This window comes from Bradyrhizobium sp. RDI18, assembly GCF_043203335.1.
GTDB classification, from domain to species: Bacteria; Pseudomonadota; Alphaproteobacteria; order Rhizobiales; family Xanthobacteraceae; genus Bradyrhizobium; species Bradyrhizobium retamae.
Genome location: NZ_JBICRN010000006.1, coordinates 229,591 through 344,933, shown reverse-complemented (window position 1 = coordinate 344,933; position 115,343 = coordinate 229,591). Strand labels below are relative to the sequence as shown.

Sequence of the window (115,343 nt, the reverse complement as noted above, 5' to 3'; positions counted from 1 at the left end):
CGGACGTTCAACGGTCTGGCTTATCGCCCTCAACAGGCATCAAAACATCAAGTCCAAGTTCCCAAAGATGTTCCCCCTCGCGCGGCACCGCTTGGCGCAGCAGCAGCGCACCTAAAGGAACTTACGGAACAAAACGGCATTGAAGGATGCGGCGTTCATGGCTCGCAAACGCGAAGCAGGAGCATGATATGGCTCGGAGATCGATCTGGACGCGGTACGGGTTCGCCTGGGTCACCGGGGCTTTATTTCTGATCACGCTGACCGGTCACTGGATATTCGGTTGGTATGCCTACGCGAACGAGCAGCTTGCGCTCAAGCAGCCAGTTGAAGTCAGCGACTACACCATGCAGATGATGCGTGACATGCTGGAGAACTGGCAATCTGAGTTTTTGCAGTTGCTTTGGCAGGTTGCAGGTCTGGCCATTCTATTGCACGTCGGCTCGCCGCAATCCAAGGAGGGCGAGGACCGGATAGAGGCCAAGATCGACGCTATATTGCTTGCTGTGGAGCCGAAGAAGGGCGACACCCTCCTGAAGGAAATCGATGACGAGTATGAAGGGCGTCATACGGACTCCGGCTTTGTACGGAAGCTGGAGCGTCTACATAGCTGAGCCCACCGTCGGGCGGCCGCACGTCTGGTGCATGTCGAGCTCGCATAGCGGTATGATGTCCGTGAGCCTATCAGGTCAGCCGCGGGCTCGGCTCATGTGAGCGGCATCGCTCTCGGCGAGAGTGACGTGCCCTGATTCCTTGTTGTACGATCCCGATCAACGACAACCTGGGATTTATCTGCAATGGCGAAAATCAGGATCGGTCTGGCCGGCTGCGGCTTCGTGTCCGAGCTGCACATGCATGCCTATCGGCGCGTTTATGGTGTGGATGTCGAGGTCAGGGCTGTTGCAGCGAGGGGCAGTTATGTCCTCGAGTTTGCCAATCGTCACGATATCCCGGCGGTGTACCGCAGCTTTGGCGATCTGATCGCCGACAGCGAGATCGATGTGATCGACATCTGCACGCCGCCCAACTTGCACACTTCAATGATTGTCGATGCGATGCAGGCCGGCAAGCACGTTATCTGCGAAAAGCCGTTCGCCGGCTATTTCGGCCGGAATGGCGACAAGGCGCCGATCGGCAAGCACGTGCCGAGGGCACTAATGTATGAGCGCGTGCTGGACGAAATGGCGGAGACCCGCGCGGCGATCAACAGGACCGGCAAGCTTTTCATGTATGCGGAGGACTGGATTTACGCGCCGGCGGTGACCAAGACCGCCGAGATCCTCAAGGCCACGAAAGACAAAATCCTGTTCATGAAGGGGGAGGAGAGCCACTCCGGCTCGCACGCGGCGCACGCCGCGCAATGGGCGATGACCGGCGGTGGCTCGCTGATCCGGATGGGATGCCATCCGCTCTCGGCGGTGCTTTATCTCAAGCAGGTTGAGGCGAAGGCTCGCGGCGAGACGATCGGCGTTGCGAGCGTGACGTGTGACGTCGGTAACGTCACGGCTATCCTCAAACCGGAGGAGCGGACCTACATCAAGGCCAATCCGGTCGACGTCGAGGATTGGGGCATGCTCACGGTAACCTTCTCCGACGGCACCAAGGCGACGGTGTTTTCCGGCGACATGATCATGGGTGGCGTCCGCAACCTGATCGAGACCTATACCAGCGGCGGCTCGCTGTTCGCCAACATCACACCGAACACCCACATGATGAGCTACCAGACCAGCGAGGAGAAGCTCGCCGGCATCTACATCACTGAAAAGGTCGACCGCAAGACCGGCTGGCAATATGTCTGCCTCGAGGAGGAATGGACGCGCGGCTATACGCAGGAAATCCAGGACTTCATGGAGTGCGTCGCCAGCGGCCGGCAACCGCTCTCCGATCTGGCGCTGGCCTTCGAGACGATCAAAGTCAACTACGCCGGCTATTGGGCGGCTGAGGAAGGACGGCGCGTCACGCTGTGAGCCGTGACGAGATGAGGTCGAATACTATAGCCGCAAACGAACTGCGCTCCCTCTCCCGCCCTTCGCGGGGGAGGGTTGGGGTGGGGGTGCCGCCGCGAGTCGCAATGTTCGCAAGCGGGAGAGGTGAGACTTACGCCGCGTAGACCGATGACTTCGGCAGCGGGAACACTGGATCCCGCGTCCTGATACTGGTGGGCCAGACCACCGAGATATGCTCGCCGGCATTTTGCATCACGACCGGGGTCGAGCGCTCGTTCTGGCCGGAAAGCGGCGTGCCGGGCCGATAGAATTTCACGCCGTAGCCCTGGATAGTGCCGCCCGGCGGGATGTCCACGTCGAGCGCCGCCTTGCGAACCGCTTCGGGATCGAAGCCGCCATATTTCTCCTTTGCGACGGGCAGCACGTTGTTGAGCAGGATCCAGGTCTGGTTGAAACCCATCGAGCAATGCGGCGGAACGTCGGTCGCGCTGGTTTTTTCCTTGTAGCGCGCGACCATGACCTTGGTGAGATCGCCGATCCCGGGCGCGAGTTTCGCGGGATCGAGCAATTGGGCCGGCACCGGATCGATGTTGCAGAAATTGTCGATGTCCGCGCCGAAGGTCGCGCGCAACTTGTCGAGCTGGCTGTAGCCTGCACCGGCGCCGAACAGCATCTTGAACTTGAGGCCGTTCTCGCGCGCTTGGCGCAGGAACAGAGTGATGTCCGGATTGTATCCGGCATGGGAAATCACATCAGCCCTGGCGCGCTTGATCTTGGTCACCAGCACCGAGAGGTCGGGGGCGGATGCAGAATAGCCTTCCTTGAGCACGACTTGCAGGCCGGCCTCCTTCGCATAGGCTTCGTCGGCCACGGCAACGCCGACCCCGTAAGGGCCATCCTCATGAATCAGCGCGACCTTGACGTCTTTGGGCTCCATGCCGAGCTTGGCTTTAGCGTGCTCGCTGATGAAGCTCGCAAAGGCCTGGCCATACTGGTCGGAATGAATCTGTGCGCGGAAGACGTATTGCAGGTTCTTGTCCTTGAACACGGCGGTCGAAACCGCAGTCGTGATCCAGAGAATCTTTTTCTGCTGTTCGACCTTGGCTGAGAGCGGGACCGCGTGCGAACTCGCATAGACACCGTTGATGATGTCGATCTTCTCCTGGTCGATCAGGCGATTGGCCTCATTGATCGCCACATCCGGCTTGCTCTGGGAATCGGCAGCGACGGGGACAACCTTGTACTTGCCGCCGATGCCGCCTTTTTCGTTGACGAGATCGATGGCAATCTGCGCGCCGGTCGAGGAGGCGACCGACCCGCCCGCGGCAAAGGGACCGGTCAAGTCGTAGATCAAGCCGATGCGCACTGTCTCGGCTTGTGCCTGCGCGCGGGTCCAATCGAAGCTGAATGCAGCGGCGGCCGCCGCAGAAGTCTTCAGCAGTGTTCTGCGTGAAGTCGGCATCGTCTCCTCCCACTGAATTATTATTATCGCCGGGACTGGTTCTTCCGGTTTTCAGTCAAGTATTTGGAGAATACGGCGAGAAGTCAACCTGCGCGCATGCTCGTCATGGGCCGCTTGTGGCAGCGCAAACGTGTGGTCGGGCGGGCGCGAGGCAGGGCTCAGAAGTCCAGCGACTCCCATGAGACCACCAGGCTGACGCCCCGTATTGAAGGGACCGATACCGAACGCGAGGTTGCGTTCACGATTACAAACCGAGTGGTGTTGAAAACAAAGGCCGCACTAACAAAATTTGTCCGCTGCCTCTATTTGGCCGAGTTCAGCCTTTCAGTTTGTCAAATCATCGCGCATCCGCCATCACTCCATGGCATCAGTGCAGAAAGCGAGACGAAAATGTCATCGCCTTCAGATCAGACTCGGCGCACAATCATCCTGACCGCCCTCGCAACTGCGGTGCACGCATCGGCGCCTCGATCGGCCGCTGCCGAGGAGGACGCCCCTGGCAGCGACCTGCGACCTCAAAAAGCCGACGTCCTGGTGTTCGCCGAAGGGGACCACGCGGGCGAAGTGATCAAGCCGCAGGATCTAACACCCGGCGGACCAGCCGTGCGCGCTTGGCCGAAGGATCCCAAAACCTCAGTGGTCCGCAAAGGCTCGCGGTTGAATGAGGTGGTGGTCGTAAAGCTTGATCCAGCCGAACTTGATGACAGCACGCGCCCGCGGTCGGCTGACGGCATCGTTGGCTATTCGGCAATTTGTTCCCACGCCGGGTGCCCGATCACGGCTTGGGGAAAGGCAGCGCAGGGCGAAAAGGACGTCCTTAAATGCGTTTGCCATAATTCCGAGTTCGATCCCCGACAAAGCGCGCAAGTGGTGTTCGGTCCGGCGCCGCGGCGCCTCGCAGCACTTCCCTTGGCGGTCGCAGACGGCTCGCTCACGGTGGCTGGAACATTCGTTGGAAAGGCAGGAGCACAGCAAGGAGGGTGACGGCGGCCTGCATCAGATGCGCACAACTGAAAAGAGATAAAGAAAAACAAACAGGGAGGTAGCGTCTATGACCATGAAGCAATGGCTGTTGCCGAGCTTGTTCGCGTCAACATGCCTGTTCTCAATCGCCGCCGGTGCAGGCCCGATCGAGAAGTACAGTCCGGTGACCGCCGATCGCCTCAAAAACCCGGAACCTGGCAACTGGATGCTCTATCGGCGGACCTACGACGGGCAGGGATATAGCCCGCTCGACCAGATCAACACCTCGAATGTCAAAAACCTGGTGCCGGTGTGGACTTTCTCGACCGGCGTGGTGGAGGGGCACCAGTCGCCTCCGATCGTCAATAATGGTGTCATGTTCATCACGACCCCGATGGGTCAGGTGATCGCCCTCGACGCCAAGACGGGTGATGAGTACTGGCGATACAAACGGCAGCTCCCCGACGATCTCTTTCAACTGCATCCAACCAACCGCGGCGTAGGCTTGTGGCAGGACAAGCTGTATCTGGCCACAACGGATGATCATGTGATGGCCCTCGACGCGAAGACCGGCAAGGTGCTCTGGGATACCAAGGTTCAGGACTACAAGAAGGGTCAATACCTGACCCTGATGCCCCTGGTGGTCGACGGCAAGGTTATCGTCGGCGGCTCGGGCGGTGAGTTCGGCATTCGCGGCTATGTCGTCGCGTACGACGCCGATACCGGCAAGGAGCTGTGGCGGACCTTCACCATACCGGGGCCGGGCGAGCCGGGCCACGAAACATGGAGCGGTGACGACTGGAAATCGGGTGGTGCGCCTGCCTGGATGACTGGCAATTACGATGTCGAGACCCGGACAATCTATTGGGGCACGGGCAATGCCGCCCCTTGGCCTGGTGAAACACATCCCGGCGACAATCTCTACGCGACCTCGGTGCTCGCGCTCGACCCGGACAACGGAAAGATCAAATCATACTTCCAGTACCATCAAAACGATTCCTGGGACTGGGATGAGGTGGACGCGCCGATGCTGGTCGATCTGCAAAGGGACGGCCGCACCATCAAGAGCCTTATCCATCCGGGACGCAACGCGATCTTCTGGGTGCTCGAGCGCAAGCCGGAGGGCATCAAATACGTGGCAGGCTGGCCATTCGTTTATACCGACGTCTGGAAGGGCATCGAGCCGAGCGGCAAGCCGATCGTCGATCCCGCTCATAAGCCCGGCATTGGCAAGCGGGTCGAATTCTGTCCATCATTGTGGGGCGGCAAGGATTGGCCGTCGGCGGCCTATAGCCAGAATACCCGCTTGGTCTACGTTCCCGCCAACGAGAATTTCTGCGGCGGCTTCACCGGCGAAAAGCTGCCGTTGGTGCCGGGTCAGCTCTGGCTCGGGACCAAGGCTGAAGATATCGGTCTGAAGGTTCGCCCGGGTGCCACGCATTTTGGCGAGTTGCAGGCGTGGGACCCCGCGACGGGAAAGAAGGTCTGGTCGCATAATTTCCCCAAATCGCACCTGTTCGGCTCGGTGACGGTGACCGCCGGCGATCTGGTCCTGGTTGGTGGCACCAATGACCGGATGTTCCGCGCCTTTCACGCCAAGACCGGCGAATTGCTCTGGGAGCAAAAGACCAACTCCGGCATCGTGGGCATGCCGGTCGCGTACGAAGTGGATGGCACGCAGTATATCGCGGTGCAGTCCGGGTGGGGCGTTGACGCGCAACGCATCCAGGATGCTTTGGCGACCCAGAATAATGTCGGCGTCGAGAACAACGTGCCGCAGGGCGGCGTCGTCTGGGTGTTCGCCGTCAAGAAGTGATCGGCAGACATCAGGCTTGCTAGGTATCGACCAGAGATGAGAAAGGGCGGCGAACGAACGTTCGCCGCCCTTGTTCTGGCCGGTGCGGCCCAGCGTTCCCCTTATGCCTCCAATTGCTTGCCGATCGGCAGCGCGCGGATGCGCTTGCCGGTCGCAGCGAAGATCGCGTTGATGAGCGCCGGCGCAAACGGTGGCACGCCCGGCTCGCCGACGCCGCTCGGTGGCGTGTCGGGACCGGGAGGTACGATGTAGACGTTCGTCACGCCGGGGGATTCATCGAGCCGGAGCACCGGGAAGTCGTCGAAGTTACCCTGCTGCACCTTGCCGTCCTTGAAGGTAATCGCGCCATGTTTGGCGAGGCTCATGCCCATGATCGCGGCTCCTTCGATCTGCGACTGGATCCGCTCCGGATTGACGTAGGTTCCGCAATCGATCGCGGTATCGACCCGTGGCACCGTGAGCTTGCCCTTGTCGTCAATGGCGACCTCGACAATCGTCGCGATATAGCTGACGAAGCTACGGTGCGCGGCAATGCCGAGCCCGTGTCCCTTGGAGACGGTTCGCCCCCAGCCACCCTTGTCTGCGACCAGTTCGACGACCTTGCGAAGCCGCGCGGTGTCGATCGGATAGCTGTCATAGGGCTCGCCATAGTTCCAGAGATCCTTCACGGAATCGAGCTTGACGATTCGTGGCGAGCCGATCAGTTCGAGCAATGTGGTCTTTTGATCGCGGCCGGTGGCATGGGCGATTTCACCGACCATGGACTGCACCGCGAAGGCCCGCGGCAGGTTCGAAACGGCGCGGAACCAGCCGATGCGGGTGTGCGCCGCCGCTTCCGGATTCTCGCACTGGACGTTGGCGATTTCGAAGGGCATGTCGACCAGCCCCATGCCGAGTTCGAACGGCGCCTGATGCACGGCACCCGCGGCAAAGGTCGAGGCGATGCTCGGCGCGACGCTGCGATGCCGCCACGCCGTGACCTTGCCGCTCTTGTCGAGGCCGGCCTCGATACGTTCGACCGAGACGGTGTGCAGGAAGCCGTTGCGAACGTCGTCTTCCCGGGTCCATTGCACTTTTACGGGGGCGCCGAGCTCCTTTGAAAGCAGGGCTGCTTCGATGGCGAAATCGCACTTCGACTTGCGTCCGAAGCCGCCGCCGAGCAGGGTAACGTTGACGGTGACGTTCTCCTGGGGGATGCCAAGCGTTTTGGCGACGTCCTCGCGCGTTCCGCCCGCGCTTTGCACCGGCCCCCAGATCTCCGCTTTGTCGCCCTTGACATCAGCGACTGCAACCGGCGGCTCCATGGCGACATGGGCGAGATGCGGCAGATAATACTCGCCGACGATCACCTTGTCGGCGCCCTTCAAGGCGGCCTCAACGTCACCCTCCTTGCGTACCACCAGGCCGGGCTTGCGTGCGGCTTCCTCGAGCTGGGTCCGGTAGCTCGCCGAGTCGTATTTGCCGTTGGCTCCGTCGTCCCAGACGATCTTGAGCGCGTCGCGGCCCTTGATCGCCGCGCCGGTGTTGCGTGCGATCACGGCGACGCCGCCGAGCGGCTGGAATTTTGACGGCCACGGCCAGCCCTTGACTTCCATGACCTTCTCAACGCCGGAGACTTTCATCGCCTCCGCGCCGTCAAACGACACGACCTTGCCGCCAGTCACCGGCGGCCGGGCGATGACGGCGTATTTCATCCCCGGCAGGCGGACGTCCGCGCCGTAGCGCGCAGTGCCCACAGTGATGTCGCGCAGATCGACCATGCTGATCTGGCCTTTGCCCAGATAGCGGAAATCCTTCGGGTCCTTCAGCTTCAAGCCTTCGACACTCGGGACCGATTGCTTGGCGGCATCGGCTGCCAACTCGCCGAAGCCAATGCGGCGGCCGCTGGCGCTATGGACGACCTCGTGGTTGACCGCCTTCACTTCGGTTGCCGCCACGCCCCAGCGTTTAGCCGCTGCAGTCTCGAGCATCGTGCGGGCAGAAGCGCCGATCTGACGCATCGGCATCAAATAGTGCCGTGTGCTGCGCGATCCGTCGGTGTCCTGGTTGCCGAATTTGGCCTCGTCGCCAGGGGCCTGCTGGATGCGAACGCGCGACCAGTCCGCTTCCATCTCTTCGGCAACGATCATCGGCAGGCTGGTGCGGACGCCGGTCCCCATCTCGGCGCGGTGCGCGACGATGGTGACAATGCCGTCCGGCGCGATCGAGACGAACACGCGCGGATCGACCACGGTACCGTGTGGCATCTCGCCCGCACCGGTCTTGTATGCGGCGAAGCCGGGCCGCGACATCACGGGCGCGGCCAGCACAAAGCCGCCGGCAAGGCCAAGGCCCTTCAGGATGCTTCGGCGTGAGACGTTGTCGACTTTGACATAGCGCTCAAAGCCACGGAGTTTTTTGGGATTGGTCAGGACGTTCATGATCAGACCCCCGTCGATGCGAGGTGGACCGCGTTTTCGATGCGCTGGTAGCAGCCGCAGCGGCAGATGTTACCGGCCATCGCTTCGCGTATCTGGTCGTGGGTGGGTTTGGGATTTTCGATCAACAGCGCCGCGGCCTGCATGATCTGGCCGACCTGGCAAAAGCCGCATTGCGGAACGTTCAATTGACGCCAGGCCTTCTGGACCGCGTGATCGCCGGTGGGATGCAGGCCTTCGATCGTGGTGACCTCGCGGCCGACCACGTCGGAAACCGAGGTGATGCAGGCGCGGACGGCCTGCTTGTCGACGATAACCGTGCAGGCACCGCACAGCGCCTGGCCGCACCCGTATTTCGTGCCCGTCAAGCCGGCCTCATCGCGCAGAAACCAGAGTAATGGGAGGTCAGGGTCGCCGTCCCAGCTATGCTCCTGGCTATTGATCTTCACCTTGATCATGATCGTTCCTCGCTCTTCATAAGCTGCTGATGTTTCTTCGACGTGAGCGAGAACATTTTTCCTAACCGCTCAACGCCGTTGCTTGACGAGTTTAATCGCAATGGCGGTCCCAGAGCCGACCTTGCTCGGCAATCCCTGGCTGAATCGTACGATTTGCTTTGAATTTTCCGTGTGCGGCCATCCTCCTGCTTAAACATTCATCGTGTTTACAGGACGGCGCGGCGGGAGACGGGCGCCTAGCGGACGCTATCAGGAAGCGCGCCGGATCGAATTCACAACGTGTTGTCTTTGCACTCTATTTTGGACGAAAGCGGGGCCGCCCCTTGCAGACTGCCAATTTTTCCTGCCATCCTTATGCAGACGCCACTTTGCCAGGAATTTCAGGGCAGACCGGTGCGATGCGTCGCGGACTACCTGTCCCGTTACGTTGCGAGCTGCGCCAACCCTTTCCAGTCGAATGCGATTCCATGGCCGGGCCGCGTCGGAGCCAATGCCATGCCTTCCTGGAGGACAAGGGGGTGCTCGATGTAACTATCGAGCCCAAATCCGTGCGCTTCGAGATAGGAGCGGTTCGGACACGCCGCGAGCAAATGTACCGTGACGTCATGTGCGCCGTGGCTGGTCACTGGCAGATTGAACGCTTCCGCCAGCCGGGCGATCTTCATGAAAGCCGTAACCCCGCCGCAATTGGTGACGTCGGGCTCCGGATAGGACACCGCGCCGGCCGCGATATAGTTCTTGAACTCCCAGAGCGTGTGCAGGTTTTCGCCGGCCGCGATCGGAACGCCGCCGGCAGCCATGATGCGGGCGTGACCGGCAATATCGTCGGGAATGATCGGCTCTTCGAGCCAGGTGAGATCGTATGGTTGCAGCGCGCGTGCCGCGCGGATGGCTTCCTCGACCGTCCATTTCATGTTGGCATCCGCCATCAGCGGAAAGCCGTTGCCAAGATGTTGGCGCATCGCTTGCACGCGTGCGACGTCGGATGCGAGATCGGGGCGACCCACCTTCATCTTGATGGCGCGAAAGCCCTTGGCGAGATTGTCGTCGGTTTGCTTCAAAAGCTGCTCGATCAACAAATCGAGGTCGATGCCGCCGGCGTAGCAGGGCACGCGGGCGTCGAAGCCGCCTAACATGCGAAACAGCGGCAGGTTGGCGCGACGCGACTTCAGGTCCCACAGGGCGATGTCGAGCGCCGAGAGCGCAAGCACCGGCGGTCCGCCGCGCCCGCCGTAATGCAGGCTCCACCAGACGTGATGCCAGATGGCTTCGGTGTCATCGGCCTCGCGGCCCTCGATCAGTTCGGGGATCTCCCGCTTGAGGATGTCGGCAATCGCGCCGCCATTGCGACCGACGGTGTATGTATAGCCGACACCTTCGGCCCCGTCGGAATCGCGGACACGGCATGTCACCAGTTCGAAGGCTTTGAGTTCGCCGTGCGTGCTGTCGGAGAGAGTAACGGGCAGGGGGATCCGGTAGAGTCCGGCCTCGGTTGTCTTGATACGCGCCATTGTGTTTCCACCCGGTCTTTCATTGCACGCTAAATCGATCTGGTCGGGAGAGCAATTGCTTGCTGCGCCCTCAGGCGGGAACCACCTCCCAACGTGCTGCTAAGTCGCGTTCAAGGCCTGCGCGATATCAGCGATCAGATCGGATGGGTGCTCGATGCCGATCGACAGCCGGATCGTGCAATCGAGAACGCCTATTTTTTGGCGGATGTCAGCCGGAACGCCGGAGTGGGTCATACTTGCAGGCAGGCTGGCAAGCGACTCGGTGCCGCCCAGACTCACCGCCAGCTTGAAGATCTGCAGCGCGTTCAGGAATTTGAATGCGGCGGCCTGGCCGCCGACGATGTCGAAGGAGAATGTGGAGCCTGCACCAGTGCATTGCCTCGCAAACAGGCGGCCGCCGGGGGATGCTTCGTCGTGGTGACCGAGGTAATGGACCTTTGCCACCTTTGGGTGGTCGCGCAGGTAATCTGCGACGAGGCGCGCGTTCGCGTCAGCCTTCTCCATGCGGATGCCCAATGTTTCAAGTGACCGGCTGATCATCCAGCAGGAATGGGGGTCCAACTGGGTGCCAATCGCGCCGCGCAAGGCTTTGACGTCTTTCATCAGCGCCTTTGAGCCGAGCGCAGCGCCTGCGATCAAGTCGGAATGACCGCCGATATATTTGGTCAGCGAGTACAGCGAAAGATCTGCGCCGTGTTCGATCGGTCTTTGAAACACAGGTCCGAGCAACGTATTATCGCATGCGATGATCGGCGTACTCCCCTGGGTTTGGCCGATCATCTCGGCGATCCGGCGGACCATCGCTATGTCGACCAGGCCATTGGTTGGATTAGCCGGTGTCTCAATGAAAATCATCGCAAGCCGGCCTTTGCGCATGGCGTCACCCGCTGCCGCTCTGACCGCTGCTTCGTCAATGCCGTCGGAGAAGCCCACCGCGCCGATGGAGAGGTTCGCAAGCGTCTTCGCAAACAGGGTCTCCGTCCCGCCATACAGCGGCTGGGAGTGCAGAATGACGTCGCCAGGGCGAACGAAGGCCAGGATTGTGGTCGAAATCGCGGCCATGCCCGAAGAGAACAGCGCGCAATTCTCGGCGCGCTCGTACACTGACAACCTGTCCTCGACGATCTCGCTGTTAGGGTGATTGAACCGCGAGTAAACCAGACCAGCGCCCATCCCCTCGGGCGGCTCGCGGCGGCCCGCAACGTAATCGAAGAAGTCCTGTCCGTCTTCGGCGGTCCTGAAGACGAAGGTCGAGGTCAGGAAGACCGGTGGTTTGACGGCTCCTTCCGACAATTGCGGATCGTAGCCGTAGTTCAGCATCAGCGTTTCCGGATGCAGCACGTGATTGCCGATGTGGGTTTTCGACGGAAACGGTTTCACCATGGGCTGTCTCCCTGTCGGGATGCGGAGCGTCGCACTGCGTTGGCGGTGCGCAATCGCGAGGCGATCAGGAGTGATGGATGCGATCGCATCCAGCGGCTCCAGTTGACGTAGTTAACCAGGGATCAACGTAGCAAAATTCGGGACTGATTTCACCGCATCCGGAGCGGAATTCGCCGTGCTCGATCGTCAGGCATGAACCGCAACCTTCAATGCCTCGGCGCGGATCTCTTCGACAAGCCGTTCCTTCAGGCTGACGAATTCGGGCGTGGTCTTGATCTTGTAGGATCGCGGGTGGGGTAGATCGACCGCGATCTCGGCCTTGATACGGCCCGGACGGGCGCTTATGACGATCACGCGGCTGCCAAGGAAGATCGCCTCCTCGATATCATGGGTGACGAACAGCACGGTTTTCTGCTCGCGCTCCCAGATGCCAAGCAGCATTTCCTGCATCAGCACGCGGGTTTGATTATCGAGCGCGCCGAACGGCTCGTCGAGCAGCAGGATTTTTGGATCGTTGGCCAGCGCCCGCGCGATCGCCGTCCGTTGCTGCATGCCGCCGGAGAGTTGCTTCGGCCAATGATTCTCAAAGCCCGACAGGCCGACCCGTTGGATGAAGCCGTCGGCGATCTTGCCGCGATCCGCTTCGGAAATCCCGCGCTCGCGCAGGCCAAACGCGATGTTTTCGCGCACGGTCAGCCATGGAAACAGCGTGTAGGACTGAAACACCATGCCACGATCGGCGCCAGGGCCAGTCACCTCTTGCCCGTCAAGAATGACCCGGCCACTGGTCGGCCGGTCAAGCCCGGCGACGATGCGCAGCAACGTCGATTTTCCGCAGCCCGACGGGCCGAGGATGGTGACGAAGTCATTATTGCGGACGCTGAGTTCGATCGGCTCCAGCGCGCGTGTCGGCGCATGCCCCGGGCGCGCGGGGAAGGTGCGGGCGACCTGATCGATTTTCAGCTCGGTCATGCCAGTTTCCACGGAAACAGCCAGGCGTTGAAGGCCTTGAACAGGAAGTCCGACACCAGCCCGATCAGCCCGATGACGATGATACCGAAGATAATCTGGCCGGTGTTGAGCAGGGCCTGGCTGTCCGTGATCATATGGCCGATGCCCGACGATGAACCGATCAGCTCGGCTACGATGACGTAGGTCCACGCCCAGCCGAGTACGAGCCGAAGGATCTCCGCGACCTCGGGCGCGGAGGAGGGCAGCAGCACCCGGTTGATGATGCCGCGGTCGCTGGCGCCCAGCGTGTACGCGGCTTCAACGAGGTCGCGCCTGGTGTTTCCGACTGTCACTGTGACCATCAGAATGATCTGGAAGACCGAACCGATGAAAATGACCAGGAGCTTCTGCAACTCGCCAATGCCGGCCCACAGGATCAACAGCGGGATAAAGGCCGAGGCGGGCAGGTAGCGGGCAAACGAGACGAACGGCTCCAGGAAAGCTTCGATCGGCTTGTAGGCTCCCATCAGAACGCCGAGCGGCACGGCGACGATGGCCGCCAGCACAAAGCCGCCGACGACACGCCAGATCGTCATGCCGATGTCGAACAGGAAGCCGTGCTTTGTCAGCAGCTCCCAACCTTCCTGCAGCATCGTCAGCGGGTTGGCGAGAAACGTCTTGGAGACGTAGCCGCCAAAGGTCGCCCAAGCCCACACGGCAACGAAAAGCACGAAGAACGCCAGGCCATAGGCCGCGCGCTGCCTCGATGTCACAGGATCCAGGGGACGTATCACAGGCATATCCTAAAAGGCTGTGCGGTGATCGCCGGCGTCCCGCTCTCATGACCGAAAGCGGGACTGGCGCGGCACACGTACAAAGCTACTTGATGAAGCTCGCGTCGTAGAGGTCGTCGATCTTCGGAACCGATTTGATGATGCCGATCTCGAGCAACAGGTCTGCAGCTTCCTTGTTGAAGGTCAGAAATTCGCCGGCGAAGAATTTCTGGTTCGCGGCTTTGTCCTGCCAGCGCAGGAATTTGGCCGAGTTGCCGAATTGCTCGCCGGACTGTTTTACGTCGGCACCCATGATCTCGTACGACTTGGCCTGATCCTTTTCGATCAAGGCGATCGCCTCGAAATAGCTGTCGGCCAGCGCCTTGGCTGCTTTCGGGTTTTCAGTCAGGAATTTCGGCGTGCAGCCGAACGTGTCCATCACCATCGGATAGTCGAGCGTGGTGGCGATGATCTTGCCCTTGTCCGGCGCTGCGCGCACCGTCGAGAGGTAAGGCTCATAGGTCATGGCCGCATCGTTCTGGCCCGAGACGAATGCCTGCGCTGCCGCCGCCGGCTCCAGGTTCACGATTGTGACATCCTTGACTGAAAGCCCGTTCTTCTTGAGCATCCAGGCCAAAGCAAAATAGGGCGAAGTGCCGGGCGCGGACGCGGCAACCGTCTTGCCCTTGAGGTCCTTGATCGAGGCGATATTGTTTCGCGTTGCCATGCCGTCGGCGCCGTAGCTCTTGTCGAGCTGGAAGATCTGCTTGGTGGCGACGCCACTGGCATTCCAGGATATCCAGGTCTCGACAGTGGTCGCCGCGCATTGGATGTCGCCCGACGCGATGGCGAGATGGCGGTCTTTCTGCGGGATCTTCTTGATCGTCACATCGAGGCCGTTCTTCTTGAAGATGCCCGCTTGATTTGCGAGCGTAAGCGGCGCGAAACCGGTCCATCCGGAAATGCCGATGCCGACCTTGACGTCCTGGGCGGCGGCCGGTGCGGCCACCAGGAGAGCGGCTGTTGCCGCGAAAATTCCAAAATTACGCATGGCTGTATCCCTTTTGCTGGTTCATCGACTGGTCTTCAGACTGGTTGCGGCGAAGCTGTTCCCAAAACTGCTGCATAGCTTGTGCCAGATATTGCGTGCATTGCTATCCCTCCAAGCCGCCCTTGAAGCGAGCAATCAGTTTATGGGACTCGCCCGGATAGAGCAGGCGCACGGCCGTCAGCGGCCGGGCGCTGCGCCAGGTGTGCCGGTCGATCACCAGGCAGGGGGCTCCGATCGCGATATCCAGCGCCGCCGCAGCCTGTTCGTCAGCCACGATGGCACTGATCGAATGCTCGGCTTCCGTCCATGGCACATGGTGTAGCAGCCACGAGCCGGGCGGCTCGGCCGCAAAATCTGCCGCAGCCGCTTCGGGCACGGCGTCGAGATCGATCAGCCTGTCCTCGATGGCGAACGGCACGCCGTCGGCGCTGTGACGGCATGCAATCGCGATCACCTTTCCGGTTTTCCCCGCGCCAAGCCGGGCGCGGTCGGCGGCGTTTGCGGTACGCCGCGAGCGCTGGATCAACTCGTAGCCGTAACTGCGGCCGAGTGCGTTTATCTCTGCTCGGATATCGGCGATCTTGAGCACCGCCGACAGAAATGTGGGACGGCGGACAAAGCTGCCGGCCTTGCGCCGCCGCTCGATGAGATCGGCTTGCGCGAGTTCCGACAGCGCCTTGCTCACCGTCATGCGCGAGCAGCCATAGCGCGACATCAGCTCGTGCTCGAACGGGATGCGGTGACCGGGCGGCCATTCTCCGGTCAAGATGCGGCGCTCGATGTCGATCCGGATCTGCTTGTACAGCGTCGGCTTGTCGGCCGGCTGGAGTTTACCGCGATCGGTGGCGAGGCTCATGCCACGAGCCTCCGCACCGCTGCGTTGAACGTCTCACGTGCGCTCTCACGGAGTCGGTGACGTCCTTTCTCGACGACTTTGGCGCCGCCGGCCCAGACCGTGTCGACGGCACCTGCGCCTGCTGCAAAAATCCAGCCATCGAGGACGGCATCCCCTCGACGCCCGGCAAGCGAAGGATGGGTGGTGTCGAGGGTCACGATGTCAGCGCGTGCACCGGCCTGGAGGCCGGCAGTTGGCTGTGCGAGCGCCTGGGCGCCGCCGGTGAGTGCCGCGTCGAACAGTGCGCGGCCGGTCGACAGGCCGGGACCGCCGGACAGCACATTGCGCTCACGGTGTTTCAAGCGCTGGCCATATTCGAGCTGACGCAGTTCGTCGGTGGCGCCGACCAGCACGTTGGAGTCGGTCCCGATGCCGAACCGCCCGCCGGCATCGAGGAATTCACGGGCCGGAAAAATGCCGTCGCCAAGACTGGCTTCGGTGACCGGGCAAAGCCCGGCGACCGCACCGCTTCTTGCCAGCGCGGCAGTTTCCGCTTCGGTCATATGTGTCGCATGGATCAGGCACCAGCGCTGATCGACGGGCGCATGTTCGAGCAGCCACTCGACCGGCCGCCGGCCCGACCAGGCGATACATTCCTCGACTTCCCTGGTCTGTTCGGCGGCATGGATATGCACCGGTCCGGCTTCGGCCCATGGCGCGATGGCCGCTAATTCGTCAGGCGTCACGGCGCGCAGGCTGTGCGGGGCGATGCCGATATTGGCTCCGGGTAGCGTGCGGACGGCTGTCCGTGTGGCATCAGTCAGCTTTGCAAACTGATCGACCGAGCAGATGAACCGGCGCTGGCCGGCATGTGGTGCCGCTCCGCCGAACGAGCCGTGTGCATAGAAACTCGGCAGCAGCGTCAGCCCGATGCCGGAGATTTCGGCGGCCCGCGCAATTCGCGTCGCCATCTCCGCAGGGTTGGCGTAGGGCGCGCCGTCGTGGTCGTGATGGAGATAGTGGAATTCGCCGACGCGCGTATAGCCTTGCTCGAGCATCTCGACATAGAGCAGCGTGGCGACGGCTTCGGTGTCTTCCGGTGTCATTTCGAGCGCGAAGCGATACATCGTCTCGCGCCATGTCCAGAACGTATCCGCGGAATTGCCGCGCGTTTCGGCGAGCCCCGCCATGCCACGCTGGAACGCATGGCTATGCAGGCTCGCTATGCCCGGAATCGCCAGCTTGCAGCGCTCGTCATGCGGTGCCGGCGCCACGCCGGCCGTAACCTTGGTGATGGTCTGGTCCGTCACCTCCACCTGCACGTCATCGGCCCACCCCGAGGGGAGCAGCGCTGATGCGAAATGCAGTGTCGACATGTTTCGAAACCGGCTGGACAGAACACCCACGCGATTTTATGTATAGACATATAGAGACGTCAAGCTCCTGCCGCTGAAGGAGAGCTGCATGGCCGACCGCTTCGATCGAATCTGGCTCAACGCCCGGCTCGCCACGGTCCGGGAGGATATGCCCGGGCTCGGTGTGATCGAGGACGGCTTGGTCGCGGCGCGCGACGGCCGCATCGCGTTCGCCGGCGGTCGTTCCGACTTTCCATCGGACGCCGATGCGGCCGAATGGGTCGATTGCGCGGGGCGCTGGATCACGCCGGGACTGGTGGATTGTCACACCCATCTGGTTTTTGGCGGAAACCGCGCCCATGAATTCGAACTGCGGCTGCAGGGAGCGAGCTACGAAGAGATCGCGCGCGCAGGCGGCGGCATTGTCTCCACGGTTGCGGCGACGCGGGCGTCCAGTGAGGCCGAGCTTGTTGCCGACGCGCTGCCAAGGCTCGATGCCCTGATCGGCGAGGGCGTGACGACGCTGGAGATCAAATCCGGTTATGGGCTCAATACCGAAACCGAGATGCGTCAGCTCTCAGCGGCGCGTGTGTTGGGCGACACCCGGCCGGTCGCCATCAAGACGACGTTTCTTGGCGCGCATGCGACGCCTCCGGAAGCTGACGGTGACAAGGATCGGTACATCGATCTTGTCTGCCGCGAGATGTTGCCGGCGGTGGCGCAGGCCGGATTGGCCGACGCCGTCGATGCCTTCATGGAAGGCATTGCGTTTTCGGGAGAGCAAACGGCACGGGTGTTCCGCGCGGCAAAGGGGCTTGGATTGCCGGTCAAGCTGCATGCGGATCAGTTGTCGAATCTTGGCGGCGCCGCGCTTGCCGCGGAATTCGCGGCCTTGTCAGCCGATCATCTGGAGCACACCGATGATGCTGGCGCCGCGGCGATGGCGCGGGCAGGGACGGTCGCCGTGCTGCTGCCGGGCGCGTTCTATTTTATTCGCGAGACAACGAAGCCGCCGATCGAACTATTCCGCGCCCACGGCGTCAACATGGCACTTGCGACCGACTGCAATCCCGGCAGTTCGCCGCTGACGTCGCTGTTGCTTGTCATGAACATGGGCGCAACGCTGTTCCGGATGACCGTTGCCGAATGCCTCGCTGGCGTAACGCGGGAAGGCGCGCGCGCGCTCGGAATTCTCGGCGAGACAGGAACGCTCCAGGCAGGCAAATGGTGTGATCTTGCGGTCTGGGAGATCGAGCGGCCGGCCGAGCTCGTTTACCGGATCGGCTTTAATCCGTTGCATAGCCGGGTGTGGAGGGGACAGTGAGCCGCCCCGACGCCCCCATTGTGGTTTCGCCTGGAAGGGTCAGCCTCGACGATCTGGCGCAAATCCTTGCCGGCGCTCCGGTCGTGCTCGATCCATCGTTCTGGCCGCGCGTTGAGGCTGCATCGGCGATTGTTGCGGCGGCCGCGCGCGCGGAAGCCCCATCGTACGGCATCAATACCGGATTCGGAAAACTGGCGTCGAAGCGGATTGCTGCCGACCAGACGGCGCTGCTGCAGCACAACCTCATTGTGTCGCATTGCTGCGGGGTAGGGCCGCCGACGCCGGAGCCGATCGTTCGCCTGATGATGGCGCTCAAGATCGTCTCGCTGGGGCGAGGCGCATCGGGCGTGCGCCGCGAAATCATCGAGCAGCTCCAGGCCATGCTGGCGAAGGGCATTTGTCCGCTGGTGCCGCAGCAGGGATCGGTCGGAGCCTCGGGCGATCTGGCGCCGCTCGCGCATATGACGGCGGTCATGATCGGCGAGGGGCAGGCGCTGGTCGGCGGAAGCGTTGTGCCGGCCCGCGATGCGCTGGCGGCCGCCGGTCTTGCGCCGGTAGCGCTCGGTCCGAAGGAAGGCCTCGCGCTGATCAACGGAACGCAGTTTTCGACGGCCTACGCCATTTCCGGATTGCTGCGCGCCCATGGCCTGGCCAGTGCGGCGCTAGTGACGGGCGCGTTGTCGGTCGACGCTGCGATGGCGTCGACCGCGCCGTTTCGTCCTGAGATCCAGCAATTGCGCGGACATGCCGGGCAAATCGTCTCCGGCGCGACACTGACGGCGTTGCTCGATGGTAGCGATATCCGCATGTCGCATCTCGAAGGCGACGAGCGCGTGCAGGATCCCTACTGCCTGCGCTGCCAGCCCCAGGTCGCCGGCGCCGCGCTCGATTTGCTGACGCAGGCCGCCCGCACGCTGACGATCGAAGCGAACGCCGTTACCGATAACCCGCTGGTCCTGGTCGAGACGGCAGAGATCGTCTCGGGTGGCAATTTCCACGCGGAGCCGGTCGCTTTTGCCGCCGACCAGATTGCGCTGGCACTCTCCGAGATCGGGGCGATCAGCGAGCGACGCATCGCGACTCTGGTCGATCCCGCGTTGAACTTTGGCTTGCCGCCGTTCCTGACTCCCGATCCCGGCCTCAACTCCGGCTTCATGATCGCCGAAGTGACGGCAGCCGCGCTCTATGCGGAGAATAAACAGCGCGCCACGGCCTGCTCGATCGATTCGACACCGACCAGCGCCAACCAGGAAGATCACGTGTCGATGGCCGCACACGCGGCGCGCCGCTTGTCCGACATGGCGGACAATCTCGCCACCATCCTCGGCATCGAGCTATTGGTTGCGGCGCAGGGCATCGGGCTGCGTGCTCCGCATTCGACCAGTCCCGCGCTGGCTGCTGCGATCGCTGTATTGCGCGAGCAGGTGCCGGCGCTCGGCAGCGATCGCTACATGGCCGATGACCTCGCGAAGGCAACGGCGCTGGTTGAAGCCGGCGCATTGCCGACGGCCGCTATGTCGGTGCTTGAGAGTAACCCGTTTCCAATCCTTGCCGAGAGAGGCTCTTTGTCATGAACCGCCGACTGGACAACGACCGCATAATCCGGGCGCCCCACGGGCCCGAGATCAGCGCCAAGAGCTGGCTGACGGAAGCGCCGCTTCGAATGCTGATGAACAATCTCGATCCCGACGTTGCCGAACGTCCGAGCGAACTCGTCGTCTATGGCGGAATCGGCCGGGCCGCCCGCGACTGGGACAGTTTTGACCGGATCGTCGCCTCGCTGCGCAAGCTCGAAGGCGATCAGACGCTGGTGGTGCAGTCGGGCAAGCCGGTCGGAATTTTTCGCACCCATGCCGATGCACCGCGCGTGCTGATCGCGAACTCGAATCTGGTGCCTCACTGGGCGACGCTCGATCACTTCAATGAACTCGACAAGGCCGGGCTGATGATGTTCGGCCAGATGACGGCCGGATCGTGGATCTACATCGGCAGCCAGGGCATCGTGCAGGGGACGTACGAAACATTTGTCGAGGTCGGGCGACGTCATTACGGCGGCAACCTCGCGGGCAAGTGGATATTGACGGCGGGTCTCGGCGGCATGGGCGGCGCCCAGCCGCTTGCTGCGACCATGGCCGGGGCGTCGATGCTCGCGATCGAATGCCAGCCGAGCCGCATCGAGATGCGGTTGCGCACGGGTTATCTCGACCGACAGGCAAGCTCGCTTGACGAGGCGCTCGCGATCGTGGCGGAGGCGACGCAGAACAAGAAGCCGGTTTCCGTCGGCCTGCTTGGCAATGCCGCCGAGCTTTTTCCTGAGCTGGTGCGCCGCGGCGTCAGGCCGGACATCGTTACCGACCAGACCAGCGCGCACGATCCGATCAACGGCTATTTGCCGAAGGGATGGACGCTTGCCGAGTGGGAATCGAAACGCGAGGCCGATCCGAAAGCGGTTGAAGTCGCGGCCAAGACCTCCATGGTCGGCCATGTCCAGGCCATGCTGGATTTCCACGCGCAAGGCATTCCCACGCTCGACTATGGCAACAACATCCGCCAGATGGCGAAGGACATGGGATTGAAGAACGCGTTCGATTTCCCCGGCTTCGTACCGGCCTACATCCGTCCGCTGTTCTGCCGCGGCGTCGGCCCGTTCCGGTGGGCGGCGCTCTCGGGCGATCCCGAAGATATTTTCCGGACCGACGCCAAGGTCAAGGAGCTGATGCCTGATGACAAGCATCTGCACAACTGGCTCGACATGGCGAAAGCACGGATCAAGTTCCAGGGGCTGCCGGCACGAATCTGCTGGGTCGGTCTCGGTGATCGCCACCGGCTCGGCATGGCGTTCAATGACATGGTGGCGCGCGGCCAACTGAAGGCGCCGATCGTCATCGGCCGCGATCATCTCGACAGCGGCTCGGTTGCGAGCCCGAACCGCGAAACCGAAGCGATGCGCGACGGCTCGGATGCAGTGTCGGACTGGCCGCTGCTCAATGCGCTGCTCAATTGTGCCAGCGGGGCCACCTGGGTCTCGATACATCATGGCGGCGGCGTCGGGATCGGCTATTCGCAGCACGCCGGCATGGTCATTGTCGCCGACGGAACGCCGGAGGCGGCGCGTCGACTTGAACGCGTGTTGTGGAACGATCCGGCATCGGGCGTCATGCGTCATGCCGACGCCGGCTATGAAAGCGCGATTGCATGTGCCCGCGCCAACGGGCTCGATCTGCCCGGTCTGACGTTGTAGCGTTCTTGCGCCGGGTGCTTCTAGAGGAGAGGATTTCCTTCCTTGTTGTAAATGCGCACAGTTTACCTATATAGTACCGCAGGGGTCACTGACCCGCATAATTCATTTGGTTCTCCGGTCAGGCCCGTCATTCAGGCGGGCCGTTGCCGTTTTAGGACTACCGAACGATGAGCAATTCCAATCGTATCGACCATATTCGCCTGACATCGCACCCGGTGCCTGGTGCGACGCATGAATTCCCGATCCTGTGGGGAGCGCCGACCGCGCGTGAACGTGGTCCCATCATCGGGACGGTATCGCGTCCGCAGGATCGCAACGTGATTGGCACTCACGGGGGCTCCTATGCGGTCTACCGCGCACTTGCCGTTTCTTCGGGTGCGCTGGATCCGATCCGTCGGCCCGACCTGACCAACACACACCCGGCCGCGACCGTTGGGCCGTTCTCGCAATGGATAGATCCGGAACGCATTGTTGCGCTCGATCCGTGGGGACATCTCGTCGCGGAAAACTTTCGCGACGAAATCACCGAAGGCATCGATATCCGGCCGAGCATCGCGATCACGCGGGCCCGGCTCGACCTGCCGGAAATTCAGGCGGCTCTGGCCGCCAAGCGGCTGGTGCCCGATGGCGAGTTCGTTCACGCCAGCGGCTCCGTCTCCGTTGTCAAGATAGCGATCGATCCGGTCTGGCACTTGCCCGGGATCGCGCAGCGCTTCGGCACGAGCGTGACCAATCTGCGGCGTGCGCTGTTCGAACAGACCGCGGGCATGTTTCCCGAGCTTGTCACGCGCCCCGATCTGAAAGTCTTTCTTCCGCCGATCGGCGGAACGACCGTCTATCTGTTCGGCGATGTCACGAAGCTTCCGGACCATCGGACCAAAATCACCTGTCGCGTCCATGACGAGTGCAACGGTTCGGATGTTTTCGGCTCGGACATTTGCACCTGCCGTCCATATCTCATTCAGGGCATCGAGGAATGCGCGCGCGCCGGACAATCGGGTGGTCTGGGCGTTATCGTCTACAACCGCAAGGAAGGGCGGGCGCTCGGCGAGGTCACGAAATTTCTGGTCTACAATGCGCGCAAACGTCAGGAGGATGGCGACGATGCAGCCGCCTATTTCGAACGAACGGAATGCGTTGCCGGGGTGCAGGATGCACGTTTCCAGCAACTGATGCCGGATGTCATTCACTGGCTGGGATTGAAGCGCATCGATCGCTTCATCTCTATGAGCGACATGAAGTATGATGCGCTGACAGGGCAGGGTATCGATATTGTCGAGCGCGTCGCCATTCCCGATTACATGATTCCCGCCGACGCCCATGTGGAAATGGCCGCCAAGAAAGCCGCGGGATATTTTTCACCTGACACGAAGCCTGAGGACCTGATCGCCTCTGGTCGGCCGCTCGAAAAATACTAGGCGAGCCAGGGCCATTGATCGTGACAGCAGACGCGACGGCAGACGGCCTATCTCTCTTAAGTGCGGAAGCGGTGCGCGGTCGCGCGCACCGGATGCTGGAAATCGGCTTGAGCGACCAGCTTCAGCATTTCAAAGTCGATCTTGGCCGGCTCGACGAGGCGGTTGATCTCGTGCTTGCGACAACGCGCAAGGCCTATCCGACGTTCGATGTTCCCTTTCATTCGCGCTGGCGCCATTTTGTCGTCGGCGGCATCGATCGCTGGGCAGCGCTTGCCGACGCCAGGAACTGGCGCGACAGGAAAGAGCGCGCGCGCGCCGAGTTTGACCTTGCCATGATCAGCGTGCTGCTCGACGCCGGAGCAGGTCCGTCGTGGCGCTATCGCGATCCCTTGACGGGGGAAAGTATCGGCCGTTCGGAGGGGCTGGCGCTTGCCAGTCTGGACATGTTTGCGCGTGGCGTGTTCTCGGCGAAGGCTGACGAGCCGCTGCGGGCCGATGCCGCTAGGCTTGAGCGACTGACAGTTGCCGATCTGCAGACTGGCTTTCAGATTGCGGACGACAATCCATTGGTTGGCCTCGAGGGCCGCATCAGCCTTCTTCGCCGGCTCGGTCAAGTAGCATCGGCGTCACCGCAGATTTTTGCTCGCCACGACACGGCTCGGCCCGGCGGATTGTTCGATCATCTCGCAGGGGCGGCCGACGCCGAGGTGATCGCCGCCTCGACGATTTTGTCAGAACTTTTGCGCCAACTGGGGCCGATCTGGCCGTCGCGCATAGCGCTCGGCGGAATTTCCTTAGGGGATTGCTGGCGTCATCCGGCGCTCAAGACCGAGGATGCGACCAGCGAGCTGGTGCCGCTGCACAAATTGTCGCAATGGCTATCGTATTCGCTGATCGAGCCGATACAGCGGGCGGGGCTGGAGGTGACGGATATCGACGGCCTGACGGGCCTCGCGGAATACCGCAACGGCGGATTGTTCGTCGACGCCGGGGTACTGGTGCTGCGCGACTCCATGGACGCGCAACGCGAACATGATGTCGCCTCGACGCTCGTGGTCGAGTGGAGGGCGCTGACCGTCGCGCTGCTGGACCGGCTGGCGGATCTGCTGCGGCAACGCGTTGGTCTTGACGCGGTCTCTCTTCCACTGGCGAAGATTCTGGAAGGCGGCACTTGGGCGGCGGGCAGGGCGCTGGCGTTCGCGCGCCGGCCCGATGGTTCGCCGCCCGTCAAGGTCAGTAGCGACGGTACGGTTTTCTAGTGTCTGTTTGACGCGTTTTCTTCATGCGAACAGGGTATCCGGTTCGCTCAAAAATGGCATGGAACGCGATTCGATTACTCGCAGGGAGCAAAAGCATGGAAGGCGTTACGATCGTGGATCACCCGTTGGTCCAGCACAAGCTTACGCTGATCCGCGACAAGACGATTTCGACCAAGTCTTTTCGCGAGCTCCTCAAGGAGATCGGTATGCTGCTTTGTTACGAGGTGACGCGCGACCTGCCGCTAACCGATGTGGAGGTCGAGACTCCGCTTGCACGAATGCACTCCGCCAAGATCGCGGGTAAGAAACTGGTTTTCGTGCCGGTGTTGCGGGCAGGGGTGACCTTTGTCGACGGAATGCTGGACCTCGTTCCGACCGCCCGCGTCGCGCATATCGGGCTCTACCGCGAACCGCAGACATTTGTGGCGGTCGAATATTTTTTCAAATCGCCGTCCGATCTTTACGAGCGGCTTGCAATCGTGGTGTCGCCGGTTCTTGCGACGGCGAACACCGCGGTGGCGGCGGTGGACCGGCTGAAGGAACGCGGCGCGAAGGATATTCGGCTGGTGTGCCTGCTCGCCGCGCCGGAAGGTGTGGAGCGCTTCCGCGGCCTGCATCCCGACGTGCGGTTGTGGACGGCTGGTATCGACGAGGGGCTCGATGCGAACGCCTTTATCCTGCCTGGCCTTGGTGATGCCGGCGACCGCGCCTACGGCACGCGGTAAGATCCCGACAGGTCTCGGCGCGCTTACTGGAACGCCGTTTCCGAGAAGTTTCTGAGCTTGCGCGAATGCAGCCGTTCCAACGGCATGTCCGCCAACTTCTCCATCGTCCGGATACCGATGGTCAGATGCTGGGCCACCTGCCGCTTGTAGAACTCGGTGGCCATGCCGGGCAGCTTCAGTTCTCCGTGCAACGGCTTGTCGGACACGCACAGCAAGGTGCCGTAGGGTACGCGGAAGCGGAATCCGTTGGCGGCGATCGTCGCCGATTCCATGTCGAGCGCAATGGCGCGCGACTGCGAGAGCCGCTGGATCGGACCGCGCCGGTCGCGCAATTCCCAATTGCGATTGTCGATGGAAGCAACGGTGCCGGTGCGCATGACGCGCTTCAGGTCGTATCCTGATAGCCCGGTCACTTCCGCCACGGCCTCTTCGAGCGCGACCTGGATTTCGGCCAGCGCGGGAAGGGGCACCCATAGCGGGAGGTCGTCGTCGAGAACATGATCCTCCCGCATGTACGCATGCGCCAGCACATAGTCGCCCAGCGCCTGGGTGTCGCGCAATCCGGCACAGTGCCCGAGCATGAGCCACGCATGCGGCCTGAGTACGGCGATATGGTCGGTGATCGTCTTGGCGTTCGCGGGCCCGACACCGATATTGACCATGGTGATGCCTGCGTAGTCCGGCCTCTTCAGATGATATGCCGGCATCTGCGGCAGACGCGCCGTTATGACGCCGGCGGCCGGCCGCTGTTCCCCGCGTCTGATGATGACGTTGCCGGGCTCGACGAATTCGGCATAGCCGGTATCGCCGTTCGCCATCAGGTCCCTGGCGCGAGCACAGAATTCGTCGATGTAGAATTGGTAGTTGGTGAACAGCACGAAGTTCTGAAAGTGGTTGGGGCTGGTGGCCGTGTAGTGCTGCAGGCGATGCAGGGAATAGTCGACGCGCTGCGCGGTGAATTGCGCCAGCGGCCTCGGCCGGCCGACCGGTGCTTCGTATGTGCCATTGGCGATCTGATCGTCGGTTCCATCAAGATCTGGAACATCGAACAGGTCTCGGATCGGTCGCTTGATGTTCCTGGCAGCGGCACCGTCAACGTAGGTGCCTTCCTGAAAAGCAAAATGCAGCGGGATGGGGGTTTCCGATTCCGATACGACGACCGGAACGCCATGGTTGCGCATAATCAAATCGAGCTGCTCGATGAGATAGGTTTCGAACAGGTCGGGCTGGGTGATCGTGGTCGAGTAGTGTCCGGGCGTCGGCATGTGGCCATAGGACTGACGAGAATCGACCTGGGTGTATGAGCTCGTGGTGACGCTGATTTCCGGGTAGAACGCCCGGTATCGCCGGTTACTGTCGCTGCCAGCCGCGAGCGCGGCGAAGGAATCGCGCAGGAACCGGGTATTTCGGGCATAAAGTGATCGCAAAGCCGCGACCGCCTTGCGCGCGTCGTCGAAGCTTTGCCGCACGAAGGGCTCTGGTGTGGCTATTGGCCCGATGGCTTGGGGACGGCCGTGATTCTTCATGACCCTAACGTAGTATCTTGGACCCGCCTTGGGGAGGCTTGGTAAGGGAACCTTTCCGGCCCAGCAGCAGGCTCGCTTGCCGGACTTCGTCGGCCACCGCAAGGGTTTTGGCCGCAAAGGGCCGAACGATGAGATCGCGCCGGGTCGCTTCTAGTGCGAAACTGGTGCAGTGTGTTCGCAACCGAAGCTTGGATTTGCAGGGATCAGGCTCAACATCCGCCTTGTTCGCGACGCGTCGGTAGTAGCGAGCCAAACACATTCGTGAAACGCAAAGCCGGCGAATGATCATGAGTTTCTTCGAGCGCCTAAAGACAGTAGCATCCGCCGAGTGGCAGGCCTACACCGAGCATCCCTTCACGAACGGGTTGGCGGACGGTTCGCTCACTGAGGCGGCGTTTCGTCACTACCTCGTCCAGGACTACCTTTTCCTGATCGAGTTTGCCCGCGCCTACGCGCTCGCCGTCTACAAGTCGCCCAAGCTCGCCGACATGCGTGAAGCGGCCGCCGGCCTCTCGGCCATCCTCGACGTCGAGATGAACCTGCATGTGAAGCTCTGCGCCGGCTGGGGCCTGTCGCCCGGCGATCTCGAACAGGCCCCGCCTGCCGTCGAGATGCTGGCCTATACACGCTACGTACTTGACGCCGGAATGCGCGGCGATCTGTTGGCACTCAAGGTGGCGCTTGCTCCCTGCGTGATCGGCTACGCCGAGATTGCGACGCGGCTTGCGTCGGTACCCGATGCGCTCGCTGCAACGAATCCATATCGCGTTTGGATCGCCGAGTATGCCGGCGCGCCATACCAGGACGTCGCGGCGAAAGCGCGGGCTCATTTGGAGAACCTCGCCGATCTCTACGCCACGCCCGCCCGCGAGGCCGAGCTGATCGCGATCTTCAAGGAAGCTACGCGACTCGAAGCGGACTTCTGGGAGATGGGCTGGCGCGCGGGCCAGGGTGCATAATAGATAGTCAGTGACAGCGTACTGCTGTTTGGTTTTCAAGTTGAGCGAGTACGACGGTCGTCGAAAGCGGGCCGCCCTCCCGACCCTGCACTCCACTTGCCGGGAGCTGCAGGGAACCTGCCCACGTAGGAGGCGCATGTAGACCGGCCCCTTGTGGCGCACCATTGCCGGCACGACCTGCTCGATCTCGTGTGCATCGCAAGGATCGATCACCACCATATTCGGCATGGCGCGGAACAGGGCGAGGTCTTCGGTCGCGTGATGGGAGGGACCGTAGCCAGAGGTGAGTCCCGGCAGTGCGCAGGCGATCTTCACATTGCGGTCTTCCTCCGCGATCGTCTGGTGGATGGGCTCACTGGCGGTTACGCGACCGGAATGAACGCATATCCTTGCCCTTCTTTGACTACTCTACCGATGCCTGGTCGAGCCAGGTGAGCTCCGGCTAGCCACGTATGTGCATTTGCTGCGTCCTGGAGCAACTTGATCCGGCTAGCCCTCGCGATGGCTTCGTCATCGTCATAGGCCCAGGTAAGGTCGGGACGGGAAAACTGTGCAGCAGGAACGTGGATAAGGTCGCCGCAGAATAAGACATCGTCCTCGTCAGTGTTGAGGAGATAACCCATATGGCCCCGAGCGTGCCCAGGTATAGCCACCGCCAGTAAATGATCGGCCAGCCGGTCTCCTCCGTTAACTGGGGCAAGGAGTGGACGAAACTCCTCTAGCTCTGGCTCGGCAAGAAACTCCTCAACGGCGTCTTCCCCTATCACGATCTTCCTCAGGCCGTTAAATGCTCGTCGACCGTCAGGCATCAGGAGACCATTGATGTGGTCGCCATGAGCATGAGTGAGGGCGATCATGGTGATTGATGACGTATCGATGCCTGCCTCCGCCATCGCCTCCACGAGGTGACCCATGGACGGGTCCCAACTCCCGCCCGCTCCACAATCAATCAAAACGCGGTCCATGCCAGAGCGATCGAATAGGAAGCAGTTGACCGACAATCGAACTAGCGAAGCGTCCCGCTGAGGCGGTTCGGTCTGCCCGCATATTTTGTTGTTGGGATACTTTAGTGATTCGGCGGGCAGGTCGACATATCCATCACAGAGTGACCAAATCCTCCATGACCCCGCAGCACATCCCAAGGTGTTGGCGCTTTGTGACAGAGCTTCCACGGCAACCTGCCAAGCGTATGATTCACGTTCAAAAACGGCACCGAGGCCGTCAGGTTTTCGACGTCATGACTTTCTGAGCGATCTTCCACGTTCCGTTGACCTTTAAGCATGACAACATGTCGGTGAAGTAACGTGGCGGAATTTGCAACTTCAGCTTCAGAAGCGCGAGCTCTCCCTCAACGTCTATGGACAGAATCTGATCTTGGCGCTCCAGGCCCTGTTGTTTCGGAGCTTTCAAATTGCGGACGGCTGCCAGCCACGTCGCAATTGGCGTCACGCTCACGTTGCCGTCGTCGCCGACCTTGGTCACGGAACTCGAGGGATGAAATATAGACGCGAATTTGTCGGCATCCATTTCATAGGCACCGTCGAAATAGATCTGCGCTAGAGAGCGCAAGGCACGAGCATCGGTATCCATAGGGCTATTATCCATAAGGTTTGGGATGGGAAGAAACTGCGCATGGCTGAAAGTCCGGTCTCCAGGCATCAAACCGGGAACGCTGACGAGCGTAGCTCCAAGAGCCACACTGGCAGATCGACTCAAAAATGCCCGTCGATCTATTTTTGACATTCTGCTCTCCAAAAAGTCCCCGGGGGTTGAGTTGGGTTCTTCAGATGACATTGAAATCGCCGGGGATAGCCGTCGCAAAAAAGTTGGCACACCGACCGCTTTCATAGGCCTAGCTGCATGCGCCGAGCGTCAGGCCGGCCGAAACCTCCAGAAAGTTGCCTCACGTTTCCTTCGGCAGAACCTAGGGCAGACTGGCTCATGAAACTAGGCGTGTTGCACAACATAGGGTTATGAGTGATATTCATAAATCATGAGAAACGAACTGAACGAACTCGCAGCGTTTGCAATCGTCGCCAGAGAACGAAGCTTTACGCGGGCGGCGGCAAAGATTGGTGTGTCTCAGTCTGCCCTGAGCCACACGATCCGGGGGCTTGAGCAACGGCTCGAGTTGCAGCTTCTTGCTCGAACGACCAAGAGCGTCGCACCCACCGCTGCAGGGGCCGCTCTTTTGAAAGAATTGTCTCCAGCACTTGAGCAAATTGCTCGTGCTATCAACGAAGCCCGAAACGTTCGGCACCGACCTGCAGGGCGCCTTCGAATTGTAATGTCCCGGTCGGCTGCTGTGATGGTTTTGTTGCCGCGGCTCACGGCATTCACGGAAGCCTACCCTGAGATCGTTCTTGACGTTGTTACTGTCACTGGCCCCGTAGACCTCGTTGCGGGCGAGTTCGACGCCGGCATTCAACTCGGCGAGTACATTCAAAAGGACATGATCGCGGTGCGGGTTACCCCGGAGCTGCGATTGGCGGTGATCGGATCGCCTGGCTATTTTTCATCACGAAACATTCCTCGGACGCCCAAGGATCTAAATGACCATCGATGCATAAGCCTGCGTCTTCCGGGCGGTCCATACCGGTGGGAATTCGAGAAAGGACGAAAGGCGGTCACGGTCGGCGTGAATGGGCCGCTCATAATCGATGATACCCACCTGGTGATTCAAGCGGCACTCGCTGGCGCCGGCCTAGGACTCGCATTTGAAGAGCAGGTCTCAGAGCATCTTGCGAAGCGTCGCCTTATTCGAGTGCTGGAAGATTGGACGCCGCCAATTCCCGGATTCTTCATGTACTATCCCAGTCGTCAGCATCAGCCGGCTGCGCTGTCTGCGCTAACAAACGCGCTGCGAGCCTCCTAACAATAGTTGGCACGCGACGAACAGTATCGTGACAACATACCTTCCCGTTCGGATGAATTAGGGACTGGTCGAATTTGGAAAAGACGGTAGTCGCTGTAGGCCTGCGCCGATCGCCGCGCGCCAAAGATCTGAACGCCGTGTGGAAAGAGCTGCTGCGGAAGGAGCAACTCGGCATGATTCACAGGATCTCCGGCAACGAGATGGAATTCGCGGCACGGGGACCGCTCTTGAACGCCGTTGGCCTCACTGACGATCCATGCCGGCCTTTGTATCGCAACAGGCGATCCCAGTTGCAGCCGTTTCCTGCTCTCGCAGCACCGACTTCGACGACGCAAACGGCATGTGGGCGCTGAAGACGCTCGAAGCTTTCGGCAGATCGGGCATGCCGAATCTCGGGCTCGGTCAGGCCCGGCAATCATTCGTCGCCGGCAACATCGCGATATCAGCGGATTCCACATCCTACGTGGCCGCGGCCGAGCGGCAGATCGGCGGTCGGTTCCAGTTCAAAACCGTCGCCTTTCCGCTTGCCGTCGCCGACGGGCGCCTTCCCGCAGGCGGAAACGTCGCTATGGTTTTCGCAAAGGACGCCGAACGTCAGAAGGCCGCCTGGAAATATGTGAAGTTCACCACCGGGCCGGTCGGCCAGACCGCGATGGTCAATTCCACCGGCTATATGCCCGGCAACGAGATCGCCGTGAAGACGCCGGAACTGCTCGGCGCTTTCTATAGAAAGAGTCCCAATCACCTGACCAGCATCCAGCAACTACCGCTGCTGACGGAATGGGCGTCGTTTCCAGGTGACAATTCGTTGAAAATTATTGAAGTGATCAAGCACCATATAGAGAGCCTGGTGACGGGTAAGCGTACGGCGGAGCAGGTCATGCCGGAGCTGGTTAAAGATGTGTCCAAACTTCTGCCAAAGTGCGGCGGCTAGCCAGCGATCGAACGAACGGGCGGACTCAATCGTGATCTTCGAGGGAGCAGACCCCTTGTATGCCTCCCCTGTGGAGCGGTTTTCGCGTGTAGGATATCGAGCTCAGCGGGCACGCGCTACTGGAGCATCCAGGGAAGAAGGAGCACTTCATGAAGATGATCAAGGGACCAGGGATATTCCTCGCTCAGTTCACCGCCGACGCCGCGCCGTTCAACTCCTTCGACGCGATCTGCGAATGGGCCGCCTCGCTCGGCTACGAGGGGATTCAGATCCCGAGCTGGGATGGGCGGCTCTTCGACCTCAGCAAGCCCTCGGAGTCCCAGGACTATGCCGATGAGGTGACGGGGATCGCAGCCGGTCACGGCCTTTCCATCACCGAACTTTCGACCCATCTCCAGGGCCAGCTCGTCGCGGTTCATCCGGCCTATGACGCAGCATTCGACGGCTTCGCCGTGCCGGAGGTGCGGGACAATCCCAAGGCGCGCACCGAGTGGGCCGTCGACCAGGTCAAGCGCGCAATCCGCGCCTCAAGGCGCCTCGGGCTTACGGCACAGGCGACCTTCTCCGGCGCATTGGCCTGGCCCTATGTCTATCCCTGGCCGCAGCGTCCGGCAGGCCTCGTCGAGGCCGCCTTTGACGAGCTCGCCAGGCGCTGGCAGCCGATCCTTGATTATGCGGAGGAGCACGGCATTGATCTCGCTTATGAGATCCATCCAGGCGAGGACCTGCACGACGGTGTCTCCTATGAGATGTTTCTCGAGCGAGTGAATGGCCACACGCGCGCGAACCTGCTCTACGACCCGTCGCACTTCGTGCTACAGCAGCTCGACTATCTCGACTACATCGATATCTATCACCAACGCATCAAAGCCTTCCACGTCAAGGACGCGGAGTTCAACCCGACGGGGCGCCAGGGAGTCTACGGCGGGTTCCAGAGCTGGGTCGATCGTGCTGGCCGCTTCCGCTCACTGGGCGATGGTCAAGTAGATTTCGGCGCGATCTTCTCCAAGCTAACGCAGTACGATTACGGCAGTTGGGCGGTGATGGAATGGGAATGCGCGCTGAAGCATCCTGAGCAAGGTGCGCGCGAGGGCGCCGAATTTATCAAAAGACAGATCATTCGGGTCACGGAGAAGGCCTTCGACGATTTCGCAGGTTCCGGCACCGACGACCAGATGAACCGCAAGATGCTTGGCATCTCCTGAGCGAGGAAGAAGAATGGCTATTGAGGCAAGCAGCGAGCCTGGCGGTCATGGTCGTATCCGGTTAGGCATGGTTGGCGGCGGCCAGGCGTCTTTCATTGGCGCCGTCCACCGCATTGCCGCGCGTATCGACGACCAGTTCGAGTTGACAGCCGGCGCGTTGGCGTCGGATCCGGTCCGAGCCAAGGCCTCGGCGAAGGAGCTCGGTATCGCCAACGACCGCGCTTATAGCTCCTTCGAAGAGATGGCGAAGGCGGAGGCCGCGCGCCCCGACGGGATCGAGGTGGTTTCGATCGTGACCCCCAACCACGTGCACGGCGCGGTCGCCAGGGCCTTCCTTGAAGCCGGCATCCACGTCATCTGCGACAAACCGCTGACGACGACCATCGCCGAGGCAGAGGAATTGGTGGAACTGGTCAGGAAGACGGGCAAGGTTTTCGTCGTGACCCACAACTACACGGGCTATCCCATGGTCCGACAGGCCCGCGCCATGGTCGCGAACGGCGATCTCGGCGAGATCCGGCTGGTGCAGGCCGAATATCTGCAGGATTGGCTGACGGAGCGGTTAGAAGCAAGCGGGCACAAGCAGGCCGCGTGGCGCACGGACCCGACCCGATCCGGCCCTGGCGGATGCATCGGCGACATCGGCACCCACGCCTACAATCTCGCCTGCTTCGTCACTGGACTTCAGCTTGACGCACTGCTCGCCCAGCTCTCGACCTTCGTCGGCGGCCGGCGTCTCGATGACGACGTCCAGATCCTCCTGAAATGGAAGGGAGGTGCCAAAGGTATGCTTTGGGCGAGCCAGGTTGCGGTCGGCAATGAGAACGGCCTGACGCTGCGCGTCTATGGGACCAAGGGCGGCCTCGAATGGGTACAGGAAAATCCGAACCATCTCTGGTTCACCCGCTATGGGCAGCCCAAGCAACTCCTGACCCGCGGCGGTGCCGGCGCCTTGGTCGAGGCGGGACGTCTCACCCGCGTGCCGTCGGGGCACCCCGAAGGTTACCTTGAGGGGTTCGCAACAATCTATACTGAGGCAGCGCGCGCCATCCGCGCAGCACAGGCCGGCAAACCGCCCGATCCGGCGGTGATTTTCCCGACCGTCGAGGATGGCCTCGCCGGCGTGAAGTTCATCGAAGCTGCGGTGAGCTCATCCGCAAACAATGGCGCCTGGGTTCGGATCACGTGAAGGCCGACGCGTCCATCTTGTCCACGCCGCCCGGTCGATGCGGCGTGCTGGCGTAGTGCTTCCATGGAGGTGGGCCGGCAATACTGAGAAGCGACGTTTCACTGGACGACTGGATTGGATACGTGCGTCGGCGATCAAATTCGCATATGTACGCAGCCCGAGGCGTAGCTCTCGCATCAGAGCGGGCCTGTTCGAAACAACACTCGCCATCAGCCCCAGTTGGTGGCGAATCAACGACGGGTTCAAGGTGGGCCATTCCAGCAAAGCGCGTGTAGCCAGCCGGGCAACGAAGCGAACGAATTCTTCATCGCGGACTGCGATCTCTTCTTCATCGCCCCTGGGCATGGTGGCCCTCCATCTGCTCGCACAGTGGAGGAAGTCGGGTCGCAAAGGCGTCGTCTTCCTTGCTGAAAACGAGAATAGGGCCGAGCGGCTGGGTGCCGTCATTCATGCCCTCGCGCCTTCGTGCGATGTGCTGGTTTTTCCAAGACTGAATACGCTGCCGTTCGATCAGCTTGAGCCGTCGCACGAAATCGCGGGTAGACGAAGCTCGGTCTTGAGGCGCCTTGCCAAGCCCGAGAAGCCGATCCTGCTCGTATCCACGGCGGAGGCCGTGATGGAGCGCCTTCCCACTGCGGCGAGTTGGTCCCGGGTCGTCCTCCGTTTGAAAGTCGGTGCCGCGTTCTCTGAACAAGATCTCCGGGCGCGGCTTGAGGCCCTCGGATACGACCTCGATGAAGAGGCGGACTATCCCGGCGGCGCGCTGTTTCACGGGAAGACATTCGAGATTTTTCCCGCCGGCGCGCTCGGTCCGTTCAGAGTAGAGCATTCCGGCGGGGTGATACGTCGGATCGTGGCGTTCGACCCGATAGAACATGACATCGTTTTTGAGACGAAAGAGCTTCTCATCGACCCGATGTCGGAGCGGCTGGCGTTCGGGAACATACGCGGAAAGCGCTCGACCCTATTCGACTATTGTGGTCGATCCAAGTGGATCGCGGATGCCGGCGTTTCAGCGCACGCTGATAGCTGGCTCAGCACGATCGAGGAGGCGGCGGGTCGCACGGACAGAGACCGGGAATACCTCGGGAGACGCGAATGGAAGCAGGCGACCAGGCGTATGAACGTGCTGTCGCAAAAGGCACCCTTCGCTCCCTCACCGGACTTTTCGCAGGTTGCATCGCCCAGGAAGGCGCTTCGTGCGTTCGTCGACGATACGCGGCGCGCCGGTTCGCGACTGGTTTTCGTCGCAGCGCATGAGGACGACCTGCGCGTGCTGGAGCGGATGAGCGGGGTCAAGGCGGAGCACTTTGCGGATTGGAACGAGGCGACGGCCGGACGCAACCGTGAGGCGGCGCTTCTGGCCGACTTCGATAGGGGTTTTGTCGTGCCTGGTCGGAAACCTCTCGTCGTTGTGACGGCTTCCGATGTGCTCGGCAGCAGGGCTCATCATCCGCAGCCGATGGCTAGAAGCTGGAGTGCGGCTTTCGACCACGCAGATGTGCCGGAGCAAGGGACAGCGGTTGTTCATTTGCAGCGAGGGCTGGCCTTGCTCGACGGCTTGCAGACCGTGGCAACGGGGGGCGGGTCGTCGCGCGAAATGATCAGGCTCGTATTTGCGGGAGACGATGCAGTGCTCGTTCCGCCCTCTGACCTGGCCTTGATCTGGCCATATGCGTCGGAGCGCGGCGAACTCGCCCTCGACAAAGCGGATGGAAGTACATGGTGGAGCCGGCGTACCGAGGCGGAGCGCGAAATTCAAATCGCCGGCAAGCAGCTCGCCAAACACATCAGCCAGCGGCGCCGCCGGCGGGCTCCGAAGCTTGTACCTCCTGGTCCCATCTATGAGAGGTTCGTCGCGCGTTTTCCGTATTTCACGACGGTCGATCAAGCGAAGGCCATTCGGGACGTTTTGGATGATCTTGCGTCGGGCCACCCCATGGACAGGATCATTTGCGGCGACGTCGGATTCGGCAAAACCGAGGTGGCGCTGCGAGCCACGGCCGCCGTCGTATTGTCAGGGAAGCAGGTGGCGATAGCGGTGCCGACGACCGTCCTGGCAAGACAGCATGTCGCGACTTTCCGCAAACGCTTCGCTCCATTTGGCATCGAAGTGGGGAGTTTGTCGCGAACCGGTTCGGGCGCAGAGACAAGAGAGGTGAAGGAGGGGCTGAAGAGTGGCAAATTGAAGGTCGTGGTCGGAACGCAGGCCCTCGCCTCGAAGGACGTGAAGTTCGCCCGCCTCGGCCTTGTCGTCATCGATGAGGAACAGCATTTTGGGGCGGCGGAGAAGGCGAGACTTTCCGGGCTGGCCAAGAGTATTCATGCCCTTTGGATGAGCGCCACGCCGATTCCGCGGACTCTCGCGGGCGGTCTTGCTGGCTTCAGGGATATTAGCGTCATTGCCTCTCCGCCCATTCATCGGCTCCCGGTCGTCACAAAGGTCGCTCCTCTTTCGGATGCCGCTATTGCCTCCGCATTGCTGCGCGAGCAGAGGCGGCACGGGCAAAGCTTCCTGATCTGTCCGCGAATTCAGGATCTCGATCCGATGCTGGCGCGCGTTCAATCGGTGGCCCCGGATCTCCGCATCGTGTGTCTGCATGGCAAGTTGCCCGCCGACGACATAGACGACCGAATGATGAGCTTCGTCGAAGGCGCGGCGGACGTGCTGCTGGCGACCAACATCGTGGAGAGCGGTCTCGATATCCCGCGTGCAAACACGATCGTGGTCTGTTGGCCCGAAAAATTCGGTCTTGCCCAACTTCATCAGCTCAGAGGAAGGGTGGGCCGCAGCGGGATCCGGGCGTTTGCGCATTTGCTGACCGATTCGGGCTCGGAGCGATCCGAGAAGCGATTGGCCGTTCTGGAGGAGTTCAACAGACCCGGCGCGGGTTTCGCGATCAGTGCGCGGGATCTGGACCTCAGGGGAGCGGGGGACGTGCTTTCAGAGCGGCAGTCGGGCCATGTGCAGGTGTTCGGGCCGGTGCTCTATAGCCACCTTCTGAAATTGGCCTCGGAGAAAGCCGACGACAGAACAGCCGACCTGTGGGTGCCTGACCTGAATCTGCCGGTAGGGGACATGTTGCCCGCAGGCTACGTGCAATCGGAGGCGGTGCGGCTGGAAATCTACGGCCGCGTCGCCAGATGCCGAAGCGAAGATGAGCTGGACGATCTCGAGGAGGAGACCTCTCGTCGCTTCGGCAGATTACCTCCGGCGGCCCGCGATTTCTTTGCCGCAGCAAGGCTCAGGATCGACTGCAGGCGAAGAGGATCATAAGACTTGATGTCGGCCTGGACGCCGTAGCCGCGACGTTCCTGCCGGGACGTCTTCGGAAATCCAAGGCGCGATCCCTGCAACGCGATGGCGATCGGGTTGTCTACATCAGCAACGGACGCGATGGACCGCTTCGGGCGGTCGAAGAGTTTCTCGACCTTCTGGATGAGTAATCGCAGCGCTGCTCGCCTCGTCGGAATAATGAGGCTGCTCTGTTTCGCTCTGGCCGTCCTGACCTCGCCATTCAAGTCTAGCGCGCGTATCCCTGGATTCGCTCGACGTAGTTCATGATGCGCCGCATGACGTCCTGAAGTCCGGCGCCCGAATCGCACATGTTCAAATAGCAGGTGGAGATTTTCACTTTCTGATCGAGAGGAAGGGACGCCCCCTCCGGGATCGATATCTTGAAGACCTGTCCCCTCTGGCGCACATCGCCTGGGATCTGGAATTCAGGCGGCATGGCATCCGTCATCGGCAGCAGGGACTCGACCACTCCAACGATGGACTGGGTGTAGGAACGCACATAGACGCGCTGCCCGACATTGAGATCGAACAGGTAGCTGTCGGGGAGATAGGCGAGGATGAAGCTCGGGCCTGTGTGGATGGTGGCGATGTCATTGCCTGCCGGGCCGAGCACGGCTCCGGCGCTCATGACCTTGCTGCCCACATATCCGGCGACCGGCGCATGCAAGGCTCCGCCGGCATAGGCTTGCTGCAAGGAGTCGTACGCATCCGACACCTGCTTGAGGGCATTGTGATAGGCGGCCAGCTCGCCCGCGAGCGAGGCTCGCTCCGCTTTCAAGGACTGGTGCTTCTCGGCGGCGGCAAAGGCCGCGCTGGTCATGTCGGTCAGGAGCCTGTCCACCGCAAGGCCGTTCCTGCTCGCGCCGGCCACCTTGTCGAGATAGTCCTGCGCCTGCCTGGCGTTGGCCTCGGCCGCCGGCAGCAACATGCCGATCGCGGCTTGCCTCGCCTCGATCGCCCCGATCCGGGTGATCAGCCTGGCTTTTTCCACGGCGAGCTCAGCGAGCGTGCGGGAAATCGATGTCGATTCGACGATGGCGATCTTCTGCCCAGCCTCCACCCTGTCTCCTGGACGGACGAAAACCTCCTTGACCCGCGTCTCCTGATAGGGCGCGCCAATGGCTATATGTTCGCGCGTAACCAGCCCGGATGCCCTCAGCAACATAACCCCGCCGGAGATCAGGTAGATGGCGATGGTGACGGTGACGGCGAGACCGATGGCGATGAGGACGAGGTTCCGTAATCGCCTCCAGCGCACCTGGCTGACGTTGAGTGGCGCGCTCGGCGCATATTGTTCCAAGACTGCCATTCTTCTACTCGGCGGCTTGCTGCAACGGTCTGAGGTTGAAAATCCGATCCGCTATGCGGCGCGACGCTTCACCGTCTCCGAACGGGCTATTAGCGGGCAGAAGCTGCGGCGCATCGGAGCAGGTGAGACGCCGCACCGCGGCGGTGATCGCATCGCGGTTGGACCCCACCAGAGTTCCAAACCCGGCCTCGACGACCTCGGGCCGCTCAGTGCTCTCGCGCGTGATGAGGATCTGGAGACCGAATGTCGGCGCTTCTTCCTGGATACCGCCCGAATCGGTCACGACCGTCCATGACCGGCTGAGCAGGTAGACGAAGTCGGTATATTGGAGCGGCTTCAGCAGACGGATATTCGGCCGCGCGCCGAGTGCACGCATGACTTGCGCGCGGATTTCCGGGTTGGGGTGAACGGGAAGGACGATCAGCTTGTCGCCGTCATCTGCAAGCTCGCACAGGGCCTCGAGGATCTCATCCAGTGGCGCCCCGATGTTCTCGCGGCGGTGCAATGTCGCCAACACGAGCTTCCTGTCTTGCGGGAGGTTTGCGATTTCGCGGTCGATCGGGACATAACCTCCAGCAAGTTTGGAGCGAGCATAAAGCAGCGCGTCGACCGCCGTATTGCCGACCACGCTGATCGAATCGCGCTGCACATCCTCGCGTAGCAGGTGATCGCGCGACCGCTTGGTCGGCGCGAAATGCAATGTGGAGGCGATCGTGATGAGCCGCCGGTTGAACTCCTCCGGCCAGGGCAGAATCAAGCGTTCCGGTCCGCAGCCCGGCCTCGACATGCGCAACGGGGACATGGTTCAGAAAGGCTGCCAGGGCGCCGGCTGCAGCGGTCATTGTGTCGCCTTGCACCACCACCGAATCGTAATGCCCCGGTCCGAGCAAGGCTTGCATCTGCTGGGTGATCAGCGCGAACTTGCCGGCGAGGCTGGGCTCCTGCATGACCCCGGTGCCGCTATGGGCAAGCTCGATTTCGAACAGCTTCAATAGCCCGTCTGCCAGATCGATGTGCTGCCCCGACCAGAAGACATCGACATGCGCGCCGGACTTGCGCAGGGCGCGATAGACGGGACCGAGCTTGATGATCTCCGGCCGTGTGCCAAAGGCGATGAGGATGCGCATATCTATTCTTCGAATCGGGAGTTCAGCGGGTGGCGGCCAGGAAATCGTCGGGGACATCGTGGGTCGTTTTCGACCACACGATGGGGGAGGTAGCGAATTGCGACTCGCCCAGATAGATTTTCCAAGCACGGAACGTCGCAACCATGTTGATGTAGAGCGATACGGGCCACCGTATCGCGACGCCGAGCCAATCGAGCCTGCCGTAGACCCGATAGCTGGAGGTCAGGCGCGCGACATAGCGGAACACCACCGCGAGAAGATTGAACGACAGAGACCACTGGAAGAGATGGTACATCTCGCGGGGCAGGGTCTCGGGATCGATGAGGTCCGCAAGCGCCAAGATCATCAGGACGATGGATCCGGGGGCGAGGAAGTTGGTAATCATTCCCTTGCGATCGCGCAGGAAGAAATAGATGTCCCAGAGCCCGCCTTGCCAGCCGAGCTTGTGCATCGCTTCGAAGGCGATGCCATAGACCCAGCGGGTCTTCTGCTTGATCGAGGCTTCCAGACGCTGGGGGAAGAACTCGCGGGTCGCGACATAGTCGGCACCCTCTTCAGCCGGTGCGGACAGCGCGGCGAAAATCGATTTGAAGCCCGCGCGCTTGGCCTCGATGCCGAGAATGTAATCCTCGGTCACCGTCCCGGACATCAGGACCTGCCCGCGCGTCTTCAGAAAGTGCCTGACGAGCGCCTGCGTCAGGCAGGTGCCGACCCCGGCGGAAGGGATGGCGGCGCCGAGCGCGTTGCGCACGATCAGTTCGCGCGTATGGCGCTCGGCAAACTCCTCCATATAGGTCGACGCGACATAGGCCCCTCTGCGGCGGCTGAGCGAGAACACAGGAACCTGGATGAAATCGTATTCGCCCGCATATCTCGCATAGATCTCAAAGCTGCGTGGATCGATGACATCCTCGCTGTCGTGCAGAACGACCAAGTCCGGAGCCTGCTCCCCCGCGAAGCTCTGGGCGAACATCTCGTTGAGCATCTGCCCTTTTGACGTTGGGCCGGGCAAGCTGTTTACGATGACCCGCACGCGATCGGGATGGGCCGCGGCAAGGGCTTCAGCGACGCGCCGCGTACCGGTGTCGTTCGGATAGACGCCGAGGAAGAGCGAGACCTGCGGGTCATCGATGCGGGCGAGGTTGCCTTCCACCATCTTGCCGATGACGTCTTCCTCGCGCCAATTGGCGACGAAGATCGCAATCTTTGGCAAAGGAGCCGGTTTGGCGGCTGCGCGCCGAAAAGGAAAATGCGCAATCCCGAACGAGAGCAGATCGATGAAAAGATCGTCCAGCGATGACAGGTTTATCAACAGGCTGACGAGCAGGAAGAGCGAGACCAGTATTTCGTTCATTATTTTCAACGGGCCGCGCTTTCCATAGCGGAAGCGCGATACAGCCTTTCAGAGCGTAAGTTTGGCTGCTACTGCAGCGGCAACGAAAAATGGCGACCATCGCCGCCTGTTCTCACCCATCCTCATCGGCAGTTGATCTGTATCAACGGACGGCAAGGCTTGTAGCGACTTAACCCTTCGTTAAGCAGCGGAGCGGTTCCCTTAAAGCAAATCCAGGCAGGCATCCATTCCGGATGATTACGGCCGCAGGCCTAGGCGTCGCGCAACCGGCAGAGTCGCCTGTCCCCGCTGGCGAATCCAGCGCGTCGTGATGGGCGTTTCCGACTGCGCCAGCCAAATCGCATTCGGCCGCGACTCGCATCCTTAGGCAATGCTGAATGTGAAATGGAAAATGCCGGCGGCTTTCTTCCGCGGTTCCTCATTTTTTGTCCCTAGAACGCGATCAGGTGAGGGAATAGGGGCGATCCATGTCTATCCTGGCAAAGGCGCTGCGGCTCATGGGGACGGTTTGGCTCTGTGCGGCAGGCCTGCTCATCGTGTCCAGTCACCTCGTCGTTCTGCATCTCGACGGCTTCTGGGCTCTCGTTAACCTCCTCAACCCGTGGAACGTCGCAAACATGCTGACGCTGGATCTAACAGCGGCTCCCGGATTGCTGCTGCACATGGCGGCTGATCAGTTGACAACGACCGCTGGCTCGTCTCAGAACAGGCCAGCTCTCGTCTCACCCTATCCCGTCCACTAGGCCCCGACCGCGCGACGCGCGTCCTGCAGGTGAACGGGGCTGCGCGATAAGCCGCAGACGAATCCTGGGCGCACGCTCGCAGGTTTTGCCGGCCGGGCTGGATGGCTACGTCGTCGTCCGCTCGTAGGCGATGGCCCGATAGAGCGGACCTTGGCCGGCACCGATCTCGCGGAAGCCGCAGCGCCGGAACAATGCATGCGAGGCGCGGTTCGGTACGTCGACCAAGGCAACGATGCGTCCCTGCTTCAATACGTCGGAGGCGTAAGCGAGCACCGCCCCGAGGGATTCCTTGGCGTAGCCCGCGCCCCAAGCGTCTTCCTTCAGCGCAATGATCGTCTCGATCCTGCCTTCGAAGGCCGGAAAAATCTCGACGGCTCGCGGCGAGGCGTGATGCAAGCCGATACAGCCGATGACGCCTTCGCCTCGGCAAATAAGCCAGAGCCCGAAGCCGCCTTTACGTCGACGCAGATTATCCTCGACGATCTCGCGCAGCATTTCCGGCGGCACCGGTTCGTTGTCGAACAGATATCGGCGGACTCCCGCACCCTCAAAGACGCGGGCGATCTGTGGACCGTCTTCGGCAGCAAGTGGCCGTAGCACCAATCGCCCCGTGGTTAGGACCGGCTGCATCTGAGTACTGCCATGAAGGTTCTGCGCCACGGCTACTCTGGCGCGAGGGCAATCCTCTTTCAATCCCTTTCCCTTACACAAACCAGCCAGTCAGCAATTCCAAGGCATCGGCGTATCTGTTGGCGGCCTACGCATGGTTTCCGGTGCGAACCGTCTTTCTCTGCGTTGTCGATCCCGGCGTCGGCGGGACGCGGCGGGCATCCATTTTTCTCGAGGCTGGCGGCCTCCGGCAGCTCTCAAGGCTGCCACGAAGAGACATCACATGCGTGGCTTGACTGAGCGTATGTCGCGAGGGTGGAAGTGCCCCGCGACGCGGCTGCCGAGCGCGGACTGTGAAAGATGCAAGCTCTTGAAGATCGCCGGTGGCTGCGCGATAATCTGCTGCTGGACGGCAAGTCGCTCCGCAGTCCGCGCGAGGATGCCGGAGGCATCCTGATTGCTGTCACGATACGCTCGGCCAGGCCTCACGTCCCAACCTCATGCGGCTGCAGCGCCTCAGCACTGTCCGAGTGCAACGACTCATTGTGATGTTGAAGCTTGGTACGCCGGCCGCAGCGTCGGCGGCCTCCGCTTGGTGACCGTCGCGGCCACCGACCACCAGACGGTCTCCGACGCTTTACGGCGAGCGGTGGATTTGAGAAGTCAACCCATTGGTCGAGGGAGGATGTGCTATGAGAGCCTCGCCAGATTATTCGCGTCGTCGTTTCCTTCACGCCGGCGCGGCCGGTACAGCAGCAACCCTTGTCGCCGCTGCGACAATGCCCGTTCGTGCGGCCGCCGAGGCGGGCATGCACGCACCACCCCCGCCGGCGACGGCGCCGCGAATTCTGCGCAAGCCACCGCTGTCTGAATTGGAGCGCATCGCCAGATCCTACAACTTGGCTCTCAGCCGCGACGATCTGACTTCGTTCCGCAACCTCATGGACGGCGTGCTGGCGTCGTACCGTCGCCTGGACCAGTTCGCGGAGCCGACATTGGCGGTGAAGTACCCGCGGGACACGGGCTTCCGTCCACCCGCCTCGGACAATCGGCTCAACGCTTGGTACTGGAAGTGCTCGATCAAAGGCGCAACTTCGGGGTCTCTCGCGGGCAAGAAAATCGCCATCAAAGACAATGTGTGCGTTGCCGGAATCCCGATGATGAACGGTTCCAACGTGTTGGAGGGCTACGTCCCTGACGTAGACGCGACCATTGTGACTCGCATCCTCGATGCCGGTGGAGAGATCGTCGGCAAGGCCGTGTGCGAGCATCTTTGCTTCTCGGGCGGTAGCCATACCTCCGACACTGGGCCTGTACTCAACCCGCACGATCCGAAGCGATCTGCCGGAGGCTCCTCCAGCGGCAGCGCGGCGCTCGTCGTCGCCGGCGAGTGCGACATGGCCATCGGGGGCGACCAGGAGGGTCGATCCGAATTCCCAGTTCTTTCTGCGGAGCGGTTGGTCACAAGCCGACCCACGGGCTTGTGCCATACACAGGTGTCTTCCCGATTGAACTAACACTTGATCATACCGGGCCCATTGCCCGTACCGCCGGCGATGCCGCCCGGCTTCTCGAAGTGCTCGCTGGCACCGATGGCCTCGACCCGCGCCAACCGGCGGGACTGCGTACGGAAGCGTATACCAGGCAGCTCACCGGAGACGCCCGCGGACTGCGTATCGGGGTCGTTAAGGAGGGGTTCGGCTGGCCCAATTCCGAGCCCGACGTCGACGCCATGGTGCGCGAGGCTGCACAGCGCTTGACGCGAGCGGGAGGGACTGTAAGCGAGGGTATCGATCCCCCTCCACCGTGACGGCATCCATATCTGGAATGCCATCGCCGTCGAGGGCGCCACGGCGCTGATGGTCGCGGGCAATAGCATGGGAACCAACTGGAAAGGGCACTACACGACTTCGCTGCTGGACTTCTACGGCCGGAGCCGGCGGGTGCGCGCCAACGACCTTTCGGAGACCGTCAAGCTCGTTGTCCTGCTCGGCCAGTACATGCAGGACAATTATCAGGGTCGCTACTATGCAAAGGCCCAAAACCTCGCGCGCGTGCTACGCGCCGCCTATGATGAGGTGCTTAAAGACGTCGATCTCCTGCTCATGCCGACATTACCTTTGAAGGCCACGCTACTCCCGGCCCCGGACGCGAGCCGCGAGGACTATGTTGCGCGGGCACTCGAAATGATTTCCAACACCTGCCCGTTCGACGTCACTGGCCATCCTGCCGCCTCGGTCCCGGCAGGCATGTCGGCAGGCCTTCCTGTCGGCATGATGCTGATCGGACGCCACTGGGAGGATGGCACGGTATTGCGTGCGGCTGACGCGTTTCAGATCGTCGGGTAGACAGCAGCAGCGAATTGATCGGAGCGGACATGGAATCTGACGGCCCCGTCAGCGCGGCCTCAATCGCGGTCGAGCATGGGAGTGCGTGGACATATCAGGGCAGACCGCGACTGAATTACGGTCTGCATCCTCGAAGACCTGCTACTGCAAGTAGTGCGAAGCTACGCCACCGTCGGTCGTCGGCCGTCTCATCTATACCAACTGATACCCACCAATGGGTTCGGGTAGGTCAAGCCGGGACTTGTAGGACCTTCAATCCGCTGTAATGTAAGCGATGCATGCGGAATCCGTATGGCTGCTCGCCAAAGGGCGCAGCGCACAATAAGCAAGGCGCGAACCAACGTGCCGGTTTTGGATAGAGACCGACATGGCCGTTGGTGGATCGTTTGACACGTTCCCCAAGCTGCTGGCGCGAAATGCCGCGCAGTTTAGCAGCCGTCCTGCGTTTCGGCACAAGGATCTCGGCATTTGGCGCACGTGGACCTGGGCCCAGGTCGCAGAAATCGTCCGCGCTTATGCTGCGGGCTTGCACCGGCTTGGATTGCAGCCAGGAGACACGATCGCCATCGTTGGTTCCAACCGACCGAAGCTCTATTGGACGCTGATGGCAGCGCAAGTGCTTCGCGCAATTCCGGTCCCGGTCTATTCGGATGCAGTGGCCGACGAGCTTGCTTATGTCCTCGCTCACGCCGACGTGAAGTTTGTTGCAGCGCAAGATCAGGAGCAGGTCGACAAGGTCTTTGCTGTATCCGACCGGCTGCCGCATCTCCACAAGGTCGTCTATGACGAGCCGCGTGGCCTCGATGACTACGACCACGACCGATTGATCGCAATCCGCGATGTCATTGAAGACGGCCGCGCCGCGCTGAAGGCCAGCACGGCACTCGGCAGGCAGATTGACGAGTTCATCCGGCAGGGTGAAGGTTCTGACATCTCGATCATCCTCTACACCTCGGGAACAACCGGCGCGTCGAAAGGCGTCATGCTGTCGGCGCGAGGCTGCATCGAGGCTGCGACTGACACCGTCAGGTTTGACGGCCTGACCGACAAGGACGTGGCGCTCGCCTACCTGCCGCTCGCCTGGGTTGGTGATCATTACCTCAACTATGCACAGGGCATCGTCGCTGGATTCTGCATGGCGTGTCCCGAGAGCAGTGAGACGATCGAACAGGATCGACGCGAGATCGGACCAACCTTCTATTTCGCCCCGCCGCGTGGTTTCGAGGCCATGCTGACGCGGGTGATGATCCGCATGGAGGACGCCGCAGCCATCAAGCGGCGCATGTTCAACTACTTCCTTGGCATAGCGCGGCAGTATGGCGAGTCGATTTTGACCGGAAAGTCGGTGCCGCTGTCTGGCCGGCTGCTTTATGCGGTCGGGCGCTTGATGGTCTACGAGCCCCTCAAGAACGTTCTTGGCCTGTCTCGCGTGCGCGTCGCCTATACTGCAGGTGAGGCCATCGGTCCGGATCTGTTCGCGTTCTACCGCTCGATCGGATTAAACCTGAAGCAGCTCTACGGTCAGACCGAAGCGTTCCTTTACGTTACCTGCCAGCCTGACGGTGAGATCTACTCCGATACGGTCGGTCCGGCCGCACCGAACGTCGACATCCGCATTGCGGAAACAGGCGAGGTGCAGTTCCGCTCACCCGGCATGTTCGTGGGATACTTCAAGGATCAGGTGAAGACCGCGGAGGCCATGACGTCCGACGGCTATGTCAAGACCGGCGACGCTGGCTTCTTCGACGAGAACACCGGACACCTGAAGATCATCGATCGCGCAAAGGATGTCGGCCGGCTGGCTGACGGCACGATGTTTGCGCCGAAATATCTTGAGAACAAGTTGAAGTTTTTTCCCAACATCAAGGAAGCCGTCACTTTCGGCGATTCCAGGGATTTCGCTTGCGCCTTTCTCAATATCGACCCGGTCGCGGTGGCGAGTTGGGCGGAACGTAACAACATCGCGTACGGTTCCTATCAGGAGCTGGCAGGGCATCCGCTGGTCTATGACATGGTGGCGAAAGATGTTGCCGAGGTGAACCGCTCCCTCGCGGAGGGAAAGGTACTGGCGGGCGCGCAGATTCGCCGCTTTCTCATTCTGCATAAGGAGCTTGACGCAGACGATGGCGAATTGACCCGCACGCTGAAAGTTCGCCGCGGGTTCATCGCCGAGCGCTATGCGCCACTGGTCACTGCGCTCTACGACGGTTCGCATGAAGCCGACATTTCCACCGAGGTCACCTTTGAGGATGGTCGCAAGGGCGTGATCGCGGCGCGGGTCAAGATCCGCGACTTGCAAACAGTTGGTTCGACGGAAACCCTGGGGAAGGCCGCATGAGGGCGCCGGACACCAACGAAATCCTGCTTGGAGTCGAAGGAGTATCGCTGGCGTTTGGCGGCGTGAAGGCGCTGAGGGACGTTTCGTTTGACATCAGGAAAGGCGAAATTCGCGCCATCATCGGGCCGAACGGCGCCGGAAAAACCTCGATGCTCAACGTCATCAACGGCTTCTATCATCCGAACCATGGCGCCATCACCTTCAAGGGTCGGACCCGTGCCCAGATGCAGCCGTACGAGGCATCCCGTGGCGGCATCGCACGCACCTTTCAAAATGTCGCACTGTTCAAGGGAATGAGCGCACTCGACAATATTATGGCTGGCCGCACGCTGAAGATGCGCCGGGGTCTTCTGTGGCAGATGATGCGTTACGGCCCGGCGCTGGCAGAAGAAATCGAACATCGGCACCGGGTCGAGGAGATCGTCGATTTTCTCGAGATTGAGGCGATCCGCAAGGTGCCGGTTGCGCGTTTGCCATATGGCCTGCAGAAACGCGTCGAACTTGGCCGCGCCCTTGCGATGGAGCCCGATCTTCTTCTCCTCGACGAGCCGATGGCAGGCATGAATCTCGAAGAGAAAGAGGACATGTCGCGGTTCATCATCGACGTCAACAATCATTACGGCACGACCATTGCGCTGATCGAACATGACATGGCTGTGGTGATGGATCTCTCCCATCGCGTAGCGGTGCTCGATCATGGCGTGAAGATCGCCGACGGCACGCCGGGTGAGGTCAAGGAGAATCAGGCCGTCATCGACGCCTATCTCGGCGTCGCGCACTAAGGAGCGTTGCGTGATCGGGTTGGGTCAGTTTCTCGAAGTGCTGATCGGCGGATTGATGTCCGGCGTGCTGTACTCGCTGGTCGCGCTCGGCTTCGTGTTGATCTTCAAGGCATCCGGTGTCTTTAATTTTGCGCAAGGCGCGATGGTCTTGCTCGCCGGACTTGCGCTGGTTCGCTCGCTCGACCTGCTGGTGGCCTGGGGTTTCCCGCCTTGGGCTGCGATCATCCTCGGCATTGGCTTCGCTGCCGTGATCATGGCGATAACCGCCTGGCTGATCGAGCGGTTCGTGATCGGACCGCTTGTCAACCAGGACGCCCTCACGCTGTTCATGTCCACCATCGGCGTGACGTTCATCCTCGAGGGTGCGGCGCAGATGATCTTCGGTTCCGATTCTTACCCTTTACGGCTGTTTCCGACGGACGCCTGGTTCCTGTTTGAAAATCTCTTTCCTGGTGGAATTCTGCTCAACAAGCTGGATGTCTGGGGCGGCTTCATCGCCGGCATTCTGGTCGCAGGCCTTGCGATCTTCTTCGAACGTACCAAGACCGGTCGCGCACTCAGGGCGGTTGCCGACGACCACCTGGCCGCGCAGTCGGTCGGGATTCCAATTAGCTGGATCTGGTTCGTGGTCTGGCTTGCCGCCGGTCTCGTTGCGCTGGTTGCGGCGACCGTGTGGGGTACCAAACTGGGCGTACAGTTCTCCATCACGTTTCTCGCGCTGAAGGCCTTGCCGGTCCTGATCATTGGCGGCCTTACCTCAATTCCAGGGGCGATCGTCGGCGGGTTCATTGTGGGGGCGGGCGAGAAGATCGCGGAGGTGTTCCTGGGATCGTATATCGGTGGCGGTATCGAATACTGGTTCGCCTATGTGCTGGCGTTGGCGGTTCTGCTCGTGCGGCCGCAGGGGCTGTTCGGCGAGAGGATCATCGAACGTATATGAGGAGTTTGTTGTGCTTTATCGCGAGGCAGGCCAGTTCAAGACGACCTACGCGGAGGATATGGCGATCTTCCCGATCCGCCAGGACCGTATAGCGCTCGCCATCTTGCTCGGTATCGCCTTCATAGGCGTGCCGCTGCTGGCCGACTTCGACATTTGGCCGTTCGGCAGCGACTATCTGCTTCGCGCCATTCTGCTGCCCTTCCTGATCCTCGCGCTCGCCGCGATCGGCGTAAACATTCTCGTCGGCTATTGCGGCCAGATCACGCTCGGCAGCGGCGCATTCATGGCCATCGGCGCCTACTCTGCTTACAAGCTGGCGACCGGCGTTCATATTCCGATCGCCTGGTTTGACTTCGCGATCTCGATCCCGCCGCTGCCTGTGCTGCCATCCATTTTGCTCGGCGGACTTACGACGGCGGCTGTCGGCATCCTCTTCGGTATTCCCAGCCTGCGGATCAAGGGCCTCTATCTGGCGGTTGCAACGCTCGCAGCGCAGTTCTTCTTCGATTGGGTGTTCCTGCGGGTGGCGTGGTTCACAAATTACGCGCCGTCAGGATCGGTCAATGCACCGACACTGGATTTCTTCGGTCTGAATGTGGGCACGCCGATCGAGCGATATCTGCTGTGCCTGATCTTCGTAACGGTATTCGCGGTTCTGGCGAAGAACCTCGTTCGCGGCAATCTCGGCAGACAATGGATGGCGATCCGCGACATGGATATCGCCGCCGAGCTGATCGGTATCCGGCCGCTTTATGCAAAGCTGACGGCTTTCGCGGTCTCTTCATTTATCATCGGCGTGGCGGGCGCACTCTGGGCGTTTGTCTATCTGGGTTCATGGGAGCCGCTCGCGTTCTCGATCGACCGTTCGCTGCAGCTTCTGTTCATGGTGATTATCGGCGGGCTGGGATCGATTATGGGTTCGTTCGTCGGTGCGGCCTTTATCCTCATTCTGCCGATCCTGCTGAATCTGATTCCAACCCAGCTCGGCGTGCCGCTGTCGACAGAAACGATCACCCACCTGGAATTCATCATCTTTGGATCGTTGATTTGCTACCTTCTCATCAAGGAGCCACATGGATTTGCCCGGCTCATATCGCTTGGCAAGGAGAAGCTCAGACTTTGGCCGTTTCCCTACTGAAGGGGCGGTCGACGCGAACGATGCCGGAGATCGCAACGCGGAGCGGCGGTCGTTGGCAGAAGGAGCAAGCAAGCCCGCGATAACAAGACCCGGTACGGCAAAAACCGGGCTCAACGAGGAGGACAACCAATATGGTACGCAACAAACTGATATTGGCGGCAGCCATACTTTCAGGCGGGGCGTTTGCCTCTCCTGTTGCCGCGCAGAACGAACAGTTCATCCCGATACTGTCCTACCGGACCGGCGCGTACGCCGTGAACGGCGTGCCGTTCGCAAACGGCATGGCCGACTACTACAACCTGATCAATGAGCGCGACGGCGGCATCAACGGCGTCAAGATCTTGTTCGAGGAATGCGAGACCGGCTACGCCACCGACAAGGGCGTTGAGTGTTACGAGCGTCTCAAGGGCAAGGGCCCGACCGGCGCGGCCTTCGTCAATCCGCTGTCGACCGGCATTACATTCGCCCTCACCGAAAAGACCACGACTGACAAGATCCCGATTATCACGATGGGCTATGGCCGCGCCGATTCCAAGAACGGAGCCGTGTTCGCGTATAATTTCCCGCTGCTCGGCACGTACTGGTCCGCGGCCGATATTGCGATTCAGCACGTCGCCAAGGAGGTCGGCGGCACCGACAAGCTGAAAGGCAAGAAGATTTCGCTGCTGTATCACGACAGCCCCTACGGCAAGGAGCCGATCCCGATGCTGCAGGTGCTGGCAAAGAAGCACGGATTTGAGTTCACGCCGATCCCGGTGACGCACCCCGGTGTCGAACAGAAGTCGCAATGGCTGGCGATCCGCCAGAACCGGCCGGATTATGTCCTGGTCTGGGGCTGGGGCGTCATGAACGGCACGGCAGTCAAGGAAGCCGCGGCCGTTGCCTATCCGCGCGAGAAGATGATCGGTGTTTGGTGGTCGGGCGCGGAGCCGGATGTGACCCCCGCCGGCGATCAAGCCGCTGGCTATAAGGCGCTGATGCTTCAGCATGGCGCAGGAAAATTCGCCGTGCATGCCGACATCGAGAAGCACGTCTATGCAAAGGGCAAAGGGTTGTCGGAGCCTGGCAAGGTCGGCGAAGTTCTCTATAACCGCGGCATGGTGAATGCTATGCTCGGCGTGGAGGCGATCCGCAAAGCGCAGGAAAAGTTCGACAAGAAGCCGCTGACGGGCGAGCAGGTCCGGTGGGGTCTGGAGAATCTCAACCTCTCGGATGCACGTCTCAAGGAACTCGGCTTTGAGGGCATGTTGAAGCCCATCAAGATTTCCTGCTCCGACCACGAGGGCGCGCGGGACGGGCGCGTACAGCAGTGGGACGGCAAGGGCTGGAAAATCATCTCCGACTGGTACACGGCGAACCAGTCCGACACCGAGCCGCTCGTCGATGAAGTTTCCGCGAAGTATGCCACGGAGAAGAGCATCAAGCCGCGCGATTGCTCGAAGGAAAGCTGAACGCTTTCCAGCGATCCGGGAGGGGCCTTTGCCTCCTCCCGGATCTTTCGAAAGCTGCAACCGTTTGGAGAGGACCCGCGTGTCAATCCCCAAGGCCTCTACAGCGGCAGAAACGGCAGCGCCCTTTCTGTCGGTCAACAATATCGAGGTAGTCTACAGCCACGTCATCCTGGTGTTGAAAGGCGTATCACTGGTTGTGCCGCGGGGCGGAATCGTCGCGCTTCTCGGCGCCAACGGTGCGGGCAAGACAACGACGCTGAAGGCAGTCTCCAATCTGCTGCATGCGGAGCGCGGCGAGGTCACCAAGGGCTCGATCCTGTTCGACGGCGTCGAAGTGCATTCCCTGTCGCCAAACGAGGTGGTGCGGCGCGGCTGCATTCAGGTGATGGAGGGACGGCGTTGCTTCGCTCACCTCACGGTCGAGGAGAATCTCCTGACCGGCGCCTTTACGCGGACGGACGGCAAGGCCGCGATCGCGCAGGATCTGGAGCGAGTCTATGCATATTTCCCCCGTCTCGGGGAGCGGCGTAGTTCGACCGCCGGCTATACGTCCGGCGGCGAACAGCAGATGTGTGTGATCGGCCGTGCGCTGATGTCGCGCCCGAAGATGATCCTGCTCGACGAGCCTTCGATGGGCCTCGCGCCGCAGATCGTCGAAGAGATCTTCGAGATCGTGAAGGATCTGAACGTCAAGGAAGGTGTCTCGTTTCTTCTCGCCGAGCAGAACACCAATATGGCACTCAAATTCGCAAACTACGGATATATCCTCGAAAATGGCCGCGTGGTGATGGATGGCGAGGCGTGGGCGCTCGCCGCAAATGAGGACGTCAAGGAATTCTATCTTGGCGTCGCCGGAGAGAAACGAAAATCATTCCGCGATGTGAAGCACTACAAGCGGCGCAAACGCTGGCTCGCTTAGGTGCTGAGAACTCCGGACAGTGGTGTAGGCATGCGTGGTTTCGGCGGTATTCGGACTTCCCTTTACTGATGTGGCCGCCGAATCGTGGCGCCGTCCTTTCCTGCGATATAAGCCCCGGGGCTAACGGCCTCCTTCTCGGCGGACATGTCGATGGACTGCACCCTGCGGCTTGCAATGATCACGATGGCGCAGACCGCATAAGAGCACACCCCCAGCGCATAAGTCTTGGCGATGCCGAATTGGATCGACAACGCCACACCCAGCACCGACGCCAGCATCGACGTAATTCCGTTGGTGCTCCAGAAGAACGGCAGTAGTTCATGATGACGGCGCCACACACCGAGGCCGAGCGGGAACATCATCCCCATGCAGAATGCAGGAAGAGCCAGCAGCAGGACGGACACCAGAATACGCATGTCGGTTGACAGCGACCGCGCCCAGGTGGTGACCAGCGGCGTCAGCAGCGCTGCCACCACGAGCGTGGCGAGCAGGGCGGCAATCCTGAAGACGGTGACGCGTGATCGGGAGGAGGTATCCGCACCGACCGTGGCGCTGCCAATCCCGCTAAAGAGAAGAATTGTGAATAGCACGACGCTCAGCCCGTAAACGGGATGTCCGAGAAAGACCATGAGGCGCTGCATCTGCGATATCTCGATCAGCATGAAGCCCATCCCGATCGCGCTGAAATAGACCACGGGCGGCGTCAGCGTCGCCATTGGCATCCGCCTCGCAAGACGTTGGAAGGGCAGCACGATGTAATATACGCAAGCGCAGAGCGCTACGATGATGAGCAAGCCGGTGACGCCGATCGCTACATTGTTGCTCATGACGTCCCAACTTTGCGTGCTCACGAAATCGCTGAAGCGGGACGTATAGAAGAAGAACGGATTGTCGTCGGTCGAAGCAACGATGTTTTCGGGTAGCGAATCGAAGAAAGCCTGGTTCGCCTTGTCCGACAGCAACGTTGAGGTGACACCATCGAAGGTGACGTCCGGCCCCAACAATATCTTGAAGCCCTGCGCCTGAAGTCTCCCTCGCGCGCCTTGCCATTCTGCGTCGCTGAACGCGTCAGGCCGGGTGATCACCGTCACGATGCCGCCGACGTTGACCGCGACGACGTGATGCCGCAGCTCCCCGGCCGACACTCCCTTGCGCTGCAGCGCGCTCGCGCCAATCGCGATCAGCCGGTATAGCTCGCCACGGTGCTTCTCGGCATCGTACCAGCGTGATACCGACAACAGCCCGCCAGGCTTGAGCGCCCGGTAAAAATCGTCCCACGCCTCCACGGTATAGAGACGATTTTCGGTGAGCGTCAGGCCACCGGCCGCCGTCGCCGCCCAGGTGTCGATAAGTGAAATCTGCACCAGGTCGTACCGCTCGGGCGAGTGGTTGATGTAGCTTCGCGCCTCGGCATTGACCAAGGATACGCCTGGCTGGCGATCGAGATGGCCGGAGAAATCGGCGAATTTTTCGGTGAGCACTTCGAAGATCGCCGGGTTGATCTCAATTGCGCAGATCCGGCTGGCGCCGAAGAGCAGACCGGAAAGGATGTCACGACCGCCGCCGACGCCAACGACAGCGACGTCGGCCGCCGGCTGCACGAGGTAGGCTGCATTGATGACATCATCTTTCAGGTAGGCGAGCTTTCCGATGTCGCCATCATACCTGGTGATGACCGTGCCTGCATCGGCATCGATGTCGAGGTAGTGTTGGTCGATCCGGGTGTCAGGCGTGCCAACCAGACCCCAGCCAAACGGGACCTTGTCGGCCAACTCCCGCACCCTTACCCGCGAATAGGTATTCCAACGTTCGAACAGCGTGCCGGTCTGCTCAGCGCCCTTGGCCCAGAACACACCGAGATGGCTTCGACCGGTCAGGTCAAGGCCGGAGTGCACGGTGGCCGCGACGGCCAGCGTCAGCGCGACAGCCCCGCTCAAACGCACACTGCGGACGTCTTCGCTGCGTCTCACGACGATCCAGCCAACGCCGGCAGCAAGGGCTCCGATCCATAGTGTGGCGCTTACGGGATCAATTACCAGCAGTATGAAGATCACCCCGAGACATCCAACTGCGGCGCCCAGGAGGTCGGCTGCATAGAGCCACCCGCCGCCATATGGCAAACGCGTCAGTAACAGCGTGATGCAAACCCCGCCTTCCGTGAACGGGGCCACGAAGGCGATGATCGCCAGCGCCAGAGCGAGGGGCACATTTTCTGCGGACACAACGAGCGGCACGCACAGGAAGACGATCATTGCGCCAACGCTGCTGAGCGCGAACCATGATGCATGGCGGGCGAATTCGATTCCGACCCGATCGGCGGCATAACGGGCGGGTTTGCCGTAGACCTTCATCGCTCCGCGGGTAAGCCCGAGCATGGCAAGCGAAATGGCGGCAAATGCGAAATGATGATGGAGCATAACGCTGAAGAAGCGCGTTATCAGGATCTGGTAGGAAAGCGTCGCGAACGCCAGCACAAAGATTGCCAGATAGTAGCGACCGTGAATCCTGGATATGGATTGCAATGAGCTACCCTCTCAGTGGAGCCCTGATGGGCTCTATTGGGTGCGCTTTGACCAACTCGCGCTACGTCGCTGCTCAAGCCTGTCATCGCGAGTATTTGTAGCGATCAACCAATCCAAATTCTACGAGCAAACAAGGCGGTGTTCATGAACAAGGATGCGCCGAAGAGTCCTATCACTCCTGCCAAAAGCCACTTTGCTCGCAATCCTAGATCAGCCAACGTCACAAACAGGGGAAATGAAACGAGATTAAATCGACTCATGGAGACGAAGCCTGCTGGCCCACCACTGAGCGTTAGATATGGCAGAAGCAGGACAGCCATGGCGAACAGTGTCCAGCTTGAGCGCAGTCGAGACCAGCCCAAAACAATCAGGAGAATGAACAATAATGTAAACCAGCTAGCTTGTCCCCAAGGATTCCAGTCGTTGAGCATCATTCGCGTGAACGGCTCAAGCTTTAGTGCAGCAATTAATCTTGCCGCTAGCGTCGTTCCTTGATGGAAAGCCGCCTGCCCATCCACAAAAGCAAACGGAGTTCCGAAAGCGCTCCAGAGGTAGATCATGAATAGCCAGATGCCCGACGTCGCAAGAAGGACGCATGGCAGGAGGGCAAGAAGGAACTTCGTCTGATCGCGATTGGCCCACATCTCCCAGAGAAGGACAGGCAATAGGACGATGCCCGTCGATCGAGTAGAGACTGCCAGGCCTGCAAGCAGTGCTGCCGACAAGTAGTACTTTCGTTTCAAAGCATGAAAAAACGTGACGATCAGCAGCAGTGCCAAGGGCTCGGTATATCCGGCAGATAGCAAGACCGAAGCGGGAAAAAAGCTGAGCAGCGCCGTTGTGGCGAGAGCCAGTTGATCACCAAATTCCTCGCGAACCAGCTTGAAAAGGACGACGATCGCGAGCAATCCCGCGACGTTCGATACCAACAGCATTGCATCCGCAGGCGTGAGACCGCTAATCGTCGCCAAGCCCCGTGCGAGCATCGGATACAGCGGGTAAAATACGATGTTCTGTTGAACCGTCGGATCGCCGTTATACTGATAGCCTTCTGTGACGATCTTGAAATACCATTCCGATCCCATTGCAGCAGTTGGTGGTACCAGATCGGTCCCGCAGACCAGACATCTGGCCCGGAGGGCAAATATTTTTGGGAGAATACCAGTCCGAGTGCGACCACCACCCGCGAACAAAAAAATATCAGGATGGCCAAACCATAGGGAAGGCAGGAAGGATCTTTCCAACTGGGATAGCGCATCTCCATTCCATACTGTCGCTCGGTAAGAGCCCAAGATCAATTGCCCCAGGTGTACCGCCTTGACATTTGGCGGGCATGACGCGGCAGACCAGGTGCCGACCCAGGTCCCGCGCGTCGGCCATGACGCCGGCGTCTGTCACCGGAATGTCCGCTGCTGGTCGGCGGAAGGCGACAGCAATGCCGGCCGTGGTTCAAAGACGACGGTAATCTATACGCCGCCGAAACGCAGTTATGAGCAAGGCAATGGCTATTGCAGTGAGGCCGTAGCCAGGTTGCGACGCGCCCGCGCTGAGGCGGGCCTCGACCAGGCAAGTCGACGCGCGATGAGATAGCTGTCACATAAACGATATAAAGGACGCTGTCGCTTGTACCACTGCCGGCAACGATCTAGGCATGTCGATGAAAAGTCGCCTTCTATCGATCGGGCGGGCTGGATGAGCATTGGTACGGGTATTGGCCGCGACGTCTATGCGCCCGAATTGCATGTCATGACGGTTGGCAATCGCGCCTATGATACGAACAACCGGCCAGTCAATTTCTCGCAGATCTTCGGTCTGCCAGATGAGAGCGCGGCCATCACCGTGATGGCGGGTTTGAAAGGCAAACAGCCGTTCTATGACGCGTTTCTGGCGGCCTATCTCGATCCGTCGAACGTCGCGGCGATGCCGGATTATCTGAACACAACCCTGGCGGACGGCGCAATCGTGCCAATCTACTTCACCGACGCTTACGAACTCCGCAAGTCCGGACAGTCGCATAAAATCCGCTCTGGTCTTGTCTCCTTCGTCAAAGACGTGACGGGCGAGACCCTGACGCCGCAGGATGCCTGGGCCAGGTTCCAGAGCCCGCCAATGCTGACCCGTGAACGCTTCGTACGGCAGGTCTACATGCAGGAGTTGCGCGAGGCCGGTAAGGATCAGAACGAGGTGGGCACGGACGGTCTGCCGCGCAACGGCGGTAACAATCGCGGTTACATGGCGATCCAGACGTTGTTCACCGGCAATGATTGGAAGGGTGATGTTGCGATCGGCAACCCCTGTTCCGCACCATGGCGGGTGGCAATGTTGAAGTGTTCCCCCGGCGGCGGCTTGCAGGTGGCGGCGTTGGGCAAGGACGCCCCGTCGGGTTACGGCCTCGTGACGTTGGGCTATGGCGACATCAATATCTTCGCCCGTAACAATGTCGTTGTGAACCGCTCGCGCATTAACACCTTTAGCGGTGGCGACGAGATTATCTGGTCAACGGTGGGTGATATCGACGCCGGCCGCGGCGCCAAGACCGCCCGCGTGTCGTCGGCGCCGGAGGTCCAGACGGATATCGACGCGGTGACGCGCATTCTGGAGAAAGCCGACATGTCCGGCAGTGGCATCGGCACCATCATTGGCTTCGCCGGCGTGGAGGAGGGCGACGTCCATCTGATCGCGCCAGAGGGCACGGTGAATGCCGGCGACGCCGGTGTGCGGGTTAGCGGCAATCTCAATATTGCGGCCCTCTTTGTGCTGAATGCGAACAATTTCCAGGTCTCAGGTGAGGTCAAAGGTTTGCCGGCGAAAGAGAGTTCGGCGTCTCCCTTGAAGCTCGAGGGCGGCGACGCCAGCCAGAAGGCGGCTATCGACGCGGCGAAGGATGTAACGCAATCCGGTGCAGGCCAGCAGGCTTCCATCATCATCGTCGAGGTGCTCGGCTTCGGCGGCGGCGGTGGCGACGCTCCGGTCAATCAAGACGAGCAGCAGGAGCGGCGAGGCGGTGTGAATGAGCAACGGTCTCAAAATCCGGACAGCGCCTACCAGGTTCTTGGGCGCTGGCCAAATGACGGCGGACGAGGCCAGGCAGGTGATAGCCGAGCGCCGTCGCGTCTCCGGACGGCGATGAAGCGCGAAAGATGTTCACTACGTGCGGCACGCAAGGGACTGTCCGTTTCAAACGGCCACCATGAGCGAATGTCGGTATCGGTGGTTGCGTGTCCAGGATTTTGAATAAGTTAGCGGGCGGTTCGGAGCTTACTTTGCATGGGGTTGTTTTCGATATTTTAGTTGGGGCGGACATGCTCCGCTGACGGGCAGGGCTAAAGACATCAAGTTGCATTGAACCGGTATTGCGGTTAAGCAATTGAGATGGAATGGAAATTCTCTGTCGCCCCGATGACGGATTGGAACGTGAGTTTAGGAATTTCAATTAGTTTGAGGACCGCGTGTGCACAACGTGTGCACGGAGAGATCAATAAAAATCTTGCGACAGCCAATGTGAGCCCCTCTGAAGTGGGGCAGGGCGCGTGAATCTGGGCGTGGTGGACGACAAAGGTCGAAGGCGGGGAGCTACGCGTGCTGGGACCAGCGCCGCTGTTGTCGGAGGCGAAAAGCGTCGCCTCTTTTGCCCAGCTACGTTGGTTCAACTTGAAAGCGAAGAATTGCGGCAGCGGGGTTGGTAGCGCTCCCTGATTTGGAGGCCGATATTGGCTAGCCATGTTATGCGTGATCAAGATAGTCGGACACGCCGTTCGGCCGCGCATCGAGGAATACTGCGCAGTGCTGAGGATTGGCATAGTCTCAGATACCCACGGGCTCCTGCGGCCTGAGGCTGAGCAAGGGCTTGCCGGGGTGGCGCATATCATCCACGCCGGCGATATTGGTCGCGCGGACGTTCTCGTCAGGCTCCGTCGGATTGCGCCTGTCACCGCGGTCAGAGGAAACATCGATACCGGCGACTGGGCGAAACGTTATCCCGACACTCAGGTGGTACGGCTCGGTGAACGGTCTTTCTATGTCTTGCACGACCTTCAGGAACTGCAGATCGATCCAGCAGTTTGTGGAATTGACGTGGTGATTTCCGGCCACTCGCATCGTCCGCGGATCCAAACGATTGACGGTGTGCTCTATCTAAATCCTGGAAGCGCCGGGCCACGGCGTTTCAAGCTGCCTATCACGCTGGCCACTTTAGAGCTAACTGCAAGCTGCCTTCGGCCGGTCATTCATGACCTTAGTCGCGCCGAGTGATGTTGACGGGGCCGACTGAGCACTAAGCAGCGTCCTTTCTAGGATATTCGCAACCAGGCTCGGCGTGCTATCTTCGACATGCTTGATGGAGGCTGAATAGGCATTCGGATGGCTGCGTCGACCCGAATAGAGTATGCGAAGATTGCACGCTTTGCTGCAAGGTAATGTCGATAGACGAACTGAAGAAGCCAGTAGAGTGTTGGTGCAAGCAGCACTGCAACGTTGGAAGGGGGTGCAAGATATACGCCGAGCGACCCGCTGAATGTCGTACATTTAACTGTCATTGGTTGACCGATGAGAGGTTGGGACCGCACTGGAAGCCCAACAAGTCCAAGATTCTCCTGACCACGTCGGAGGATGGTTTGGAGATTAGGCGCGCCCCCGGGTTTCCAGATGCCTGGCGCAAAGAGCCGCTCCGAAGACAGATATACAAATGGGCTGAAACTGGAGAACACGGCGATGTGACCGTCTTGGTGATCGTCGATGAAAGAATGACGCTTGTCACGCGCAGTCGCGAGTTTGACCTTGGTACCGTTTGTGCGGACGGACGCATTGTGCGCGAACTGGATGGAACGCGCGTGGTGAATGTCACTGTGTGGTGAAAGCATCTGATCTGCGCAAGTATAGGGTCTTGCTCGCGCCGTTTGAAATTCAATAGAAACTCAAATAATCGCGGTGCTTCGCCAGCGCCTTTGGACGATAGGGTCGGTCGCCGGTCACGCAACGTGCCTTGGCCAAGCCAAAGCGGTTGCGAACAAAGTCTTCATGTAGGATGTCCGGCCCTTTGCCGTCTCGTACGCCTTCCCTGGTGCCCTCGGTCCAGGCGCGACCCCATCCGGTCCGCTCGTCGTGCTGGATGCCTTCGTATGACGGCTTCAATTTCAGCTTGGTCATATCCACGATGAGCGGATGCTCGACTGCCGTTGCCTCCTTGATCATCCACTCCAGTGCCAAATCGGATAGGCCGGTCTCGCGATAGCCACCGCCCACGTCGGAATGCACGCCGGGAAACCAAACCTGCTTGATGCGACCACGCGCTTTGGCGTCCGGCGATTCTTCCGACTCGTCCCAAATCTCCGGCGCGAAGATTTCGCGGTTTTCGTCGATCGAGAGTGCTTGGCGTCCGTAGGGGACGTAGGGATTTAGCGAGGCATTGTGGAAGGCGTGACGCCACAAGACCAATCCGCTTGAGCCTGGAATGCCGAGCGCGCGCACGGTGTCCCAGACTCCAATGAAATAGGGAAAGGGAGGGTTGCTGGAATCGACGGAAAGGCTCTGGTAGCGGTCGCGATATTCCAAGCCAAGGGCAATGCGCTCTTCTTGCTTCTTATTGCCTCCGTAGTGCTTGTAGACCGCCTCAACCGCCTCCTCGACAAGCGCCAATCGACCCTTCTTGTTCCGAGGGTCGCGGGGACTGTTTCCCGCGGCGTCGCGTTGCGGAATACCACACAGCGACAGCACGCCGCCGAGACTACGTACGGTAAAGGCGCCACGACTGAATCCGAATAGAAAAACCCGGTCACCCGGTTCATAGTGTTCGATGAGTGCTGTATAGCAGTCCTTGATATTTTGAGAGATTCCGAGGCCGGTCGCCCGGCTGGCGAGATCGTACGCCCAACGCCACCACTCGCGCTTGTGCTCCGCACCCAGGCCTTCATCATAGAACGTTACCTGTTGAGCAGGGGCAGCCTTTTTCGCTGCGTCCCATAGCTTCCAGACGTTGGTGCGCACCGCCTTTGGCATGCTAGCACCTTGGCCAGTTCCATCGGAAAGTATCACAACGTTTTTCGCCATATTCTGCTCCGCCACCAGGAAGGGACGCATCAATCGGCGCTTTGGGACATGCACGACCAGCCCTAAGCGTAGTGAAGCCGTCGCGGCTGGATCAGCCCAAGCAACAGCGGCTGCGGTGGACGCGCGACGAAATCTATCCGCTTGGTCTCGCACATTGTGTCTGTTCCTATGGCTTTGTCTATTCTATTCGGTGGTGGACCTTGTCGCTCATTCGACCATGCAGGATTGGCGTGCCGTATTCGCTCTGATCACGAGAATTTCCTAGCTGTTGTCCTTTAAGCGTAGACCAAAATGACCCGTCAACATCTGCTCCTGGCTTGATGCTACAGGTATGATCACGCACGAGCACTGTGCGTAGTAATGCGGATCTACTGCCTCCCGCAATCCGCAACAACTCAAGCTCGATCTCCAAGTCTGTGTTGTTTCGGCTGCCGACGTTATGACGGTGCGCCTGTCTATCGCCAACCCGGCCGCCGCAGGGTCTCAGAAGCCATTCTGACAAGAGGAAGTTCTGTAACGATCTCAATAAGCAAAAGGCTATGATTTATCAGAATGCGCGTTGAGGGCACAAAGGAAATTTGAAGACTTTGTGGCTCTTCACGAGAAAGGATTTCCGTTCGCTCTCGGCAGGCTTTTGTCGGAACTCGCGGACATTGTGGACCATCACCCAGCGCTCCGTTGCGGCTACGCGCATACGAGTTTGTGACGCGCCTGGTGTGCCGTCAGTAAGCGTCCGCTTCAGCTCAGTTTTCTTTGCAAGACAACAGAGCTGAAGAGGCGAAGGGCGCATCGGCCATAGGCCAGCGCGGGAGAACATCTTGACGCTTGTTAGCTGGACCGTTATCGCCGCTTGTGACCCCGGGTATGTGGAAAGATGTGAGTATTGCCAGCAAACCTCAAACTAACTGTTTCTGTTGATGGCTCAGCGGGCTCGCGCCGACGGTATCTGATCTTGAGGAGCGGTCATTCCGCAAGTAGCCGGCGGCATGCGCTAATGAGCCTAAGGTGCGGCGCTCCCAAAGAGCGGCGCATGACAGCCAAATATGTGATTGATTAGGGGCGCCTCGCTAACGATCCAAGAGTTCGGCAGGAGATTTGCGAAGACGGTGCTCCGTCACCCCACTCGGTCGACGGTTGAGCGGCTGTCGTCAAAACCTCGTGCCGACTGGATCGTGGGTGGAGAAGCGATCGATGGCAGAGACGCGGTTGCGTTGGCTTTGAAAATGAAGCCGGATGTGGCAATCGTCGATTACTCAATGCCTATCATGAATGGGTTGGAGGTTAATCGTCGAATCAAGTCGCATCATCTGCACACAGAAGTACTAATTCTCACGATGCACGAAAGCGAAGCAATTCTGACGGAAGTCCTCCTGGCAGGCGTACGGGGATTTCTGCTAAAATCAGATACAAGGGACCATCTTATCTTGGCTATTGAGGCATTGCTTGATCATCGGCCTTACTTCACCAGCATACTGCTGGAGAAATTGCTTCACGATTACCGGCTAAGCAAGAAGGATAAATCGGAGGTCTTGTTGTCTTCGCGAGAACAGAGCGTTGTTCAGCTGATTGCGGAAGGGCATACCAACCGGTCCGTAGGTGCGATCTTGAATCTTAGCGTGAAGACGGTCGAAACTCATCGCGCATCTGCAATGCGTAAGCTCAATATTTTCATCGACGGCTGAATTGGTCCGGTATGCCATTCGTACAAAGTTGATCGGACTTTGAAAGGAAAATATCGTTCCGCCCGTTGAACCTGCTGTTCTTCCCGCCAAGACCGCCTGCGCAATTTCGCCGTTTTACTGGCGGCGCAAAGTTTCTGCTGCTGTCAGCGCTTCCGACCGGAATGGCCGTCGTATCCGTCAAGGCTTGAACCGGAATGGTTGCCGGCGCACCGCGCATGGTTGATCCAAAAATCGCGCAAGTCGTGCGCTACGGCGTTCTGCATATGACCGCACAACGTGCCCGCGCTCGGGCAGTGGCAAAGGTTCTGTGCGGCAAAAGCCCACTGTCATGAGGGCACTTTCCGTCCACAACGTTGTGTGTCCTGAAGCGCATATCATGCGCCACGACGCAGAGGTTCACGGCCGCAGCGCTGCCGGTCCCATGACCAATGTATCTTACTTTGTCGGCGCTGGGTTTCGGCGCTGGAGGAGAGTCAACCCAGGAGTTGTTCGCTGAAGTATTAACAACCAAATTGACCCGGGCGCAAGCCCGTTGAGCAATACCTGGCGTAACGTTGCCCAGACATTGCGTGGCAATGGCATTGTTCGCATTGTCTCTGGCCCGATCTCTCGCCTTGGCCTTTATCTTTGAGGAATGCCTTCCGGCGCAGGCATTATCATCCCCGCGCCGCTCGGCCCTGCGGTTGAATTCAGTGGCAGTGAGTTCGATACAAAAGTCGGTCGCGAATGCGGATCCAATTCCGTAGCTGACAGTGGGCGCATAAAGCGCAACAGCAGCGAGCGCAAGCGATCCGACTTTCATGGCTTTCCAGTGTCCTCGCTCTCACCGTTGTATACCGCATTCCGAAGGTTGCCGCCAGAAGCAGCCCCGTGCATGGGTCCAGTCAAGTAATTCTCGACGAAGCAGAACTCGACCTGATCTGGAGCGCGTGCCTTGGCTGCACACATATGGGGCGAGGACTTGCGACGAGCCGGCGGCGACTTCTGCCCAGTGCGTCGATCATAGGCATCTCGTGGCGATGCCAGTGATTCCAATCATTACGATGATGCAATTCATTTCGAAACATTAATTCCACGGCCAGCGCGCCGTAAGGCGACGACGTGCATCACTGTCTCACAAGGGCGAGCAACCGCGCGCTGATTTCATGGAGAGCTTTTTATGACGAGCCGTCCCTCCGAATCTGTCAACTCACAATCCCATCGGGTTCAGCGACCTTCGTTACTGTCGGCGCGAAGGCTGGCACTGATGGCGTCTGTCGGCCTCGGTGTAGCCGTTTACGGTTTCAGCCCTGCGCCTCACGCCTTCAACATTTTTGGCGCCGCCGCGCACGCCGAGGTCAATCAAGCGGTCACCAACGGTGCCCAGCCCGTGGGCTTCGCCGACATGGTGGAGCGGGTGAAGCCTTCTGTGATCTCGGTCAAGGTCACGATGAAGAAGGCAACCGACGCCAGTGAACAAAGCGATGACGAAGGAGCCGGTTCGCCAATGGAGCGCTTCTTTCGCCAGTTTGGCGGCCCAGATGGGGTGCCGCAAAAGCCCGGCCACGATGGTCGGTACCGAGGAATGATGGGCCAGGGTTCAGGCTTCTTCATCTCGTCAGATGGTTATGCCGTGACCAACAACCACGTCGTTGAAGGCGCTGACAAAGTCGAGGTCACGACCGATGCAGGAAAAACCTACACCGCGAAGGTGATCGGAACGGATTCGCGGACCGACCTGGCCCTGATCAAAGTCGAGGGTGGCTCGGGCTTCCCGTTCGCCAAGCTGTCTGAAGGCAAGGCCAGAATCGGCGATTGGGTGCTTGCGGTCGGCAATCCATTCGGCCTCGGCGGCACGGTCACTGCCGGCATCGTGTCAGCCAGCGGTCGCGACATCGGCAGCGGTCCATATGACGATTTCATTCAGATCGACGCGCCGGTCAACAAAGGCAATTCGGGTGGCCCGGCTTTCAACATGCAGGGCGAAGTCGCTGGCGTGAACACCGCGATCTACTCGCCATCCGGTGGCAGTGTTGGCATCGCGTTCTCGATCCCGGCCTCGACGGTGAAGAGCGTGATCGCCCAGCTGAAAGACAAGGGAGCGGTCAGCCGAGGCTGGATCGGTGTCCAGATTCAGCCGGTAACGCAGGATATCGCGGACAGCATGGGTCTGAAGCAGGCGGAGGGCGCGCTGGTGGCCGAGCCTCACAAGGACGGACCCGCTGCCAAGGCCGGCGTTGCCTCGGGTGACGTCATCACCGCGGTCAATGGTCAGTCGATCAAGGATGCCCGAGAGCTCGCACGGGTCATTGGTGGCCTTGCTCCTGGCAGCGCCGTCAAGCTCGACATGCTGCACCACGGAAAAAGCAAAGTCGTCAATCTGACCCTTGGCCAACTGCCCAATGCTCAGGAAGCGAAAGTTGACACCAATACCGATAGCAAGGGTTCAACCATGGATGTTCCGCGACTGGGTATGACCGTCGCGCCGGCAGCCAAGGTTGAGGGTGCGGGCAAGAAGGGTGTCGTTGTTACGAAAGTCGATCCGAAAAGCGCAGCCGCGGATCGCGGCTTCAAGAAGGGAGACGTGATCCTGGAGGTTGCCGGAAAGAGCGTGGCAACTCCCGGCGAGGTTCGCGAAGCGCTCGAAGCCGCGCGCACCGACAAGAAGAGCAGCGTATTGATGCGCCTCCGTTCCGGCGACGCGTCCCGTTACGTCGCTGTGCCGCTTGCAAACGGCTAGAAACGCAAGAGGTCGGCAGCGGTTGTCATGACCGCTGCCGATCATTGGTTAGACCATCATTGTTGCTTGGGCGCTCCGCCTGAAGGCTTCGCTTTGGATTTGCTTAGGCCGCGGCTCATGACTGCTAACAGCCATAACATCGATTCGTCGGTCAGTTCACAGCCGAAACCGTCGTGGACTGATGCCTGGCACCTCTGGAAGGTCGTTTTCCCGAGGCGATCGATCACGGGCCGTTTGGTTTGGGGAACGGTATGGCGGCGCTGGAACGGACGGCGTTGGTCCTACAAAAAATTTGTCGAATATTCGGATGATTGAGGAGCCTGGCTCTAAAGCGTGGCTTGGGTTTATTCGGTCGGGATTTGGCGTCGGGATGTGAATGTAAGTAATTGATATTTAAATATATTATACTATTTTTGCGATTTTAGTATAACTGCTCACATTCTATCGAGGCGTTTCCTGACAAGCGCTGACATTGGAGCGCGCATGATCTCTCCAGTTCGCATTTGATCAACGCGGACTTCCTTGCGCAGCATGTGAGCATCGGAACGTCAAAGCGGGTACCAACGTGTGCAATTTCCGTCTAGTCTGCAGTGCGCGCGTTCGCAGTTCATCTCATTTAAGAGAGTAATCTAAGCTGTTGAAATATCGAGACCATCGCTTTTTGTGGCGCCCATGATGGATTGGACCGGGACATCTCAAAAAGCGAAGCGCGATCAGCACTTAAGCACGGTCGTTGCCAGCCATGCTGTACCAAATGCTGTACCGTCCAACTGACGCTTCCACTTTAGCGAACAAAATTCTGCGTTAGGCGGCGTGCGGCGGCCACAGAGAGTAGTAGTCGTGTCCAAGAATCTGAGCGGTTGCCATTATACGCCAATCGAAAGCCGAGATTCGCGTTGGAAGCTCAATCACGGGACCGACGCCTGCAGCTTCCATTTGCCGCGAAACTCTCTCGGTGTAACTCCGGAAAATCGTCGGAAAGCGCGAGTGAAATGCGCAGGGTCGGTGTAGCCTGAGGAAAATGCGATATCGATAATCTTGGCATTCGTGTCGCGCAGAAGTTTAGCGGCATTTTCAAAGCGGACCCCGTCAAGCAGGTCAGAATATGTAACGCCCGCGCTTGAAAGTTTGCGTTGAAAGCTTCTGATGCTGATGCCAGCCATCTCTGCGATTTCTGCGATAGTTGGAATTCTATCGTCCAAGTAGGATGGCAGCATCAATTTGACTGCTGAGACGATTTCGTGGCCGGACGGCCCAGTGTCGTCGTTATGTGAAGGCGCCGGCGTCTCGCTTGCGAGATTGGGGAGATCCAGGAATGAAATGGGAATATCGATCCATGAGGAATTCTGATCCGATATGAAGCGGGTATTCTGCCAGAACGACCGAGTCTCAAGGCTCGGTTCATAGCGGGCTTCGAAGGCCATCGTCGCCGGAACCCAGTGGGGGCCGGAAAATTGCCTTACGATATGCATCACGTAAACATTCTGAAGCCACTGCGAATGCTCAAGATGCGGCATCCTGGCCGTGCCCGCGAGCTTGCTGCAAATTCTCACGTGATTGTCGTTGCGCTCCAGCCACACACTCACGGTCGTGTCTTCAAGGGACGCCCATTTGGACAATTGCTGCAAGGCAATGAATAGCGTCGGCGAGAAGCGGATGATGGCTCGCATCTTTTCGCTCAGGTGGCAGAATTGCAGCTGGCGAGCAGCTTGAAAGCCAATGTCTGTGATGCCTTGCGACCGCTGCGCGGCCTCCGCGAAACGTATCGCTTGCAGGATTGGGATATAGTGCTCAGCCTTTTCCAGCAAAGAAGCTGGAAGGCGAAACTTGGTGAGCAGCGCCTCCGTTGGAGCACCGATCTCATCACAAATGGCAGCGAAAGGAATGAGGAATTGGCAACGAGTTAATGGAAGTATCGTCATTGTCATTTTTTCTTCTCGTACACAATTTGAGGCTCGGCGATTTTCCACGCTTCGACGTGCGGCCTGGCTGAACTGCCGACAGCTTAATAGTTCCCGATTGGCGTGTATTGCAAAATGTTGCCCGCTGCCTTGGAGGCGGAAGGGGGAGGGGCTGGTCGGCGCTGGAAGCGTCCTTCGAGTCCAGCTTGGCAGTTTATGGCAAGACCGCCGAGGATTCTCCATTCATGCTCCAGCAAAAGCTAGACGAGGCGTCCCGGCGTTTGGCCTTCACCACATGTCTTCGGTCCCATGAAGCCTATTCAAATACCTTCCCGGTACTCGGTGCGGGCGGCGATTGCGGCCTCACTGTGTCAGGGTGACGCAGCACTTCAACGTACAGCACTCCAACTGGGGATGAGCCCGCGCTCGTTACAACGTCATCTCGCCGCAATGGGCACCAGCTACAGTGACATGGTTGCGGAAGTGCGCCTCGATACGGCGTGCCACCTGCTTCTTGAATCCAACGAGCGCATATCGGAGATCGCCCTGCGCCTCGGCTATGCGGGAACGAGCAGCTTCAGCCGTGTCTTCATGCGTTTGATAAAAATACAGCCTGTCATTTATCGGCGGCAGAGAGCTGTTGAAGGAAATGACAAGTCCCGACTCGGGAAGGAGCCGCATGCGGGCAACCACAAGCCGTCGCGATCGGCGCGAAGTGGCAAGGCGTCTTCCTTGCCAGGCGGGAATTGCATTGCAACCCTTCGAAAAGGGAAAAGATAGCGTTTTAACGGTATTGACGGAAGGACTTTAACGTCAGCCTGCCATCGCTACGACAGGGCGAACGGTGCTCACCACTTTCGTCAGCTACGGCAGCGGCTATTGGCGCGAAATGGCAAGACATCCTCCCCGGATCCAGTGAAAATAGCGGGATGAAAACCATTTCCCGGTGCGCATGGCATGCCAGCAGCGATGCTGGGGTCGCCCGCAGAACGGCCTGGCGCGGCGCTTACTATCGCGGCGCCGCCGTTGCCGGGGCTGTCGGGCGGCTGCTGCTGTCGCTTATCCTTATGCGCCGCGCTGTGGCTACTACCCCTATCCGCCTTGCTACCAAGGATCCGCGCGACAGTTCAAATGACCTTTAATAAAAATGACCTTTGATCAAGGAGTACGGCAAATGTTGACGAAGCGAGATTTACTTCGCTCCACCGCGGCGATCGCCGCCGGCGCCGCAATCGCGAGGCCAAGCCTCCTGATGGCGCAGAGCTACCCCGGCATTATTGAGGCCAAGGACATCGCCGAAGCCGGCTTCATCTACGGCCTGCCGATCGTGATGAACTACGGCACCATGTACGAATTTGCCATTGATCGGAATTCGGGACAGTTCAAGGCGCCGTTCAATCAGATCAAGAACTTATCCCACGTCTCTACTTATGAAGATACCGCCGTCATTACGCCGAACAGCGACACGCCCTATTCGATTTTGTGGGTGGACCTGAGGGCGGAGCCGATGGTGGTTTCGGTCCCGCCGATGGACCCAAAGCGCTACTACGCTGTCCAGCTTATCGACGGTAACACATTCAACTATGGCTATATCGGCAGCCGCGCCACCGGAAGCGAGGCTGGCGACTACATGGTTGTCGGACCGGAGTGGAAGGGAGCAACTCCCGCCGGAGTCAAGAAAGTGTTCCAGTCGACCACGCAGTTTTCGTTCGTTCTCTACCGCACCCAGCTTTTCGATCCGGGCGACATCGACAACGTGATGAAGGTGCAGGCTGGCTATAAGGCGCAGCCGCTTTCCGCCTATCTGAAGCAGCCGGCGCCGCCCGCTTCGCCGGCCGTGAATTTTCCGAAGATCGACAAGGAACTCGCGAAGACGAACCTCTTCGAGTATCTCGATTTCTGCTTGCAGTTCGCGCCGGCGCTCGAGAGCGAGAAGGATATCCGGGCGAAGCTTGCGCGCATCGGTGTCGGGCCAGGAAAGACCTTCAGCTTCAAGGATCTCCCGCTTGCGCACAAGGCGGAGATCTCCTCGGAATGAAGGAAGGAGAACGAAAGATCGACGAGGCCGTCGCAAAGGGCGGCGTATCGCTCAACGGATGGCAGGTCAACTCCTTCTTTGGCAATCCCGCGTTCTACAACGGCGACTGGCTGAAACGCGCCGCGGGCGCCAAGGCGGGCATCTACGGCAATGATCTGGCCGAGGCGGTCTATCCGCTCACGCGCGTCGACGATGGCGGCAAGACGCTCGACGGCAGCAAGCACAACTACACGCTGACCTTCCCGGCAGGTCAATTGCCGCCGGTCAACGCCTTCTGGTCGGTGACGATGTACGATGGCAAGACCCAACTGCTGATCAAGAATCCGATCAACCGCTACCTGATCAATTCGCCGATGCTCCCGTCCTTGAAGAAGAACGCGGACGGGTCGCTGACGCTCTACATCCAGCACAAATCGCCGGGTGCGGACAAGGAATCGAACTGGCTGCCGGCGCCGGACGGTCCGATCTACCTCGTGATGCGGCTCTACTGGCCGAAAACAGAAGCGCCTTCAATTCTGCCGGTCGGCAAAGGGACATGGCAGCCGCCCGGTATCAATGCCGCGTAATAATTATCCCCGACCCGCCGATGCGCGCTGCCGGATGAGGCGCCGCGCAACTCGGACTGCAACAAAGGATGAAACACCATGAAACGCTGCCCGAAATTGGCCAGCGCTACTCTTGCAGTGCTGTCGACGAGGAGAGCTGTGATGCACACGACGAAACTTCTTTGCGCCATCGTTGCCGTGGTACTGATCGGTCCGGGCGCCGCTTCCGCACAGACCTACAAGATGACGACGCCTTTCTCGTCGGGAGTCGCCGTGCCGGACAAGATCGAGTCCTCGATCGGGACTCTGAATCTCAATTACGGCTACCCGTCGGCCGATACCGTTGAAAAAATCTACGACAACCTGGACCGTTCGCGCGCGCTACAGGCTTATCTGCTGGCGATTCCGATCGTAAATCAGGCCGGCATGCGCGACTCGCTGCGCAAGTTCGGACCTGATAACCAGACCAACGTGATCTGGGAAAATCTGGTTGATCCGAAGACCGTCGCGCTGACGGCCAACGACAACACGATCTACAACTTCATGTGGGTCGACACGAGCAAGGGACCGGTGGTGGCCGAGATTCCGCCCAAGGTGCTCGGGATGATCGACGACTTCTGGTACAAGTGGGTGGCCGACGTCGGCATCACCGGGGCCGATAAGGGAGAGGGCGGCAAGTACCTCCTGTTGCCGCCTGGATTCAAGGGCGACATACCACCGGGATATCACGTCGTGCGGCCGAGCACCTTCGGCAGCTACCTCGTGTTTCGCGCTTTCGTTGTGGACGGCTCTACCCAACCCGGGGTTGACTCGGTCAAGAAGAACCTGCGGATCTATCGCTTGGCCGAGACCGCCAACCCGCCGCCGATGAAATTCGTCAATGCCTCCGGAATTCCATCGAACTTCGTCGCACCGGGTGACTACTCGTTCTGGAGCCTGTTGAACCAGGTCATCCAGGAAGAGCCGGCGGACGGTTCCGATCCCACCACCTTGGGCCTGTTCGCCTCGATCGGCATCGTCAAGGGCCAGCCCTTCAATCCCGATGAGCGGATGAAGAAGATCCTCACCGACGCCGCCAACATCGGCGCCGTGACGGCGCGGACGATCGCCTTCAAGATTCGCGCGAAGGATGCGTATTTCTATCCGGACAGTACGTGGCGCCTGCCGTTTTTCGGAGGCTACAAGTTCGAGGTGGCGCCCGGTGTCAGCAACCTGGACGGTGCTGTCTTCTACTATTACTTCGCCATCGGCGTGACGCCGGCGATGGAGGAGAAGATGGTGGGCCGGGGCTCGCAATATCCCTGGTCGGTTCAGGATGCGAAGGGCAATCCCTTTGATGGCGGCAAGACTTACAAGCTGCGCCTGCCGCCAAATATCCCGGTCAAGGATTTCTGGTCGGTCATCGCCTACGACAACCAGACCCGCTCGATGGTGCAAACCAACCAGCAAGCCCCAAGCGTCAGTAGCCAGAACAAGGGTGTCAAGGTCAATGCGGATGGTTCGGTCGACGTCTACTTCGGACCCAGTGCGCCGGCGGGAATGGAGAACAACTGGGTGCAGACGATTCCGGACAAGGGCTGGTTCATGATCCTTCGCCTCTACGGTCCGCTGGAGTCATGGTTCGACAAGACATGGAAGCCGGGCCAGATCGAGCTCGTGAACTGAACGTGTCGCGTAAGGATAGATCTTGGCCAACAAGCATTTTTGATAACGATTTGGCCGCTTAACAAACAAGGAAAACCAATGAAGATGCAGGACGCAGCAGACAACGCGATCGGCCGAGCGGCACGATGGCCGATCTTGGTCGGCACGATCTTGACTATGGGCGTTTCGCTCGTGCCTGAGGCTCGGGCGCAAGGCGGCGACGCCGACAAGCTTCTCAGGGCGATGTCGGACTACGTTGCGAGCCAGAAGGCGGTGTCGGTCACATTCGACTCCGATATCGAGGTGATTACCTCCAATCTGCAGAAAATCCAGTTCACGAGTTCGGGCCAGGTACAGCTGAGCCGTCCCGACAAGCTTCGCGCCACCCGCACGGGGGATACCGTGACATCGAGATCGTGTTCGACGGCAAGATGCTCACCGTGAACAACAAGGACAGCAAGGATTACGCCCAGATCGATGCCCCGGGGACGGCCGATCAATTGATCGACGTATTGCGCGACAAGCACGGCGTCGTCGCTCCCGGCGCCGATCTCCTGCTTTCCAACGTCTACGACGTCATGATGGCCGATGTTATCGAAGGCACTGTGATCGGCAAGGGCGTCGTCGACGGCGTCGAATGCGATCATTTGGCGTTCCGTAACTTGGAAACCGACTGGCAGATATGGATCGAGTCCGGCGCCAAGCCAATCCCGCGCAAATACGTGATTACCAGCAAGGGCATCGGCGAGGCGCCGCAATACACACTGCGCATCAAGGAATGGAAGACAGACCTGCCGGCGGATGCCTTTGCATTCAAGCCGGATACATCCGCCAAGAAGATCGCGCTCGGCGATCTCGGTGACATCGATGAAGTGCCGCAGGGCGTTGCGAAAACAGGAGGAAAGAAATGACCCGGATATCAAAAACGTTCTTCCATCTCTCGATAACGATCATTTTCGGCGGCGCAGCCTTGTTGTGGAATGGACAACTGCCGCAGGATCCGCAGTCATCGCTGCTTTCGTCCGCTGAAGCCCGTATTGGCCGCCCGCTGACGCCGATGAGTTACGCCGGCGTCGCTCGGCGGACCACGCGCAGGGCTGTGGCCGTCGGCGCGGTAGCAACAGGTGCGGCCGTCGTGGCGGCGCCCGTGGTGGTCGCACCCGCGTGCACGCAGGTGGTGGACGCCTATGGACGGATCGCCACCGTTTGCCGGTGAATCAGACCCGTATCTGACGATCAATCAAATGGAGGCGGCATGAAGCGTTCGATTGCACTATCAGCCCTGCTGACGGCTGGATTCGTGACGGCCAGCAGTGAGCAGGCCAGCGCCGTAGTTTACTGCCAGTATATTTCGTATCCTGCTGGTTGCGTCGTCAGGCCCGGTGTCGTGCTGCGGCCGCGGCCGGTTGCGCGCGCCGTGGTGACCCCGGGCGTCGGCGCCCCGGGTGTGGGTGTGAGACCGGGAACACCGATGAATCGTGGTGGTCCGGTCAATCGAGTTGGCAGGCGATAGAATTGTCGAGGTCACTTTGACCGCCGTTTGCCGAGAATGCCGCTTCGGAGCGCGGTAGCGCCGCGCTCCATCATTCAATCAATCATTTTCGGAGCGACGATCATGTTCAAGGGAACGCGCGCAGCCGCCTGCTTCTGTGGCTTGCCATGATCGAGCGTTGCGAAGTCAGAACAGCAGGGAACCATCCAAATGATGGCAAAGAAACTCATCTTGTGTTGCGCGACGGCTATTATTGCGGGACCGGCGTTGGCCCAGGTCGAACTGAAGACCTATGCGGATCGCGACGGCTATATCGATGTTCAGAAACTGACCTGCGCCCAGTTGGCGAACACCTTTCAGGAAGACGCTGATTACCTCACCGTCTGGTACAGCGGCTGGTACAACGGCCTCGCCAAGAAGCACATGATGCAGGTCGATCGGGCGAAATCCCTCGAGCACGAGGTCATCGTCCACTGCAAGGCAAATCCCGGCAAGAAGGTCATTGAAGCCATCGACGTGGTCTTCAAGGAGTACAGGGCCGAGAAGGGCATCAAAATGAAGCAGTGATCGAACTTCGCCGTTGGCGAAGTTCTGAAGCATGGCAAGCAGACGATGCGCGAATGTTTCGATGATCGGTCGAGACCCCGGCGATCTGAGCCGCCATCGGCATTGCGATCGGCGCTCCTACCACCTAGCGATTCGTACAGAGCAGCCTCGGAGAGACTGATTGCACTCAGTGAGTACGATCACCACGGGTGATGCCCTATGTATATCCATCGTTACCATCGACCCGCACATCTGAGCCGCGGGACTATCGTTTAGCCGGAGGTGGGGTCAATGAATGGCTGCAACGAGTGTGAAGGAAAATTTCGACCCAGGAGTTGGTCATGCTGATCATCCTGACGCTCTACCTCGTCCTGTTATGGCTCATCTTCTCCTGGCTCAGGCTGGTCAGATGGGGGTGGGCATCCGGCACCTTAGCGGTGCTGATCGGCGCGTTCATCCTGGCGGTCTTCACGGCGATGTTCAACTATCTCACGCCATCCGGCAGCTTCGTCGTGATCTCGCGGGTGATCGAGGTCGCGCCCAACGTCTCCGGCCAGGTAACCGAAATTCCGGTTCAGACCAACGTGGCAGTGAAGACCGGGACCATCCTCTTCAAGATCGAACCGGCGCAGTTCAAATACAAGGTCGATCAGCTCGAGGCATCGCTGGCCGGCGCCAGGCAACAGGCCCTGCAGCTCAAGGCGAACTACGAGCAGTCGAGCGCGAATGTCGAGGGGCTCACCAAGCAGCTCGCCTATAACGCACAGCGCCTCGCCGATATTCAGAGGCTGGCCAGCCAGGCGGTGCAGAGTCTGTTCCACGAGCAGGATACCCAGGTTCAGTACGAGACCGTCAGCGCTCAGCTGCTGGCGGCCAAAGCGGCGCAGCAGAGCGCCAAACTGGCCATGGATTCGGAGATCGGCGGCGTCAACACGACTGTTGCGCAAATCCAGGCCCAGCTCGACCAGGCCAAGTGGGAGCTGGAGCAGACGGTCATCCGCGCGCCGGGCGACGGTTATGTCACGGTTATGGCTTTATCCATCGGCGACCGGGCCACGCAAGCGCGAGCGGTGATGTCGTTCATTATTGCGGACCAGATCACCATCGTCGGCATGTTCTCGCCGAACGGATTCCGGACCATCAAGCCCGGGGCGGCGGTCAAGCTCGTTTTCGACAATGATCCCGGCCGCATCCACGACGCGACGATCACCGGCATCCCGCAGGGTGTGGGACAGGGCCAGATCGCCGTTTCCGGGACGCTGGCGCGGGTCGGCTCGATCGGCGGCGCGAAGACCTATCCGGCTGTCATCTCCATACCGAAGGACATTGATCGCAGCCATCTCAGGCTCGGCATGCCTGGCACAGCCACGGTGTTTGCGGAGAGCGCCGGCATCATCGGCTTGATCATGTCGATCCTGGTCTGGGTCAGTTCGTATGCCGCATACCTTTGATACGGGCAGTGACTACCCGTTGCAATTCAGCGACGCCCATTTTGGGTGCAGACACGACCACTTTGGGGGCAGAAAATGACACGCTACACATCCGAACGAAAATCTCGGCGTTGGCTCATCCACTCAAGTCTCAGCGCCGCCATCGCGCTGCTCGGCTGCGTGGCCGAGCCAGCATACGCGGATGAGGGTGGCGTTTCGTACTGGCTCCCCGGCCGTTTCAGCAGCCTGGCGGCCGTCCCCGGGGTGCCGGGCTGGTCCATGGCCGCGGTGTACTATCACACCTCCGTATCTGCGTTCGGAGCCACAGCCGCATCCAGGGAAATTCAGATCGGCAGATTTCCCGCGACAGTGAATACCAGTTTGAATCTGCACCTTAATGCGCAGGCCGATCTCGTGTTGCTCAATCCCACCTACACGTTCGCGACGCCGGTGCTGGGCGGACAATTGGCCATCGGCGTAATCGGTCTATTCGGGCGGTCGAGCGCCGACCTTAGCGGCACGCTGACTGCAGCGCTCGGGCCGTTGGTGACAACCCGCACGGGAAGCATCGGCGACTCCATCACATCGGTCGGCGATCTCTATCCCCAGGCCACCCTGAAGTGGAATGCAGGCGTGCACAATTTCATGACCTATGTGACCGGGGACATTCCGGTCGGCGCCTATTCGCCAACCCGGCTTGCCAACCTCGGTATCGGCCATGCTGCTATCGACGGCGGTGGCGGCTACACCTACTTCAATCCGCAGACCGGCCACGAATTTTCGGCTGTCGCGGGATTGACGTACAATTTTAAGAACCACGATACGCAATACCAGAACGGCATCGACTTCCACCTCGACTGGGGTGCTTCCCAGTTTCTCTCAAAGCAGGTTTTTGTCGGTCTGGTCGGATACGCCTATCAGCAGATCACCGACGACTTTGGACAACACCCGAGCCTTGGTGGATTCCGATCACGCGTCCTTGGCGTAGGTCCGCAGGTCGGATACTTGTTTCCGGTTGGAGACATGCAAGGATATCTCAACCTGAAAGCATATGGCGAATTCGCCGCGGAAAACCGGCCGGCCGGATGGAATACCTGGCTGACGTTTTCGATTTCGCCAATGGCGCCCGCCAGCACTGTAACGCCGACGCGGCGAACAGTGACAAAGTAGGCGTCAAGCTCAATTCCGCCATCAATGCTACCCTCGACCGCACCGCTCAAGTTTTCTTACTCTACCATCGCCAAAACTACGATCGCGGTTCTGAAGCGCTGGGCATCGAAAACGGTAGTTCTAGATTGGCTGTGAGACGGTGCTGCATGCGATGCGAGTCGCCACCGGATTCCGAGGGAATGATGATTGATTGATGCCCATGGCCTCGTGCTGCATTGGGTTTGACCGGCTTTTGGCGGTAGGACCGGGCAGGGTATGCAAGTGCGCTCGGTTTTTTTAGCCACATGCGCGCCGGATTTCTGACCGGAAGGCGATACACCGCCGGGGCTGGTGCGCAACTCATGACGGCCGCCAATTGACTTAGCTTGTTCTTTAGGCCGGCGGCTTCCGTCTTCGGGTAATGAAGGGTTTGCGGCGGGTCGCGGACGGCGAAGCCGACGGCCGAAGCTGTCATGGGGGCGGTTCAACGCAATCCTGAAGATCTTCCCGATACCGATCGGCATGTACGCGACTGGCGCCACCAAATGGCCTGATCAAGTTACTTGTCAAAGGATCGGGATGCGGGAAAGCTGCACACGTCGAGCGAACTCCATCGCTGCCGCGCACCCGATGCCCGCGGTGCCGCCAAAGAAAACGAAATTGCCGCCGCTGACCGCCAGTTCGTCGCCGGCATTCGATCGCCGGTCAAAGTGGCCGTGCCGGCGCGTAAGGCGACGGCTTCACCCGCGCCGCGTTCTGCGTCAGGAAGGAGACAGCCAGCAGCATGAGTCCCACGACGGCCGGAGGAGCGCCGGAGTAGTCGGCGCCATTGAGGTGTGCCGACAGCGCCAGCAGCAGATGGAACAACATGCCGGCATAGGCGAGGTCGCTGAGGGCGACGTTCACTCGTGAGAGGATCGCTGCCACGCCCAGCAGCTTCACGGTGATCAGGATAGGCACAAGGTAGGCCGGGAAGCCAAGGTTGCCGAGGAGCTGGCGCACCATGTCGCCCTGCGTGATGTAGAAGGTCGCCGAGGCGAGGTAGAGCAGGGCCAGGACGCCCGTGCTGATCCAGTAGACGTATTTGCGCATGATGCTGCCCCCTCAGGCCTGCCGCGAAGCCAGGACTTCACGGAAAGACTTCGGCGCGCGACCGGAGAGCCGCTCCACATCGGTCGTCAGGACATCGAAGTAGCCTTGGACGAATGTCGTCTTGATCTCGACGATGGCGTCGATGATCTCACCCGGTAGGCCCGCCTGGGACAGGCCTTCCCGCAGTTGGTCCACCCCGATGACGATCCAGCCCAGAGGCTTGCCGAGGACCTCGGACGCGATGGCCGCGCGTTCGGTACCGCTGATGACGGCCGGTCCCGTGGCATTGTAAATCGCGCCGGCATGGCCTTCGGCGAGGAGGGCTCCGGCAACCGCGGCGGCCAGATCGTCACGGGAGACGAAAGCTACGCGTTCGTCGCCGAGGCCGGCCAGGACGCCCTGGCCTTGGGAGCTCAGGATCTCGTCGACCATGGATTCGGCGTAGTAGTTCATCCGCAGGATGGTCCAGCGGGACGCGTTCCGGATCAGGTGCTGCTCGCCGGTCCAATAGGATTCGCCCAGAGCCGGAACGGCAGCCTCGCGTGTGCCGGCGGCGGACATCAGGTAGATGTGGCCAACGCCTGTCTTTACCGCCGCGTCGACGGCCGCTTTCAGTTGGACCCCGCGCACGCCTGGACGCATGTCCGCGCTCGGTATGATGACCAGTCGATCGAGGCCGCTGTAGGCCTGAAGGAGCGTGTCGGGCTGGTTGTAGTCGGCCGCCCGGGCCTCGACGCCAGTGATCTTGTCGGGAGAGCGCGAGATCGCCACGAGGTCGTGACCCACGCCGCGCGTCTTCAGTTCCTCGACGATAACGCCACCCAGGTTGCCGGACGCTCCGCTTACACCAATCCTCATATCGTGGACTCCTATTTAGGAACAATTTGTTCGTGACGATATGAATGGTATCTGGTACGTCCGCAAGAATGCACAGGAAGGTGCGCCACGCACACGGATGTTCGTGATCGGCAGGGAATGAATACATGATGGCATCGACGACTGTTGTGGAGGCGAGCGTCGCTGACGATCACGACCATGAAGCTTGCCGGGCACTGGGACAGATTCTGGACCGGATCGGGGACAAGTGGACCGTGATGGTGGTCGGCGCTCTCTCCAGGGGACCGCTTCGGTTCAATGCCCTCATGCGGACGATCGGTGGCGTGTCGCACCGAATGCTGACGCTGACCCTGCGGGCGCTCGAGCGCGATGGTCTGGTGACGCGGACCGCCTACCTCACCATTCCGCCCAAAGTGGAGTACGAGCTTACTCCGCTCGGTCGATCGCTCATCGAGCCTCTCAGAGTTCTCAGCGGCTGGGCGATTGAGAACCGGCCTGCGATCGAGTCGTCACGTGCGGCGTTCGATATGGCCGGAGAACCGGGCTGAAGAGATCGTCGCCTCCCAGGGCCAGGGTGCGGCGGTTCGATCTCCTCGACGCGGAGTTGCCCGACACCGCCATATTCATGCGTTCTTGAGGCCAGCGCCACTCGACGTCGGGAAAGCGCGACCGCGGCGCGGCCAGCGATTTCCGTTGCGCGAACCCCAGCCCCGCATCAGCCCAGCTTGATGCCTGCTTCGCGCGCCACGGGCTCCCAGCGCTCGCGTTCGCGCTTCAAGGTTTGCGCGAACTGCTCCGGTGTACCGCCCGTCGCCTCGACCCCGAGGGTCGCAAGCCTGCTTGCCACGTCGGGCATGGCAAGCACTTTGCTCAAGGCGGCGGAATACTGCGCCACCAGGTCCTGCGCCGTGCCGCCACGAACGAAGAAACCCATGTAGGTTTGTCCGTAAAGCTCGGCAAAACCCTGTTCCTTGAATGTCGGGATGTCCGGTGCAAGCTTGCTGCGCTGCTCCGTGGTGACACCGAGAATACTGACGAGGCCGGAGCGGTGCGAGATCGAGGTAGTCGGACAGCACCGACTGACCAGCCGGCACATGGTTGCCGATCAGGTCGGTGAGAAGGGGCTGGCCGCCACGATAGGCGACGAGCCGGATATCGGCACCTGTGGTCTTGCGCAACAGCGTGACGAGGAAGGCGCCGATGCCGCCGAGGCTTGATGTGCCGACACTGCCGAGGTTCGGATCGCGCCGCACGGCTTCGACATAATCCTTCAGCGTCGCGACGCCGGTGCCCTTGCTGGCGACGAGTGCGTTTGCAGCGAATGCGCCCTCGCATACCGGCGTCAGATCGCGCTCGGGATCATATGGAAGGCTGGCATAAAGAAAGGGAAAGAAAGCCACAACCGAAATGGGCGAGAACATGATGTGCGAGCCGTCGGGTGGGGTGCTCTTCATGAAAGAACCGGCAACAAGGCCCGTTCCGCCGGCGCGATACTCCACGACCACGCTGCGGCCGATGAGTGGAGAAAGCTTGTCGGCGACGACCCGCACGATGGTATCCATCGTCGCGCCGGCCGGCACGACGACGATCATCCGCAGCGGCTGTTCCGCGCGCGAGATGTGAGGGGCTGATAATGCGAGCGGCAAGGCCGCGGCAAGGTGTGAGAAGCGGCGTCGGGTCAGCAGCGTCATGGGGCCTCCGGCAATCCATCAGAAGTATGGTGTGTTGAACTCGAATTCTTTCGGCTTGATCTTGCGCTCGATACAGCGCGCCGCCGCGAAGCCCGCGATTTCCCCGGTCTGCGTGCACCAGGGAAAATTGCGCATGACCATGAACAACGTCTTGTACTCGAACGACAGCGACGCGCCGGTCAGAATCATGTTGTCGATCCGCTTCGGCAGAAAGCAGCGGAACGGCACTTCGAAGGTGTATTTGCGGTGCCCACCCCAGAAGAACGTCTTGGTCATCGGCTTCGTCACTGCGTCGCGAAAGCTGCGGCCGGCTTTCACGTCATCAAGATTGACAACGTATTCGCCGATCGGGTGGCGGCCGTCGCGCACGCCGACGAAACGGCCGATGCCCGACACGGTCGCCTTCTCAAAGCCGGGAACATACTTGCGCAAGAATTTCGCCTCGGTATTGATGAAGGCCCGCAAGGCCCGCTTGGCCTTTGCGTGGTCGGCTGCATTATCGTCCATGTGCAGCGCCCATTCGTAGGGCACGTTCTGCCAGAGCACGTAGGTGCCGTCGGCGGAAATCGGACTCATGTCGAGCGTCGGATGTCCGATATAGGCCTCGCCATAAACGTTCTTTCCGTCCATGCGCGGCCGGTACACTGCTTCGGGCAAGTCGCCGCTGGCGGCTGCCTCGGCCATCAGCTTGTGCAGCAGCGGATCCTTTGCGGACTGCTGATGCGCAGCGAGTTTCTGAAAGTCGATCCCGCTCATTGTCCAGAGCAGCCCTCCGGGAATAGGTCGCTCTACCCCGTCCCAGCCCGTACCCTCGGGCTGCCCCCCGCCGCCACGGACGAACGGCGCGCCGGCGCGCGCGACGAGTTCGCTGGTGCCTGAGCCCTCTATGAAGATCTTGCCCGCTATTCCCTGCAGGCCGCTCGCATTCTCGACGACGATGGCCGAGATGGTGTCGTTACCTGTGCCGCGGGTGACAATCGCATCGACGAAGCTCGTTCCGTAGAGCGCCGTGACGCCTGCTTCCTGCAGCATGTTCGCCATCACGCAGCCCGCGCCTTCGGGATTGAACGTCATGCGGGCGAAGGCGCTGCCCGGCTCCTTGTTGCGTTCGTAGTGCGAGAGCGGATTGCCGGCCCAGCCCGGATGCGTCTGCTCGGTCGCCGTGTAGATGTAACCCTCGGCCGCGAAGCGTTGCATCAGTTCGGTGTGGATGCCGCCGACACCGACGTCGGCGGAGCCCTGCAGCCCCGAGGTGTGAACGCCTCCGGGCATATCGAACCGCTCGACGAGCACCACGCTCGCACCCATGCGCGCGGCCTGAAGGGCGGCAGCGAAGCCACCAGGGCCTGCGCCGACCACCACGACATCGGCTTCGTACGCGATGGGAACATCGCGCTTCACCACAATTGCGGGGCGCTCCATTTCGGTCGTGTGTCCGTTTGCGGCAGTCACCAGTTCATTCCTCAGGTTGCAAAGAAGCCCGCGTCCGCCGGGCGCGCCAGCACGCCCTGCCGCGCCAGGATCTCGGAAGCCATCGTGATGGTCTTCTGCGTCGCCGGATCGGAGGCTGCGGCGAACTTGAAGCGGAGACGCCCGGCTTTCTTGGCCGCTTTCAGCGGTTCGGCCTCGATCTGCGTGCGGGGAGCGTACTTGTCAGCGATCTCTTCGAAGTTGGCTTCAAGTCCGGCAACACATTCGCCGAACATCGCGTTGAGTCGGGACGAAAGTCCGGGCGTTCGATCAAGCAGCTCCTTGCGAGCGTTGACGCAGAAGTACGGCAGATCGAGCGAAGTCTTGTCCCGGAAGACCGCGCCCACATTGTAGATGACGCCGAGGTCGGCTCGCCGCGCGATCCCTGAACTGATCATCGGCTCCCAGGCCACCGCAGCGTCAGCCCGGTCGGCGATTGTGAGCGTGACGCCTTGCGCCGGATTGTCCGCGTTCTGCACCTGCGCGGCGCTTTCGATGTCGATCTTGTCGAATTCCTTGATCAGTGCGCGCGTCATCCGGTACACGCCCGATTGCAGCGGCGCGGCGACCGTCTTTCCCTTGAGATCGGCAACAGATCGCGGCCCCTTCTCGGTGGCAACGAGGCCGATCATGTCGGCGGTCATCAGCGTGCAGAGAAGCTGACACGGTACGCCGCCCTGATAGCGGGTCAGGAAGGGATCCCAGCTTGCGATCATCAATTCGTAGGAGCCGGCCACGAAGTCGTTGAACAGCGTGGCGATCGACGTGTTGAGGATGGGCTCCGGAAAACGCAGTCCGTGCTTCTGGTCGAGCTTGTTGTCCCGGATGTAGTCGTAAAATGCGACAGTGAGCCCCGGCGTCGCCGTCGCCCACTTTGCCGTGAACGGCTCTTGCGCATGAAGGATGGCAGGTGCCGGCAATGTCGCCGCCGCGGCAAGCGTACCTGCTCTCGTGATGAATCTGCGCCTCGAAATCGGCATCATCGTTTATCACCCGTGCTCTTGCTGATCGACTCCGGATCATCCGGCCCGAGCGCCGCTTCGATGTCGTGGCGCAGCCTGTCGCGGGCCTGCCCGATACAACTTGCGGACGGCACGGCGGCTTCCAGGCGAATGCGTGCCTTCGCGCCGAGAACGATGACGCGGTCAGCCATTTCGATGGCATCATCGATGCGGTGCGTCACCATCAGGCAGGTCTTCTCGTATTGTCGTGCCAGGCTGCAAAAATCTCGCCGCAGGGCGGAAGAGGTGACTTGATCGAGTTGGCTGAAGGATTCGTCCAGAAGCACGAGTTCCGGGTCGACTGCGAGTGCGCGTGCGAGAGAAACGCGCTGGCGCATGCCGCCGGAAAGCTCATGAACGTAGCGGTTCTCGGCATCGGACAATCCCACCCGATCAAGCCAAGACGCGGCGATTTCCTCGCTTCGCGCTTCGGCTTGCCGAGGATGAGGAGGCCGAGCTCGGCATTCTCGACCGCGGTCCGCCACGGCAGCAGCCGGTCGGTCTGGAAGCTGACCGCCATGTGGCCGCGCAGCGCCTTGAACTGGAGGAAGGGATCGCGGCCCGCCACCCGCACCGATCCGGCATCTGGTTGGAGCGTTCCCATGACGAGATTGAGCACGGTCGTCTTTCCGGCGCCGGTGCGGCCAAGCAGCGTCACGATCTCGCCGCGCCGCACCCGGAAGCTCAGGTCGTCGATCACCTTGACGCCCGCGAAGCTCTTGGCGATGCCGTCGAGGGCAATGACCGGCTCGGACTCGACGCCTGCGCAGATGGAGGGAGTAGGCCGTTCGTTCATCGGACTGCCGCCTCCGCCCGCCACTTCAGCGCGATCTTCTCGACTCCGCTCACAATGAGCTGAAGGATCATGTTGAGAACGACGAGAAGGAAGGTCCAGGCCATCACCTCGTCGATGTGGAACGAGGATTGCGCCAGGCCCATGCGCGAGCCGATGCCGACGGCTGCCGCCACAAGCTCGGCGAAGATCACCATTCGCGTCGCATAGCCGACGACCGTCTTTGTCGTCAGCAGAATATAGGGAACGATGTGCGGCGCGATCAGATAGCGCACGACCTGCCAGCGTGACGGCCGGAAGCTCTCGATCATGTCGACGAGATCCTTCGGGAGCGCGCGGATGCCGTCGTATGTGTTGAGCGCATAGAAGGGCAGAAGGATCATCGTGAGGATGAAGAAGATTCGAACCTCCGGATCCCTGAACCAGAATACGGCCAGCAGGATCCATGACAGCGCCGGGATGCCGGTGTCGATCACGACGAGCGCGCGCAGGAACGGGCGCAGGCTTGCCGATACGCCCATGATGAGTCCGATCAGGACCCCGGCGACCATCGAGAACAGCAGGGCAAGCATCAGGCGTCCCACGGTCGCCATCACGTGCAGCATGTCGCCGGTCAGGATCTTCCAGCCTGCTTTCGCAACAGCGGCGGGAGAGGGCATGATGTAGTCGGGCACGAAGCCGCTGACGACATGCATCGTGACGAGGATGGCGATCACGACGACGCTCATCGCGCCGATGTCGCCCATTGCCGCCGGGCGGCCGGCAGGCCGAGGCGCAAGGCCCTCCATCGCGCGGTCTGTCATCGTAGACCCGGCTCCTGGAAACGAAGCCCGACCATTATTCCTCCCGACATGATCTGCAGGCTCGCGGGCCTGCCTTGTACTTATCATGAACTTAACATGTTATGTAGATGCGTCAAGCCGGGCGATGAGATAGGCTCGCCCCGGCGACAATTGATTCTGGTGAGGACAAGGACGGCAGCGGATGCGGACCCGGTTGAAGACAAGTGAAGCGGCGGATCGTCGACCGGCGCGGAAGAGCGCTGCGCAGAAGAAGAAGGAGAAACGAAGGGCGCCGGGACATGCAGAAGGCGCGCGGCGCGGCGGCCAGACGCAGGAGGTCGTGCTGGAGACCGGGCTACCTGTTGCACTTCTCCGCGCGCGCGAAGCCGTCATGTTTCACATGCGGCCTATCCTGCGTGCGCACGGATTTACCGAACAGCAGTGGCGCGTGATGCGAAAGCTTGATTCCACCGTACCGATCGACAAGACCACGCTGTCTTCCCGCGCCACCTTGCTGATGCCTAGTCTGCTTCGCATTCTGAAGGACCTCGAGGAGATGGAACTCATCCGGCTGGTTTCGTCCGACCGCAATCCGCGGCTGTCGCGCGTCGTCTTGTCGGCCAGGGGTGCAGGCGCCGTCGCGCGGACATCAGCCGACATCGAACGCGCCATGAAGGCCGTCAAGGCGAGGATCGGCGAGGGGAGCGTAGTGCGGTTGCTGGAGTTGCTTCAGACGGTCGAAAGCCGGCTCACGGGATTTTCCCTGCCTTAGTCATTTGCTTCGTTCGGTGCTGTCCCCGGAAAAATGAAGATTTTCCCCATGCCCGAGATCCGGCGATGGAACGAAGTCACCGTTAAGGGGAGCATACAAAGGACTGATCAGCCAACACCGATCGCGCAGGATGTGTTCGTACTACCTTTTTCCCATGGTTGGTGAAGTGCGCTTGTGTTCCTCCATCAGCATCGCAACGAACGCCGTCACTTTCGGTGGGCGGAAGCGGGCGGCCGGATAAACGGCGTGAATACCGCCGGCCGGGAGCATCCATGCGGGCAGTATATGAACCAGCCGCCCGGCCTTGATTTCATTCACGACCAAAAAATCTGGCAGCACGGAGAGACCGGCGCCGGCGATGGTCGCCGCCATGACTGCGGGCGTTGTATTGATGGTCAGGGTTTGGTTCATGCGAACGGTCTGCCGCTCGAAATCGTCCTTGGTGAATTGCCATTGCAGCGGCTCCTTCAGTGCGCCATTTGCAATGAACGGGAGGGGTGCCAGATCGACAGGCCGTGCCACCGCGCGTTTCCTCACGACACCAGGCGCGGCCACTAGCAATTGTCGAAAGCTCCCAATGCGTCTGGCTTGCAGGGCCGAGTCATCGAGCCAGCCGACGCGGATCGAAAGGTCGATCTGGTTCGCGACAAGATCGATCCTGGAGTCGGCCAGCATCAAGTCGACGCTGCAGGCGGGGAATTTTTTTGAGAATGCGGCCGCCAGCGGCGCCAGCATGTAAGACCCGTAGTCGTTCGGCGCCGCGATCCGCAGGAGCCCCATCGGCTCTGCATTCGTCTGGGCGAGCTCTGCGAACGCATTCTCGGCTTCACGCAAGATCATGATGCATCGCGCATGGAGCATACGGCCGGCCTCGGTCGGCTCGACCCGCCGCGTCGTCCGCACAAGCAGGCTGGTCTTGAGCTCTCGTTCGAGCCGGGCCACCTGTTGGCTGACGACCGTCTTTGTGATGCCAAGCCGATCGGCTGCCCGGGTAAAGGACGCTGCATCCACGACGGCCGCAAAGTAGGCCAGGCGGTTGAGATTGATCGATTCCATGCTTTGGCGTCCAGTTATTGTATGCATTTGGCATACAGTCTGTCGCATTGGTGATCATTTATCAACGAATGAAATTGGCCTATGTCCGCCGCCACCGAAATCGCCCAGCGGAGCCGGACATGCGCATCACCTATCTCTTTGATCCGCTTTGCGGATGGTGCTACGGCGCCGCCCCCGCGCTCGATGGCCTTACGCAGCTCGGCGACGTGACGGTCGAACCCATGCCGACAGGTCTGTTCGCGGGCGAGGGAGCGCGCGCGATGAATGACCAGTTCGCAGCTTACGCTTGGCAGAACGACCAGCGGATCGCGCGGCTAACGGGCCAGCCGTTTTCAGAAGCCTATCGAACCGAAGTCCTCGGCGGGCTCGGCGGCATGTTCGACTCCGCACCGGCGACGCTGGGTGTGATCGCGGTGCGCGTCACTGAACCGGCGAGGGGAGCTCGATGCGCTCAAGGCGCTCCAGCGAGCCCGCTATGTGGATGGTCGGGACAATGTCAGCTTGGCCGGAGTGAGCGAGATCCTCAGGTCGATTGGCCTGCCAGCCGCAGCCGAGCGGGTGCGGACGCCGGACGAACAATTGATGCAGGATTATCGCCGGTCGATCGACGCCGCGCAGCTCAAGATGCGGCGGTTCGGCATTTCCGGCGTTCCTGCCATGCTGGTGGGAGAAGGTGCCGGCCGGCATTTGCTGCCCGGCAATCTCTTGTTCGGCCGTTTCGATCTTCTCGTTTCACAGCTCAAGGCCGCCTGATCATCACCCATCATTGATGCCGATTTCGCGCCGAGAGGAATGTCCTGACGAGCTTCTCACGCAGAGATTGCCCTGTTTCGAAAGTTGAACGGAGACCAACATGCCTACACGGAGAGATATCATGAAGACGACCCTGGTGGCTGGCGCAGCAGCCGTGTTCGCCCCTGCTGAGTTCGGTCACGCTGCCGAAACCAAACTGAGCTGGAAGCACTTTCCGGCTGGTCCTAACGGATTCTTCCGGGCTCCGGTGCTGCTGTCCGGGCCGAGCGAAGCTCTCTTGATCGATGGCGGCTTCAGCTATCCGGATGGACGCGCGCTGGCCGATGCGATCAAGGCGACGGGCAAGAAGCTCACCGCAATTTATATCAGCCAGTCGGATCCGGACTACTACTTTAGCCTGAAGCCGGTTCGTGAAGCCTTTCCGGGCGTGAAGGTGATCGCGGCAGCGGCGACGCTCGAGGCGATCAAGGGCAACGTCGAGAAGAAGCTGGCCGTTTGGGGACCGCAACTCAAGGAGAACGGTCCGCAGACCCTCTCCGACATCGTGCTTCCTGAACCGTTCGACGGCGCGTCCTTGACGGTCGACGGCGAGACCGTCGAGATCGTCGCCGCTGAAGGCCTGGCAAACCGTCGCTATCTCTGGGTGCCCTCGCTTAAGGGGGTTTTCGGCGGCGTCATGGTGTTCTCCGGCGTTCACGTCTGGACTGCCGACACTCCCACGAAGGAACAGCGCACGGCGTGGATCGCGAACCTGGACAAGATCGCCGCCCGCACTCCGGCTGTCGTGGTCGCGGGTCATATGGCGCCGGGTGTGGCGACCGATCTTTCGGGCGTTCAGCACACGAAGGCTTATCTGCTCGCGTTTGAGGAGGAATTGGCCAAGGCCAAGGATGCCGCGGCACTGAAGGCCGCCATGGAGTCCAGGTTCCCCAATCTTGGCATGGGCGTTGCCCTAGACATCGGCTCCAAGGTTGCCAAGGGCGAGATGAAGTGGGGCTGAGAGGGGCGCCAATCTCGGTCTGATCTTCACCAAGACATTGGGACTGATGAGGAGAGCGGCCACGACCGGCGCTCTCCTTGTTTCCTGCATTTCCCGAACGCTGCGTCTTCAAACAAGCTCTATGTCGGCCGGATAGCCGGCATCATGCAGCTTCTCAAAGAACGCACCCGTCAGGATGTGTCGCGGTTCGGGAATGCCGCCAGGTGTTCCCCACGCGCAGCCGGTGCTGCGGCGGGCTTCCATGTCATAGACGAACACCGCAGCGAGATCGATCAACACCTCCCGCCACGTCACGACGTAAACACCATCCCTGATTTTCCAATAGCTGGTCTCGTCGGCGCCGCAATCGCCCCTGCGCAATCCTTTGAGGCATTGATAAGCGTACCAACCGGTGTTGAGGTAGATGTGCTCGTAGACCGTGTCCTCGCTGTAGCGATAGATCGCACGGGTGCCGATCAGATCGCGCGTCGGCATCGGTGGCGGTGCCAGCGAGGCGCTTGGCGCTCCACCGAGGATACCCCTGGTGAAACGTTGCGATACTCGGGTCTTCCGCTCGAATGGCCGCGTGTCATCCGCAAGACGAGATCCGACGAACAGCGCGTGGTGAGAAGCGAAGTCAAGCACGATCGCCATGGTCTGACGGCACTTGGACGGTAGCATGGCGCTGATCAGAAGGATCTCCGGTGCGGTTTCGACAACGTCGACCGGGCATGCGCCGCTTTTCTCCAAAACGTGGCCGGGCAGCCCCACCCAATTCACGCTTCCGTCGGCAAGGAATTCGAGAACGACTTCGTCCCCGGTCTCCAGCGAGATCTCCAGTCTCTGCCCCTGCAATCGGCTGGTGCTCGGTTGGCGGTTGACGGAAAGGCCGCTCGCGACGGCAGCGGAGGAGGGCGGAGCGGCGGAATTCGTGTGTGCCGGGCCAGACCGACGAGGACCGAAGCTCTCGCCGACCAACCGCTCCGACAAGGCCCAGACGTCTTCTGCGTGATTCTCGTCGAGAGCCCACGGCATGATGCCATTGGGCAGGCGGGGATCGGGGTTCACCTCCGAGAAACCGCAATCCTCTAGAAAGCGACCGCCTTGCCCGTCCAGATCAGGATGTACGAGCGCCCAAACGATGGTTGCGGCGCCGGCCGCCAGCGGCTTTCGCGGAAGATTGGCGACCTCAGGCTGGCGAAGGCGCAGCGGCGCAAAATCCTCCTGCGTCAGATGATAATGCAGGTTGGTATCCGTGATGATCCCCGGCGCGACCGTGAATGCACGAACGCCATGATCCTTGTGACGGCGATCGAATGCCACGGCGAACAAGGCGTTCGCCGATTTCGACTGCCCGTATGCATCCCAGCGATCATACGGCTCATTGTGAAAATTTGGGTCGTCAAGATCGACGTCATGCAGCCGGTGCGCTCCCGAGCTCAGTACGACAACACGCGAAGGCGCTCGCGCCGTCAGAAGCGGCGCGAGCCGATTGACGAGAACGAAATGGCCAAGATGGTTCGCACCGAACTGCATTTCGAATCCGTCTGCTGTCCGGGCGGAATCTATCGCCATCACCCCGGCATTTGCGACGATCCCGTTCAGCCCACTGTAGGCGGCTGCAACACCGTCGGTAAACGCCCGGACGCTCGCAAGCGAGGCGAGATCGACCAGGCGGACGTCAAGGTGGGCGTCGGGCAAACCGCTCTTGATCGCGTCGGCGGCGAGCTGCCCCTTGTCGCGCGAGCGCACGGCCATGATGATTTTTGCCCCGCGGGAGGCCAGCACGCGAGCGGTCTCCTGGCCGAGGCCGGATGATGCGCCAGTCACAAGATAGATCTTCCCGGACAAATCGATGTCGGCGAGCACCTCCTCGGCGGTCGTCGTGCGGTCAAAGGTGGTCATTCTGTTCATCGAGCTTTCCTTCCAAGAGTTTGCAGGCTCGGCCTTGTGCTGTGCGCCACGGCAACAGGGCGCGCTCGATCGCGCCGAGCAGCCCGTTGTTGATGGCGCCGACAACGCCGAGCAGAATGATACCGGCATAAAGGTCGGTGCTGCGGAACGAGCGTGCCGCCAGCATGATGGTGGAGCCGAGTCCCTGCTGTGCGGTGATCATTTCACCGACGACGGTAATGATCAGGCAGGCGGTCAGCGATAACCGCATCCCCGAGATCACGTCTGGCAGCGCGTTCGGCAGGCCGAACTTGATGGCGAAAGCAAGAGGCCCAATCCCGAGATTTCTCGCCACTTCGCGCAGGCGCGGCTCGATCGCGCTGAAGCCATGAATGGTGGGCAGGAGAACAGGCCAGATCGCGCCAAACGCAATGATGCCGAGCAGCATGCTCGGATGAAGGCCGAACAAGGCAATGCCCACCGGGAGAAGCGTGGATGCAGGCAACGGACGCAGCAACTCGAGCATCGGCGTCAGCCAGTACCGCGTCCGCGGCGACAGCCCGATCACAGCGCCGAGCAGGATCCCGCCGAGTGATGCCAGCATCCAGCCATAGATCATCCGCTCCAGAGTGGAGAAGGTGAGGTTGAGCAGGTTACCGCCCGTAAGGCCCCGCCAGAGGTTCACGAACGTCGATGACGGCGAGGGCAGGAAAATCGGCCGCACCAAGCCGATCGCCGTTACCGCCTGCCAGGCCAGGAAAATCGAAAGGGTCACGAGCACGGCGCCGACCCGCAGAGACCATGTGCTCATGGCGCGACCTCGCCGTAAGCCGCGCCGAACAGGCGGTGATGCAGAGCAATCAAACCGGCATTGAGCAGCCAGCCGAGGATCGCAAGCCAGATCAGGAACGCGTACATCGTCTCCGGACGGAGGCTGAGCCCAGCCGAGATAATCGCATACCCAAGACCGATCGGGTTGGCGGCAATTTCTGTCGTGACCGCGACGATCAGCGCTATGCCCAGGGTCAGTCGCAGCGCCGTGAAAATGCGCGGAGTTGCGGCCGGAAGGGCGATCTTGGTGATTTGTTTGTGGCGCGGCAGACCGATCATGCGGGCGACTTCTATAAGCCGCGGCTCGACGCCGAGCACTGCATCGCGAGTAAGCAGCAGCATCGGCCAGAAACATGCGAAGGCGATAATCGCCGCTTCCATCCTGATGCCGAGACCGTAGATCAGCAGCATCAGAGGGATGATCGCAACTGGCGGAATGGGGCGAAACAGCTCGATCGACAGCGAGGCGAGCTGTGCCGCCCTTGGCGAGAGGCCAAGCCAAACTCCTACCAGAAGGCCCAGAGCTCCACCGACCGGAACTCCTATACCGATCGCGCCGACGGTTTCGGCCGTGCGAAGAAAGATTTCGCCATCAGCGATCAACGCGAACAAGGCGCTCGCTACCTGGCTTGGCAGCGCGAGGCCATCGCTCTGAACCCCCGTGCTGCGCATTGCGATCTCGATTGCGCCGAGCACCGCGAATGGCACCAGCCAGGCCGGAAGCGCATGAACCACCAGGTCAATGTGTCTTCTGGACATGGTCGAACAGAACGTGGCGGAGCCAGAGGAATTCGGGATGCTCGCGGGTCCCAAGTTGATCGCGGGGACGCGGCAATCGGACATCGATGACCTCGGCCAGTCGGCCAGGGTTGGCCTGAAGCGCAAAGACGCGGTCGCCAAGGTAAATGGCCTCGTCGAGATCATGCGTGACAAAGAGGACCGTCGCTCCGCTCTCCTTGACGAGCTTTGCGATCTCGTCCTGCAGGGCTTGGCGGGTGAGCGCATCGAGTGCACCAAATGGCTCGTCCATGAGGAGAACGCGCGGTTCCTGGGCAAGGCACCGCGCGATCTGCACACGCTGCTGCATGCCGCCGGATAGCTGAGCGGGATACTTGTCCACATGTCCGGCGAGGCCAACCTTGTCGAGCAACTCGGCGACGCGCGCGGCGCGCTCCTGACGTGGAGTGCCCATCGCCTCGAATGCCAGGGCAACGTTCCCTGCAGCGGTTCGCCAGGGCAGCAGGGCACGGCCATAGTCCTGGAACACGATTGCCACATCGCGGGACGGACCGCCGACCGGCGCACCGAAGCGACGAACCTCTCCCTGGGTCGGCGAGAGCAAGCCGGTTACGAGCCGCAGTAGCGTGGTCTTGCCGCAGCCTGAGGGACCGACGACACAGGCGAACTCGCCGGGAGCGACGTCCAATGAAAGGCCGTCCACCACGCATTTTCCGTCGAACTCGAGCCGCACGCCATCGAACGCGATGGCAGGCGCGCAGGCCTCGACGGCGGGCGCGATCCGGGACCTGACATGGTTCATTTGAGGAAGAGCGTTTCGGTCGACTTGAAGTTCCGCAGCATGTCCTGCTTTTCCATCATGTCCACCCAGAGCTGGACCTGCTGCGGTGTCACGTTCGTATCAAGCTTGTTGATGGTCAGCGTCTTCAACACGTCGGGCGGCATCTTCACGTACTTGCCGAAAATCTCGAGCGTCGCCGGCAAGTCGCCATCCTCGAACGCGATCGCCTTGTCCATGGCGAGCTTGAAACCGGCAGCCGCCTCACGATGGGCGTTCGCCCAGGCTCTGCTGCTGGCATACACGAACGGCGGCAGCCGGTCGGGCAAGTCCCCTGCGATGTAGAAGACCTTTCCACCTATATGCCGGGTGCGGCGGCGCGCTTTAGAAAGGGATTGGTTGAAAGCACGGCGTCCACCGTTCGCGCCTTCAGGAGGTCGGCGAGTTGCGGAAACGTGCTTTCGACGAAGGTGATCTTGTGCCAGTCGACACCCTTCCGGCGAAACCATTCGCGCGCCATGATGTGGAAGAAGCTGCCAATGCCCGGCGTGCCGATCTTTTTGCCGACGAAGTCGTCCGGTTTCTGGATGCCGGAGTCCGCGCCGGCGACGATCCCGTAGTTCGTGTCGTTGACCGAAGCGATCGCACCTCCGGAGACAATAACGAGGTCGAGACCGCTGTCTGTCACCTGGATGAGAGAGGCCGTGCTCAAAGCTGCGATTTGCAGCGAATCGGATTGAAGCGCCGCAGGCATCGACTGCCCGCCAGGGATGATCTTGATGGTCGCATCGATGCCGTGATCCCTGAAATACCCCTTCTCAACGGCGATCATCGGCAGCACGAATTCGGGCACAGGAGGAACGCCGATCGTGATTTTGCTTTGCGCCGCAGCGAAGTTGACAGGCGCAAGCACGAGAATGATCGCGGCCAACGCGGCGTGGCGCACACTCAACAAAGCTTTCAACATCTTTTGTCTACCCGGCGTTTGCGGACAGCCTAACACGTCGCGTCAGCGCGCCATCCTCCCCAAGATTGGGGAGCCCTCGATCGCTGGGAACGAGGAGAGCGGCTTGTGGTGTCACTCGGTGACAATGCCTTCAGCCGAGCTGGCTCAGCTATTGGCGAGTGCCGAAACGGTCAGAGCCGCGAAGCAGCGAGACAAGCTGAGTGCGGTTACGGACCCCAAACTTCGAGAAGGCATTGTCCAGGTGTGTGCGGACAGTCGCAAACGTCACGTCGAGCCGTCGCGCAATCTCCTTGTCCGCCAGTCCTTGTGCCGCCAGTTCGGCGACTTCGGCCTCTCGCGGCGAGAGTCTGGCCGACGCGGGGCGGGTTGGGGTCCGCTGCCCGGAGCGGGTTTCAATGCGCTTTAGTGCTTGAGTGAATCCGGGTGTTATGAGGCTGAGCAAGCCGACCTCGTCCCGGTCGAAATCGGGATGGCCGTTCCTGCGCCAGATCCTGATGTCGCCGATAGAGTCGCGGCCGTCGAAGGCGAAGAGGTTGATGCCATAGTAGTGCCCCGATGGACGCAGGAAGTCGTTGTAGATCTCCGTCCGCTCCAGCTCCCGATGAGGGATGATGGCACTAACCAGACTAACCCCCTGTCGCATCCACCGTCGCGTTGTCGAGGCATGACAGTGCTGGAAGTAATTCTGATATTTATCGACGTAGGAGTGGTCCATATTGATGGCGACGCCGCGCTCAAACGCCTGTCGCTGCGGATTCCAAACGTAGGACGCATATAGATCGGCATCGAGCAGATCGAGCAGCGATTCGCCAATCGTGCGTCGCAAATCGCGGCTGTCAGCGTAGTCGGCCGAAAGCAGCTCAATGATTCCCGACAAAACGCGATGTTTTCTCGCGCTGATGTGCATTCGCTACTCTCCCTGCGGCAAGAATAGCGGCTAAACACGCTCTGTCCAGACGGAGGCAAGACGCTGGAAGCGTACCGGCGCCGCTGTGCGTTTCTGTCCCATGGTCGCTGCGTCCGAGTCCAAGACGATCCGGTCCCACCGGCCTATCTGTGAGCCGCCGGCGAGCAACACCGGCGCGGGCTGGTGCCTCATTCAGCGCCCGACCGATTCTTCGCAAGCGCACAGACGAGGGATTGAACAGCAGACATGAGGTTCACAGGAAAGACCGCTCTCATTACCGGCGGCGGAACCGGGATTGGCGCCGCTGTCGCGCGCCGCCTCGTGTCCGAGGGCGCGAATGTGGTGATCATGGGCCGCCGTCGGGAGCCGCTGCACGCGATCGCGGATCAGGTCGGGTGCTTCGTGGTGCAGGGAGATGCGGCCGATGGGGCGGCCGTGCGCGGTGCGCTCGAGGAGATCCATGGCCGGTTCGGTCCCGTCGATATCCTGATTGCCAATGCCGGCGGGCATGGCATCGGGCCGACAATCTCGATGAGCGATCAGGAGTGGGCGCTTGCGACCCGGCTGAATCTCGATACGGCCTTCGTTTGCGCGCGGGAAAGTCTTCCTGATCTGATCGAACGGAAGGGAGCTATTGTCATCGTCTCCTCGATCGCGGGCTTGTTCGCCGGACCTCAGGCGGCCGGATATGTGACGATGAAGCATGCCTGCATTGGTCTCAGCAAATCGCTTGCACGGGACTACGGTCGCCAGGGCGTCCGAACCAATACGGTCTGCCCCGGTTGGGTGGCGACAGCGATGGCAGACGAACAGATGCAGGTGTTGGTCGAGGCGCGAGGTCTCTCGTCAATCGAAGAGGCTTATCAACTAGTCACCAAGGATGTGCCGCTCGGCCGCCCGGCGACTCCCGAGGAAGTCGCCAACGTCATCTGTTTCGTTGCATCGGCGGAGGCCTCGGCAATGAACGGTTCGATCTTGACCGTCGATGGCGGGGCCACCGTCGTGGACCTACCGACGCTCGCCTTTGCTGATTGAGCAGAGGAGGATGGCATGGAAGCAGAAGCGAATAGGCCTGCCGACTGGAAGCATTTCGACGACTTCGCCGCAGGCATTGCGACAAACCGGCTGCCCGCGACCGATGCGCTCACCGGCCAGAGTTTCAGCATCGCGTTGGCGAATGGCCGTGGCGTCCGCCTGTCATTCACTTCAGCGAACAACGTCGAGTGGAACGAACGTGGCGAGGCGGGCTCGGACTGGTACGAAGCGATCCGGGTCGCGTCGGACGTGTTTTTTGTCAACTTGACTTTTAGTAGCCGGCCGACGGAGGACGAAGCCTTCGTTGTCAACGTCAAGACACGCCGTGTCCTGTCGGTTCGGGAGCGCGTGCGCGATGCCGCCGAGGCGCCCGGCGAGCCGCGCGTGACGCAAGTGTATATGTCCGGGGTTCTCGAGGACGGAGCCGTTTCGCCCGGCAGCCTTGAGCCGGCACCGACCAGGGACCTGATAGGTCTTACCTCGCACTACGAATATAGCCCCCAGCACGTCTACGAGCATGTCTATCTGAGTTCGCAGCGATACGCGTGGCAAAATCTGGTTGGCGTGCAGCGCGGCCACGGCGATGTCGATCTCGCAACGACATACAAGTTCGGCGAGAACCAATATGTGTTCGGCTTCCGTGAGTTTATCATCCCTGTCGCGTCGATCTTCTTCTACAACTTCGACGATATGCGCTCGACGGGAAAGTTCCTTGGCGTGACGAGCAAGGGCGCGATCGAGAACAAGCCTGCCGGCGCCTTCATCCGAATGAAGTCCCGGACCACCTACGAGAGCGGCAGGGAGCCGGTCTGATCGGGAAGAACGAGATGAGCAAGAATTACGAGGCTATCAAGGCTCACTATGCTGCGTCCGATAGCAAGGACATCGTCGGCATGATGGCGCCGATTACCAGCCAAACCAGATGGACCGAAATGGCCGGATTTCCCTATGCCGGCACTTATGTCGGCGCTGAGGCGATCGTTGCCGGCGTGTTCAAGCGGATTAGCGAAGAGTGGAACGACTATACGTTCTCGCTTGAGCGTCTCATCGACGGCGGAGCGACGATTGTTGGTATCGGCACGTACTCAGGCAACTACAAGAAGAGCGGCAAATCAATGCGCGCTCGTGTGGTTCACGTCTGGGACATGGAGGACGGGAAGGTGGTCCGATTTGAGCAATTCACGGATACGAAGCTCGTCTCTGAGGCGATCGCCTAGTGCAGCGGAACGTCTGAGTCCGATTGGGCTCGGGCGCGACTGAGCGCGCGTTTGACCCATTGACAGACACGAACAGCAAGCCGGCGCGGTTTCGCGTCGTCGCAGCCTACATCCACGCTTTGGCAGATCATGAGGGGCCTGCGGGGAGCGGTCGCAGCCGCGCCGCTCAAATCTTGAGGTCGCGCGTTTGCGTCCTAGCGCGGTCGCGTCCGAGTCCAAGACGGGTTTCACGAGGCAGAGCTATCGTCCGATCTTCCGGCGAAGTCCGTCAAGAGAAGCGCCGAAGATTGCCGCGCCGCTGGCGCGGGAGTTGTCACGGGGAGGGAATCTAGATGAATTTGAGACGTACGTTTCTGGCCGCTATCTTGGGGACGTTGGTGGCGTTCCTGACCGGAGCGGCCTATGCCGCAGACCCCAAATGCGGCGCCAACACCGGGAGTGCCGCTACCGGCGAGCCGATCGTCATCGGAGGTATCGTCAGCATCACTGGGCCCGACAATTTCAGCTCGTCGGGTCTGGCCGCGGCGGCCTATTTCAAATGTCTCAACGCCAATGGCGGCGTGAACGGCCGCCCCGTCAGGTATCTGCTCGAGGACGACGCCTGGAATCCCGAACAATCGTCGCAGGTCGCGGCCAAGCTGATCCGTGACCAAAAGGCCGTCGCCCTGGTCGGCAACATGAGCTTCGTCGATTGTGGCGCCAATCAGGGCATTTACGAGAAGGAAGATATCATGGTGATCGCCGGCGTCGGCGTTCCCCGCGACTGCTTCTTCCAGAAGAACTACGCGCCGACCAATGCCGGTCCACGGGTCAGCAATACCAAGGCAGTGATGGACGTTGCACAGTCCTATCCGGGCAAGATCAAGCGGGTCGTCTGCATCGCGCCGAATATCCCAAATGTCGGCGAATGGTCCTGCACCGGCGCGGTCGCCTGGATCAAGAAGCAGGGCGGTGACGGCAAGATCATCACCTTCGATCCGGGTTCGCTGGACGCCACATCCATTGTGCTTGAGGCGATGACGTTCAAGCCTGACGTGATCAGCGTGGGTACGCCGAAGGGCCTTGCCGTGCCGATCTTCGCGGCGGCGGAAGAGCAGGGGCTCGCCGACAAGGTGCGCTTTACCGGCCCGGCATCGCTCTACAATCTCGACTTCCCCCGTGCGATCGGCAAATACTGGGACGGCAAGGTCACGGTCGATATGGAGCTGAAGGCCGCCGACGCCGGAACGCCAGATATGCAGAACTGGCTCGCGGTAATGGAGAAGTACGGCAAGGCGTCCGATCCTCGCGACACGTTCTCGCAGGCGGGCTATCTTGCAGCGCGCGTTACAGCGGAGACTCTGCTGAAGATGGATTCCGCCAAGATCGACCGAAAGTCGGTGACGGCGGCCCTGCGCAGCGTCAAACGCTTCGAAAGCGACATGTTCTGTTCGCCCTGGTATGTTGGTGATGGTCCCCGCCATAACGCCAACCATGCGGGGCCGGTCTCGCTCGTGAAGGACGGCAAGCTGATGCCGAAGCCGGCCTGCATCGAGTCGGAAGATCCCGAACTCGACGACGTGCGTGCCTATGAGAAGACGATCGGGCTGGCGAAGTAAGTCGCCATGCCCGATTTCACGCCTTTCCTGGTTTCGGGCCTCGCCTTGGCTGCGACCTACGTGCTCTCGGCTGTTGGCATTGTCGTGCTCTACCGGGCTTCAGGCGTGGTCAACTTTGCCCAGGGCGCCGTCGGCGCCCTGGCGGCCTTCATTTCCTGGTCCATCGTCGAGCGCGGCGGGCCAGAATCCCTGTCGTGGCTTGCGGGCGTCGCCGCTGCGGCTGTCGTCTCGCTGACCTATGGCCGGGTGATCGCGCCGCGCCTGGTTTACACCGATCCGGTCACGCGTGCCGTGGCAACGCTCAGCTTTGCGCTGATACTGCTTGGATTCATGGGGTATGTCTGGGGAGAGGCGCCGCGGCGCCTTCGTTTGCCGACAGACACCATGAGCTTCGAACTTCTCGGCGTGCGGGTCACGTTGACACGTGCCATCGCGTTCGGTCTCGGGGTGTCCGCAACTGCCGCCGTCATGCTGTTCCTCTCGCGCAGCCGGATGGGTCTTCAGATGCGCGCGCTCGCCAGCAATCGTGAACTCAGCGCGATGCTCGGCGTGCGCGTGTTCCGCATTGACGCCTGGGCCTGGGTTATCTCCGGCGTACTGGCGGGCGTGAGCGGCGTGCTGCTCGCCGACCTGCAGCGATTGAGCGGCCAGGCGCTCACCTTCGCGGTCATCCCTGCGATCGCGGCCGCGGTCATTGGGCGCTTTGCCTCCCTGCCGGCGACCGTTGCAGGTGCGCTTGCGATCGGCGTGTGCGAGGCGCTGCTGACGCCGGTGCCCGTCATCGGGCCGTTCCGTTCGGCTACCCCCTTCATCTTCGCCGTTGGCGCAATGCTGTGGATGCAGCGCAAACCCGATTTTGTCTATAGGTGAGCGCGAAGTGACGGACCGAAGTCTCGAAGGAGTGCCGCTCGTCGCCTCCAGCCGGTTGCCGCTCCGAGAAGTTGCGGTTTGCGCCGGCGCGCTTGCGGCACTCTATTTCCTCCCGTCGTTCCTGAGCGAGTATTGGCTGCGGGTGCTGATTTCGGTCGCAGCGCTCGTGATCGCCAGCCTGAGCGTCAGCCTCCTCTTCGCGCAGCTTGGCATGGTCTCACTGGCGCAGTTCGGTCTGCTCGGTGTCGGCGGCTGGTTGGCACTGCGGATATCGCACGGATTGGGTGCGCCGTTCGAACTGGCACTCTTGACGGGAGGAGCGGCCGCGGCGCTTGTCGGACTGGTTGTAGGGCTCCCCGCCCTCAGGATGCGCGGGTTGTACCTCGCCATCATCACCCTGATGATGGCGGGAGCGATCCAGGTGCTGATCAGCGCATTTGGATTCCCCGACGGTGGCACGGGCATTCTCGGCAAGAGCACCGGCGCGCGCCTCATGATGGCGCGTCCATTCCTGGCGCAAAGCGATCCGGCCTATTTCCGCTACGCCATCGTGATCGCCGCGCTCTGCTATCTCCTCGTCTTCGTGCATCTGCGCGGACGACCCGGTCGCGCATGGGCCATGATTCGTCGCAGTGAAGTCTGCGCCCTGTCGGGAGGCGTCGATATCGTCGCGTACAAGGTCTGGGCCTTCGCGCTCGCCGGCTTTCTCGCCGGTATTGCCGGAGGATTGCTCGCTGGCGGCGTCGGGCAGCTCGACGGCAGCGCGTTTCCGGCCAGCCAATCGATCATGCTGTTTGCGCTGACGATCGTTGGCGGCGCCTATTCCTGGCTTGGACCGATCATCGCGGGGCTGCTGTTGCGGGCGTTCCCGGCGCTGCTCAACGAGTTTCATGTCGATGGCAACATCGCGACCATGGTCTTCGGAGTTGGGCTCCTGCATGCCCTGATGACCGCGCCGCAGGGCATTGCGGGGCAACTTGCGGATGCCTTCCGGGCGATCAGCAGGCTTTTCAAAGTGAGCGGTGGGACCGCGACATGATCGAGATCGACGACCTCACCGTGCTGTTCGGTGGCGTGCGCGGGCTGAACGCCCTCACCGCAACGCTGCCGGAGCCGATTACCGGACTTGTCGGACCGAACGGTGCTGGCAAGACGACGCTCATCAATGTCCTGTCGGGCTTCATACGTCCCGCCAAGGGATCGCTCAGGGTGGATGGCAGGGATCTTAACCGCATTCCCGTCCACAAGCGGGCCGCGTTCGGCATACGACGCACGTTCCAGAACGAGCAGGTCGTCGAGAATTTGAGCGCTGCCGACAACATCGCCGCCGTACTCGACAATGTGCCGACCGATGGCCAGCCGCGCTCGGCGCTGATCGCAAGAGCCTTGGACTTCGTCGACCTCGGCGCGAAGGCCAATGTGCTCGGCCGCAGCCTCAATGCTTATGAGCGGCGCATGGTCGAGATCGCGCGCGCGACGGTCGGCAGCCCGCGGCTGATCATGATGGATGAGCCGGGTGCTGGGCTTGCGCAGGACGAAAGTGGGCATTTGCGCCAGATCATCAGGGACATTCCCCGCCATTGCGGCGCACAGGTGCTGCTGGTGGACCACGACGTCGATCTCATCTCGGCAACGTGCGTAGCGACGTTGGTCCTCGATTTCGGTTCACGCATTGCCTATGGCCCGACGGCGGAAGTGCTCGCCGATCCCAGGGTCAGGGCTGCCTATCTCGGCGTGCTCGAGGAGGCTACGTGAGTACCGGGTTGACAGTGCAGCGCCTGAACGTCGCGCGGAACGGCAAGGCCGTCCTTCACGACGTGGATCTGACCATCGCGCCGGGAAAGATCACCGCGCTCCTCGGCGCCAATGGTGCAGGCAAGAGCAGCCTCGTGCTCGCGATCGCGGGCGTCTTGCCCGCTGCAAGCGGCGCCATCGCGCTTGACGGCCGATCGATCGTCGGCCTGAGGCCAGACGCCGTGCGTCTGAGCGGCGTCGCCGCCGTACCCGAAGGACACCAGGTGCTCAACGATCTCAGCGTCGAGGACAATCTCAAGGTCGCCGGCTGTCATCTGACGCGCACTGAGCTCCAATCAGCCGTCGATCTGGCGCTTGAGACGTTTCCGGAATTGCGCGAGCGGCTGCGCATACGCTCAGCCAATCTGTCCGGCGGGCAGCAGCAGATGGTGGCGCTCGCGCAGGCGATTATCGGAAAGCCGCGCTATCTCCTTGCGGACGAGCTGTCGTTCGGTCTGGCGCCGGTGATCGTTGCGCGCCTGGTGCCCGTGCTGCAGAAGCTTGCGTCGCAGGGCGTTGGCGTCCTGCTCATCGAACAATTCACGCATATCGCGCTCAAGATCTCGCACTCTGCCTACGTGATGGAGCGCGGACGGATCTGCTTCTCCGGCGAGCCGCAGGAGCTCGTCAGAAATCCGAAGATCCTGCACAGCGCCTATTTGGCCTGAATTCGCTCGGGCCGAGACGCGTCAGCGATGCTGCCATATCGCCGCGCTCTTTGAGAGGAGCTCCGTTGGCACCCCGCCTGTCACGAGCCAGGTGTTGACACCATAGGCGGGTTGCTTAACATGTTAAAAAAATTGCCCGTTCAGTGGCGTTCCGAGGGGAGGGGGCACTCATGCAGCAGCTCCAGGAATTCAGCGACCGGACTCTCGCAGTTTGGGGGCAGCCTCCATTGGAAGAGTGGAGGGACCGGCTTCAGTCCGTCTGCGGCCGATTCAATCCTTGCGGCTGGGAGGATCGCGAGCTCGTCAACGGCGGTGTGCTGCTCTCCGACGCCGCCGGTGTCGGCGTCGTTCAGGTCGCGACCGACATCGACGTCGTGCGCCGGGATGAGCATGACATTCGCCTCGACTACGGCGAACATTTCTTTCTCCTGGTCCAATTGGAAGGCTCATGCGGCGTAGAGCAAAAGGGCCGTCAGAATACGATCTCGCCCGGCGACTGCATTCTCGTCGACTCTTCCCTGCCGTCGAACTTCTATTTCAGTGGACGGTTCAGCAATCACCTGTCCGTGCATCTGCCTCGACAGTTGTTGCTTGCGGAGGCGCCGAACGATTTCGAGGTCTCACGGCCTCTCGCTGCCAGCGACCCGATGTCGACGATGCTGCGGGCATTGGTCGCCAAGATGTTGCAGACACCCGCCAATCACAAGCGATCGGTTGAGTTGCGGCAGTTGCTTCTCCACGCGACGCGGCAGGCCTTCGCCGCAGATGCGCCGGACCAGCCGGTTTATCCCAGAGATCGCGCCGCGGGCCGGCTGGAACTTGCTCGCCTCCTTGTCGACCGCCATCTCACCGACGAACGGCTGACGCCGCAATGGCTGGCAACCAGGCTCGGAATCTCCCTGCGCACGCTTCAAGAAGATTTCAATACGGTTGGCACGACCGTGACGTGCTTCATCCGCGATCGCCGGCTGCGTCTGGCGAGAGAGCGGCTGGTTGAGAAGCAGCGCGGGGCCGATGACGGCACGATCGCGGAGATCGCCTATTCCTCGGGCTTCAACGACATCTCCTATTTCAATCGCTGCTTCAAGAAGACGTTCGACTGCTCTCCCAAGGACGTCGTACGGGGCTGATTTGCGCTCCGGTCCAATTGGGGCCGCGTTATATTCCAAGACAGCGGCGACCTGATCGTTTCTCCTGAGGCGCAATCATTGCGAGGCAGGAGACGTTCGTATGCGGCGCTGGAGCTTGTTCTTTGAAGGTCGCCAGGTTGAAACCGAGAGCTTTCAGGACATCGTCAATCCTTCGACGGGCGGGATCGTTGGGGCGATGCCGGTTGCCACGCCTGCCCAGCTCGACGCAGCGGTTGCGGCCGCCGCAAGCGCCTTCCTGAAATGGAAGGAAACGCCGGATGGTGAAAGGGCCGAGGCGTGCCGTGCCATCGCGAAAACGATCGAGGCCAATTCGGAAGAGCTGGCGCGGCTGCTCACGCTCGAGCAAGGTAAGCCGCTCAATGGCCTTGGCTCGCGGTTCGAGATCGGCGGGGCGGTTGCCTGGACACGTCACACCAGCGAACTCTCTCTTCCGCCGGAAGTGCTGCAGGACGGCCCGGAAGGCCGTGTGGAGCTTCATCGGAAGCCGATCGGAGTCGTCGGGTCCATCACGCCCTGGAACTGGCCGGTGATGATCGCATGCTGGCACATCATTCCCGCGATCCGTGCGGGCAACACCGTCGTGATCAAGCCCTCGCCACTCACACCGCTCAGCACGATCCGGCTCGTCGAGCTCATGAACGAGACGCTGCCGGCAGGCGTTGTCAATGTCGTGACCGGCGACAATGAGCTCGGCGGGCTGATGTCCGCACATCCAGGAATTGCGAAGGTCACGTTCACCGGCTCCACCGAGACCGGACGCAAGATCATGAAGAGCGCCGCGAGCACGCTGAAGCGCCTCACCCTCGAGCTCGGCGGCAATGACGCCGGCATTGTGTTGCCCGATGCCAATCCAAGGGCCATCGCAGAAGGCTTGTTCTGGGGGCATTCATCAACGGCGGCCAGACCTGTGCGGCCCTGAAGCGGCTCTATGTTCACGACAGTCTTTATGATGACGTTTGTCGCGAACTCACGGCCTATGCGAAAACCATCGTGGTCGGGGACGGTTTTTCGGAGAGCTCGAAACTGGGCCCCGTCCAAAACAAGCGTCAGTTCGAGATTGTCTCTGCCTTCGTCGAAGAGGCGCGTGAAAAGGGTGGCCGCGTCCTGATCGGCGGGGATCCGGCTGGCAGTCGGGGTTATTTCTATCCCGTCACGCTCGTCGCGGACGTCGACTGCGGCTGTCGCCTCGTCGATGAAGAGCAGTTCGGGCCAGCGCTTCCCATTATCCGCTATCACGACGTGGACGAGGCCATCAGGAAGGCGAACGCGAGCTCGATGGGTCTAGGGGGCTCGGTTTGGGGATCCGATCTCGCGATCGCCAAGCAGGTCGCCGGCCGCATCGAGGCAGGCTCGGTGTGGATCAACAAGCACGGTGCGATTCAGCCGAACGCGCCTTTTGGCGGTGTCAAGCAGTCAGGCTTCGGCGTGGAATTCGGCATCGATGGCCTGAAGGAGTTCACGACCGTCCAGACAGTGTTCTGCTGAGTGTGTGATCCGGGGAGGGCTGGAGGCATGCAGGAGTACGACTATATCATCGCCGGCGGCGGTTCGGCCGGCTGCGTTCTGGCATCGCGCTTGTCGGAAGATGCCGGCACGCGCGTTCTACTGGTCGAGAGCGGCCAGCGCGACAGCGACAAGTACATCCACATTCCCGCTACATTCTTCAAGGTTTTGGAGAAGGGCCGAGACGCCCTGTTCTATGCTTCCGAACCCGAGAAGGGGCTGAACGGTCGTCCCTCCGTTGTGCCGCAGGGGCACGTGCTTGGCGGCGGCAGTTCGGTCAACGCCATGGTCTACATCCGCGGTTCGCGCCAGGACTACGACACCTGGGCGCAGCGGGGCTGCCGGAACTGGAGCTATGACAAGGTCCTTCCGGTTTTCCGCGAGCTCGAGAACAACCAGCGCCTCTCTGGCGAATATCATGGGACCGACGGCGAACTGACGGTTTCAGACCGGGCTTATGGTCACCCGCTGTCCTGGGCGTTCATTCGCGCGGCTCAGGAAGTCGGAATTCCCTACAATGAAGACTTCAACGGCGCTCGGCAGGAGGGTGTTGGCTTCTACCAAACTACAACGAACCGCGGCCGCCGCCGCAGCGCCGCCGAAGCCTTTCTTCGCAAGGCGGAAGGCCGTCCCAATCTGACGATCCGCACTGGGACGCGCGTCCACAAGGTCGTCTTTGAAGGAAGAACAGCGAGCGGTGTGAAGCTCGACGACGGCTCCATCGTGAAGGCACGGCGGGAGGTGATCCTCACGGCCGGCGCGCTCGCCACGCCGAAGATCCTGCAACTCTCAGGTATCGGGCCAGCCGAGCATTTGCGTCAGCACGGCATCGATGTCGTGGCAGATCTATCCGGCGTCGGCGAGAACTATCAGGACCATCTCGAGGCGACCGTTCAGTGCGAGATCAAGGACCCGATCTCGATGTTCGGCGAAGATAAGGGCCTGCGCGCCGCTTCGCACATGTTGCAGTACCTCTTGACCAAGACCGGACTGCTGACCTCGACGGTCGTGGAATCCGGCGGTTTTGTCGATACCGCCGGCACCGGCGAGCCGGACATCCAGTTTCACGTGCTGCCCACATTCGTCGGGTTTGCGGATCGTGTGGCCGATCCTGGCCATGGCATCTCGATCGGCCCATGCGTCCTTCGTCCGCAGTCGCGCGGAAGCGTTCGCTTGCGCTCGTCCAATCCGGCCGATCCTGCACTCTTCGTGGCCAACTCGCTCGCCGAACAGGCGGACGTCGACACCCTCGTCCGCGGCGTCGAACTGGGCATCCGTATATCCGAGGCTCCATCGCTTGCGCGCATCGTGAACCGGCGCGTCTTGCCAAAACCCGGGCTAGAAAAAGATAAGGAGGCGCTCCGCGACTACGTGCGCGGAGTTTCCAAGACGGTGTTTCATCCCTCCGGCACGGCGAAGATGGGCCCACCCGACGACTCAATGGCCGTCGTGTCCGAGGACCTGAAGGTACGCGGCGTGAACGGTCTGCGCGTAGCCGACGCCTCTATCATGCCGCGACTTGTCTCCGGCAATACCAACGCGCCAACAATGATGATCGGCGAAAGAGCCGCACGGTTCATCCTCGGCAGGGATCGCGCAGCATAACGGCACCCGCGACGGCGGCCGAGATCTCCGCGTCTCTGCGGATCTGCATCCATCGGAAGGATGCGGATTGTCTCACATTGAGGTTCTTTCGCATGCCACCGGCGCAAAAAAGCAACACTCACAAATGTCTCAGGATTCCAGCGCTATAAAGGGGAAAGCCGTCGAGCATCGATGAAATTCAATTGCTTGGTGGCTCTAACTTAGAGGCGATCTAAATATCTGAGATTGCAGGGAAATTATCGTTCCCATATGGAATGACTCTGCGGTTGGCAAGCAGGAAGGCGCTTCGACGCATCCTTGCGACCCGGGGGGGACGTGTTTAGTGGCGTTCGATATCCAAGAACTGTTTCGGCGGCATAGCCAGGAGCTGAAGCGCTTCTTGCGGCGGCGCGGCCATAGCGCCGAGACGGCCGCCGACATCACCCAGGACACCTTCCTGCGGGTGCTGGCGTCGCCGCCGGCCGAGGTTGGCTCCAACCATAATCCCAAGGCCTATCTGTATCAGGTCTCGCGCAATCTCAGCACCAACCACCAGCGCCGCGAGAGCCTGATCCAGACCACTGACCTCGATGACGCCTCCAAGATCGCCGATCCGACGCCCTCGGCCGAAGCCGTTGTCTGTTCGCGCCAGTGCCTGGCGCAGACGCGGCTGGCACTAGCCGAGTTGCCCGAGCGCACACGCATGGCTTTTGAGATGCACCGGCTTGGCGAGCGCACTATCCAGGAAGTGGCGGCGGAGTTGAACTTGTCGACCGGACGGACCTGGGGGCTGATCCGGGAGGCCTACCGGCATCTCTTGACGCGGGTCGACGACTTCGACTTTTTTCATCTCCAGTGTGAAATTTGCCGCTGCTCGCTTGTATTAGAAGGTAGGCGCGATTCTCCGACCTATGGTCGCGGCCTATCGAAGGAATACGAATGAGCGAGGCGGGGCCAGACCAGGATCGGCTGACGAACGAGGCTATTGATCTCGTCATTCGGCTGCAGAACGACCCTGAAAATCCGGTCGCGATCGAGATGGTGCGCGCTTGGCGGGCGCGCGGACCGGAGCACGAAAGGATCTGGGGGCGCGTGGCGAAAGTCCACGGCGCCGCCGGCAAAATTCTCACCGACCGTCGCAGGGCCGAGCGCCGCGAAAGCCTGGGACTGACGCGGCGAAACTTTGTCATAGGCGGTGCGATCGGTCTCGGCGCCATCGGCGCCACTTATTCGTTCCTCCCGGAAGTGCTGATCCGCAGCCGCGCCGACCACATCACCGGCACGGGCGAGATCCGCAGCATCACACTGCCGGACGGCAGCGTGGCGACGCTCGGACCCGATAGCGCCATCGGTGTGGATTTCTTGAACCAGAGCCGTCGCATCGAGTTGCTCGCCGGCATGGCATTCTTCGACGTCGCGCGGGAGCCTCAGCGGCCGTTCTCGGTGAGGACGGCCGACCTTACGGCGACCGCATTGGGGACAGCCTTCGATCTTGCCAACGATGCCGGCATGCTGACTGTCACGGTCGACCACGGCATCGTCGAGGTACGGGCGGCCAACTCGCCGCTCGCGTTGGGCGAAAAGCTTCAGGCCAGAGATTGGGTGACGTTTGACCGCTCGGCGCGCGGCATCGAGCGTGGATCGCGCGAGGCGAGCCAGATCGCGTCATGGCGCGACAATTTCATCATCGCGGAGAGGGAGGCGGTGTCGGCGCTGGTCGCCCGTATCGGCCGCTGGATTCCGGGCCGCATCGTGATGGCCGATCCGTTCATCGGCGCGCAGCGCGTCAGCGGTATCTTCGATTTGAACGATCCTAAACAGGCGCTCGAAGCTGTCGTGCATCCGACGGGCGCGCGTGTCCGCCAGGTCTCATCGTTCGTGACGGTGATTTCTCCCCTCTAAAAAAGTTCCGCGAAAAGCTGAAAAAATCCGAGCCCCGATTGTATCAGCTATAGGGGCTGGCACCACCCAGGCATCGCAAGCCCTCCCAACGAGAAACTTTGGAGTGGCTTTAACATGGGGCGCGGGGCTCGGACATTCGCTGACAGGACCAATCGAAGCAGGGCTCCGATCGCAGCGCTGATGATGACCACGGCGATTGTCGCCGGCGTCGTCACGGCCGACCGCTTCGCCTATGCGCAAAGCGCGGCACAGACATCGTTCAACGTTCCGGCCGGCCCGCTCAATCGCGCGCTGACGACCTTCGGCCGACAGGCTGGCTTGCAAGTCACCTATCTGGCGAGCATCGCGGCCGGCATGAACTCGCCGGGTGTGTCCGGGCCGCTGTCGCGCGAGCAGGCACTCGCGCAGATCCTGCAAGGCACTGGGCTCACCTATAGTTTCACCAACGCAACCACGGTCGCGATCTCTCAGCCGAACGCGGCCGGTAGTGCTGGCGCGCTGCCGGCCGGCGCGATCCCGCTCGACACCATCGACGTGCAGGGGGCCAATCCGAATTCGACGATGACGCCGATGGCACCCTATGCCGGAGGGCAGGTCGCGACCGGCGGGCAGGTCGGCATGCTCGGCAACCGCAGTGTGATGAACACCCCGTTCAGCCTCACCAGTTACACGAACAAGCTCATCGAGGATCAGCAGGCGCGGACTGTTCAGGATGTATTGAACAATGATCCCTCTGTTATAGCGAGTACTTCGAGCGGTACCCCCCACGATTACCAAGTCATCCGGGGATTTGGAGGTTACGGAATCGACGGAACCCGCACCCTCAATGGTTTGGCCGGTATGGCACCCCTATTTTTCCCGTCGTCCGACTACATTGAACGCGTGGAGATTCTAAAAGGCCCAAGCGCACTCCTGAACGGTATGCGCTTGCGTCCGCAGCGGTCACCGGCGCTATTGGTGGCTCGGTCAATCTAGTCACGAAGCGCACAACGAATGAACCGATCACGCAGCTGACTACGCGCTATATGTCGAACTCCCAATTTGGTACGCATCTTGACGTGGGCCGTCGTTTCGGAGCAAGCAACGAGTTCGGTATCCGTTTCAACGGATCTATCGACGGCGGTCATACGCCAATCGATACACAACACTCGAAACTCGGTACAGCGGCGCTCAACCTCGACTATTCCGGCGAACGTGTCCGACTGTCAGCAGACTTTGCACATCAATCCCAAAATTTGGATCCGAATGGGGTATATATCCAGGCTCGGTCTGTAGCCGGCTCGCTATCATCCTTTCCTCGCGCGCCAAGCTCGACCGTGAGCCTCGTTCCTCCTGGGTCGGAATATAAAACCAACTCGACCATGGGCATGATACGAGGCGAAGTCGATATACTTGAGAACGTCACAGCCTATGCCGCCATAGGTAAGCAGAGTTCAGAAGCCGACTTGAATGGCTACGAAAAAGTCCGGCTGCTCGACAGCACCGGCCGATACAGTATCGCCCGAGAAATACAACATTATTCGCGGGACATCCTATCTATGCAAGGCGGCATTCGGGCTAAAGCGAATACTGGCCCAGTGGATCACGCTTTGAGCCTTAACCTGTCTCGGTCAGAACTTACGTACAAACGCGCAGAGTCCGAAGGATCCGCTTCGATAATAGAGTCGATGTATAATCCTGTATTTCCGCTCTTGCCCTCTGTTGCTGATCCCGGCGATCCCAGGAAGAACTCCCAGACGGCGGCGTCCAGCATTGGCTTTGCAGACACCTTATCTATATTCGACGAGCGTATCCAATTTATGGCCGGAATTCGCTATCAGGAAGCGGGGATCGACAACTTCAATACTACAACAGGGCTGCTATCCTCGAAATACGATGCCAATGCCTGGACTCCTGCGTTTGGGCTGGTCGTCAAGCCGTGGGAAAACGTTTCGCTCTATGCCAACTACATAGAAGATCTGAGAGCAGGAACCATCGTCGGCGCGATGTACGCGAATGTTGGCGAAGTATTCCCGCCGTACGTCAGCAAGCAGCACGAGGCCGGTGTCAAAGTCGACTGGGGTCAGGTGACGACGACGTTGGCTGTATTCCAGATCGCCAAGGCCGCTGCAATTTCGATAGACGATCCCGCGGGCGGGGACCCAACATTGTCGCAGAACGGAGAAGAGCGCAATCGCGGCATCGAACTGAACGCCTATGGCGAACTCATGCCCGGCGTTCGCCTGTTGGGCGGGCTCACCCTGCTCGACGCCCGCCTGACCAAGACCGAAGGCGGTACTCTCGACGGCAAAAGGAACGATACCGCTCCGAGAGTCCGCGCGGTGGTTGGAGCGGAATGGGACGCACCCTTCGTGGAAGGGCTGACGCTCACCGGCCGGCTGACTTATACTGGCGATGCGGTTGTCTCAACCTCCTCCGGCGTCACTATTCCATCATGGACCACACTAGACCTTGGCGCACGCCATACCTTCAATTCTCCGTGGAACGAGAAGCCGGTCACTGTCCGCTTCAATGTCGATAATGTCTTCGACAAAGGCTACTGGGCCGGTACTTATGCGTCTGGCTTCGTGTACCGAGGTCAGCCGAGGACTTTCCGCCTCTCAACCACGTTCAATTTCTGAACCATGATCGTGGTGCTAGCATTGACTTTGATCGTTCTAGGCTGTGCGTGCCTCTACCTTGCCAGCCCAAATCAGAAATGGCTGTCGCGGGTTTCACCGCGACGGCCGTTGCTGGCGGCCGGTTGCCTGCTGTTGGTGGCCGGCCTCATCGCATGGATCGCGGCATTTCGTCCGCTGTCCGGCCTGTTCGTGACCCTGCATGTCACGATGGTTTGCCTGTTCGCCTTCCCTTATGTCGCCGCGCTCTGCGGCGTCGGGCGGGCGAACTGACATGGCCAGCGAAATCCGCCCCGACTGGTGGGGAAAGGCCAGCGCTGGCGCAATCCTCGGTTTGGGCTTGGCGCTCTCGCTGGTCGGTTTGTATGCCTACCTGGGCCCGGGCGGCATAGACGCTCCGACTGGACGCTACTCGCTGATGCGCCACCTGGAAGCGTTCGTCTGGATCGCGGTGTTCGGTTTCTGCTTCCTGTTTCGCAGCGGTCGCGCGGCTTGGACATGGCTCGGCGCGGCGAACCTGATCGCCTTCGCGGCGCTGTTTGCCTGCCGCTTCTATTTCTTCGCGTGAGGGCAACATGATCCGCGCCGATATCGTCAAGCACTATAAGACAGTCCACACGTGGACCGGCATCAGTTGCGGCTTAGCTCTGTTCATCGCCTTTTATGCGGGCGCGCTCACCATGTTTCAGGAGCCGATAGCACGCTGGGCATCGCCGCCTGCCGCAGGTGTCGCTGCGGTTCCTTTGGACGACGCGGGCCGTCTCCTCGAATTGGTCGTCGCCGCCCATCCTGAAGCGCGCAAGGAAGGCATCACGCTGCATTTGCGGGGACATGAGAACGAACCCGCGCGGGTAACTTGGGAAGAAGACGCGGCGCATCAAGAAGGCCAGCCGCACGAGCACATCCATTGGTGGGCGACGCTAAAACCTGATGGCACGTTGCTGGCGAAGCAAGAGGAGCCGTCCGAACTGGCGGAGTTCATCAATCGCATCCACATGCGCGTCGGGATTCCAGAGCCTTGGGGATCGTATTTCATGGGGGTGGTCTCGCTGCTCTACGGCGTGGCGCTGATCGCCGGCGTGATCGTTCTGCTGCCGTCGCTCGTCAAAGATTTCCTTGCGCTGCGTGTCGGCAAGAACCTCAAGCGCATGTGGCAGGACGCGCACAATGTCGTTGGGATTACAGCACTCCCGTTTCACCTCGTGATGGCCGTAACCGCAACAGCATGGGGCTTCGGCGGACCGCTCTGGTCCGCGCAGGAGAGCGTGATCTTCGGCGGTCGGCAGAAAGTCGTGATGGCACGCGATTTCGAGCGGTGGAGCGCGCCAAGGCCGAGTGGCGAAGCGGGCGCAATGATGCCGCCTGCGCAGTTGCTCCAACGCCTGAACGCGCAGGTGCCCGATTTTGAGCCCAAGGTCATGATCTTCAAGAACTTCGGAGACAAAGCTGCCGCCGTCAGAGTCGTAGGAGCCGAACGCGGCTATGTGGGAGATACCACTTTTGGGGGCGTCATGCTCAGCGCCGTCACAGGTGAGCTGGTGCATGACCGCTCTCGCCCATCGCGCCAAGATCCGGACCGGCGAGCGTCGACAACGATCTTCGCCCTACACACGGGGGAATATGGTGGGGTGACGATTACATGGGCCTATTGCTTCCTCGGATTTTCCGGGGCATGGCTGTTCTATTCGGGCAACCTGCTGTGGATAGAGACGCGGCGGAAGAGTGCTCGCAACGGCGGCGAGATCGAGCAATCGCGCTCGACCCGACTGCTCGGCAGCGCGACCGTAGGCATCTGCCTTGGCTGCGTCGCAGGCATCTCGCTTACCATCGTCGCGGCCAAGTGGCTGCACGGCCGCGTCGCCGATCTCAATGCGTGGCACGCATATATCTACTACGCCGTGTTCCTCGGTTCGGTCGCATGGGCCTTCGCATGGGGTGCGGCGCGCTCGGCCGTGCATCTGCTGTGGCTGTGCGCTGCCGCGACGATGTCGATCCCGCTGACGACTGTACTGGCGCTGCTGTTCCCGGCGCTGGGCATGTGGGCGCATAGCAGCGCCGCGACGATCGGCGTCGATGTCGTCGCCTTCATCGGCGCGCTCTGCTTCGCCTGGATGGCGATCGCCACCGCGCGGCGCGTCAAGCACGGCCCCGCCGATAGCATCTGGTCCATCCGCAAGGGCGATGACCACACGGCGCACGAGCCAGTCGCAATCGCGGCGGAGTGACCATGGAAGAGTCCAGCCAGCGCGCCGAAGCCGAAAGGGCATACCGACAACGAACTTCCCGTCGGGGGAGTGCGCCGCAAGCCAGCCAGCTCCGGACCTCCAGAGCAAGCCAGCCAGCGGATACTTCCCCAACAGAAAGAACCAGGAATGAAGCGTGCCTCTGAAGCAGCATTAGGAAGAATGCCGATGCGAAAGATCGCGCGCGTCGTGCTCGCGTCGCTGCTTATGTTTGCAAGCGTGTCCGGCCCCTGCGCGCGCAGGAGCAACGACCGCAACAGCAACCCGCTGCGGCGCCTCAGCCGCCGGCGGTATCTGCGCCACCTGCGCCGACCGTCGATCCAGCATCCGCTCCGCCTGCATCGGCCGCACCGGGCGATCTTCTCTCCGGAGTACCTGCGGCCGGTCCGTCGACAGAACCGCCGGCGACGACGGCGCCCGCAACACTGCCGCATGACCTGTCGCCTTGGGGCATGTTCATGCAGGCCGACATCGTCGTGAAGGCAGTGATGGTCGGGCTTGCCTTTGCCTCGCTGGTCACCTGGACGGTGTGGTTTGCGAAGGCGCTCGAACTCGCCGGCGCGAAGCGCAAGGCGAGAAGCGGAACGCGCAAACTGCAGCGCGCCGACAGCCTTGCCGAAGCGACGACCGCGATCGAGGCAGGGTGGACGCGCAGCGGTCCGGTGGCAGATCTCGTGCAGGCCGCGGCGCGAGAGCTGAAGCGCTCACCCGACCTGTCGGCGGAAGGCGTGAAGGAGCGCCTCGCCATCGCGCTGTCGCGCATCGAGGCTGCCGCCGGCCGCAGCATGACGCGCGGCACCGGCCTGCTCGCAACGATCGGCGCGACCGCGCCGTTCGTCGGCCTGTTCGGCACCGTGTGGGGGATCATGAATTCCTTTATCGGCATCGCGCAGTCGAAGACCACTAATCTTGCGGTCGTCGCACCTGGTATCGCTGAAGCGTTGCTGGCGACCGCGATCGGTCTCGTCGCCGCGATCCCGGCGGTGATCATCTACAATGTGTTTGCGCGCGCCATTGCCGGCTACCGCGCGCTCCTGTCCGACGCTTCGGGCGAAGTCCTGCAGCACCTCTCGCGCGATCTTGAAAGGAATGCCATCGTCGACGCTGCATGTCATCCGTCAACGACGCCTTCGCATCTTTCTGTCGAAGAGCGCGCGGCGCCGGTCGATCAGCTGCCCCGTGCTGCGACGGCGCGCCGTTCCTGGGAATAAACCATGGCCGTCACGCTTAAGGACCCGCAAGACGGCGACCTCACCGAGGTCAGCGACATCAACGTCACACCGTTTATCGATGTGATGCTAGTCCTTCTCATCATCTTCATGGTGGCGGCGCCGCTCTCGACCGTGGACGTGGCGGTAGACCTGCCGGTGTCCAGCGCCCAGCAGCAGCCGCGGCCGGACAAGCCCGTCTTCCTGACGGTGAAGCCGGACTTGACGCTTGCGCTCGGCAACGAGGACGTCCCGCGCAGCGCGCTGCAGGCAACGCTCGACCAGCAAACCAACAATGACCGAGAGCAGCGCATCTTCCTGCGTGCGGATGGTGTCGTCGCCTATCGCGAACTGATGAACGTCATGAACCTGCTCCGGCAGGCGGGCTATCTCAAGATCGCGCTGGTCGGCCTCGAAGACGTCGGGCAGATCACAGGTCCGGCCGCCGTGCCTCCGGGTTCCCCGCAAAGCGGGGGATCGCCGCAGCCATGATCGACTGGCGCGATCCCGACGGTCGGCCAGAGCGCAACATCACCGCGCTCTCGGTGATACGATGGACCGTTGCGGTGATTGTCGTCGTGGCCACGCATGGCGGCGGCGCTTGGCTCGCACTCAATTGGAAGCCGGCAACGGCAGCGGGCGAGCCGCCGGCCGCCGTAATGATCGAACTGGCACCACTGGCGGTCTCGACTGAAGCGCCGCCGCAGGACGTGGCCCCCGGGCTGCAGATGACCGAGGCGCAAACCGAGCCTACGCCTGACGAGCCGGAGAAACCTGTCGAGAAGCCCGAAGAGGTGCAGGAGCCTGTCCCGCAGGAAGTAGTTGAGAAGCTACCGGAGAAAGAGAATGCGGAAGCGGTACTTACCCCACCGCCACCGGAGCCGCCAAAACCCGAACCCGTCAAGAAACCGCCGCCCGAGGTGAAGACGGTCGAAAAGAAGAAGCCGATAGATCCAAAGAAGACCCGCGCACCACAAACCACCGCGCCGCCGACATCGCAAGCTCAACGCTCCGATCGCGCGGCCGCGACACACGCCAGTGCGTCATTTGATCCGTCGATGTCGCCCGCATCCTGGCGCGGCGCGCTGATGGCGCATCTCAATCGCCACAAGCGTCCGGCGGCCGCGGCCGGCACCGTCGTCACAATGGTTGCCTTCACCATCGATCGCTCGGGCCGAGTGCTTTCGTCACGGCTGGTTCGATCATCCGGCGATTCCGCGCTTGATGCGGAGGCGGTCTCGTTGCCGCGCCGCGCCAGCCCGGTGCCCACACCGCCTCCCAATGTCGGCGGCAGCTCCGTCACGCTCGCCGTTCCCATCAGGTTTAATCGATGATCCATCGCAGACCCGATCCGAAGTTCGTCATCGCGCTTGTCGCGGTCATTATGACCGCAACGATGGACATCGCTTTCTTTCAAATGACTGACTGCAACCTACGATAATGAAGCAAATATTCTGCACAAGTCCGTGACCTTCTGAAGAAAGCTTCCGTTGTAGAAAGACTTCCTGCCGAGGTGAGTTTCTTTAGCGTATCTGCGCTCTTGCCGATGACTAAGGATAGAAGCACCACTATCGACGCGTTTTTTCTTTTACGCGACACATGGAAAGCCTTGTGTCGACACACGATCGATGGCTTGCGATGGATGCGCTGACTGTATTCGGCTTGCTTGCCACCGTCGCGATGCTTGTGACCCATATTTTAGAGCGCGAAAGCCACTGGATGATCCTGGGATTCGCTGGGTCTTGTGCATTGGCGTCGATCTACGCTTGCCTACAGGGCGCGTGGCCGTTCGGCATTGTGGAAGCTGGCTGGGGAACGTCAGAAGTTAGGCGATGGTTTTCTGTTCGGGCCGGACATCGGCTGACTTGTGCCAGGTAGTGAAGCGATCTCTAATTTGACCGACGGAGACCCACCGATCGGCGTGCGTGCGTGTTCCCATGTGTAGAGCCATTGCCATTGAGTGCAATTGTCCCGACTCTTGCGGAAGACGCTTCAATGGGCGTTCGATCGGCGAGCGCTTGTAGTAGAAGCCAGCATCTTGGCTTGATCGATATCGGCGCACCCTCTAGCTCTATCACAGTATACATCGGACCGCTCCCGAATCTCCTTGGGCCCTGCAAAGCGCAATCCGGATAGTGCAGATCAGTTCTGATCGTCGAGGAGCGCACCGGACCGCGTCTGCCGCTACCCGCGCCGGCGCTCTCGTAATTTGCGGAAATCATCGCCCGCGTGGTGCGAGGAGCGCGTCAACGGCGTCGCCGACACGACCAAAAAACCCTTGGCATAGGCGACCTTCTCATAGGCTTCGAATTCGTCGGGGGGCACAAAGCTTACGACGGCGTGGTGCTTGCGCGTGGGTTGCAGATACTGGCCAATGGTCAGGAAGTCGACGCCGGCAGAACGCAGATCGTCCATCAATTGCAGCACCTCGCTCCGATCTTCGCCGAGGCCAACCATGATCCCGGACTTGGTGAAGATCTGCGCGTCGAGTTCCTTCACGCGCTGCAGCAGCCGGACCGAGTGGAAATAGCGCGCGCCAGGCCGCACCGTCAGATATTTCGACGGCACCGTCTCCAGATTGTGGTTGAACACGTCGGGCTTGGCCGCAACGACCGTTTCAAGTGCGCCGCTCTTGCGCAGAAAGTCCGGGGTGAGGATTTCGATCGTCGTGCCTGGGCTGGTCGCGCGGATGGCCGCGATCGTCGCAGCGAAATGCGCGGCGCCTCCATCGGCGAGGTCGTCGCGATCGACCGAGGTGACGACCACGTGCTCGAGCCCGAGCTTGGCCACGGCGTCGGCGATCTTAGCTGGCTCATCGGCATCGAGCGGGCCGGGCAGGCCGGTGCGCACATTGCAGAAGGCGCAAGCACGCGTGCAGGTGTCTCCCATGATCATGAAGGTCGCGTGCTTCTTCGCCCAGCACTCGCCAATGTTGGGACAGCTCGCTTCCTCGCAGACGGTCACGAGTTC

At 60.9% G+C, this 115,343-nt stretch carries 98 protein-coding genes and 11 pseudogenes (1 of these 109 running past the window's edge); 66 read left to right on the top strand and 43 right to left on the bottom strand.

Going from position 1 to position 115,343, the window contains the following annotated elements; genetic code table 11:
- The first annotated feature begins 188 nt into the window (after positions 1 to 188).
- Positions 189 to 611 (top strand): DUF6766 family protein, encoded by a 423-nt coding sequence (locus ACFXS9_RS02510; RefSeq protein ID WP_392684771.1) that lies wholly within the window; start codon positions 189 to 191, stop codon positions 609 to 611.
- Positions 612 to 794: 183 nt separating this feature from the next.
- Positions 795 to 1,964, top strand: coding sequence for a Gfo/Idh/MocA family protein (locus ACFXS9_RS02505; protein ID WP_392684768.1), 1,170 nt, complete (start codon positions 795 to 797; stop codon positions 1,962 to 1,964).
- 130 nt (positions 1,965 to 2,094) lie between these two features.
- Here the strand turns inward: ACFXS9_RS02505 and ACFXS9_RS02500 are convergent, their stop codons facing one another.
- The gene (locus tag ACFXS9_RS02500) at positions 2,095 to 3,405 is read right to left on the bottom strand and encodes an ABC transporter substrate-binding protein (RefSeq protein WP_392684765.1); all 1,311 of its coding nucleotides are present in this window, start codon (positions 3,403 to 3,405) and stop codon (positions 2,095 to 2,097) included.
- Between the two features lie 96 nt (positions 3,406 to 3,501).
- Here ACFXS9_RS02500 and ACFXS9_RS02495 point away from each other — a divergent pair, with 96 nt between their 5' ends.
- Both ACFXS9_RS02495 and ACFXS9_RS02490 read left to right on the top strand, forming a co-directional pair.
- The gene (locus ACFXS9_RS02495; RefSeq protein ID WP_392684763.1) at positions 3,502 to 4,389 is read left to right on the top strand and encodes a ubiquinol-cytochrome c reductase iron-sulfur subunit; all 888 of its coding nucleotides are present in this window, start codon (positions 3,502 to 3,504) and stop codon (positions 4,387 to 4,389) included.
- 67 nt (positions 4,390 to 4,456) lie between these two features.
- A complete protein-coding gene (locus ACFXS9_RS02490; RefSeq protein WP_392684760.1) occupies positions 4,457 to 6,184 on the top strand; it encodes a methanol/ethanol family PQQ-dependent dehydrogenase in 1,728 nt (575 codons plus the stop codon).
- Between the two features lie 101 nt (positions 6,185 to 6,285).
- On the opposite strand, the gene ACFXS9_RS02485 is transcribed toward ACFXS9_RS02490, so the two are convergent.
- From ACFXS9_RS02485 to ACFXS9_RS02445, 9 genes are all read right to left on the bottom strand, one after another.
- The gene (locus ACFXS9_RS02485; protein ID WP_392684757.1) at positions 6,286 to 8,604 is read right to left on the bottom strand and encodes a molybdopterin cofactor-binding domain-containing protein; all 2,319 of its coding nucleotides are present in this window, start codon (positions 8,602 to 8,604) and stop codon (positions 6,286 to 6,288) included.
- A 2-nt stretch (positions 8,605 to 8,606) separates the two neighbouring features.
- Complete coding sequence (locus tag ACFXS9_RS02480) at positions 8,607 to 9,059, bottom strand: (2Fe-2S)-binding protein (protein ID WP_392684754.1); 453 nt, start codon at positions 9,057 to 9,059, stop codon at positions 8,607 to 8,609.
- A 422-nt stretch (positions 9,060 to 9,481) separates the two neighbouring features.
- A complete protein-coding gene (locus ACFXS9_RS02475; protein ID WP_392684751.1) occupies positions 9,482 to 10,570 on the bottom strand; it encodes a mandelate racemase/muconate lactonizing enzyme family protein in 1,089 nt (362 codons plus the stop codon).
- Positions 10,571 to 10,669: 99 nt separating this feature from the next.
- Positions 10,670 to 11,953 carry a cystathionine gamma-synthase family protein gene (locus tag ACFXS9_RS02470; RefSeq protein WP_392684748.1) on the bottom strand — a complete coding sequence of 428 codons (1,284 nt, stop codon included), beginning with the start codon at positions 11,951 to 11,953 and terminating at the stop codon, positions 10,670 to 10,672.
- 186 nt (positions 11,954 to 12,139) lie between these two features.
- Complete coding sequence (locus ACFXS9_RS02465) at positions 12,140 to 12,925, bottom strand: ABC transporter ATP-binding protein (RefSeq protein WP_392684745.1); 786 nt, start codon at positions 12,923 to 12,925, stop codon at positions 12,140 to 12,142.
- Positions 12,922 to 13,695 carry an ABC transporter permease gene (locus ACFXS9_RS02460; protein WP_213285508.1) on the bottom strand — a complete coding sequence of 258 codons (774 nt, stop codon included), beginning with the start codon at positions 13,693 to 13,695 and terminating at the stop codon, positions 12,922 to 12,924. Before ACFXS9_RS02460 ends, ACFXS9_RS02465 begins: the two co-directional genes overlap by 4 nt.
- Before the next feature lie 88 nt (positions 13,696 to 13,783).
- On the bottom strand, positions 13,784 to 14,728 hold the full coding sequence (locus ACFXS9_RS02455; protein WP_392684742.1) for an ABC transporter substrate-binding protein: 945 nt from the start codon (positions 14,726 to 14,728) through the stop codon (positions 13,784 to 13,786).
- A gap of 103 nt (positions 14,729 to 14,831) precedes the next feature.
- A complete protein-coding gene (gene hutC, locus ACFXS9_RS02450; protein ID WP_392684739.1) occupies positions 14,832 to 15,584 on the bottom strand; it encodes a histidine utilization repressor in 753 nt (250 codons plus the stop codon).
- Positions 15,581 to 16,939: a formimidoylglutamate deiminase gene (locus ACFXS9_RS02445; protein WP_392684737.1), complete on the bottom strand. Its 1,359-nt coding sequence runs from the start codon at positions 16,937 to 16,939 to the stop codon at positions 15,581 to 15,583. The genes hutC and ACFXS9_RS02445 overlap by 4 nt, the downstream gene beginning before the upstream one ends.
- Before the next feature lie 88 nt (positions 16,940 to 17,027).
- Between ACFXS9_RS02445 and hutI the strand changes: the two genes are divergently transcribed.
- The 6 genes from hutI to upp all read left to right on the top strand — a co-directional run bounded on the left by hutI (position 17,028) and on the right by upp (position 24,885).
- Positions 17,028 to 18,242: an imidazolonepropionase gene (gene hutI, locus ACFXS9_RS02440; RefSeq protein ID WP_392684734.1), complete on the top strand. Its 1,215-nt coding sequence runs from the start codon at positions 17,028 to 17,030 to the stop codon at positions 18,240 to 18,242.
- Entirely contained in the window at positions 18,239 to 19,816 is a 1,578-nt protein-coding gene (gene hutH, locus ACFXS9_RS02435; protein ID WP_392684731.1) for a histidine ammonia-lyase, read from the top strand. The genes hutI and hutH overlap by 4 nt, the downstream gene beginning before the upstream one ends.
- Positions 19,813 to 21,483, top strand: coding sequence for a urocanate hydratase (gene hutU / locus ACFXS9_RS02430; protein WP_392684728.1), 1,671 nt, complete (start codon positions 19,813 to 19,815; stop codon positions 21,481 to 21,483). Before hutH ends, hutU begins: the two co-directional genes overlap by 4 nt.
- A 167-nt stretch (positions 21,484 to 21,650) precedes the next feature.
- On the top strand, positions 21,651 to 22,901 hold the full coding sequence (locus ACFXS9_RS02425) for a GTP cyclohydrolase II (protein ID WP_392684726.1): 1,251 nt from the start codon (positions 21,651 to 21,653) through the stop codon (positions 22,899 to 22,901).
- Positions 22,902 to 22,921: 20 nt separating this feature from the next.
- Positions 22,922 to 24,160, top strand: a complete 1,239-nt coding sequence (locus ACFXS9_RS02420; RefSeq protein ID WP_392684723.1) for a URC4/urg3 family protein — start codon at positions 22,922 to 22,924, stop codon at positions 24,158 to 24,160.
- 95 nt (positions 24,161 to 24,255) lie between these two features.
- Positions 24,256 to 24,885 carry a uracil phosphoribosyltransferase gene (gene upp / locus ACFXS9_RS02415; RefSeq protein ID WP_057847806.1) on the top strand — a complete coding sequence of 210 codons (630 nt, stop codon included), beginning with the start codon at positions 24,256 to 24,258 and terminating at the stop codon, positions 24,883 to 24,885.
- Between the two features lie 23 nt (positions 24,886 to 24,908).
- On the opposite strand, the gene ACFXS9_RS02410 is transcribed toward upp, so the two are convergent.
- Complete coding sequence (locus ACFXS9_RS02410) at positions 24,909 to 26,411, bottom strand: AMP nucleosidase (RefSeq protein WP_392684720.1); 1,503 nt, start codon at positions 26,409 to 26,411, stop codon at positions 24,909 to 24,911.
- Between the two features lie 287 nt (positions 26,412 to 26,698).
- On the opposite strand from ACFXS9_RS02410, the gene tenA reads away from it, so the two are divergent.
- Entirely contained in the window at positions 26,699 to 27,370 is a 672-nt protein-coding gene (gene tenA / locus ACFXS9_RS02405; RefSeq protein WP_392684718.1) for a thiaminase II, read from the top strand.
- 111 nt (positions 27,371 to 27,481) lie between these two features.
- Here tenA and ACFXS9_RS02400 read toward each other — a convergent pair.
- The 3 genes and pseudogenes from ACFXS9_RS02400 to ACFXS9_RS02390 all read right to left on the bottom strand — a co-directional run.
- Positions 27,482 to 27,718 (bottom strand): annotated as a pseudogene (locus ACFXS9_RS02400) (transketolase family protein); the annotation flags it as partial.
- Between the two features lie 14 nt (positions 27,719 to 27,732).
- A complete protein-coding gene (locus ACFXS9_RS02395) occupies positions 27,733 to 28,542 on the bottom strand; it encodes an MBL fold metallo-hydrolase (RefSeq protein WP_392684715.1) in 810 nt (269 codons plus the stop codon).
- A 49-nt stretch (positions 28,543 to 28,591) separates the two neighbouring features.
- Positions 28,592 to 29,113 carry a nuclear transport factor 2 family protein gene (locus tag ACFXS9_RS02390; RefSeq protein WP_392684713.1) on the bottom strand — a complete coding sequence of 174 codons (522 nt, stop codon included), beginning with the start codon at positions 29,111 to 29,113 and terminating at the stop codon, positions 28,592 to 28,594.
- 250 nt (positions 29,114 to 29,363) lie between these two features.
- Here ACFXS9_RS02390 and ACFXS9_RS02385 point away from each other — a divergent pair, with 250 nt between their 5' ends.
- The 4 genes from ACFXS9_RS02385 to ACFXS9_RS02370 all read left to right on the top strand — a co-directional run bounded on the left by ACFXS9_RS02385 (position 29,364) and on the right by ACFXS9_RS02370 (position 33,573).
- Positions 29,364 to 30,245 carry a LysR substrate-binding domain-containing protein gene (locus tag ACFXS9_RS02385; RefSeq protein ID WP_392684710.1) on the top strand — a complete coding sequence of 294 codons (882 nt, stop codon included), beginning with the start codon at positions 29,364 to 29,366 and terminating at the stop codon, positions 30,243 to 30,245.
- A 256-nt stretch (positions 30,246 to 30,501) separates the two neighbouring features.
- Positions 30,502 to 31,179 carry an extracellular solute-binding protein gene (locus ACFXS9_RS02380; RefSeq protein ID WP_392684707.1) on the top strand — a complete coding sequence of 226 codons (678 nt, stop codon included), beginning with the start codon at positions 30,502 to 30,504 and terminating at the stop codon, positions 31,177 to 31,179.
- Positions 31,180 to 31,328: 149 nt separating this feature from the next.
- On the top strand, positions 31,329 to 32,384 hold the full coding sequence (locus ACFXS9_RS02375; protein WP_392684704.1) for a sugar phosphate isomerase/epimerase family protein: 1,056 nt from the start codon (positions 31,329 to 31,331) through the stop codon (positions 32,382 to 32,384).
- Positions 32,385 to 32,397: 13 nt separating this feature from the next.
- Positions 32,398 to 33,573: a Gfo/Idh/MocA family protein gene (locus ACFXS9_RS02370; protein ID WP_392684701.1), complete on the top strand. Its 1,176-nt coding sequence runs from the start codon at positions 32,398 to 32,400 to the stop codon at positions 33,571 to 33,573.
- Between the two features lie 328 nt (positions 33,574 to 33,901).
- On the opposite strand, the gene ACFXS9_RS02365 is transcribed toward ACFXS9_RS02370, so the two are convergent.
- Positions 33,902 to 34,024, bottom strand: a complete 123-nt coding sequence (locus tag ACFXS9_RS02365) for a hypothetical protein (RefSeq protein WP_392684698.1) — start codon at positions 34,022 to 34,024, stop codon at positions 33,902 to 33,904.
- 165 nt (positions 34,025 to 34,189) lie between these two features.
- On the opposite strand from ACFXS9_RS02365, the pseudogene ACFXS9_RS02360 reads away from it, so the two are divergent.
- A pseudogene (locus ACFXS9_RS02360) lies at positions 34,190 to 37,020 on the top strand (DEAD/DEAH box helicase).
- A gap of 77 nt (positions 37,021 to 37,097) precedes the next feature.
- Here the strand turns inward: ACFXS9_RS02360 and ACFXS9_RS02355 are convergent.
- From ACFXS9_RS02355 to ACFXS9_RS02340, 4 genes and pseudogenes are all read right to left on the bottom strand, one after another.
- Positions 37,098 to 38,171: an HlyD family secretion protein gene (locus ACFXS9_RS02355; RefSeq protein WP_392684696.1), complete on the bottom strand. Its 1,074-nt coding sequence runs from the start codon at positions 38,169 to 38,171 to the stop codon at positions 37,098 to 37,100.
- Between the two features lie 13 nt (positions 38,172 to 38,184).
- Entirely contained in the window at positions 38,185 to 38,937 is a 753-nt protein-coding gene (gene wecB / locus ACFXS9_RS02350) for a non-hydrolyzing UDP-N-acetylglucosamine 2-epimerase (protein ID WP_392684693.1), read from the bottom strand.
- Between the two features lie 61 nt (positions 38,938 to 38,998).
- Positions 38,999 to 39,307, bottom strand: a pseudogene (locus ACFXS9_RS02345) (UDP-N-acetylglucosamine 2-epimerase (non-hydrolyzing)); the annotation flags it as partial.
- Positions 39,308 to 39,329: 22 nt separating this feature from the next.
- Positions 39,330 to 40,661 carry a glycosyl transferase family protein gene (locus ACFXS9_RS02340; protein WP_392684690.1) on the bottom strand — a complete coding sequence of 444 codons (1,332 nt, stop codon included), beginning with the start codon at positions 40,659 to 40,661 and terminating at the stop codon, positions 39,330 to 39,332.
- Positions 40,662 to 41,128: 467 nt separating this feature from the next.
- Between ACFXS9_RS02340 and ACFXS9_RS02335 the strand changes: the two genes are divergently transcribed.
- Complete coding sequence (locus ACFXS9_RS02335; RefSeq protein ID WP_392684688.1) at positions 41,129 to 41,404, top strand: hypothetical protein; 276 nt, start codon at positions 41,129 to 41,131, stop codon at positions 41,402 to 41,404.
- A 105-nt stretch (positions 41,405 to 41,509) separates the two neighbouring features.
- On the opposite strand, the gene ACFXS9_RS02330 is transcribed toward ACFXS9_RS02335, so the two are convergent.
- Positions 41,510 to 42,034, bottom strand: coding sequence for a GNAT family N-acetyltransferase (locus ACFXS9_RS02330; protein WP_392684685.1), 525 nt, complete (start codon positions 42,032 to 42,034; stop codon positions 41,510 to 41,512).
- On the opposite strand from ACFXS9_RS02330, the gene ACFXS9_RS02325 reads away from it, so the two are divergent.
- The 8 genes and pseudogenes from ACFXS9_RS02325 to ACFXS9_RS02290 all read left to right on the top strand — a co-directional run bounded on the left by ACFXS9_RS02325 (position 41,971) and on the right by ACFXS9_RS02290 (position 51,929).
- Positions 41,971 to 42,309, top strand: a complete 339-nt coding sequence (locus ACFXS9_RS02325) for an SAM-dependent chlorinase/fluorinase (RefSeq protein ID WP_392684682.1) — start codon at positions 41,971 to 41,973, stop codon at positions 42,307 to 42,309. The two genes, ACFXS9_RS02330 and ACFXS9_RS02325, sit on opposite strands and share 64 nt — an antisense overlap.
- Before the next feature lie 513 nt (positions 42,310 to 42,822).
- Positions 42,823 to 44,361, top strand: a pseudogene (locus ACFXS9_RS02320) (amidase).
- 367 nt (positions 44,362 to 44,728) lie between these two features.
- Positions 44,729 to 46,699, top strand: a complete 1,971-nt coding sequence (locus tag ACFXS9_RS02315) for an AMP-binding protein (protein WP_392684679.1) — start codon at positions 44,729 to 44,731, stop codon at positions 46,697 to 46,699.
- A complete protein-coding gene (locus tag ACFXS9_RS02310) occupies positions 46,696 to 47,481 on the top strand; it encodes an ABC transporter ATP-binding protein (protein ID WP_392684677.1) in 786 nt (261 codons plus the stop codon). The genes ACFXS9_RS02315 and ACFXS9_RS02310 overlap by 4 nt, the downstream gene beginning before the upstream one ends.
- 10 nt (positions 47,482 to 47,491) lie before the next feature.
- Positions 47,492 to 48,421, top strand: coding sequence for a branched-chain amino acid ABC transporter permease (locus tag ACFXS9_RS02305; RefSeq protein ID WP_392684674.1), 930 nt, complete (start codon positions 47,492 to 47,494; stop codon positions 48,419 to 48,421).
- Between the two features lie 10 nt (positions 48,422 to 48,431).
- On the top strand, positions 48,432 to 49,559 hold the full coding sequence (locus ACFXS9_RS02300; RefSeq protein WP_392684671.1) for a branched-chain amino acid ABC transporter permease: 1,128 nt from the start codon (positions 48,432 to 48,434) through the stop codon (positions 49,557 to 49,559).
- Between the two features lie 131 nt (positions 49,560 to 49,690).
- Positions 49,691 to 51,010, top strand: a complete 1,320-nt coding sequence (locus ACFXS9_RS02295; RefSeq protein WP_392684668.1) for an ABC transporter substrate-binding protein — start codon at positions 49,691 to 49,693, stop codon at positions 51,008 to 51,010.
- Positions 51,011 to 51,089: 79 nt separating this feature from the next.
- Positions 51,090 to 51,929 carry an ABC transporter ATP-binding protein gene (locus tag ACFXS9_RS02290; protein WP_392684666.1) on the top strand — a complete coding sequence of 280 codons (840 nt, stop codon included), beginning with the start codon at positions 51,090 to 51,092 and terminating at the stop codon, positions 51,927 to 51,929.
- Between the two features lie 62 nt (positions 51,930 to 51,991).
- Here ACFXS9_RS02290 and ACFXS9_RS02285 read toward each other — a convergent pair whose 3' ends face one another.
- Positions 51,992 to 54,451: a hypothetical protein gene (locus ACFXS9_RS02285; RefSeq protein ID WP_392684663.1), complete on the bottom strand. Its 2,460-nt coding sequence runs from the start codon at positions 54,449 to 54,451 to the stop codon at positions 51,992 to 51,994.
- A 104-nt stretch (positions 54,452 to 54,555) separates the two neighbouring features.
- Positions 54,556 to 55,536 carry a glycosyltransferase family 39 protein gene (locus ACFXS9_RS02280; protein WP_392684660.1) on the bottom strand — a complete coding sequence of 327 codons (981 nt, stop codon included), beginning with the start codon at positions 55,534 to 55,536 and terminating at the stop codon, positions 54,556 to 54,558.
- A 265-nt stretch (positions 55,537 to 55,801) separates the two neighbouring features.
- On the opposite strand from ACFXS9_RS02280, the gene ACFXS9_RS02275 reads away from it, so the two are divergent.
- From ACFXS9_RS02275 to ACFXS9_RS02260, 4 genes are all read left to right on the top strand, one after another.
- Positions 55,802 to 56,041 (top strand): filamentous haemagglutinin family protein, encoded by a 240-nt coding sequence (locus tag ACFXS9_RS02275; RefSeq protein ID WP_392687214.1) that lies wholly within the window; start codon positions 55,802 to 55,804, stop codon positions 56,039 to 56,041.
- A gap of 33 nt (positions 56,042 to 56,074) precedes the next feature.
- Positions 56,075 to 57,685: a filamentous hemagglutinin family protein gene (locus tag ACFXS9_RS02270; RefSeq protein ID WP_392684657.1), complete on the top strand. Its 1,611-nt coding sequence runs from the start codon at positions 56,075 to 56,077 to the stop codon at positions 57,683 to 57,685.
- 549 nt (positions 57,686 to 58,234) lie between these two features.
- Positions 58,235 to 58,702, top strand: a complete 468-nt coding sequence (locus ACFXS9_RS02265) for a metallophosphoesterase family protein (RefSeq protein WP_392687211.1) — start codon at positions 58,235 to 58,237, stop codon at positions 58,700 to 58,702.
- Positions 58,703 to 59,172: 470 nt separating this feature from the next.
- On the top strand, positions 59,173 to 59,304 hold the full coding sequence (locus tag ACFXS9_RS02260; RefSeq protein WP_392684655.1) for a hypothetical protein: 132 nt from the start codon (positions 59,173 to 59,175) through the stop codon (positions 59,302 to 59,304).
- 49 nt (positions 59,305 to 59,353) lie between these two features.
- Here the strand turns inward: ACFXS9_RS02260 and ACFXS9_RS02255 are convergent, their stop codons facing one another.
- A complete protein-coding gene (locus ACFXS9_RS02255) occupies positions 59,354 to 60,496 on the bottom strand; it encodes a DUF2235 domain-containing protein (RefSeq protein WP_392684653.1) in 1,143 nt (380 codons plus the stop codon).
- 1,172 nt (positions 60,497 to 61,668) lie between these two features.
- Here ACFXS9_RS02255 and ACFXS9_RS02250 point away from each other — a divergent pair.
- Positions 61,669 to 62,178, top strand: a complete 510-nt coding sequence (locus tag ACFXS9_RS02250) for a response regulator (RefSeq protein ID WP_392684651.1) — start codon at positions 61,669 to 61,671, stop codon at positions 62,176 to 62,178.
- Between the two features lie 1,159 nt (positions 62,179 to 63,337).
- Positions 63,338 to 64,897, top strand: coding sequence for a Do family serine endopeptidase (locus ACFXS9_RS02245; RefSeq protein ID WP_392684648.1), 1,560 nt, complete (start codon positions 63,338 to 63,340; stop codon positions 64,895 to 64,897).
- A 908-nt stretch (positions 64,898 to 65,805) separates the two neighbouring features.
- On the opposite strand, the gene ACFXS9_RS02240 is transcribed toward ACFXS9_RS02245, so the two are convergent.
- Positions 65,806 to 66,825, bottom strand: a complete 1,020-nt coding sequence (locus ACFXS9_RS02240) for a helix-turn-helix domain-containing protein (RefSeq protein WP_392684646.1) — start codon at positions 66,823 to 66,825, stop codon at positions 65,806 to 65,808.
- Between the two features lie 282 nt (positions 66,826 to 67,107).
- Here ACFXS9_RS02240 and ACFXS9_RS02235 point away from each other — a divergent pair, with 282 nt between their 5' ends.
- The 9 genes and pseudogenes from ACFXS9_RS02235 to ACFXS9_RS02195 all read left to right on the top strand — a co-directional run bounded on the left by ACFXS9_RS02235 (position 67,108) and on the right by ACFXS9_RS02195 (position 75,663).
- Positions 67,108 to 67,578 carry a helix-turn-helix domain-containing protein gene (locus ACFXS9_RS02235; RefSeq protein WP_392684643.1) on the top strand — a complete coding sequence of 157 codons (471 nt, stop codon included), beginning with the start codon at positions 67,108 to 67,110 and terminating at the stop codon, positions 67,576 to 67,578.
- A 394-nt stretch (positions 67,579 to 67,972) separates the two neighbouring features.
- Positions 67,973 to 69,402, top strand: a pseudogene (locus tag ACFXS9_RS02230) (DUF1254 domain-containing protein).
- 141 nt (positions 69,403 to 69,543) lie between these two features.
- Positions 69,544 to 71,046 (top strand): DUF1254 domain-containing protein, encoded by a 1,503-nt coding sequence (locus ACFXS9_RS02225; RefSeq protein WP_392684640.1) that lies wholly within the window; start codon positions 69,544 to 69,546, stop codon positions 71,044 to 71,046.
- A gap of 78 nt (positions 71,047 to 71,124) precedes the next feature.
- Positions 71,125 to 71,936 (top strand): annotated as a pseudogene (locus tag ACFXS9_RS02220) (DUF2092 domain-containing protein).
- Positions 71,933 to 72,241, top strand: coding sequence for a hypothetical protein (locus ACFXS9_RS02215; protein ID WP_392684637.1), 309 nt, complete (start codon positions 71,933 to 71,935; stop codon positions 72,239 to 72,241). Before ACFXS9_RS02220 ends, ACFXS9_RS02215 begins: the two are co-directional and overlap by 4 nt.
- 39 nt (positions 72,242 to 72,280) lie before the next feature.
- Positions 72,281 to 72,538, top strand: coding sequence for a hypothetical protein (locus tag ACFXS9_RS02210; RefSeq protein ID WP_247831465.1), 258 nt, complete (start codon positions 72,281 to 72,283; stop codon positions 72,536 to 72,538).
- 192 nt (positions 72,539 to 72,730) lie between these two features.
- Positions 72,731 to 73,084, top strand: a complete 354-nt coding sequence (locus ACFXS9_RS02205) for an HdeA/HdeB family chaperone (protein WP_392687209.1) — start codon at positions 72,731 to 72,733, stop codon at positions 73,082 to 73,084.
- 320 nt (positions 73,085 to 73,404) lie between these two features.
- Positions 73,405 to 74,514: an HlyD family secretion protein gene (locus ACFXS9_RS02200; RefSeq protein WP_392684634.1), complete on the top strand. Its 1,110-nt coding sequence runs from the start codon at positions 73,405 to 73,407 to the stop codon at positions 74,512 to 74,514.
- 75 nt (positions 74,515 to 74,589) lie between these two features.
- Positions 74,590 to 75,663 carry a transporter gene (locus tag ACFXS9_RS02195; protein WP_392684631.1) on the top strand — a complete coding sequence of 358 codons (1,074 nt, stop codon included), beginning with the start codon at positions 74,590 to 74,592 and terminating at the stop codon, positions 75,661 to 75,663.
- A 684-nt stretch (positions 75,664 to 76,347) separates the two neighbouring features.
- On the opposite strand, the gene ACFXS9_RS02190 is transcribed toward ACFXS9_RS02195, so the two are convergent.
- Both ACFXS9_RS02190 and ACFXS9_RS02185 read right to left on the bottom strand, forming a co-directional pair.
- The gene (locus tag ACFXS9_RS02190; RefSeq protein ID WP_392684629.1) at positions 76,348 to 76,734 is read right to left on the bottom strand and encodes a DoxX family protein; all 387 of its coding nucleotides are present in this window, start codon (positions 76,732 to 76,734) and stop codon (positions 76,348 to 76,350) included.
- Positions 76,735 to 76,746: 12 nt separating this feature from the next.
- Positions 76,747 to 77,592: an NAD(P)H-binding protein gene (locus tag ACFXS9_RS02185; RefSeq protein WP_392684626.1), complete on the bottom strand. Its 846-nt coding sequence runs from the start codon at positions 77,590 to 77,592 to the stop codon at positions 76,747 to 76,749.
- A gap of 125 nt (positions 77,593 to 77,717) precedes the next feature.
- On the opposite strand from ACFXS9_RS02185, the gene ACFXS9_RS02180 reads away from it, so the two are divergent.
- Positions 77,718 to 78,119 carry a winged helix-turn-helix transcriptional regulator gene (locus tag ACFXS9_RS02180; RefSeq protein WP_392684623.1) on the top strand — a complete coding sequence of 134 codons (402 nt, stop codon included), beginning with the start codon at positions 77,718 to 77,720 and terminating at the stop codon, positions 78,117 to 78,119.
- A gap of 167 nt (positions 78,120 to 78,286) precedes the next feature.
- On the opposite strand, the gene ACFXS9_RS02175 is transcribed toward ACFXS9_RS02180, so the two are convergent.
- Together ACFXS9_RS02175 and ACFXS9_RS02170 are read right to left on the bottom strand one after the other, a co-directional pair.
- Positions 78,287 to 78,667: a Bug family tripartite tricarboxylate transporter substrate binding protein gene (locus ACFXS9_RS02175; RefSeq protein ID WP_392684620.1), complete on the bottom strand. Its 381-nt coding sequence runs from the start codon at positions 78,665 to 78,667 to the stop codon at positions 78,287 to 78,289.
- A 52-nt stretch (positions 78,668 to 78,719) separates the two neighbouring features.
- Positions 78,720 to 79,070, bottom strand: a pseudogene (locus tag ACFXS9_RS02170) (tripartite tricarboxylate transporter substrate-binding protein); the annotation flags it as partial.
- Here ACFXS9_RS02170 and ACFXS9_RS02165 point away from each other — a divergent pair.
- Positions 78,979 to 79,194 carry a hypothetical protein gene (locus ACFXS9_RS02165; protein ID WP_392684617.1) on the top strand — a complete coding sequence of 72 codons (216 nt, stop codon included), beginning with the start codon at positions 78,979 to 78,981 and terminating at the stop codon, positions 79,192 to 79,194. The pseudogene ACFXS9_RS02170 and the gene ACFXS9_RS02165 overlap by 92 nt on opposite strands.
- 86 nt (positions 79,195 to 79,280) lie before the next feature.
- Here the strand turns inward: ACFXS9_RS02165 and ACFXS9_RS02160 are convergent, their stop codons facing one another.
- The 6 genes and pseudogenes from ACFXS9_RS02160 to ACFXS9_RS02135 all read right to left on the bottom strand — a co-directional run bounded on the left by ACFXS9_RS02160 (position 79,281) and on the right by ACFXS9_RS02135 (position 83,329).
- On the bottom strand, positions 79,281 to 80,714 hold the full coding sequence (locus tag ACFXS9_RS02160) for an FAD-dependent oxidoreductase (RefSeq protein ID WP_392684615.1): 1,434 nt from the start codon (positions 80,712 to 80,714) through the stop codon (positions 79,281 to 79,283).
- Between the two features lie 11 nt (positions 80,715 to 80,725).
- Positions 80,726 to 81,715 carry an ABC transporter substrate-binding protein gene (locus ACFXS9_RS02155; RefSeq protein WP_392684612.1) on the bottom strand — a complete coding sequence of 330 codons (990 nt, stop codon included), beginning with the start codon at positions 81,713 to 81,715 and terminating at the stop codon, positions 80,726 to 80,728.
- Complete coding sequence (locus ACFXS9_RS02150; RefSeq protein ID WP_392687342.1) at positions 81,712 to 81,918, bottom strand: hypothetical protein; 207 nt, start codon at positions 81,916 to 81,918, stop codon at positions 81,712 to 81,714. Before ACFXS9_RS02150 ends, ACFXS9_RS02155 begins: the two co-directional genes overlap by 4 nt.
- Positions 81,919 to 82,059: 141 nt before the next feature.
- Positions 82,060 to 82,122: pseudogene (locus tag ACFXS9_RS02145) on the bottom strand (hypothetical protein); the annotation flags it as partial.
- Positions 82,123 to 82,223: 101 nt separating this feature from the next.
- Positions 82,224 to 82,529: pseudogene (locus ACFXS9_RS02140) on the bottom strand (ATP-binding cassette domain-containing protein); the annotation flags it as partial.
- On the bottom strand, positions 82,526 to 83,329 hold the full coding sequence (locus ACFXS9_RS02135) for an ABC transporter permease (RefSeq protein WP_392684609.1): 804 nt from the start codon (positions 83,327 to 83,329) through the stop codon (positions 82,526 to 82,528). The gene ACFXS9_RS02135 and the pseudogene ACFXS9_RS02140, both read right to left, overlap by 4 nt.
- Before the next feature lie 181 nt (positions 83,330 to 83,510).
- On the opposite strand from ACFXS9_RS02135, the gene ACFXS9_RS02130 reads away from it, so the two are divergent.
- The gene (locus tag ACFXS9_RS02130; RefSeq protein WP_392684607.1) at positions 83,511 to 84,080 is read left to right on the top strand and encodes a homoprotocatechuate degradation operon regulator HpaR; all 570 of its coding nucleotides are present in this window, start codon (positions 83,511 to 83,513) and stop codon (positions 84,078 to 84,080) included.
- 141 nt (positions 84,081 to 84,221) lie between these two features.
- Here ACFXS9_RS02130 and ACFXS9_RS02125 read toward each other — a convergent pair whose 3' ends face one another.
- Positions 84,222 to 85,136, bottom strand: coding sequence for a LysR family transcriptional regulator (locus ACFXS9_RS02125; protein ID WP_392684604.1), 915 nt, complete (start codon positions 85,134 to 85,136; stop codon positions 84,222 to 84,224).
- Between the two features lie 119 nt (positions 85,137 to 85,255).
- Between ACFXS9_RS02125 and ACFXS9_RS02120 the strand changes: the two are divergent.
- A pseudogene (locus tag ACFXS9_RS02120) lies at positions 85,256 to 85,889 on the top strand (DsbA family protein).
- Between the two features lie 100 nt (positions 85,890 to 85,989).
- Positions 85,990 to 86,889: an MBL fold metallo-hydrolase gene (locus tag ACFXS9_RS02115; protein ID WP_392684601.1), complete on the top strand. Its 900-nt coding sequence runs from the start codon at positions 85,990 to 85,992 to the stop codon at positions 86,887 to 86,889.
- A gap of 108 nt (positions 86,890 to 86,997) precedes the next feature.
- Here ACFXS9_RS02115 and ACFXS9_RS02110 read toward each other — a convergent pair whose 3' ends face one another.
- The 7 genes from ACFXS9_RS02110 to ACFXS9_RS02080 form a co-directional block, all read right to left on the bottom strand.
- Positions 86,998 to 88,782 carry an SDR family NAD(P)-dependent oxidoreductase gene (locus tag ACFXS9_RS02110; protein WP_392684598.1) on the bottom strand — a complete coding sequence of 595 codons (1,785 nt, stop codon included), beginning with the start codon at positions 88,780 to 88,782 and terminating at the stop codon, positions 86,998 to 87,000.
- A complete protein-coding gene (locus ACFXS9_RS02105; protein ID WP_392684596.1) occupies positions 88,760 to 89,572 on the bottom strand; it encodes an ABC transporter permease in 813 nt (270 codons plus the stop codon). The genes ACFXS9_RS02110 and ACFXS9_RS02105 overlap by 23 nt, the downstream gene beginning before the upstream one ends.
- On the bottom strand, positions 89,569 to 90,264 hold the full coding sequence (locus tag ACFXS9_RS02100; protein WP_392687206.1) for an ABC transporter permease: 696 nt from the start codon (positions 90,262 to 90,264) through the stop codon (positions 89,569 to 89,571). The genes ACFXS9_RS02105 and ACFXS9_RS02100 overlap by 4 nt, the downstream gene beginning before the upstream one ends.
- Positions 90,265 to 90,331: 67 nt before the next feature.
- On the bottom strand, positions 90,332 to 91,132 hold the full coding sequence (locus ACFXS9_RS02095) for an ABC transporter ATP-binding protein (RefSeq protein ID WP_392684593.1): 801 nt from the start codon (positions 91,130 to 91,132) through the stop codon (positions 90,332 to 90,334).
- On the bottom strand, positions 91,129 to 91,437 hold the full coding sequence (locus ACFXS9_RS02090; RefSeq protein ID WP_392684590.1) for a hypothetical protein: 309 nt from the start codon (positions 91,435 to 91,437) through the stop codon (positions 91,129 to 91,131). The genes ACFXS9_RS02095 and ACFXS9_RS02090 overlap by 4 nt, the downstream gene beginning before the upstream one ends.
- A 29-nt stretch (positions 91,438 to 91,466) precedes the next feature.
- Positions 91,467 to 92,075 carry an ABC transporter substrate-binding protein gene (locus ACFXS9_RS02085; protein ID WP_392684587.1) on the bottom strand — a complete coding sequence of 203 codons (609 nt, stop codon included), beginning with the start codon at positions 92,073 to 92,075 and terminating at the stop codon, positions 91,467 to 91,469.
- A 148-nt stretch (positions 92,076 to 92,223) separates the two neighbouring features.
- Positions 92,224 to 92,982, bottom strand: a complete 759-nt coding sequence (locus ACFXS9_RS02080) for a LuxR C-terminal-related transcriptional regulator (RefSeq protein ID WP_392684584.1) — start codon at positions 92,980 to 92,982, stop codon at positions 92,224 to 92,226.
- Positions 92,983 to 93,228: 246 nt separating this feature from the next.
- Between ACFXS9_RS02080 and ACFXS9_RS02075 the strand changes: the two genes are divergently transcribed.
- The 21 genes and pseudogenes from ACFXS9_RS02075 to ACFXS9_RS01975 all read left to right on the top strand — a co-directional run bounded on the left by ACFXS9_RS02075 (position 93,229) and on the right by ACFXS9_RS01975 (position 113,707).
- Complete coding sequence (locus tag ACFXS9_RS02075; protein ID WP_392684581.1) at positions 93,229 to 94,017, top strand: SDR family NAD(P)-dependent oxidoreductase; 789 nt, start codon at positions 93,229 to 93,231, stop codon at positions 94,015 to 94,017.
- 15 nt (positions 94,018 to 94,032) lie between these two features.
- On the top strand, positions 94,033 to 94,830 hold the full coding sequence (locus tag ACFXS9_RS02070; protein ID WP_392684578.1) for a MoaF C-terminal domain-containing protein: 798 nt from the start codon (positions 94,033 to 94,035) through the stop codon (positions 94,828 to 94,830).
- Between the two features lie 14 nt (positions 94,831 to 94,844).
- A complete protein-coding gene (locus ACFXS9_RS02065) occupies positions 94,845 to 95,234 on the top strand; it encodes a nuclear transport factor 2 family protein (protein ID WP_392684575.1) in 390 nt (129 codons plus the stop codon).
- A 332-nt stretch (positions 95,235 to 95,566) separates the two neighbouring features.
- A complete protein-coding gene (locus tag ACFXS9_RS02060; protein ID WP_392684572.1) occupies positions 95,567 to 96,832 on the top strand; it encodes an ABC transporter substrate-binding protein in 1,266 nt (421 codons plus the stop codon).
- Positions 96,833 to 96,838: 6 nt separating this feature from the next.
- Positions 96,839 to 97,702, top strand: coding sequence for a branched-chain amino acid ABC transporter permease (locus ACFXS9_RS02055; protein ID WP_392684570.1), 864 nt, complete (start codon positions 96,839 to 96,841; stop codon positions 97,700 to 97,702).
- Positions 97,703 to 97,709: 7 nt separating this feature from the next.
- On the top strand, positions 97,710 to 98,741 hold the full coding sequence (locus tag ACFXS9_RS02050; protein WP_392684567.1) for a branched-chain amino acid ABC transporter permease: 1,032 nt from the start codon (positions 97,710 to 97,712) through the stop codon (positions 98,739 to 98,741).
- The gene (locus ACFXS9_RS02045) at positions 98,738 to 99,457 is read left to right on the top strand and encodes an ABC transporter ATP-binding protein (RefSeq protein ID WP_392684565.1); all 720 of its coding nucleotides are present in this window, start codon (positions 98,738 to 98,740) and stop codon (positions 99,455 to 99,457) included. The genes ACFXS9_RS02050 and ACFXS9_RS02045 overlap by 4 nt, the downstream gene beginning before the upstream one ends.
- On the top strand, positions 99,454 to 100,164 hold the full coding sequence (locus ACFXS9_RS02040) for an ABC transporter ATP-binding protein (RefSeq protein ID WP_392684562.1): 711 nt from the start codon (positions 99,454 to 99,456) through the stop codon (positions 100,162 to 100,164). Before ACFXS9_RS02045 ends, ACFXS9_RS02040 begins: the two co-directional genes overlap by 4 nt.
- A gap of 170 nt (positions 100,165 to 100,334) precedes the next feature.
- On the top strand, positions 100,335 to 101,294 hold the full coding sequence (locus ACFXS9_RS02035; RefSeq protein ID WP_392684559.1) for a helix-turn-helix domain-containing protein: 960 nt from the start codon (positions 100,335 to 100,337) through the stop codon (positions 101,292 to 101,294).
- 100 nt (positions 101,295 to 101,394) lie between these two features.
- Positions 101,395 to 102,800 (top strand): annotated as a pseudogene (locus ACFXS9_RS02030) (aldehyde dehydrogenase family protein).
- A 27-nt stretch (positions 102,801 to 102,827) separates the two neighbouring features.
- A complete protein-coding gene (locus tag ACFXS9_RS02025; protein WP_392684556.1) occupies positions 102,828 to 104,423 on the top strand; it encodes a GMC family oxidoreductase in 1,596 nt (531 codons plus the stop codon).
- Positions 104,424 to 104,745: 322 nt separating this feature from the next.
- Positions 104,746 to 105,345 (top strand): RNA polymerase sigma factor, encoded by a 600-nt coding sequence (locus tag ACFXS9_RS02020; protein ID WP_392684553.1) that lies wholly within the window; start codon positions 104,746 to 104,748, stop codon positions 105,343 to 105,345.
- On the top strand, positions 105,342 to 106,304 hold the full coding sequence (locus ACFXS9_RS02015; protein WP_392684550.1) for a FecR family protein: 963 nt from the start codon (positions 105,342 to 105,344) through the stop codon (positions 106,302 to 106,304). The genes ACFXS9_RS02020 and ACFXS9_RS02015 overlap by 4 nt, the downstream gene beginning before the upstream one ends.
- Positions 106,305 to 106,484: 180 nt before the next feature.
- A complete protein-coding gene (locus tag ACFXS9_RS02010; protein ID WP_392684549.1) occupies positions 106,485 to 107,279 on the top strand; it encodes a TonB-dependent receptor plug domain-containing protein in 795 nt (264 codons plus the stop codon).
- Positions 107,258 to 108,925, top strand: coding sequence for a TonB-dependent receptor (locus ACFXS9_RS02005; protein WP_392687203.1), 1,668 nt, complete (start codon positions 107,258 to 107,260; stop codon positions 108,923 to 108,925). The genes ACFXS9_RS02010 and ACFXS9_RS02005 overlap by 22 nt, the downstream gene beginning before the upstream one ends.
- Before the next feature lie 108 nt (positions 108,926 to 109,033).
- A complete protein-coding gene (locus tag ACFXS9_RS02000; protein ID WP_392684546.1) occupies positions 109,034 to 109,195 on the top strand; it encodes a hypothetical protein in 162 nt (53 codons plus the stop codon).
- 1 nt (position 109,196) lies between these two features.
- The gene (locus ACFXS9_RS01995) at positions 109,197 to 109,490 is read left to right on the top strand and encodes a hypothetical protein (RefSeq protein WP_392684543.1); all 294 of its coding nucleotides are present in this window, start codon (positions 109,197 to 109,199) and stop codon (positions 109,488 to 109,490) included.
- A 7-nt stretch (positions 109,491 to 109,497) separates the two neighbouring features.
- Complete coding sequence (locus ACFXS9_RS01990; RefSeq protein ID WP_392684540.1) at positions 109,498 to 111,147, top strand: PepSY-associated TM helix domain-containing protein; 1,650 nt, start codon at positions 109,498 to 109,500, stop codon at positions 111,145 to 111,147.
- A gap of 248 nt (positions 111,148 to 111,395) precedes the next feature.
- A complete protein-coding gene (gene exbB / locus ACFXS9_RS01985; RefSeq protein ID WP_392687200.1) occupies positions 111,396 to 112,376 on the top strand; it encodes a tonB-system energizer ExbB in 981 nt (326 codons plus the stop codon).
- A gap of 3 nt (positions 112,377 to 112,379) precedes the next feature.
- Entirely contained in the window at positions 112,380 to 112,865 is a 486-nt protein-coding gene (gene exbD, locus ACFXS9_RS01980) for a TonB system transport protein ExbD (protein WP_392684537.1), read from the top strand.
- Complete coding sequence (locus ACFXS9_RS01975; RefSeq protein ID WP_392684534.1) at positions 112,862 to 113,707, top strand: TonB family protein; 846 nt, start codon at positions 112,862 to 112,864, stop codon at positions 113,705 to 113,707. Before exbD ends, ACFXS9_RS01975 begins: the two co-directional genes overlap by 4 nt.
- 850 nt (positions 113,708 to 114,557) lie before the next feature.
- Here the strand turns inward: ACFXS9_RS01975 and lipA are convergent.
- Positions 114,558 to 115,343, bottom strand: the 3' portion of a protein-coding gene (lipA, locus tag ACFXS9_RS01970; RefSeq protein ID WP_392687195.1) for a lipoyl synthase. 183 nt of this gene lie beyond the right edge of the window; 786 of the gene's 969 nt are visible here — the last part of the coding sequence; its start codon lies beyond the right edge, outside the window; it ends in the stop codon at positions 114,558 to 114,560.

Coding starts and splice junctions, on each gene's coding strand:
- ACFXS9_RS02245 (WP_392684648.1), top strand. CDS start 63,338: ATGACGAGCCGTCCCTCCGAATCTGTCAACTCACAATCCCATCGGGTT.
- ACFXS9_RS02255 (WP_392684653.1), bottom strand. CDS start 60,496: ATGGCGAAAAACGTTGTGATACTTTCCGATGGAACTGGCCAAGGTGCT.
- ACFXS9_RS02115 (WP_392684601.1), top strand. CDS start 85,990: ATGCCTACACGGAGAGATATCATGAAGACGACCCTGGTGGCTGGCGCA.
- ACFXS9_RS02455 (WP_392684742.1), bottom strand. CDS start 14,728: ATGCGTAATTTTGGAATTTTCGCGGCAACAGCCGCTCTCCTGGTGGCC.
- ACFXS9_RS02065 (WP_392684575.1), top strand. CDS start 94,845: ATGAGCAAGAATTACGAGGCTATCAAGGCTCACTATGCTGCGTCCGAT.
- hutU (WP_392684728.1), top strand. CDS start 19,813: ATGAACCGCCGACTGGACAACGACCGCATAATCCGGGCGCCCCACGGG.
- ACFXS9_RS01975 (WP_392684534.1), top strand. CDS start 112,862: ATGATCGACTGGCGCGATCCCGACGGTCGGCCAGAGCGCAACATCACC.
- ACFXS9_RS02500 (WP_392684765.1), bottom strand. CDS start 3,405: ATGCCGACTTCACGCAGAACACTGCTGAAGACTTCTGCGGCGGCCGCC.
- ACFXS9_RS02505 (WP_392684768.1), top strand. CDS start 795: ATGGCGAAAATCAGGATCGGTCTGGCCGGCTGCGGCTTCGTGTCCGAG.
- ACFXS9_RS02150 (WP_392687342.1), bottom strand. CDS start 81,918: ATGGTGACGCACCGCATCGATGATGCCATCGAAATGGCTGACCGCGTC.
- ACFXS9_RS02075 (WP_392684581.1), top strand. CDS start 93,229: ATGAGGTTCACAGGAAAGACCGCTCTCATTACCGGCGGCGGAACCGGG.
- ACFXS9_RS02155 (WP_392684612.1), bottom strand. CDS start 81,715: ATGATGCCGATTTCGAGGCGCAGATTCATCACGAGAGCAGGTACGCTT.
- ACFXS9_RS02085 (WP_392684587.1), bottom strand. CDS start 92,075: ATGTTGAAAGCTTTGTTGAGTGTGCGCCACGCCGCGTTGGCCGCGATC.
- hutI (WP_392684734.1), top strand. CDS start 17,028: ATGGCCGACCGCTTCGATCGAATCTGGCTCAACGCCCGGCTCGCCACG.
- tenA (WP_392684718.1), top strand. CDS start 26,699: ATGAGTTTCTTCGAGCGCCTAAAGACAGTAGCATCCGCCGAGTGGCAG.
- ACFXS9_RS02100 (WP_392687206.1), bottom strand. CDS start 90,264: ATGCGCAGCACGGGGGTTCAGAGCGATGGCCTCGCGCTGCCAAGCCAG.
- ACFXS9_RS02465 (WP_392684745.1), bottom strand. CDS start 12,925: ATGACCGAGCTGAAAATCGATCAGGTCGCCCGCACCTTCCCCGCGCGC.
- ACFXS9_RS02480 (WP_392684754.1), bottom strand. CDS start 9,059: ATGATCAAGGTGAAGATCAATAGCCAGGAGCATAGCTGGGACGGCGAC.
- ACFXS9_RS02165 (WP_392684617.1), top strand. CDS start 78,979: ATGGGCGAGAACATGATGTGCGAGCCGTCGGGTGGGGTGCTCTTCATG.
- ACFXS9_RS02365 (WP_392684698.1), bottom strand. CDS start 34,024: ATGAATGACGGCACCCAGCCGCTCGGCCCTATTCTCGTTTTCAGCAAG.
- ACFXS9_RS02105 (WP_392684596.1), bottom strand. CDS start 89,572: ATGAGCACATGGTCTCTGCGGGTCGGCGCCGTGCTCGTGACCCTTTCG.
- ACFXS9_RS01990 (WP_392684540.1), top strand. CDS start 109,498: ATGATCCGCGCCGATATCGTCAAGCACTATAAGACAGTCCACACGTGG.
- ACFXS9_RS02195 (WP_392684631.1), top strand. CDS start 74,590: ATGACACGCTACACATCCGAACGAAAATCTCGGCGTTGGCTCATCCAC.
- ACFXS9_RS02025 (WP_392684556.1), top strand. CDS start 102,828: ATGCAGGAGTACGACTATATCATCGCCGGCGGCGGTTCGGCCGGCTGC.
- ACFXS9_RS02280 (WP_392684660.1), bottom strand. CDS start 55,536: ATGGGATCGGAATGGTATTTCAAGATCGTCACAGAAGGCTATCAGTAT.
- ACFXS9_RS02190 (WP_392684629.1), bottom strand. CDS start 76,734: ATGCGCAAATACGTCTACTGGATCAGCACGGGCGTCCTGGCCCTGCTC.
- ACFXS9_RS02310 (WP_392684677.1), top strand. CDS start 46,696: ATGAGGGCGCCGGACACCAACGAAATCCTGCTTGGAGTCGAAGGAGTA.
- ACFXS9_RS02130 (WP_392684607.1), top strand. CDS start 83,511: ATGCGGACCCGGTTGAAGACAAGTGAAGCGGCGGATCGTCGACCGGCG.
- ACFXS9_RS02045 (WP_392684565.1), top strand. CDS start 98,738: ATGATCGAGATCGACGACCTCACCGTGCTGTTCGGTGGCGTGCGCGGG.
- ACFXS9_RS02215 (WP_392684637.1), top strand. CDS start 71,933: ATGACCCGGATATCAAAAACGTTCTTCCATCTCTCGATAACGATCATT.
- ACFXS9_RS02125 (WP_392684604.1), bottom strand. CDS start 85,136: ATGGAATCGATCAATCTCAACCGCCTGGCCTACTTTGCGGCCGTCGTG.
- ACFXS9_RS02330 (WP_392684685.1), bottom strand. CDS start 42,034: ATGCAGCCGGTCCTAACCACGGGGCGATTGGTGCTACGGCCACTTGCT.
- ACFXS9_RS02225 (WP_392684640.1), top strand. CDS start 69,544: ATGCACACGACGAAACTTCTTTGCGCCATCGTTGCCGTGGTACTGATC.
- ACFXS9_RS02485 (WP_392684757.1), bottom strand. CDS start 8,604: ATGAACGTCCTGACCAATCCCAAAAAACTCCGTGGCTTTGAGCGCTAT.
- ACFXS9_RS02135 (WP_392684609.1), bottom strand. CDS start 83,329: ATGACAGACCGCGCGATGGAGGGCCTTGCGCCTCGGCCTGCCGGCCGC.
- ACFXS9_RS01995 (WP_392684543.1), top strand. CDS start 109,197: ATGGCCAGCGAAATCCGCCCCGACTGGTGGGGAAAGGCCAGCGCTGGC.
- ACFXS9_RS02010 (WP_392684549.1), top strand. CDS start 106,485: ATGATGACCACGGCGATTGTCGCCGGCGTCGTCACGGCCGACCGCTTC.
- hutC (WP_392684739.1), bottom strand. CDS start 15,584: ATGAGCCTCGCCACCGATCGCGGTAAACTCCAGCCGGCCGACAAGCCG.
- ACFXS9_RS02510 (WP_392684771.1), top strand. CDS start 189: ATGGCTCGGAGATCGATCTGGACGCGGTACGGGTTCGCCTGGGTCACC.
- ACFXS9_RS02235 (WP_392684643.1), top strand. CDS start 67,108: ATGAAGCCTATTCAAATACCTTCCCGGTACTCGGTGCGGGCGGCGATT.
- ACFXS9_RS02015 (WP_392684550.1), top strand. CDS start 105,342: ATGAGCGAGGCGGGGCCAGACCAGGATCGGCTGACGAACGAGGCTATT.
- ACFXS9_RS02385 (WP_392684710.1), top strand. CDS start 29,364: ATGAGAAACGAACTGAACGAACTCGCAGCGTTTGCAATCGTCGCCAGA.
- ACFXS9_RS02055 (WP_392684570.1), top strand. CDS start 96,839: ATGCCCGATTTCACGCCTTTCCTGGTTTCGGGCCTCGCCTTGGCTGCG.
- ACFXS9_RS02490 (WP_392684760.1), top strand. CDS start 4,457: ATGACCATGAAGCAATGGCTGTTGCCGAGCTTGTTCGCGTCAACATGC.
- ACFXS9_RS02375 (WP_392684704.1), top strand. CDS start 31,329: ATGAAGATGATCAAGGGACCAGGGATATTCCTCGCTCAGTTCACCGCC.
- ACFXS9_RS02475 (WP_392684751.1), bottom strand. CDS start 10,570: ATGGCGCGTATCAAGACAACCGAGGCCGGACTCTACCGGATCCCCCTG.
- ACFXS9_RS02470 (WP_392684748.1), bottom strand. CDS start 11,953: ATGGTGAAACCGTTTCCGTCGAAAACCCACATCGGCAATCACGTGCTG.
- ACFXS9_RS02335 (WP_392684688.1), top strand. CDS start 41,129: ATGTCTATCCTGGCAAAGGCGCTGCGGCTCATGGGGACGGTTTGGCTC.
- ACFXS9_RS02070 (WP_392684578.1), top strand. CDS start 94,033: ATGGAAGCAGAAGCGAATAGGCCTGCCGACTGGAAGCATTTCGACGAC.
- ACFXS9_RS02035 (WP_392684559.1), top strand. CDS start 100,335: ATGCAGCAGCTCCAGGAATTCAGCGACCGGACTCTCGCAGTTTGGGGG.
- ACFXS9_RS02205 (WP_392687209.1), top strand. CDS start 72,731: ATGGCAAAGAAACTCATCTTGTGTTGCGCGACGGCTATTATTGCGGGA.
- ACFXS9_RS02410 (WP_392684720.1), bottom strand. CDS start 26,411: ATGAAGAATCACGGCCGTCCCCAAGCCATCGGGCCAATAGCCACACCA.
- exbD (WP_392684537.1), top strand. CDS start 112,380: ATGGCCGTCACGCTTAAGGACCCGCAAGACGGCGACCTCACCGAGGTC.
- ACFXS9_RS02080 (WP_392684584.1), bottom strand. CDS start 92,982: ATGCACATCAGCGCGAGAAAACATCGCGTTTTGTCGGGAATCATTGAG.
- ACFXS9_RS02210 (WP_247831465.1), top strand. CDS start 72,281: ATGAAGCGTTCGATTGCACTATCAGCCCTGCTGACGGCTGGATTCGTG.
- ACFXS9_RS02425 (WP_392684726.1), top strand. CDS start 21,651: ATGAGCAATTCCAATCGTATCGACCATATTCGCCTGACATCGCACCCG.
- ACFXS9_RS02390 (WP_392684713.1), bottom strand. CDS start 29,113: ATGTCAAAAATAGATCGACGGGCATTTTTGAGTCGATCTGCCAGTGTG.
- ACFXS9_RS02175 (WP_392684620.1), bottom strand. CDS start 78,667: ATGTGCCGGCTGGTCAGTCGGTGCTGTCCGACTACCTCGATCTCGCAC.
- ACFXS9_RS02445 (WP_392684737.1), bottom strand. CDS start 16,939: ATGTCGACACTGCATTTCGCATCAGCGCTGCTCCCCTCGGGGTGGGCC.
- ACFXS9_RS02185 (WP_392684626.1), bottom strand. CDS start 77,592: ATGAGGATTGGTGTAAGCGGAGCGTCCGGCAACCTGGGTGGCGTTATC.
- ACFXS9_RS02240 (WP_392684646.1), bottom strand. CDS start 66,825: ATGACAATGACGATACTTCCATTAACTCGTTGCCAATTCCTCATTCCT.
- upp (WP_057847806.1), top strand. CDS start 24,256: ATGGAAGGCGTTACGATCGTGGATCACCCGTTGGTCCAGCACAAGCTT.
- ACFXS9_RS02380 (WP_392684707.1), top strand. CDS start 30,502: ATGCCGGCCTTTGTATCGCAACAGGCGATCCCAGTTGCAGCCGTTTCC.
- ACFXS9_RS02110 (WP_392684598.1), bottom strand. CDS start 88,782: ATGAACAGAATGACCACCTTTGACCGCACGACGACCGCCGAGGAGGTG.
- ACFXS9_RS02340 (WP_392684690.1), bottom strand. CDS start 40,661: ATGAACGAAATACTGGTCTCGCTCTTCCTGCTCGTCAGCCTGTTGATA.
- ACFXS9_RS02295 (WP_392684668.1), top strand. CDS start 49,691: ATGGTACGCAACAAACTGATATTGGCGGCAGCCATACTTTCAGGCGGG.
- ACFXS9_RS02200 (WP_392684634.1), top strand. CDS start 73,405: ATGCTGATCATCCTGACGCTCTACCTCGTCCTGTTATGGCTCATCTTC.
- ACFXS9_RS02495 (WP_392684763.1), top strand. CDS start 3,502: ATGCTCGTCATGGGCCGCTTGTGGCAGCGCAAACGTGTGGTCGGGCGG.
- ACFXS9_RS02370 (WP_392684701.1), top strand. CDS start 32,398: ATGGCTATTGAGGCAAGCAGCGAGCCTGGCGGTCATGGTCGTATCCGG.
- ACFXS9_RS02180 (WP_392684623.1), top strand. CDS start 77,718: ATGATGGCATCGACGACTGTTGTGGAGGCGAGCGTCGCTGACGATCAC.
- ACFXS9_RS02315 (WP_392684679.1), top strand. CDS start 44,729: ATGGCCGTTGGTGGATCGTTTGACACGTTCCCCAAGCTGCTGGCGCGA.
- ACFXS9_RS02095 (WP_392684593.1), bottom strand. CDS start 91,132: ATGAACCATGTCAGGTCCCGGATCGCGCCCGCCGTCGAGGCCTGCGCG.
- ACFXS9_RS02060 (WP_392684572.1), top strand. CDS start 95,567: ATGAATTTGAGACGTACGTTTCTGGCCGCTATCTTGGGGACGTTGGTG.